This window comes from Solibacillus sp. FSL R7-0668, assembly GCF_038006205.1.
Taxonomy (GTDB): Bacteria; Bacillota; Bacilli; order Bacillales_A; family Planococcaceae; genus Solibacillus.
Window position 1 is genome coordinate 942,058 of the sequence record NZ_JBBOUU010000001.1, and the last position, 115,343, is coordinate 1,057,400.

General features: G+C 39.8%; 116 protein-coding genes and 1 pseudogene (2 of these 117 only partly in view). 115 read left to right on the forward strand and 2 right to left on the reverse strand.

Going from position 1 to position 115,343, the window contains the following annotated elements; all coding sequences use genetic code 11:
- The 20 genes from MKX47_RS04335 to MKX47_RS04430 form a co-directional block, all read left to right on the forward strand.
- Positions 1-599, forward strand: partial view of an FIST signal transduction protein gene (locus MKX47_RS04335; RefSeq protein WP_340771536.1) — the 3' portion only. Its footprint begins 544 nt before the window's first position; only the last 599 of its 1,143 coding nucleotides appear in the window; its start codon lies beyond the left edge, outside the window; it ends in the stop codon at positions 597-599.
- A gap of 5 nt (positions 600-604) precedes the next feature.
- Positions 605-1,585, forward strand: coding sequence for a methyl-accepting chemotaxis protein (locus tag MKX47_RS04340; protein WP_340771537.1), 981 nt, complete (start codon positions 605-607; stop codon positions 1,583-1,585).
- Between the two features lie 88 nt (positions 1,586-1,673).
- Positions 1,674-2,150 (forward strand): signal peptidase II, encoded by a 477-nt coding sequence (gene lspA, locus MKX47_RS04345; protein ID WP_340771538.1) that lies wholly within the window; start codon positions 1,674-1,676, stop codon positions 2,148-2,150.
- The gene (locus tag MKX47_RS04350; RefSeq protein ID WP_340771539.1) at positions 2,150-3,055 is read left to right on the forward strand and encodes an RluA family pseudouridine synthase; all 906 of its coding nucleotides are present in this window, start codon (positions 2,150-2,152) and stop codon (positions 3,053-3,055) included. Before lspA ends, MKX47_RS04350 begins: the two co-directional genes overlap by 1 nt.
- Before the next feature lie 425 nt (positions 3,056-3,480).
- On the forward strand, positions 3,481-4,026 hold the full coding sequence (gene pyrR, locus MKX47_RS04355) for a bifunctional pyr operon transcriptional regulator/uracil phosphoribosyltransferase PyrR (protein ID WP_340771540.1): 546 nt from the start codon (positions 3,481-3,483) through the stop codon (positions 4,024-4,026).
- 28 nt (positions 4,027-4,054) lie between these two features.
- Positions 4,055-5,356 carry a solute carrier family 23 protein gene (locus MKX47_RS04360; RefSeq protein WP_340771541.1) on the forward strand — a complete coding sequence of 434 codons (1,302 nt, stop codon included), beginning with the start codon at positions 4,055-4,057 and terminating at the stop codon, positions 5,354-5,356.
- Positions 5,357-5,602: 246 nt separating this feature from the next.
- Entirely contained in the window at positions 5,603-6,481 is an 879-nt protein-coding gene (locus MKX47_RS04365) for an aspartate carbamoyltransferase catalytic subunit (RefSeq protein WP_340771542.1), read from the forward strand.
- Positions 6,482-7,756, forward strand: a complete 1,275-nt coding sequence (locus MKX47_RS04370) for a dihydroorotase (protein WP_340771543.1) — start codon at positions 6,482-6,484, stop codon at positions 7,754-7,756.
- A complete protein-coding gene (locus MKX47_RS04375; RefSeq protein WP_340771544.1) occupies positions 7,756-8,856 on the forward strand; it encodes a carbamoyl phosphate synthase small subunit in 1,101 nt (366 codons plus the stop codon). Before MKX47_RS04370 ends, MKX47_RS04375 begins: the two co-directional genes overlap by 1 nt.
- Complete coding sequence (gene carB, locus MKX47_RS04380; RefSeq protein WP_340771545.1) at positions 8,849-12,046, forward strand: carbamoyl-phosphate synthase large subunit; 3,198 nt, start codon at positions 8,849-8,851, stop codon at positions 12,044-12,046. The genes MKX47_RS04375 and carB overlap by 8 nt, the downstream gene beginning before the upstream one ends.
- A gap of 1 nt (position 12,047) precedes the next feature.
- Positions 12,048-12,821 (forward strand): dihydroorotate dehydrogenase electron transfer subunit, encoded by a 774-nt coding sequence (locus tag MKX47_RS04385; RefSeq protein WP_340771546.1) that lies wholly within the window; start codon positions 12,048-12,050, stop codon positions 12,819-12,821.
- Positions 12,818-13,729: a dihydroorotate dehydrogenase gene (locus MKX47_RS04390; RefSeq protein ID WP_340771547.1), complete on the forward strand. Its 912-nt coding sequence runs from the start codon at positions 12,818-12,820 to the stop codon at positions 13,727-13,729. The genes MKX47_RS04385 and MKX47_RS04390 overlap by 4 nt, the downstream gene beginning before the upstream one ends.
- Positions 13,729-14,439, forward strand: a complete 711-nt coding sequence (gene pyrF / locus MKX47_RS04395) for an orotidine-5'-phosphate decarboxylase (protein WP_340771548.1) — start codon at positions 13,729-13,731, stop codon at positions 14,437-14,439. The genes MKX47_RS04390 and pyrF overlap by 1 nt, the downstream gene beginning before the upstream one ends.
- 1 nt (position 14,440) lies before the next feature.
- Complete coding sequence (gene pyrE / locus MKX47_RS04400) at positions 14,441-15,073, forward strand: orotate phosphoribosyltransferase (RefSeq protein ID WP_340771550.1); 633 nt, start codon at positions 14,441-14,443, stop codon at positions 15,071-15,073.
- Between the two features lie 454 nt (positions 15,074-15,527).
- Positions 15,528-16,541, forward strand: coding sequence for an ABC transporter ATP-binding protein (locus MKX47_RS04405; RefSeq protein ID WP_340771552.1), 1,014 nt, complete (start codon positions 15,528-15,530; stop codon positions 16,539-16,541).
- A complete protein-coding gene (locus MKX47_RS04410) occupies positions 16,538-17,485 on the forward strand; it encodes an ATP-binding cassette domain-containing protein (RefSeq protein WP_340771553.1) in 948 nt (315 codons plus the stop codon). Before MKX47_RS04405 ends, MKX47_RS04410 begins: the two co-directional genes overlap by 4 nt.
- Before the next feature lies 1 nt (position 17,486).
- Positions 17,487-18,449, forward strand: coding sequence for an oligopeptide ABC transporter permease (opp4B, locus tag MKX47_RS04415; RefSeq protein ID WP_340771554.1), 963 nt, complete (start codon positions 17,487-17,489; stop codon positions 18,447-18,449).
- 36 nt (positions 18,450-18,485) lie between these two features.
- Positions 18,486-19,397 (forward strand): ABC transporter permease, encoded by a 912-nt coding sequence (locus tag MKX47_RS04420; RefSeq protein WP_340771555.1) that lies wholly within the window; start codon positions 18,486-18,488, stop codon positions 19,395-19,397.
- A 17-nt stretch (positions 19,398-19,414) separates the two neighbouring features.
- Positions 19,415-21,253 (forward strand): oligopeptide ABC transporter substrate-binding protein, encoded by a 1,839-nt coding sequence (locus tag MKX47_RS04425; protein ID WP_340771556.1) that lies wholly within the window; start codon positions 19,415-19,417, stop codon positions 21,251-21,253.
- Positions 21,254-21,499: 246 nt separating this feature from the next.
- Positions 21,500-23,002 (forward strand): succinate CoA transferase, encoded by a 1,503-nt coding sequence (locus tag MKX47_RS04430; RefSeq protein WP_340771558.1) that lies wholly within the window; start codon positions 21,500-21,502, stop codon positions 23,000-23,002.
- A 41-nt stretch (positions 23,003-23,043) separates the two neighbouring features.
- On the opposite strand, the gene MKX47_RS04435 is transcribed toward MKX47_RS04430, so the two are convergent.
- Positions 23,044-24,726 (reverse strand): Rqc2 family fibronectin-binding protein, encoded by a 1,683-nt coding sequence (locus tag MKX47_RS04435; protein WP_340771559.1) that lies wholly within the window; start codon positions 24,724-24,726, stop codon positions 23,044-23,046.
- Positions 24,727-24,962: 236 nt separating this feature from the next.
- Here MKX47_RS04435 and MKX47_RS04440 point away from each other — a divergent pair, with 236 nt between their 5' ends.
- The 15 genes and pseudogenes from MKX47_RS04440 to spoVM all read left to right on the forward strand — a co-directional run bounded on the left by MKX47_RS04440 (position 24,963) and on the right by spoVM (position 38,742).
- The gene (locus tag MKX47_RS04440; protein WP_340771561.1) at positions 24,963-25,838 is read left to right on the forward strand and encodes a YicC/YloC family endoribonuclease; all 876 of its coding nucleotides are present in this window, start codon (positions 24,963-24,965) and stop codon (positions 25,836-25,838) included.
- A gap of 15 nt (positions 25,839-25,853) precedes the next feature.
- Positions 25,854-26,471, forward strand: a complete 618-nt coding sequence (gene gmk / locus MKX47_RS04445; protein ID WP_340771562.1) for a guanylate kinase — start codon at positions 25,854-25,856, stop codon at positions 26,469-26,471.
- Between the two features lie 4 nt (positions 26,472-26,475).
- Positions 26,476-26,700: a DNA-directed RNA polymerase subunit omega gene (gene rpoZ / locus MKX47_RS04450; RefSeq protein WP_340771564.1), complete on the forward strand. Its 225-nt coding sequence runs from the start codon at positions 26,476-26,478 to the stop codon at positions 26,698-26,700.
- Positions 26,701-26,779: 79 nt separating this feature from the next.
- A pseudogene (coaBC, locus tag MKX47_RS04455) lies at positions 26,780-27,325 on the forward strand (bifunctional phosphopantothenoylcysteine decarboxylase/phosphopantothenate--cysteine ligase CoaBC); the annotation flags it as partial.
- A 14-nt stretch (positions 27,326-27,339) separates the two neighbouring features.
- Complete coding sequence (gene priA / locus MKX47_RS04460) at positions 27,340-29,748, forward strand: primosomal protein N' (protein ID WP_340771565.1); 2,409 nt, start codon at positions 27,340-27,342, stop codon at positions 29,746-29,748.
- A gap of 25 nt (positions 29,749-29,773) precedes the next feature.
- Positions 29,774-30,265, forward strand: coding sequence for a peptide deformylase (gene def, locus MKX47_RS04465; protein WP_340771566.1), 492 nt, complete (start codon positions 29,774-29,776; stop codon positions 30,263-30,265).
- Positions 30,266-30,268: 3 nt separating this feature from the next.
- The gene (gene fmt, locus MKX47_RS04470) at positions 30,269-31,210 is read left to right on the forward strand and encodes a methionyl-tRNA formyltransferase (protein WP_340771567.1); all 942 of its coding nucleotides are present in this window, start codon (positions 30,269-30,271) and stop codon (positions 31,208-31,210) included.
- The gene (gene rsmB / locus MKX47_RS04475; protein WP_340771568.1) at positions 31,207-32,568 is read left to right on the forward strand and encodes a 16S rRNA (cytosine(967)-C(5))-methyltransferase RsmB; all 1,362 of its coding nucleotides are present in this window, start codon (positions 31,207-31,209) and stop codon (positions 32,566-32,568) included. Before fmt ends, rsmB begins: the two co-directional genes overlap by 4 nt.
- Before the next feature lie 4 nt (positions 32,569-32,572).
- Positions 32,573-33,721: a 23S rRNA (adenine(2503)-C(2))-methyltransferase RlmN gene (gene rlmN, locus MKX47_RS04480; RefSeq protein WP_340771569.1), complete on the forward strand. Its 1,149-nt coding sequence runs from the start codon at positions 32,573-32,575 to the stop codon at positions 33,719-33,721.
- 10 nt (positions 33,722-33,731) lie between these two features.
- Positions 33,732-34,478, forward strand: coding sequence for a Stp1/IreP family PP2C-type Ser/Thr phosphatase (locus MKX47_RS04485; protein WP_340771571.1), 747 nt, complete (start codon positions 33,732-33,734; stop codon positions 34,476-34,478).
- 3 nt (positions 34,479-34,481) lie between these two features.
- Entirely contained in the window at positions 34,482-36,449 is a 1,968-nt protein-coding gene (gene pknB / locus MKX47_RS04490) for a Stk1 family PASTA domain-containing Ser/Thr kinase (protein ID WP_340771572.1), read from the forward strand.
- Between the two features lie 11 nt (positions 36,450-36,460).
- On the forward strand, positions 36,461-37,342 hold the full coding sequence (gene rsgA, locus MKX47_RS04495) for a ribosome small subunit-dependent GTPase A (protein ID WP_340771573.1): 882 nt from the start codon (positions 36,461-36,463) through the stop codon (positions 37,340-37,342).
- Between the two features lie 2 nt (positions 37,343-37,344).
- Entirely contained in the window at positions 37,345-38,010 is a 666-nt protein-coding gene (gene rpe, locus MKX47_RS04500; RefSeq protein WP_340771574.1) for a ribulose-phosphate 3-epimerase, read from the forward strand.
- Positions 38,007-38,636 (forward strand): thiamine diphosphokinase, encoded by a 630-nt coding sequence (locus MKX47_RS04505; protein WP_340771575.1) that lies wholly within the window; start codon positions 38,007-38,009, stop codon positions 38,634-38,636. Before rpe ends, MKX47_RS04505 begins: the two co-directional genes overlap by 4 nt.
- A gap of 10 nt (positions 38,637-38,646) precedes the next feature.
- Complete coding sequence (gene spoVM, locus MKX47_RS04510; RefSeq protein WP_340771581.1) at positions 38,647-38,742, forward strand: stage V sporulation protein SpoVM; 96 nt, start codon at positions 38,647-38,649, stop codon at positions 38,740-38,742.
- 261 nt (positions 38,743-39,003) lie between these two features.
- On the opposite strand, the gene rpmB is transcribed toward spoVM, so the two are convergent.
- A complete protein-coding gene (gene rpmB / locus MKX47_RS04515) occupies positions 39,004-39,192 on the reverse strand; it encodes a 50S ribosomal protein L28 (protein WP_079560418.1) in 189 nt (62 codons plus the stop codon).
- Between the two features lie 328 nt (positions 39,193-39,520).
- Between rpmB and MKX47_RS04520 the strand changes: the two genes are divergently transcribed.
- The 80 genes from MKX47_RS04520 to MKX47_RS04915 form a co-directional block, all read left to right on the forward strand.
- Complete coding sequence (locus MKX47_RS04520; protein ID WP_057985890.1) at positions 39,521-39,883, forward strand: Asp23/Gls24 family envelope stress response protein; 363 nt, start codon at positions 39,521-39,523, stop codon at positions 39,881-39,883.
- Positions 39,884-39,901: 18 nt separating this feature from the next.
- Positions 39,902-41,548: a DAK2 domain-containing protein gene (locus tag MKX47_RS04525; RefSeq protein ID WP_340771589.1), complete on the forward strand. Its 1,647-nt coding sequence runs from the start codon at positions 39,902-39,904 to the stop codon at positions 41,546-41,548.
- Between the two features lie 165 nt (positions 41,549-41,713).
- Positions 41,714-42,376, forward strand: coding sequence for an L-serine ammonia-lyase, iron-sulfur-dependent subunit beta (gene sdaAB, locus MKX47_RS04530; protein WP_340771591.1), 663 nt, complete (start codon positions 41,714-41,716; stop codon positions 42,374-42,376).
- A gap of 11 nt (positions 42,377-42,387) precedes the next feature.
- Positions 42,388-43,308, forward strand: a complete 921-nt coding sequence (sdaAA, locus tag MKX47_RS04535; RefSeq protein ID WP_340771593.1) for an L-serine ammonia-lyase, iron-sulfur-dependent, subunit alpha — start codon at positions 42,388-42,390, stop codon at positions 43,306-43,308.
- 117 nt (positions 43,309-43,425) lie between these two features.
- Positions 43,426-45,465, forward strand: coding sequence for an ATP-dependent DNA helicase RecG (recG, locus tag MKX47_RS04540; RefSeq protein ID WP_340771595.1), 2,040 nt, complete (start codon positions 43,426-43,428; stop codon positions 45,463-45,465).
- 66 nt (positions 45,466-45,531) lie between these two features.
- The gene (locus tag MKX47_RS04545) at positions 45,532-45,954 is read left to right on the forward strand and encodes a VOC family protein (protein ID WP_340771599.1); all 423 of its coding nucleotides are present in this window, start codon (positions 45,532-45,534) and stop codon (positions 45,952-45,954) included.
- Positions 45,955-46,076: 122 nt separating this feature from the next.
- Positions 46,077-46,649 carry a transcription factor FapR gene (fapR, locus tag MKX47_RS04550; RefSeq protein ID WP_340771601.1) on the forward strand — a complete coding sequence of 191 codons (573 nt, stop codon included), beginning with the start codon at positions 46,077-46,079 and terminating at the stop codon, positions 46,647-46,649.
- Complete coding sequence (gene plsX, locus MKX47_RS04555; protein ID WP_340771604.1) at positions 46,646-47,641, forward strand: phosphate acyltransferase PlsX; 996 nt, start codon at positions 46,646-46,648, stop codon at positions 47,639-47,641. Before fapR ends, plsX begins: the two co-directional genes overlap by 4 nt.
- A 24-nt stretch (positions 47,642-47,665) precedes the next feature.
- Complete coding sequence (fabD, locus tag MKX47_RS04560; protein ID WP_340771606.1) at positions 47,666-48,619, forward strand: ACP S-malonyltransferase; 954 nt, start codon at positions 47,666-47,668, stop codon at positions 48,617-48,619.
- Positions 48,610-49,356 (forward strand): 3-oxoacyl-[acyl-carrier-protein] reductase, encoded by a 747-nt coding sequence (fabG, locus tag MKX47_RS04565; protein WP_340771609.1) that lies wholly within the window; start codon positions 48,610-48,612, stop codon positions 49,354-49,356. The genes fabD and fabG overlap by 10 nt, the downstream gene beginning before the upstream one ends.
- Positions 49,357-49,387: 31 nt before the next feature.
- Positions 49,388-49,624: an acyl carrier protein gene (gene acpP / locus MKX47_RS04570; RefSeq protein WP_340771612.1), complete on the forward strand. Its 237-nt coding sequence runs from the start codon at positions 49,388-49,390 to the stop codon at positions 49,622-49,624.
- A 225-nt stretch (positions 49,625-49,849) separates the two neighbouring features.
- A complete protein-coding gene (gene rnc / locus MKX47_RS04575; RefSeq protein WP_340771614.1) occupies positions 49,850-50,611 on the forward strand; it encodes a ribonuclease III in 762 nt (253 codons plus the stop codon).
- Position 50,612: 1 nt separating this feature from the next.
- A complete protein-coding gene (gene smc / locus MKX47_RS04580) occupies positions 50,613-54,176 on the forward strand; it encodes a chromosome segregation protein SMC (protein WP_340771617.1) in 3,564 nt (1,187 codons plus the stop codon).
- Between the two features lie 14 nt (positions 54,177-54,190).
- Positions 54,191-55,432: a signal recognition particle-docking protein FtsY gene (gene ftsY / locus MKX47_RS04585; RefSeq protein ID WP_340771619.1), complete on the forward strand. Its 1,242-nt coding sequence runs from the start codon at positions 54,191-54,193 to the stop codon at positions 55,430-55,432.
- Positions 55,433-55,630: 198 nt separating this feature from the next.
- Positions 55,631-55,966, forward strand: coding sequence for a putative DNA-binding protein (locus MKX47_RS04590; RefSeq protein ID WP_340771620.1), 336 nt, complete (start codon positions 55,631-55,633; stop codon positions 55,964-55,966).
- A gap of 12 nt (positions 55,967-55,978) precedes the next feature.
- The gene (gene ffh, locus MKX47_RS04595; protein ID WP_340771625.1) at positions 55,979-57,337 is read left to right on the forward strand and encodes a signal recognition particle protein; all 1,359 of its coding nucleotides are present in this window, start codon (positions 55,979-55,981) and stop codon (positions 57,335-57,337) included.
- 93 nt (positions 57,338-57,430) lie between these two features.
- Positions 57,431-57,703 (forward strand): 30S ribosomal protein S16, encoded by a 273-nt coding sequence (gene rpsP, locus MKX47_RS04600; RefSeq protein ID WP_340771627.1) that lies wholly within the window; start codon positions 57,431-57,433, stop codon positions 57,701-57,703.
- Between the two features lie 27 nt (positions 57,704-57,730).
- The gene (locus MKX47_RS04605) at positions 57,731-57,964 is read left to right on the forward strand and encodes a KH domain-containing protein (RefSeq protein ID WP_008403311.1); all 234 of its coding nucleotides are present in this window, start codon (positions 57,731-57,733) and stop codon (positions 57,962-57,964) included.
- A gap of 129 nt (positions 57,965-58,093) precedes the next feature.
- Entirely contained in the window at positions 58,094-58,612 is a 519-nt protein-coding gene (rimM, locus tag MKX47_RS04610; RefSeq protein WP_340771629.1) for a ribosome maturation factor RimM, read from the forward strand.
- A complete protein-coding gene (trmD, locus tag MKX47_RS04615; protein ID WP_340771631.1) occupies positions 58,612-59,340 on the forward strand; it encodes a tRNA (guanosine(37)-N1)-methyltransferase TrmD in 729 nt (242 codons plus the stop codon). The genes rimM and trmD overlap by 1 nt, the downstream gene beginning before the upstream one ends.
- A 129-nt stretch (positions 59,341-59,469) precedes the next feature.
- A complete protein-coding gene (gene rplS, locus MKX47_RS04620; RefSeq protein ID WP_340771633.1) occupies positions 59,470-59,814 on the forward strand; it encodes a 50S ribosomal protein L19 in 345 nt (114 codons plus the stop codon).
- Positions 59,815-59,951: 137 nt separating this feature from the next.
- On the forward strand, positions 59,952-60,515 hold the full coding sequence (gene lepB / locus MKX47_RS04625) for a signal peptidase I (protein ID WP_340771634.1): 564 nt from the start codon (positions 59,952-59,954) through the stop codon (positions 60,513-60,515).
- Positions 60,516-60,603: 88 nt separating this feature from the next.
- The gene (gene ylqF / locus MKX47_RS04630) at positions 60,604-61,557 is read left to right on the forward strand and encodes a ribosome biogenesis GTPase YlqF (protein WP_340771636.1); all 954 of its coding nucleotides are present in this window, start codon (positions 60,604-60,606) and stop codon (positions 61,555-61,557) included.
- 99 nt (positions 61,558-61,656) lie between these two features.
- A complete protein-coding gene (locus tag MKX47_RS04635) occupies positions 61,657-62,430 on the forward strand; it encodes a ribonuclease HII (protein WP_340771638.1) in 774 nt (257 codons plus the stop codon).
- Between the two features lie 5 nt (positions 62,431-62,435).
- Positions 62,436-64,340, forward strand: coding sequence for a hypothetical protein (locus MKX47_RS04640; protein WP_340771640.1), 1,905 nt, complete (start codon positions 62,436-62,438; stop codon positions 64,338-64,340).
- A complete protein-coding gene (locus MKX47_RS04645; protein WP_340771642.1) occupies positions 64,337-64,648 on the forward strand; it encodes an EscU/YscU/HrcU family type III secretion system export apparatus switch protein in 312 nt (103 codons plus the stop codon). Before MKX47_RS04640 ends, MKX47_RS04645 begins: the two co-directional genes overlap by 4 nt.
- A gap of 239 nt (positions 64,649-64,887) precedes the next feature.
- Positions 64,888-66,069, forward strand: coding sequence for an ADP-forming succinate--CoA ligase subunit beta (sucC, locus tag MKX47_RS04650; protein ID WP_340771644.1), 1,182 nt, complete (start codon positions 64,888-64,890; stop codon positions 66,067-66,069).
- Entirely contained in the window at positions 66,066-66,968 is a 903-nt protein-coding gene (gene sucD / locus MKX47_RS04655) for a succinate--CoA ligase subunit alpha (RefSeq protein ID WP_340771646.1), read from the forward strand. Before sucC ends, sucD begins: the two co-directional genes overlap by 4 nt.
- Positions 66,969-67,143: 175 nt before the next feature.
- Positions 67,144-68,037, forward strand: coding sequence for a DNA-processing protein DprA (gene dprA / locus MKX47_RS04660; RefSeq protein ID WP_340771648.1), 894 nt, complete (start codon positions 67,144-67,146; stop codon positions 68,035-68,037).
- Between the two features lie 125 nt (positions 68,038-68,162).
- Positions 68,163-70,247 carry a type I DNA topoisomerase gene (gene topA, locus MKX47_RS04665; protein WP_340771650.1) on the forward strand — a complete coding sequence of 695 codons (2,085 nt, stop codon included), beginning with the start codon at positions 68,163-68,165 and terminating at the stop codon, positions 70,245-70,247.
- Positions 70,248-70,264: 17 nt separating this feature from the next.
- Entirely contained in the window at positions 70,265-71,578 is a 1,314-nt protein-coding gene (gene trmFO / locus MKX47_RS04670; RefSeq protein WP_340771651.1) for an FADH(2)-oxidizing methylenetetrahydrofolate--tRNA-(uracil(54)-C(5))-methyltransferase TrmFO, read from the forward strand.
- 321 nt (positions 71,579-71,899) lie between these two features.
- Positions 71,900-72,796 (forward strand): tyrosine recombinase XerC, encoded by an 897-nt coding sequence (xerC, locus tag MKX47_RS04675; protein WP_340771653.1) that lies wholly within the window; start codon positions 71,900-71,902, stop codon positions 72,794-72,796.
- Positions 72,797-72,813: 17 nt separating this feature from the next.
- A complete protein-coding gene (gene hslV / locus MKX47_RS04680) occupies positions 72,814-73,356 on the forward strand; it encodes an ATP-dependent protease subunit HslV (protein WP_340771656.1) in 543 nt (180 codons plus the stop codon).
- Positions 73,353-74,741: an ATP-dependent protease ATPase subunit HslU gene (gene hslU / locus MKX47_RS04685; protein WP_340777717.1), complete on the forward strand. Its 1,389-nt coding sequence runs from the start codon at positions 73,353-73,355 to the stop codon at positions 74,739-74,741. Before hslV ends, hslU begins: the two co-directional genes overlap by 4 nt.
- A gap of 85 nt (positions 74,742-74,826) precedes the next feature.
- The gene (gene codY, locus MKX47_RS04690) at positions 74,827-75,606 is read left to right on the forward strand and encodes a GTP-sensing pleiotropic transcriptional regulator CodY (protein WP_340771658.1); all 780 of its coding nucleotides are present in this window, start codon (positions 74,827-74,829) and stop codon (positions 75,604-75,606) included.
- Positions 75,607-76,166: 560 nt separating this feature from the next.
- The gene (flgB, locus tag MKX47_RS04695; protein ID WP_340771660.1) at positions 76,167-76,559 is read left to right on the forward strand and encodes a flagellar basal body rod protein FlgB; all 393 of its coding nucleotides are present in this window, start codon (positions 76,167-76,169) and stop codon (positions 76,557-76,559) included.
- A gap of 2 nt (positions 76,560-76,561) precedes the next feature.
- Positions 76,562-77,026, forward strand: coding sequence for a flagellar basal body rod protein FlgC (gene flgC, locus MKX47_RS04700; RefSeq protein WP_340771662.1), 465 nt, complete (start codon positions 76,562-76,564; stop codon positions 77,024-77,026).
- Between the two features lie 7 nt (positions 77,027-77,033).
- Positions 77,034-77,342 (forward strand): flagellar hook-basal body complex protein FliE, encoded by a 309-nt coding sequence (gene fliE / locus MKX47_RS04705; protein ID WP_340771664.1) that lies wholly within the window; start codon positions 77,034-77,036, stop codon positions 77,340-77,342.
- A 58-nt stretch (positions 77,343-77,400) separates the two neighbouring features.
- Positions 77,401-78,990, forward strand: a complete 1,590-nt coding sequence (gene fliF, locus MKX47_RS04710; RefSeq protein ID WP_340771667.1) for a flagellar basal-body MS-ring/collar protein FliF — start codon at positions 77,401-77,403, stop codon at positions 78,988-78,990.
- Between the two features lie 15 nt (positions 78,991-79,005).
- A complete protein-coding gene (fliG, locus tag MKX47_RS04715) occupies positions 79,006-80,019 on the forward strand; it encodes a flagellar motor switch protein FliG (protein ID WP_340771670.1) in 1,014 nt (337 codons plus the stop codon).
- Positions 80,003-80,809 (forward strand): flagellar assembly protein FliH, encoded by an 807-nt coding sequence (fliH, locus tag MKX47_RS04720; protein WP_340771672.1) that lies wholly within the window; start codon positions 80,003-80,005, stop codon positions 80,807-80,809. Before fliG ends, fliH begins: the two co-directional genes overlap by 17 nt.
- A 5-nt stretch (positions 80,810-80,814) precedes the next feature.
- Positions 80,815-82,140, forward strand: a complete 1,326-nt coding sequence (fliI, locus tag MKX47_RS04725; RefSeq protein WP_340771675.1) for a flagellar protein export ATPase FliI — start codon at positions 80,815-80,817, stop codon at positions 82,138-82,140.
- On the forward strand, positions 82,140-82,589 hold the full coding sequence (gene fliJ, locus MKX47_RS04730; RefSeq protein ID WP_340771677.1) for a flagellar export protein FliJ: 450 nt from the start codon (positions 82,140-82,142) through the stop codon (positions 82,587-82,589). Before fliI ends, fliJ begins: the two co-directional genes overlap by 1 nt.
- On the forward strand, positions 82,561-83,220 hold the full coding sequence (locus tag MKX47_RS04735) for a MotE family protein (protein ID WP_340771680.1): 660 nt from the start codon (positions 82,561-82,563) through the stop codon (positions 83,218-83,220). The genes fliJ and MKX47_RS04735 overlap by 29 nt, the downstream gene beginning before the upstream one ends.
- A gap of 25 nt (positions 83,221-83,245) precedes the next feature.
- Positions 83,246-84,514: a flagellar hook-length control protein FliK gene (locus MKX47_RS04740; protein WP_340771683.1), complete on the forward strand. Its 1,269-nt coding sequence runs from the start codon at positions 83,246-83,248 to the stop codon at positions 84,512-84,514.
- Entirely contained in the window at positions 84,515-85,246 is a 732-nt protein-coding gene (gene flgD / locus MKX47_RS04745; RefSeq protein ID WP_340771685.1) for a flagellar hook assembly protein FlgD, read from the forward strand.
- 12 nt (positions 85,247-85,258) lie between these two features.
- Positions 85,259-85,633 carry a TIGR02530 family flagellar biosynthesis protein gene (locus MKX47_RS04750; RefSeq protein ID WP_340771690.1) on the forward strand — a complete coding sequence of 125 codons (375 nt, stop codon included), beginning with the start codon at positions 85,259-85,261 and terminating at the stop codon, positions 85,631-85,633.
- A 107-nt stretch (positions 85,634-85,740) separates the two neighbouring features.
- Positions 85,741-86,754 (forward strand): flagellar hook-basal body complex protein, encoded by a 1,014-nt coding sequence (locus tag MKX47_RS04755; protein ID WP_340771692.1) that lies wholly within the window; start codon positions 85,741-85,743, stop codon positions 86,752-86,754.
- A gap of 74 nt (positions 86,755-86,828) precedes the next feature.
- Complete coding sequence (locus tag MKX47_RS04760) at positions 86,829-87,053, forward strand: flagellar FlbD family protein (protein WP_340771694.1); 225 nt, start codon at positions 86,829-86,831, stop codon at positions 87,051-87,053.
- Positions 87,040-87,465 (forward strand): flagellar basal body-associated protein FliL, encoded by a 426-nt coding sequence (gene fliL / locus MKX47_RS04765; protein ID WP_340771696.1) that lies wholly within the window; start codon positions 87,040-87,042, stop codon positions 87,463-87,465. The genes MKX47_RS04760 and fliL overlap by 14 nt, the downstream gene beginning before the upstream one ends.
- 45 nt (positions 87,466-87,510) lie before the next feature.
- A complete protein-coding gene (fliM, locus tag MKX47_RS04770) occupies positions 87,511-88,506 on the forward strand; it encodes a flagellar motor switch protein FliM (protein ID WP_340771699.1) in 996 nt (331 codons plus the stop codon).
- On the forward strand, positions 88,499-89,743 hold the full coding sequence (gene fliY, locus MKX47_RS04775) for a flagellar motor switch phosphatase FliY (RefSeq protein ID WP_340771703.1): 1,245 nt from the start codon (positions 88,499-88,501) through the stop codon (positions 89,741-89,743). Before fliM ends, fliY begins: the two co-directional genes overlap by 8 nt.
- A gap of 24 nt (positions 89,744-89,767) precedes the next feature.
- Complete coding sequence (locus MKX47_RS04780) at positions 89,768-90,130, forward strand: response regulator (protein ID WP_340771705.1); 363 nt, start codon at positions 89,768-89,770, stop codon at positions 90,128-90,130.
- A gap of 4 nt (positions 90,131-90,134) precedes the next feature.
- Positions 90,135-90,818 (forward strand): flagellar biosynthetic protein FliO, encoded by a 684-nt coding sequence (locus tag MKX47_RS04785; protein ID WP_340771708.1) that lies wholly within the window; start codon positions 90,135-90,137, stop codon positions 90,816-90,818.
- Complete coding sequence (fliP, locus tag MKX47_RS04790) at positions 90,815-91,480, forward strand: flagellar type III secretion system pore protein FliP (protein WP_340771711.1); 666 nt, start codon at positions 90,815-90,817, stop codon at positions 91,478-91,480. Before MKX47_RS04785 ends, fliP begins: the two co-directional genes overlap by 4 nt.
- A 13-nt stretch (positions 91,481-91,493) precedes the next feature.
- Positions 91,494-91,763: a flagellar biosynthesis protein FliQ gene (gene fliQ, locus MKX47_RS04795; RefSeq protein WP_340771713.1), complete on the forward strand. Its 270-nt coding sequence runs from the start codon at positions 91,494-91,496 to the stop codon at positions 91,761-91,763.
- Between the two features lie 4 nt (positions 91,764-91,767).
- On the forward strand, positions 91,768-92,553 hold the full coding sequence (fliR, locus tag MKX47_RS04800; protein WP_340771717.1) for a flagellar biosynthetic protein FliR: 786 nt from the start codon (positions 91,768-91,770) through the stop codon (positions 92,551-92,553).
- Positions 92,554-92,560: 7 nt separating this feature from the next.
- Positions 92,561-93,649 (forward strand): flagellar biosynthesis protein FlhB, encoded by a 1,089-nt coding sequence (flhB, locus tag MKX47_RS04805; RefSeq protein WP_340777719.1) that lies wholly within the window; start codon positions 92,561-92,563, stop codon positions 93,647-93,649.
- Between the two features lie 24 nt (positions 93,650-93,673).
- Positions 93,674-95,707: a flagellar biosynthesis protein FlhA gene (gene flhA / locus MKX47_RS04810; RefSeq protein WP_340771719.1), complete on the forward strand. Its 2,034-nt coding sequence runs from the start codon at positions 93,674-93,676 to the stop codon at positions 95,705-95,707.
- Complete coding sequence (gene flhF, locus MKX47_RS04815) at positions 95,704-96,903, forward strand: flagellar biosynthesis protein FlhF (RefSeq protein ID WP_340771721.1); 1,200 nt, start codon at positions 95,704-95,706, stop codon at positions 96,901-96,903. The genes flhA and flhF overlap by 4 nt, the downstream gene beginning before the upstream one ends.
- Positions 96,887-97,765, forward strand: a complete 879-nt coding sequence (locus MKX47_RS04820) for a MinD/ParA family protein (protein WP_340771723.1) — start codon at positions 96,887-96,889, stop codon at positions 97,763-97,765. Before flhF ends, MKX47_RS04820 begins: the two co-directional genes overlap by 17 nt.
- A complete protein-coding gene (locus MKX47_RS04825) occupies positions 97,766-98,911 on the forward strand; it encodes a protein-glutamate methylesterase/protein-glutamine glutaminase (protein ID WP_340771725.1) in 1,146 nt (381 codons plus the stop codon). It abuts the gene before it with no gap.
- A gap of 17 nt (positions 98,912-98,928) precedes the next feature.
- Positions 98,929-100,992, forward strand: a complete 2,064-nt coding sequence (locus MKX47_RS04830; RefSeq protein WP_340771727.1) for a chemotaxis protein CheA — start codon at positions 98,929-98,931, stop codon at positions 100,990-100,992.
- A gap of 21 nt (positions 100,993-101,013) precedes the next feature.
- Complete coding sequence (locus MKX47_RS04835; protein ID WP_340771728.1) at positions 101,014-101,460, forward strand: chemotaxis protein CheW; 447 nt, start codon at positions 101,014-101,016, stop codon at positions 101,458-101,460.
- Positions 101,461-101,520: 60 nt separating this feature from the next.
- On the forward strand, positions 101,521-102,159 hold the full coding sequence (locus tag MKX47_RS04840) for a chemotaxis protein CheC (protein WP_340771731.1): 639 nt from the start codon (positions 101,521-101,523) through the stop codon (positions 102,157-102,159).
- On the forward strand, positions 102,156-102,659 hold the full coding sequence (locus tag MKX47_RS04845) for a chemotaxis protein CheD (RefSeq protein WP_340771734.1): 504 nt from the start codon (positions 102,156-102,158) through the stop codon (positions 102,657-102,659). The genes MKX47_RS04840 and MKX47_RS04845 overlap by 4 nt, the downstream gene beginning before the upstream one ends.
- A complete protein-coding gene (locus MKX47_RS04850) occupies positions 102,659-103,030 on the forward strand; it encodes a multidrug transporter (protein WP_340771736.1) in 372 nt (123 codons plus the stop codon). The genes MKX47_RS04845 and MKX47_RS04850 overlap by 1 nt, the downstream gene beginning before the upstream one ends.
- A gap of 215 nt (positions 103,031-103,245) precedes the next feature.
- Complete coding sequence (locus MKX47_RS04855) at positions 103,246-104,016, forward strand: FliA/WhiG family RNA polymerase sigma factor (protein ID WP_340771738.1); 771 nt, start codon at positions 103,246-103,248, stop codon at positions 104,014-104,016.
- A 12-nt stretch (positions 104,017-104,028) separates the two neighbouring features.
- The gene (locus MKX47_RS04860; protein ID WP_340771741.1) at positions 104,029-104,331 is read left to right on the forward strand and encodes an RNA polymerase subunit sigma; all 303 of its coding nucleotides are present in this window, start codon (positions 104,029-104,031) and stop codon (positions 104,329-104,331) included.
- An 8-nt stretch (positions 104,332-104,339) separates the two neighbouring features.
- On the forward strand, positions 104,340-104,957 hold the full coding sequence (locus MKX47_RS04865) for a hypothetical protein (RefSeq protein WP_340771743.1): 618 nt from the start codon (positions 104,340-104,342) through the stop codon (positions 104,955-104,957).
- 160 nt (positions 104,958-105,117) lie between these two features.
- The gene (gene rpsB, locus MKX47_RS04870; RefSeq protein ID WP_340771744.1) at positions 105,118-105,840 is read left to right on the forward strand and encodes a 30S ribosomal protein S2; all 723 of its coding nucleotides are present in this window, start codon (positions 105,118-105,120) and stop codon (positions 105,838-105,840) included.
- Positions 105,841-106,003: 163 nt separating this feature from the next.
- Positions 106,004-106,891, forward strand: a complete 888-nt coding sequence (tsf, locus tag MKX47_RS04875; protein WP_340771746.1) for a translation elongation factor Ts — start codon at positions 106,004-106,006, stop codon at positions 106,889-106,891.
- Between the two features lie 256 nt (positions 106,892-107,147).
- A complete protein-coding gene (pyrH, locus tag MKX47_RS04880; protein ID WP_340771747.1) occupies positions 107,148-107,873 on the forward strand; it encodes a UMP kinase in 726 nt (241 codons plus the stop codon).
- Complete coding sequence (gene frr, locus MKX47_RS04885; RefSeq protein ID WP_340771750.1) at positions 107,873-108,430, forward strand: ribosome recycling factor; 558 nt, start codon at positions 107,873-107,875, stop codon at positions 108,428-108,430. Before pyrH ends, frr begins: the two co-directional genes overlap by 1 nt.
- 275 nt (positions 108,431-108,705) lie before the next feature.
- On the forward strand, positions 108,706-109,500 hold the full coding sequence (locus MKX47_RS04890) for an isoprenyl transferase (protein ID WP_340771752.1): 795 nt from the start codon (positions 108,706-108,708) through the stop codon (positions 109,498-109,500).
- Complete coding sequence (locus MKX47_RS04895; RefSeq protein ID WP_340771755.1) at positions 109,497-110,291, forward strand: phosphatidate cytidylyltransferase; 795 nt, start codon at positions 109,497-109,499, stop codon at positions 110,289-110,291. The genes MKX47_RS04890 and MKX47_RS04895 overlap by 4 nt, the downstream gene beginning before the upstream one ends.
- A 76-nt stretch (positions 110,292-110,367) precedes the next feature.
- Positions 110,368-111,513, forward strand: coding sequence for a 1-deoxy-D-xylulose-5-phosphate reductoisomerase (gene dxr, locus MKX47_RS04900; RefSeq protein ID WP_340771758.1), 1,146 nt, complete (start codon positions 110,368-110,370; stop codon positions 111,511-111,513).
- Between the two features lie 57 nt (positions 111,514-111,570).
- Complete coding sequence (gene rseP / locus MKX47_RS04905) at positions 111,571-112,830, forward strand: RIP metalloprotease RseP (protein ID WP_340771761.1); 1,260 nt, start codon at positions 111,571-111,573, stop codon at positions 112,828-112,830.
- A gap of 188 nt (positions 112,831-113,018) precedes the next feature.
- Complete coding sequence (locus tag MKX47_RS04910) at positions 113,019-114,725, forward strand: proline--tRNA ligase (RefSeq protein WP_340771763.1); 1,707 nt, start codon at positions 113,019-113,021, stop codon at positions 114,723-114,725.
- A gap of 72 nt (positions 114,726-114,797) precedes the next feature.
- Positions 114,798-115,343, forward strand: the start of a protein-coding gene (locus tag MKX47_RS04915) for a PolC-type DNA polymerase III (RefSeq protein ID WP_445683571.1). The gene runs 3,789 nt beyond the window's last position; the window shows 546 of its 4,335 coding nt (coding positions 1-546); its start codon is at positions 114,798-114,800; its stop codon lies off the right edge, out of view.

Genomic DNA, 115,343 nt, shown 5'->3' on the forward strand with positions numbered 1-115,343 from the left:
CTTCGACAGGAGGGGCGATCATTTTTATCAAGCCAACTGTTGATTTTTATATTATTAAAGAAAATAACTTTGAAAGTATGGGCAAGCGAGTGAAAATTACAAAGGCTGACCCAGAAAAGCGCATTGTATATGAAATGGATGGAAGACCAGCAGCAGATGTATACGCACAAGCGCTAGGTGTACCAGTAACCGCATTAGATAAGCACTGGTCACTCTATCCTTTAGGCAGAAAGTTTAATAACGAATTTTACAATGCATCGCCCTTTATGCTGAGGGAATCAGGGGCTATTGAGTTTTATTGCCAAGTATATGAGGGCGCAACATTAGAAATCTTGCAACCACGTGATGTGATTATCGAACTCGAAAAAACGATTGAGCATTTTACAAAACGCTTTACGCAATTAGAAGGTGTTTTAGCCTGTAACTGTATTTTACGCAAGCTCCAATTCCAGCAGGAGCGCTTGATAGAAAAGATGAATGACCGCCTCGAACAATTGCCAAATTTATGTGGGTTTTCGAGTTATGGGGAGCAATTAAATAAATCACAGCTAAATCAAACGATGGTATTAATTGGCTTTGGAAAACGTAGAGCGGAGTGAACGAAATGTTAAAAAGATGGTTCGATAAAGGACAAGTTGTAGAGCAAATAAATGAGGAAATAGATAGTCTGACAGAGGCGGAGCGTACACAAGTAATTGAGGGCGTTGAGCTACTATTGCAATTATTAAAAAAGGCAAATGCCAAAAATACAGAAGACGATAGCTTATTTATGGAGCATATTGCCGTTATTTCGGAATCGCTCCAGCAGGATCAAACAATGCTTGATTCTACCTATGAAAGCGCGCAAATAATTGTTCAAGATACAGAAGAAATTCAACAGATTACGACCTCAGTGGAATCACAGGTGGAGCAAAATAATCAGTTGATTCAAGAGGGACGTAATCAGATGGACGCCCTATCTAGCCAGATGGAAAAGGTACGCGAAATTTTCACAAATGTCGGTGTATCCATTGATGATTTACAGCAGGATACGCGAGAAATTCAAGATTTTGCGAAGCTGATTGGAGCGATTGCAGACCAAACGAATTTATTAGCTTTAAATGCCTCGATTGAAGCAGCACGAGCTGGGGAGCATGGCAAGGGCTTTGCTGTGGTGGCAGCAGAGGTCCGTAAATTAGCAGAGCAAAGTAAACAAGCGCTTGAACAGATCAATGGTAAAGTGACAGAAATTGTCCAACATATGGAGCGTGTTGCGGCTAGCGTTTTGGAAGAACAAAAAACAGTCGATTATACACAACAAATGTCTGCAGAAACACAGCAATATTTTGTGCGGATTGAACAGTCGGAGCGCCAATTAGCGGATTATATGCAAAAAATTCAGCAAACAACCGAGCAAACATTCAACCAAGTAATGACTTTACAAAATGTATTAGAGCAAGTTGTCGTATCATCACAAGGCTCTATGCAGCAAATTGAACAGCTATATGGTTTTTCTGAAATTAAATCGTATAACGCAAATGATATGATTTCCTATATTATTCAGCTAAAAGACTTAGTCGACGCGCTTGATAAAAATCGACTGTAATGCGCGTAGATTTCTCGTGCTAATATTATCATTTCATCGTGGAATTATGTTAAGATAGGAAAGATATAGCGTAAACGGAGGACTTGCTGTGTATAAATATTACGGATTAGCAGTGTTTGCAGTCATTTTGGATCAATGGACAAAGTGGCTAATCGTTCAAAATATGGAGCTTGGGGAACGTATTAGTGTATGGGACCCGTGGCTTGGCATTTTATCGCATCGTAATCGTGGAGCGGCTTGGGGTATGCTAGAAGGGCAAATGTGGCTGTTTACGATTGTGACGGTGGCAGTAATTATCGCGATTATTTACTTTAATCATACAGAAGCAAAAGGGAAACCGATGTATCATGTGAGCTTAATGCTACTTTTAGGTGGGGCTGTTGGGAACTTTATTGACCGATTATTCCGTGGTGAAGTTGTCGACTTTGTAGATGTGCTGATTCCGGGCATTAACTATCACTTCCCGATCTTTAATGTGGCAGATGCCGCGTTAACAATTGCGGTTGTCATGCTCTTTATTACGATGATTTTTGAGGAAAAAATGAATAAGAAAAAGGTGAAATAATGGCAGTAGTCACGTTAACAATGGAGGATTTTGCTGGAGAGCGTATTGATAAAGCCCTTTCTTCAATGGAAGCATCATGGTCACGTTCGCAAATTTCGAACTGGTTAGATGAAGAGCGCATTTTAGTAAACGGCGTAAACGTCAAAGCAAAATACAAAGTGAAATTAGGGGACGTTGTAGAAGTAGATGTTCCTGAAGTGGAAGATTTAGAAATCGTTCCAGAAGATTTAAATTTAGAAATCGTGTATGAAGATGCGGATGTATTAGTAGTCAATAAACCGCGTGGCATGGTCGTACACCCTGCACCTGGTCATGCAACAGGTACATTAGTGAACGGTTTAATGCATCATTGTAATGATTTATCAGGCATTAATGGGGTCGCACGCCCAGGAATTGTACACCGTATTGATAAGGATACATCTGGTTTATTAATGGTCGCAAAAAATGATGTCGCGCATGAGGGCTTAGTGAATCAATTAGTCGAAAAGTCTGTTACGCGTAAATATACAGCACTTGTACATGGGCATATCGCACATGAAAAGGGCACAATTGATGCACCAATTGGACGTGACCAAAAAGACCGTCAGAAGCAAGCGGTTGTGGATAACGGCAAGCATGCAGTGACACACTTCCAAGTGATGGAACACTTCGGCGGTGAATTTACATTAGTGGAATGCCGTCTTGAAACAGGTCGTACACACCAAATTCGCGTGCATATGAACTATATTGGCTATCCATTAGTCGGCGATCCAAAATATGGTCCGAAGAAAACGATTGATTTTGGCGGACAAGTATTACATGCAGGTGTATTAGGCTTTGTGCACCCTGTAACAAAAGAATACCTAGAATTTAGTACACCGTTACCAGCCGACTTCCAAGAGCTATTAGCGGAATTACGCCAATAATCGAAACACCGAAATTTTATCCTAATGTAAAGTTTCGGTGTTTTCTTACTATTTGAATGGATAAACTTCACGAAATTGTCCAAGCTAAACAATCAGACAATTAAAACTTTTAATTTCTGTTGTCCGACCTCTCTATTGTCGGTTGACTTGTCCTAAAAAGAAGCATATACTGACAACAGTGAACGAAAGAGCTTGACGAGAGCAAGCAAGTAGTCGCGAAACTAATTACATAGTGTTCACCTTTAATGGCAGTCCAGAGAGGCTGAGAAGGGAAATGTGAAAGCATTTGGATTTTTTGTGCGCAAAAATATCCGTATGCAATCTTTCAACATGACTTTTTCGACCCTCTAGATTTTCTAGAGGGTTTTTTGTTTGAAATTTTGTACCCAAGTGAACATGGAGATTTTACGGAAGGGAGAAACATTATGCAACAAACTTCGGTTTTACTAGATGGACCATCAATGAATCGTGCTGTTACGCGAATTGCGCACGAAATCATTGAACGAAACAAAGGAATTGATGAAGTCATTTTAGTTGGCATTAAAACACGTGGCGCTTATTTAGCCAAACGATTAGCTGAACGTATTGAAACAATTGAAGGCAAGGCGATTCGTACAGGTGAATTAGACATTACGCTTTACCGAGATGATTTATCAACAAAGCAAGTCAATGACCAAGCGCAAGTACAGCAAGTGGATATTGACTATCAAGTAAGCGACCAAAAGATTGTACTAGTAGACGACGTACTTTATACAGGCAGAACCGTACGTGCTGCACTTGATGCGGTAATGGATTTAGGAAGGCCCGCACAAATTCAGTTAGCCGTATTAGTCGATCGTGGTCACCGGGAGTTGCCAATCCGAGCAGATTATGTAGGAAAGAACATTCCAACAGCTGGTCATGAACGCATTGTCGTTAACTTAGAAGAAGTTGATGCACAAGATGTCGTAAAAATCTTGAAAGAAGATTAAACAGAATATAGAGAAAAGAGGAATTGGAATGTCTTCCAAGGCAGTATTAGATATCAATGATAAACCGAGTGCTGGTCAATTAATTACGTTTAGTTTCCAACATATGTTTGCGATGTTCGGTTCAACAATTTTAGTACCTAAATTAGTTGGGTTAAGCCCAGCTATTGCATTATTAACAAGTGGGATTGCAACAATTATTTTCTTATTTGTTACACAATTTAAAGTACCTGCATACTTAGGATCTTCATTTGCATTTATTTCACCGATTATTTTAGTTGCGGGGTTATCGGAAGCAGGGGTATCGGTAAATCCAGGAAATGCGATGATCGGGGCTATGCTCGTCGGTTTGGTTTATGCGATTGTCGCGTTAATCATTTGGAAAACAGGTTACAAGTGGTTAATGAATATATTACCTCCAATCGTTGTAGCACCAGTTATTATCGTCATTGGATTAGGCTTATCATCAACAGCAGTAAATATGGCGATGAACGTCAATGGAGAATACAGCGGCAAGCATTTCTCGGCGGCAATGGTAACATTAATTGCAGCGATTATCTTTAATGTCTATTTTAAAAACATTTTAAGTGCGATGCCAATTTTACTTGGTATTATTGTTGGATACATTTACTCCATATTCATAGGAATTATTGATTTCACAGCAGTTAAGGAAGCAGAATTCTTCCAGCTACCAGATTTCTTAATTCCGGGTGTGCATTATGATTTCAATATTACAGGGGCGATTTTCCTTGGTATGGTACCGATTGTAATTGTGACGATTTCAGAGCACATCGGTCACCAACTAGTGTTGGGGAAAGTTGTCAATCGCAACTATATTAAAAGCCCTGGTTTACACCGATCATTATTAGGAGATGGGTTAGGGACATTCGCTTCAGCAATTATCGGTGGTCCACCAAAAACTACATATGGAGAAAATATCGGCGTACTAGCAATTACTCGTGTATATTCTGTCTATGTTATTTTAGGTGCTGCGGTTGTAGCCATTATTGTATCCTTCTCAGGTCAGTTAATGGCCATTATCGAAACAATTCCAACAGCTGTTCTTGGCGGGATTTCAATTTTATTATTCGGTATTATCGCATCAAGTGGTTTACGTATGCTAGTAGAGAACAATGTAGACTTCGGTAATAATCGTAACATGGTTATTTCTTCCGTAATCTTAGTAATCGGAATTGGCGGAGCGGCATTACGCTTTACAGAGAGCTTTGCCATTGAAGGAATGGCGTTAGCCGCTATCATCGGGGTAATTTTAAACTTAGTGTTACCTGGTCGTGAAGTGGTCCAACAAGATATTTATGAAACAGAAGAATAGTACCTTTTAACTTTGTCCAGAGAGGCAATAAAGGGGATGGCAGGTAAAGGCGTGTGGGAAAAAACCAACATGCTTAGCTTGTCACACCTTTAAAGCCTCGCAAATTGCTGCGAGGCTTTTATTCATAAAATGGACATGAATGTCTTACAATAGGCAAGCATAACTAAAATATTCACAATATAATGGAATTAACCAAAATACATGCAATTCGAACTGTTATGTATTTTCAAAATCGGAGGCGCGAGCATGAAAAATTTATTGTCGATGGAATATTTATCGAACGAGGAAATCCTAGCGATTTTAGATCGAGCACAAGACTTCGAAAATGGAATGGAGCCACAGCTTAAGCGCTCGTATAATGTAGCCAATCTTTTCTTTGAACCAAGTACACGTACAAAAACAAGCTTTGAAATGGCTGAACGACGCGTAGGTTGTACGGTTATCCCATTTGACGCAGGATTTTCAAGTACGACAAAGGGCGAAACGATGTACGACACGGTCAAAACATTAGAAATGATTGGGATCGATGCGGTAGTCATTCGCGATAAGGAAGATGAATACTACAACGAATTATTAGAAGGTATTACTTGTGCAGTCATTAATGCGGGAGATGGTGCGGGTCAACATCCATCACAAAGTTTGCTAGACCTCTATACGATTCGCAAAGAGTTTGGCAAGTTCGAAGGTTTAAATATTACAATTGTCGGTGATATTTCACATAGTCGTGTCGCAAAATCAAATGCGACTGCACTAAAGCGTTTAGGGGCAAATATTCGATTCTTATGTCCTCCAGCATGGGCAGGCGATTTTGAAGCAGCACATAGTTGGGATGAAGTGTTAACAGATAGCGATGTCATCATGCTGTTGCGTATTCAGCACGAACGTCATTCAGTAAGTAAAAACTTCTCAAAAGAAAGTTATCATGAAGAATTTGGCTTAACTCCAGCACGTGAAAAGCGAATGAAGGACGGTGCCATCATTATGCACCCTGCACCGGTAAATCGTGATGTAGAAATCGCGGACGAGCTAGTTGAATGTGAACGATCAAGAATTTTTGAACAAGTTCGAAATGGCGTGTTCACACGAATGGCGATTGTAGAAACAATTTTGAAAGGAAGAGAATAAATGACAACAGTACTTCAAAACGTAAAGCTATTAAACGAACAAGGTGAATTAGTAGTTTCTTCTATTATAATGGAGAACGGTAAAATTGTTTCAATCGGTGGGGATATTCCGAATGGAGCTGAAGTAATTGACGGAAAAGGTCACTTTGCTTCACCAGGCTTTGTCGATGTGCATACGCATTTACGTGAGCCGGGCTTTGAGCATAAGGAAACGATTGCAACAGGGACCGCTTCCGCAGCAAAGGGTGGCTTTACTACAATCTGCGCGATGCCAAATACGAAACCTGTACCAGATTCAATCGAAAACATGCAACTAATTAATGGACTCATTAAAGACAGCGCGGTTATTCGCGTATTACCATATGGCTCGCTAACTAAGGATATTTCAGGAGAAGTGCGCACAGATATGGCAGAGCTAAAAGCAAATGGTGCAGTAGCATTCTCAGATGATGGGGTTGGTATTCAGCTTGCGTCAACAATGTATGAGCAAATGCAACAAGCGGCAAAACTAGACGCAGTAGTTGTCGCGCACTGTGAAGATAACTCATTAATTTATGATGGCGTCATGCATGAAGGGACGCGTAATAAAGAGCTGGGCTTACCAGGGATTCCATCAATCTGTGAATCTGTGCAAATCGCACGTGACGTTTTATTAGCAGAGGCAGCAGGTGCTCGCTACCATGTCTGTCACGTATCAACAAAAGAATCGGTTCGTGCGGTGCGTGATGCCAAGGCAGCCGGTATTAAAGTGACAGCTGAGGTTTGTCCACACCATTTATTATTAGAAGAAATGGATATTCCATCAGATGATGCAAACTGGAAAATGAACCCACCATTACGTGCACTAGATGATAAAGATTCATTACACGCAGCATTATTAGACGGAACAATTGACTGCATCGCAACAGATCATGCACCACATACAGTAGAAGAAAAATGCTGTGGCATGGTGGGCGCACCATTCGGTATTGTTGGCTTTGAAACGGCCTTCCCATTACTATATACAAGCTTTGTAGAAACAGGGAAGTGGACATTAAAGCAATTAGTGGATTGGATGAGTGTGAAGGCAGCTGAAATTTTTGACTTACCCTATGGTACATTAGCAGAAGGCGCTTCAGCGGACATCGTATTAATCGACCTTGAAAAAGAACAAACAGTTGATGCAGAAGGCTTCGTATCAAAAGGACGCAACACACCATTCAACGGTTGGGTAGCAAAAGGCTGGCCAGTAGTAACGATTTTTGAAGGCAACATCGTATATCAGGAGGCGGAATAATGAAGAAGCGTTTATTAATTTTAGAAGACGGTACTGTATTTACAGGAACAGCATTTGGTAGCGACGAGGCGAGCCAAGGGGAAGTAGTATTCACAACAGGTATGACAGGATATCAAGAAACATTGTCTGACCCTTCTTTCTATGGTCAAATCGTAACATTAACATACCCATTAATCGGGAACTACGGGATTAACCGTGACGATTTTGAAGCGATTGCACCAGCGATTCGTGGCTTCGTAGTTCGTGAATTAGCAGATCAACCTTCGAACTGGCGCTCAGATATGACATTAAACGAATATTTAACATCACAAAATATTCCGGGTATCGAGGGCATTGACACGCGTAAATTAACACGTATTATCCGTGCAAAAGGTGCGGTGCGTGCAATTTTAACAGCAGCAGATGCAGAGGTAAATGTAGATCAAATCGTAGCAGAGCTTCAAGATACGCCTTTCATTACACATCATGTGCGTGAAGTATCTCCAAAAGCAGCATACCCATCACCAGGTCGCGGTAAGCGTGTTGTACTACTAGACTTCGGTATGAAGCACGGAATTTTACGCGAATTAAACAAGCGTGATTGTGACGTAATCGTTGTACCTTACAACACAACAGCAGATCAAATTTTAGCGTTGCATCCAGATGGCATTATGCTTTCAAACGGGCCAGGGAACCCAATGGACGTAACAGAAGGAATTGAAACGATTAAAGGATTAGTCGGAAAAGTACCGATGTTCGGTATTTGCTTAGGCCACCAATTGTTCTCATTAGCTTGTGGTGCAAAATCATTCAAATTGCCATTCGGACACCGTGGCGGCAATCACCCTGTAAAGGATTTACGTACAGGTCGCACAGATTTAACATCGCAAAACCATGGCTATGCAATTGATATTGAATCATTAAAGGATACAGATTTAGAATTAACGCATGTCGCATTAAACGACGGAACATGTGAAGGGGTACGTCATAAAAAGTTCCCAATCTTCACAGTACAATACCATCCAGAAGCTTCACCTGGTCCAGAAGATTCAAATCACTTATTTGACGAGTTTATTGAAATGATGGAAAAAGAAGCAGCAAAGGAGAATCAACATGCCTAAACGTACAGATATAAATACAATTTTAGTAATCGGATCAGGTCCAATTGTTATCGGACAAGCCGCAGAGTTTGACTATGCAGGAACACAAGCATGTCTTTCATTAAAAGAGGAAGGCTACCGTGTTATTTTAATTAACTCAAACCCAGCGACAATTATGACAGATACAGAAATCGCGGATAAAGTATACATCGAGCCAATTTCTTTAGAATTCGTTTCACGTATTTTACGTAAAGAGCGCCCAGATGCTATCCTTTCTACATTAGGTGGTCAAACAGGCTTAAACATGGCAATCGAGCTGGATGAATCAGGTATTTTAGATGAGCTAGGCATCGAAATTTTAGGGACGAAGCTAGATGCAATTCATAAAGCGGAGGACCGTGATTTATTCCGTAACTTAATGTACGAATTAGGTGCACCAGTTCCTGAGTCTGACATCATTCACAATATGGAAGAAGCGAAAAACTTCGTTGCTAAAATCGGTTATCCAGTAATCGTACGTCCAGCATTCACGCTTGGTGGTACAGGCGGCGGTATTTGCTACAACGACCAAGACTTACAAGAAATCGTAACATCCGGCTTAAAATATTCACCAGTAACACAATGCTTACTTGAAAAATCAATTGCAGGCTTTAAAGAAATTGAGTATGAAGTAATGCGTGACGCAGCGGATAATGCCATCGTTGTTTGTAACATGGAAAACTTCGACCCAGTAGGTATTCACACAGGGGACTCCATCGTAGTAGCACCAACACAAACATTATCGGACCGTGAAAATCAAATGCTACGTAATATCTCACTAGATATTATCCGTGCATTAAAAATCGAGGGTGGCTGTAACGTACAATTAGCGTTAGACCCGTACTCATTCCAATACTATGTAATCGAAGTAAACCCACGTGTATCTCGTTCTTCAGCATTAGCGTCAAAAGCAACGGGTTACCCAATCGCAAAATTAGCGGCGAAAATTGCAGTCGGTTTAACATTAGATGAAATCAAAAACCCAGTGACAGGTTCAACATTCGCATGCTTCGAGCCAGCACTTGACTATATCGTAGCGAAAATTCCACGCTGGCCGTTCGATAAATTCGAATCAGCAAAGCGTAACTTAGGCACACAAATGAAGGCAACAGGTGAAGTAATGGCACTTGGCCGTACATTTGAAGAAGCGTTATTAAAGGCAGTTCGTTCATTAGAAACGGGTCATGTACACATCGAAATGAAGCATGCAGAAGATTTAACAGATGCGTGGATCGAAAAGCGTATTAAAAAAGCTGGTGATGAGCGCTTATTCTTCATCGGAGAAGCCCTACGTCGCGGCGTAACAGTAGAGCAAATTCATGAATGGTCAGCAATCGACTTATTCTTCTTAACAAAATTAAAGAAAATCGTCGATATGGAAACGACTTTAACAGAAAACAAAGGCAACAAAGACGTATTACGCACAGCAAAACGTTTAGGTTTTGCTGATAAAAAAGTAGCACAGCTTTGGGAAATGACAGAAGCAGAAGTATACGCATTCCGTAAAGAAAACGGCATTATCCCAGTGTACAAAATGGTCGATACATGTGCAGCAGAATTCGAATCAAACACACCATACTTCTATGGTACATACGAAGAGGAAAATGAATCAATCAAAACAGACAAACCATCTGTTGTTGTACTAGGTTCAGGTCCAATCCGTATCGGACAAGGGGTAGAGTTCGACTATGCAACAGTACACTCTGTATGGGCAATACAAGAGGCAGGCTATGAAGCAATTATTATTAACTCAAATCCAGAAACAGTATCTACAGACTTCTCGATTTCAGATAAGTTATACTTCGAGCCATTAACAATTGAAGACGTCATGCACATTATCGATTTAGAGCAACCAATCGGTGTCGTAGTCCAATTTGGTGGTCAAACAGCGATTAACTTAGCAGATAAACTAGAAGCAAATGGCGTGAAAATTTTAGGGACATCTTTAGAAGATATCGATCGTGCAGAAAACCGCGACAAATTCGAAGCAGCATTACAGCAATTAGAGATTCCACAACCACCAGGAGATACAGCGACTTCAGTACAAGGTGCCGTTGCCATTGCTGAAAAATTAGGCTTCCCAGTATTAGTTCGCCCATCTTATGTACTAGGTGGACGTGCGATGGAAATTGTCTATAATATGGATGAATTAGTGCACTATATGGAGCACGCAGTAGAAGCATCTCCAGATCACCCGGTACTAGTTGACCGCTATTTAACTGGACAAGAAATCGAAGTAGATGCGATCTGTGATGGTGAAAACGTGTTAATCCCAGGTATTATGGAACACGTAGAACGCGCAGGGGTTCACTCAGGTGACTCAATCTCTGTCTACCCACCACAAAAATTAACGGATGCACAAAAAGAAACACTTGTTGACTACACAACACGTTTAGCAAAAGGCCTTGGCATTATCGGCTTAATGAACATCCAATATGTAATGAGCGAGGGCAATATTTACGTGATCGAAGTCAACCCACGATCTTCACGTACAGTACCGTTCTTAAGTAAAATTACGAATATCCCAATGGCCAACATCGCAACAAAAGCGATTTTAGGACAATCGATCTTAGAGCAAGGATACCAAGCTGGTTTAGCGCCTGAAAAACAAGGTGTATTCGTAAAAGTACCTGTATTCTCATTTGCAAAATTACGTCGCGTAGACATTACATTAGGGCCTGAAATGAAATCTACAGGTGAGGTAATGGGGAAAGATGCGACTTACGAAAAAGCGTTATATAAAGGCTTCGTAGCTGCAGGTATGGAAATTAAAACACATGGCACAATCCTGTTCACAGTATCTGACAAAGATAAAGAAGAAGCAGTAAGCCTAGCAAAACGCTTCTCTACAGTTGGTTACCGTATTGTTGCAACAGAAGGTACGGCAAAACTATTTGAAGCAAACGGTGTGAAAACAGATGTTGTCGATAAAATCGGCGGCAAAGGCAAAACATTATTAGATATGATCCAAAACGGAGAAGCACAATTCGTTGTCAACACATTAACAAAAGGTAAGCAGCCAGCGCGTGATGGCTTCCGTATCCGTCGTGAATCAGTAGAAAATGGCGTGCCTTGCTTAACATCACTAGATACAGCAGAAGCGATGTTACGTGTAATTGAATCAATGACATTTACAGCAGAAGAAATGCCAAAAGCGGAGGTAGTACACTAATATGATGCGTCAAGAGAAAATGACAGTAGTTGCGCAGGCACAAATTGCGACGAACATTTTCGAATTGACACTACAAGGACAACTGGTTCAGGACATGACGCCTGGCCAGTTTGTTCATGTAAAAGTGTCGGATACATTCGAGCCTTTATTACGTCGTCCAATTAGTATCGCCAATGTCGATAAGGAAAAAAATGAATTTACAATGATTTACCGAGCGGAAGGGCGCGGTACGAAGTTTTTAGCAACAAATCGTGAAGGTCAAATCGTGGATGTACTTGGCCCACTCGGTAACGGCTTCCCGGTTGAAGCGGCACAGCCGGGTCAAACCGCATTATTAGTAGGCGGTGGAATTGGTGTACCGCCATTACATGAGCTATCAAAACAGTTGAATGCGCGCGGTGTGAAAACAATCCACGTACTAGGCTTCCAATCTGAGGATGTATGCTTCTATGAAGACCAGTTCACAGCACTTGGGGACACATACTATGCAACAGTGGATGGATCAAAAGGAACAAAGGGCTTTGTCACAACGGTGTTTGATGAAGTAAAGCCAGAGTTCGACGTCTTTTATTCATGTGGTCCACTACCGATGCTACGTGCATTAGAAGGATACTATCCAGAAAAAGAAGGCTATTTATCATTTGAAGAGCGCATGGGCTGCGGCATTGGTGCTTGCTTTGCCTGTGTTTGTGATACGACAGATAAAATTGAAAAAGATTACGTCAAAGTGTGCTCAGACGGGCCCGTATTCCCGAAAGGAGTTGTGGCATTATGAGCCGTTTAAACTTACAATTACCAGGATTAGAACTGAAAAATCCAATCATGCCAGCTTCAGGCTGCTTCGGATTTGGTCGCGAGTATGCGCAGCTTTATGATCTATCAAAGCTTGGCGCCATTATGATTAAAGCAACAACTGTTGAAACACGCAAAGGGAATCCAACACCACGTGTCGCAGAAACATCAGCAGGAATGTTAAATGCAATCGGCTTACAAAACCCTGGAATCGATAAAGTAATGGGCGAGGAGCTAAAGTTTTTAGAAGGCTATGATGTGCCGATTATTGCCAATGTTGCCGGAACAGAAGTAGCCGATTATGTTGAAGTTGCAGCACGTATTTCAAAAGCACCGAACGTGAAAGCATTAGAATTAAATATCTCTTGCCCGAACGTAAAATGTGGGGGCATTCAATTTGGTACCGACCCAGAAACGGCAAAAGAGCTTACAGCAGCTGTAAAAGCAGCCTCAAGTGTGCCGGTTTATGTAAAATTATCACCAAATGTCACGAATATTGTCGATATTGCAAAAGCAGTTGAAGCAGGTGGCGCGGACGGAATTACGATGATTAATACCCTTGTTGGCATGCGTTTAGATGAGCGTACAGGGAAACCAGTGATTGCCAATGGGACAGGTGGATTATCAGGTCCGGCAATTAAACCAGTAGCCATTCGTATGGTTTACGACGTGTATAAAGCGGTCAATATCCCGATTATTGGTATGGGCGGTGTTACTTGCGCACAAGACGTCATTGATTTCATGTCTGCAGGTGCTTCAGCGGTTGCGGTTGGGACTGCCAACTTTGTCGATCACTTCGTATGTCCAACGATTATTGACGAATTGCCAAATACATTAGACGCATTAGGGGTTACGCATATTTCAGAAATTATCGGAAGGAGCCATCACTAATGTTAAATACAAAACCGATTATTGCTTTAGACTTTCCTGGGGAACAGGATGTCATGAACTTTTTAGCGCAATTTGATGAGAAGTTATTCGTTAAAATTGGGATGGAGTTATATATGCAGGAAGGTCCATCAATCGTAGAGAAAGTCAAAGAACAAGGGCATGATATTTTCCTTGATTTAAAATTACATGATATTCCAAATACAGTGAAATCGGCAATGAAGGGCTTAGCTCGCTTAGGTGTAGATTTAGTCAACGTACATGCTGCAGGTGGACGACCAATGATGGAGGGCGCGCTTGAAGGCTTAGAGGCAGGAACGCCAGCGGGTAAATCACGTGCTGCGTTAATTGCGGTTACACAATTAACATCAACAACAGAGCAGCAAATGCAACAAGAGCAAAAAATTGCGTTAACGCTTAATGAATCGGTTTTACATTATGCACAGTTAACGAAACAGGCCGGTCTTAATGGGGTTGTGTGCTCTGTACATGAAGCAAATGCGATTCGTGAAATTTGCGGAGAAGACTTTTTACGTGTCACACCGGGTATTCGTATGCTGGGTGGAGAAGCGCATGATCAAAAGCGTATTGCAACGCCAGATGGAGCCAAAAAAGATGGCTCATCATTAATTGTTGTAGGGCGTGCGATTACAGGTGCACCTAACCCTGTTACTGCATATAAAGAAGTTTGTAAATTATGGGAGGCAAAATAAAATGTCATTACAAAAAGAAATTGCACATGCTATGTTACAAGTAGGAGCTGTTGAATTAAACCCAACGGATCTTTTCACATGGGCTTCAGGAATTCAATCACCAATTTATTGTGATACACGATTAACGATTTCGGATCCAAAAATCCGTAAGCAATTAGCAAGTGGTCTAGCATCTTTAATTCAAGAAAATTTTGCAGAGTGTGAGGTTGTAGCGGGTACAGCAACAGCTGGTATACCACATGCAGCTTGGGTGTCGGATATTTTAGAATTACCAATGGTATATGTGCGTTCAAAGGCAAAGGAACATGGCCGTGGGAACCAAATCGAAGGGAAATATGCAGCTGGTCAAAAGGTTGTAGTAGTTGAAGATATTGTTTCGACAGGTGGTTCTTCGATTACAGCGGTAGAAGCATTGCGCGCAGCAGGCTGTGAAGTACTTGGTGTTGTATGTGTATACACGTACAATTTACCAAAAGCAGAAGAAGCCTTTGAAGCTGCGGGCGTGAAATATGTTTCATTAACAAATTTTGATTATTTAATTGAAGCAGCAAATGAATCTGGTACCATTTCAGAAAATCAAATTCCTTTCCTAAAAAATTGGCATAAAGATTTAAAAGAAGGTAAATTAAACTAAATAAATATTAAAAATATTCAAAAACGTGTGAAGTATAAAAAAATATACTTTACACGTTTTTATTATAGTTATATAATTCCCTTATAAAAATATTCAGTTTTTTTAAAACTGAAGTTTAATATTTTAACTCGATTTTAAACTTTCTTGAAAAAATGCTAGTTGATTTTATTCACTTAATTGAGCAAAACTGCGTATTTAAGCCTAATTTTTAGATTAAATTATCGGAAAATTTAAATTTTAAAGAATAGTTTGCTATTAGTGAGAGAAAAATGTTAAATTAGAATAGTTAGAAAGTTTAATGATTGACATTAAAAAAGATTTATGGATAATTTATATTTAGAAACCATAATTTACATATTATTCATAAAATTGAGTTTGAGCTTTAGAGAAGTCTAAATAATAGATCGAGATTAGCAGAGTTGGTTAGGTGAATAAAGAAAGGAGCGATTATTTAATGTCTACGACGAATGAATTATTAACAATTCGTAATTTACGTACGAGCTTCAGAATTAAAGATACTTACTATCCAGCAGTAGACAATGTTTCATTAACGCTTCGCAAAAATGAGATTTTGGCTATCGTGGGAGAATCTGGTTGTGGCAAAAGTACGTTAGCGACATCGATTGTTGGTTTACACAATTCGATTTCAACAAAAGTGGAAGGCGAAATTTTATACAACAATCAAAACTTAGTAAATTTAACGGAAGACCAATTTAACAAACTACGAGGAAATGATATCGGTTTCATTTTCCAAGATCCGTTATCAGCATTAAACCCATTAATGCGCATCGGTGAGCAAATTGAGGAAGGGTTAGTTTATCATACGAAACTAACGAAGCAAGAACGTGGGAAACGCGTACTCGAGTTATTAGATCAGGTAGGTATTCCGCATGTAGAACGCGTTGCTCGTCAATTCCCTCACCAATTATCTGGTGGTATGCGTCAACGTGTCATGATTGCCATAGCTTTATCGGGTAAGCCAGCAATCATCATTGCCGATGAACCAACAACAGCACTTGACGTAACGATTCAAGCACAAATTTTAGATTTACTAAAATCGCTCCAAGATGAAATTCAATCAGGCATTATTTTAATTACGCATGACTTAGGGGTCGTTGCTGAAGTAGCGGACCGAGTAGCTGTAATGTATGCTGGCCAAGTAATCGAGGAAGCACCGGTAGTAGAATTATTTAGAAATCCGAAGCATCCATATACAAGATCATTACTGAATTCGATTCCGCAATCCCATAGTGAAAGTGAGAAATTAGAAGTCATTAAAGGTATGGTTCCTTCGTTAACGAAATTAGATCGTGAAGGGTGTCGCTTTTCACCACGTATTCCGTGGATTCCAGCATCAGCACATGAAGCAAACCCACAGCTTCATGAAATTGCACCGGGGCATCTTGTACGCTGCACTTGCTGGAAAGAATTCCACTTTGAGGATGAGGAAGGGAGCATAAATCGATGAGTTTCATGCAAGTAAAAGATTTAAAGGTTCACTATCCTATCCGAGGTGGCTTTTTCAATACAGTAGTTGACCATGTATACGCTGTTGACGGTGTCACAATGGAATTTGAACGTGGTAAAACATACGGTTTAGTTGGAGAGTCTGGTTCAGGTAAATCGACAACAGGTAAAGCGATTATTGGTTTAGAGAAAATTACAAATGGTAGCATCATTTATGAAGGACAAGATGTAACGAACTCTCGCCGTAAACGTGATTCAGCTTATAACCGCGATATCCAAATGATTTTCCAAGATTCACATTCTAGTATGAATCCGCGTAAACGTGTATTAGATATTTTAGCAGAGCCAATTCGTAACTTTATGAAATTGTCTCCGCAAGAAGAGCGTAAACGCATTAATGAATTACTGGCGATTGTCGGGATGTCTGAAGAGGTATTATTAAAATATCCACATGAATTCTCTGGTGGTCAAAAGCAACGATTAGGGATTGCGCGTGCCGTAGCATGTAATCCGAAAATGATTATTGCCGATGAGCCAGTATCGGCACTTGATTTATCCGTTCAAGCACAAGTTTTAAACTTTATGAAGGATATTCAAGAGCAATATGGAATTAGTTACTTATTCATCTCACATGATTTAGGGGTAGTGCGTCATATGTGTGACCACATTTCAATCATGTATAAAGGTCGATTTGTTGAAACGGGTAAACGTGAAGATATTTACGATAATCCACAGCATATTTATACGAACCGTCTCTTATCTGCTATACCTGATATTGAGCCAGAAACACGAATTGAGCGTAAATTAGAGCGCCAAAAGGTGGAGGCGGCTTATCGTGAAGAGCAGCATAAATATTATGATAAGGATGGCAAAGTATATCCTTTAAAAGCAGTTTCAGATACGCATAAAGTAGCCATGTCTGAAAATGAAAAGGAGCGTGTCTAGTATGTGGAAAACAATCGTCCGTCGTGTGTTAATCATGATTCCGCAGCTATTTATTTTAAGTCTCCTAATCTTCATATTAGCGAAGCAAATGCCTGGGGATCCATTTACAGGTTTAATTACACCGGAAACGGACCCGAACGTAATTGAAGAATTACGTATTAAAGCGGGATTCTATGATCCGTGGTATGTACAGTACTACAACTGGATTGCCAATGCAGCACAAGGCGACTTTGGTCAGTCTTATACATTTAAAAAACCGGTTGCAGATATTATTGGTGACCGTGCAATGAACACGCTATTACTATCATTACTTAGTGTTATTTTCTTATATGCATTAGCAATTCCACTAGGTGTATTAGCGGGACGTTACCAAGATTCGTTTTTAGATAAATCAATCGTACTATACAGCTTTATTTCTTATGCGATTCCGACGTTCGTATTATCATTAATCTTTGTTTATGTTTTTGGTTATCGTTTAATGTGGTTCCCAACAAATGGTACGGTTGATGTTGGTGTCGACCCAGGGACTTTAGAATATTACTGGAATAGATTCTATCATTTACTATTGCCCGCAGGAACTTACGCATTATTAGGTACGACAGGCGTTATCCAATATTTACGTACAGAAATTATCGATTCAAAAACGATGGATTACGTAAAAACAGCTCGTAGTAAAGGGATTCCGATGAAGAAAGTGTACTCACGTCATATCTTCCGTAACTCATTGTTACCAATTGCAGCCTTTTTAGGATTCACAATTACTGGATTACTTGGTGGCTCGATTTTCATCGAAACGGTATTCGCCTATCCGGGTATGGGGAAATTATTTATCGAATCAATTTCTGCCCGTGACTATAGTGTAATTACAGCATTAGTAATGTTATATGGCTTCTTAGCATTATTAGGTAGTCTATTATCCGATATTATTTTAAGTATTGTCGATCCGCGAATTCGCATAGACTAATTAATTAATAATGACTAAGGAGAGGTGATTTTAATCATGGAAAATAAAAAAGATCAAACTGTAGAAAAATTAGAATCTCAAAGCTCTCCGCCAACTGGTATTCAAGTTATTTTGCGAGAGTTTAAGAAGGATAAATTAGCACTAGGCTCATTTATATTCATCGTATTATTAATGGTAGCCGTTCTAGTATTATCATTTGTGATTGATCAAGCAGCTGTAATGAAAATTCAATTATTAGAGCGTTTCACTGAGCCGGGAGTTAATGGTTATGTACTCGGGGCTGATGAGGCTGGACGAGATATGTTTGGTCAGTTAATCATCGGTGCGAAAAACTCCATTTTAATTGCGGTGGCCATTACAATTATTGCAAACTTTGTAGGGATTGCCCTTGGGATTATCATGGGCTATTATGGTGGATTTATCGATAACTTCTTCATGCGTATTATTGATTTCTTCATCACATTACCAACAACAATGATCATTATCGTAGTTGTAACAATCATTCCGTCATATGGCATTATGGATTTGATTTTTATTATCGCAGCATTTCAATGGATGGGGACGGCCCGACTTGTGCGTTCAAAAGCGCTGTCGGAAGCACGTCGTGACTATATTAGTGCCTCTAAAACAATGGGTACAAGTGATTTCGCGATCATGTTTAAAGGGCTATTACCAAACTTAAGTTCTCTACTAATCGTTGAAGTGACACTTAGCTTCGCGGGTAACGTAGGGATTGAAACAGGTCTTTCATTCTTAGGTTTCGGATTACCACCATCAACACCAAGTTTAGGAACTTTAGTAAGTTATGCCATGAACCCGATTATTTTATCGAGTAAATGGTGGGTATGGTTGCCTGCATCGATCTTAATTTTAGTGATGATGCTTGGTATAAATTATGTCGGTCAAGCGTTACGACGTGCAGCTGACGCAAAACAACGTTTAGGATAAAAAGGGAGGAAAAACGAATGATGAAAAAGAAAGGCTTAATGCTTACAACAGTATTCGCATCTGCTTTAGCACTTGCTGCATGTGGTGGAGACGACAAAGAGACAACAGAAAAACCTACAGGTGGTACTACTGACACAGGTACTGAAGAAAACACAACGGACAAAGGCGGTTCTACTGCTGAATCACCAACATTACCAATGAGTGTTGAAAATGAAGGGGAAGCAATCGATGGTGGTACATTACAATTCGCTTTAGTAACAGATTCTCCATTCTCGGGCGTTTTATTAGCTGAATTATATGAAAACGCATATGATGCAGATGTTATGGACTTCATGACAAACTCAATTTTCGATACAGATGGTGACTTCTTAATCACAGATGAAGGTATCGCAAAATTAGATGTTGATGCGGATAATAACAAAGTAACCGTAACAATCCAACATGATGTGAAGTGGTCTGATGGTACACCATTAACTGCTGATGACATCATTTATTCTTATGAAATCATTGGTCACAAAGATTATACGGGTATCCGTTATGATGGCGACTTCCAAAACATCATCGGTGCTAAGGAATATAAAGCAGGTACTGCAGATTCAATCTCTGGTATTAAAAAAATCGATGATAAAACAGTAGAAATCTCAATGACAAAAGTATCACCAGCAATTTATTCTGGTGGTGACGGTTTATGGGGCTATGCTGCACCTAAACATCAATTAAAGGATATTCCAGTTAAGGATTTAATTTCTTCTGAAGCAGTTCGTAAAAATCCTGTAACTTTAGGGCCATTCAAATTAGATAAATTAGTAGATGGTGAGTCTGTACAGTATGTTGCCAATGAAAACTACTGGAGAGGCGCTCCAAAATTAGATAAAGTCGTATTACAAGTAGTACCATCTACTTCAATTGGTGAAGCATTACGTACAGGTCAATATGATATGGTATCTTCTTACCAAACAACGCAATACGACGGGATTAAAGATTTAGAAAACATTTCAATTTTAGCGCGTCCTGAATTAGCATACTCTTACCTTGGCTTCAAAGTAGGTAAATGGGATTCTGCTGCAGGCGATACTGGCTTAAACGTAACTGACGAAAATGCAAAAATGAATAATAAACAATTACGTCAAGCAATCGCTTATGCGATGGACGTTGAATCGGTAACAGAGAAGTTCTACCAAGGCTTACGTTCTCGTGCAACTTCTTTAATTCCACCAGCATTCTCGACATTCCATGACAACACGTTATCTGGGTATAACTATGATCCAGAAAAAGCAAAAGCTTTATTAGATGAAGCTGGCTATAAAGACGTTGATGGTGATGGCATTCGTGAAGACGCAAAAGGTGAGAAATTCTCAATCAAGATGGCAGGTATGTCTGGTTCAGATACAGACGAAGCAATCGTAGAATACTACCGTCAAAACTGGAAAGAGGTAGGCTTAGATGTACAGTTAACAACTGGCCGTTTAATCGAGTTCAACAGCTTCTACGATAAAGTAAAAGCAGATGATCCAGAAATCGATATGTTCATGGCTGCTTGGGGTACTGGTACAAACCCATCTCCACTTGGCTTATACGGTGAAGCATCTGCATTCAACTATAGCCGTTATGTAACACCAGAATTACAAACATTATTAGCTGCAATCGATTCGAAAGATGCGATTGACCCAGCTGTACGTGCGGATGCATTCCGTGCTTGGGAAGAGTATATGTTCGACGAAGCAACAACAGTTCCAACATACTTCCGTACAGAAATCTTACCAGTCAACAAGCGTGTTAAAAACTTTGACGCTTCGTATGATGGTGGTACGAAATGGCATGAAATTGAGTTAACAGCTGACGCACCAATTAAATAATATGTGAACATCGAAACCACCTAGGTTGATCTTAGGTGGTTTTTTTCTGTTAATTGCTTTCTATTATTATCCGATTTTAGAATGTTGTAACTTTATTTTCTCTCTAAAGAAGGTATTTTCTCTATTGATGTAGAATATTGTTATGTCTACAAAAATGATACGTACATACAAGTTATTTCGTTTTTGAGGCAGTGCTCTAAGTTGGGAGTATACATCACAAAGGGAATAATAAAGGAGGAAAATGGAATGGATGCGACATTAAATGCAAGAATTCGTCACAGCGGGCTAGAGGGGAAAATTGTATCAGCTGAAACAGCAGCTTCATGGATTCAAGATGGTATGATTGTTGGGATGAGTGGCTTTACACGTGCAGGGGATGCAAAAACCGTGCCATTAGCGCTTGTTGAAAAGGCAAAGCAAGAAAAATTCCAAATTGATGTTTATACAGGGGCATCACTTGGACCAGAAGTGGACCAATTAATGGCCGAAGCAGGTATTATTCGCAAGCGTGCACCTTATCAAGGCGATGCAGCAATCCGAAAATTAATTAATACTGGACAAGTATTGTATTCTGATATGCATTTATCACATAATGCTGAATTATTTCGTCAAGGCATTCTTGGACCAATTGATTTCGCGATTGTCGAAGCGACTGCAATTACCGAGGATGGCATGATTATTCCAACAACTTCAATTGGAAATACGCCAATTATTGTGCAAATGGCAAAGGAAGTCATTATCGAATTAAACCCAGAACAGCCGAATTTAGAAGGCATTCATGATATTTATTTACCAGGACCACAGGGCGAGCGTGATCCAATCCCATTATTAACAGCAAGTGATCGTATTGGTACGACAGGGATTCCGGTCGATATCAATAAAATTAAGGGCATTGTTCATTCAACGATTAAGGATGCGCCGTCATTAATTGTGCAGCCCGATGAAGAAACAGAGCAAATCGCACAGCATTTATTAACGTTTTTACGTGATGAAATTAAAGCTGGACGCTTACCGAAAAACTTATTACCTTTACAGTCAGGGGTAGGTTCCGTAGCCAATGCGGTATTGAACGGCTTCTTAAATTCAGAGTTTGAAGAGCTAGAAATTTATTCAGAAGTGTTACAAGATGCGGTATTCCATTTACTTGATGCCAACAAAGTAAAAATCGCTTCTGGTACTTCGATAACATTAAGTGAAGAGTGTGGCAATAAAGTTTATGGCAATATCGATCATTATAAGGACCGTTTAGTATTGCGCCCGCAAGAAATTTCAAACCACCCTGAAGTAATTCGTCGTATCGGTATTATTGCGATTAATACAGCACTTGAAGTGGATATTTATGGTAATGTGAACTCAACACATGTCAATGGAACACATATGATGAACGGGTTAGGCGGTTCAGGAGATTTCACGCGTAATGCACGTATCGGAATTTTTGTCACAAAATCCTATGCAAAAGGTGGCGATATTTCTTCTATCGTGCCAATGGTTGCCCATCATGACCATACAGAGCATGATGTTGATGTTATTGCGACAGAGCAGGGGATTGCGGATTTACGCGGAATGGCTCCCAAAGAGCGCGTAAAAGCTATTATCGAAAACTGTGTGCATCCAGACTTTAAAGAAGCGTTGTGGGAGTATTACAATAGCGCGGTTGAAAAAACAGGAAATGCCCATACGCCACATGATTTAGAAAAAGCATTGTCGTGGCATGTAAACTACCAAAAAAATAAAACGATGAAGCAATAAGGGAACGAGCGCACTCAATGGAACTGAGTGCGCTCGTTTTATTACTTTTTAAGCTGCATGACAACGGCTTCATCAGGTGTGACAAATAGAGTTTTTTGTTCAAAATAAATGACAAATCCAGGTTTTGAACCATTGGGCTTTTTCACATGACGGATTTCTGTGTAGTCTACTGGAACAGAGGCCGATTCACGAGCCTTACTGAAATAGGCACTTAACATCGCTGCTTCATTGAGTGTTGTCTCATCCGGATTTTCGGAATGGATGACAACATGGGAGCCAGGAATATCCTTTGTGTGGAGCCAAATTTCGTTGCGCTTGCCGATTTTAAATGTTAAATAATCATTTTGCTTATTGTTTTTCCCGACCGAAATGGCTGTACCGGTAGAAGAAATAAACTTTTCAGGCTCAGGCTTTGTCGGTTTCTTTTTGCGTTTTGCATGGCGTAAACGGAGTAGCCCCTGCTCTGCAAGTTCTTCACGAATTTCTTCAATATCAGCTGGAGAGGCTTGTTGTACTTGCTGCGCGAGCATTTCTAAATAGTTGATATCATCCGTTGTTTTTGCCTGCTGCTCTTCAATCATGATAAGGGCTGTTTTGGCTTTATTGTATTTCGTATAGTAGCTTTGCGCATTTTCAATCGGTGTTTTACGCGGGCTAATCGGAATACGTACTTTTTCGGCTGTTTCACTGTAATAGTTTTCGACATCTACATATTCCGCGCCCTTTGCAAAATTGTAAAGATTGGCCATTAGGAGTTCCCCATACAGTTGGTATTGCTCTAAATTTTGTGCGCGTTCGAAATCCTTTTGTAATTTCTTTTGTTTCAGCTTTAATTTATTTAACTCGTTTTGTAGCCAACGCTCTAAATCACCCGCCTGTTGTTTGACACGGTCACGCGCTGCACGTGCAAAGAAGACACGATCGAGCAGTTCGCCTAGTGTATTGTAATGTGTCACTGTGCCCTGTAGATGCGTTAGATGGGTTGGGGAGAAGTAGCTTTTGCCGTCTTGCTCCACATATGTTGGTTGAGCGGTTGTGACGATTTCATTCATCAATTGGCGCACAGCTGTCACAGGCGCTTCTGTCGTTAAGCGATGTAAAAGCTCGTTGGCATGTAATGGTGAAAAGCCAGCGAATTTTTCAATTAGCTCCTTTGCTGTTAGCTGTTGCGTAAATGTTTGGTTTAGTTCTTCATCGGATAAACTCGTTAATGATAATTTGTCCTGCTTAGGTGGCTCAATATACGTTTGGCCGGGCAATACCGTACGATAGCTATTTACCGATGGCGGTAGATGCTTCAAGCTATCAATAATCGTATGAGTCTCGGCATCAATTAATAGGAGGTTACTATGACGCCCCATAATTTCAATCACAAGCTTGCGTTTTACTGCATCCCCGATTTCGTTTTTACTGTCGATATCAAATGTAATAACACGCTCAAAGCCTTGCTGTGTGATGTCCGAAATAAAGCCACCCTCGATATGCTTACGTAAGAGCATGCAAAACATCGGAGGGTCTGCTGGGTTTTCGATTGTTTGCTCGGTCATGTGTACGCGAGAATAAGAAGGATGAATCGAAAATAATAGTTTTTTATTTGCCCCAGCAGCGCGGATTTGTAAGACTACTTCAAGCGCGTTTGGTTGGTAAATTTTGGTGATACGTCCAGATATGAGTGTTTGTAATTCTTTGCTTATTGAACGTGTAAATAATCCGTCAAATGCCATTATTGATTCCTCTTTCGTTTCGTTAAATTCATTGTGTATTTATCATACCATTTTTTAGCGTCCATGCTGTAACTATAAGAAGTGTCAATTCTTTTCGGTGCAAAATTGAAATGGACTGAAAAATACCATTTTCTCTCTATTCATGCAAAATGTATGGATGATATATAATCGATAACGAAAAGTGAAAGAACATATGCTATAATTGTTTCAATATGCAAAGAAGGATGTGACGAACCTTGGTACGTAGTATGACCGGTTTCGGCAGGGGGGTCACAACAACGAAAAGCTTTCAACTAACGGTTGAAATTCGTGCTGTGAATCATCGTTTTTTAGAGTTGAACACTAAGTTTCCGAAAGAATGGATGGAAGCGGAAGTACTTGCAAAAAAAATGTTGTCGGATGCAGTTTCTCGTGGGAAAATAGATGTTATCGTTTTTCTAAAAGAACTTAAGGATGCCGAGCAAACAATTCAAATAAATTGGTCGCTACTGAATGCCTTTTTACGCGCAAAAGAGGAGCTGGCACAGTCCGTTGCAATGGAAGAGAAATGGACAATGCAAGAAATCGTTAGCCTCGAGCAAGTGCTTCAAATTGAAAAGCTGGAACTTGAACAAGCGCAAATTATAGAAGCTGTGCAATCTGCATTAACAGAGGCCATTTCCAACTTACTTGCGATGCGAGAGCGTGAAGGCAAGCAATTACAACAAGTAATGCTCCAATATAAAACGGAGCTAGAAATGGAAATTGCCCAAATTCGGACGCATGCACCAGCGGCGGTAGTGAAATATCGTGAACGTTTAACTAATCGTTTACAAGAGCTTGCAAGTGGGCAAATAATAGAAGAACGATTATTAACGGAAGTGGCGATTTTCGCAGAGCGTATTGACATTACAGAAGAGCTGGATCGTCTTGAGAGCCATTTTGGTCAATTAGTCGAAACATTAAATGAAGCAAATGCAATCGGTCGGAAATTAGACTTCATCATGCAAGAGATGAATCGTGAAATCAACACAATCGGTTCAAAAAATCAGTCGACGGTTTGTTCTGCAGCAGTTGTCCAAGCAAAAACCATTTTAGAAAAAATGCGAGAACAAGTTCAAAATATTGAATAATAAAAGGAGTTACATATGAATAAGCAACGTGGATTATTAATTGTTTTATCTGGTCCATCAGGCGTTGGTAAGGGAACAGTTCGTAAAGAGCTATTTTCTCAGCCTGACACAAATTACGAATATTCGATTTCCATGACAACGCGAAATCCTCGCGAAGGTGAAGTAGATGGTGTAGACTATTTCTTTAGAACACGTGAGGATTTCGAAGCGTTAATTGAACAAGGAGGGTTACTCGAACATGCCGAGTTTGTTGGCAATTATTACGGTACACCACTAGCTTATGTTCAAGAAACATTAGAGGCAGGTCGTGACGTATTTTTAGAAATAGAAGTACAAGGTGCGGCACAAATTCGTGAAAAGGCACCAGAAGCGTTGTTTATCTTTTTAGCACCACCAAGCATTACCGAGCTAGAGCAGCGTTTAGTTGGCCGCGGTACAGAGACAGAAGACGTCATCGCGCGCCGTATTGCAACTGCTCGTGAAGAAGTAGAAATGATGTCGCTTTATGATTATGTTGTCGAAAATGACCAAGTTCAAAATGCATGTGATAAAATTAATGCTATCATAGTAGCGGAACACTGCCGTCGTGAACGTGTAGAAAAACGCTACTTGTCAATGTTGAGAGGAGAATAAAACTATGTTATACCCATCAGTAGATAAATTAAAAAAACAAATCGATTCTAAATACTCATTAGTGAGCTTAGCATCCAAGCGTGCGCGTCAAATGCAAGAAGAAGGCGGCGAACAGTTAGACAAATACGTTTCGTACAAACCAGTAGGGAAAGCGTTAGAAGAAGTGGCGGCTGGTAAATTACGCAAAGTACAGCAAGATGCTTCAACAGTTTACGAAGACGAAATCTAACGAACAATCCAAATATGTTTGAGTTGAAGCTCCCTTAGAATCTTTCTTTGGGAGCTTATCCTTTGAAAGGGCGGTTATGATGATGAAAAAAAACAATGTTTTATTGTGCGTTTCAGGGGGCATTGCCGTTTATAAAGCAGTGGCACTCGTGAGTAAATTATCGCAAGCTGGGTTGAACGTAAAGGTAATCATGACCGAATCGGCTCGGAAATTCGTGACACCACTCAGCTTTCAAGTGATGTCAAAAAATGATGTGTTTTTTGATACATTCGATGAAAAAGACTCGAATGTAATTGCGCATATCGATTTAGCGGATTGGGCGGATTTAATGATTGTAGCACCAGCGACTGCCAATATGATTGCAAAAATGGCGCACGGGATGGCGGATGATATGGTAACAACGACCTTGCTTGCGACAACGGCACCTGTTTGGGTCGCACCTGCTATGAATGTGCATATGTATGAGCATCCAGCAGTGTTACGAAATATTCAGCAGCTACATGAAGATGGCATTCGCTTTATCGAACCGTCTGAAGGATTTTTAGCATGTGGCTATGTCGGTAAAGGGCGCTTAGAGGAGCCGGAAAAAATTACTGCGCTCGTTGTGCAGCATTTTAATGAGCAACGAAGTGATGGGCAATGAAGTTTGCACAAGTCATTGTCGATGTATCGGCCTACCCGGTAGATCGCCCATTTGATTATGCTATTCCAACTGAGTGGGAAGAACTGATTGATATTGGCTGTCGAGTAAAAGTGCCATTCGGACCGCGTAATGTCCTTGGCTTTGTGGTCGGTCTTTCGGAGCAATCGGACGTACCCGTGGAAAAAATGAAAGCAATTGCCCAAATATTGGACATTGAAGCCATTTTAACGCCGGAAATGCTTGAGTTAGCAAAATGGCTCAAACATCAAACTATTTGCTACGAAATTGATGCCTTACAAGTCATGTTACCAGGAGCGCTGCGTGCCAAGTATGAAAAGTATGCGCTCTTACAAGGTGATGTTACACAATTAGCGCCGTCCTTACAGCCGTTTTTTGAAAAAACAGCAAAAGTCAATGTCACACAATTTGAAAAGGCAGATTTATTAAAGCCTTTAAAATATGCGGTGAAAGATGGAATGATTGTCATTGAAAATGAGGTAAAGCAAAAGGGACGAGTCAAGCAAGTCCGTAAAGTGCAAATTGCTTCTAATGAGCAATTAGAAAGCGTTCAACAACAAATGGGTAAGCGTTCAGCAAAGCAACTCACGCTCATTGAATGGATGAAATCTTATGCGGGTGCCATTTTAATGCCCGACATGATTTGTGAAGCGGCAAACGTATCAATGGCGGTGTTAAAGGGTGTCATCGACAAGGGTGCAGCACAGTTCATTCAAGAGGAAGTGTACCGCGATCCGTATACGAAAGAGATTGTGCACACAGACTTTTTACAATTAACAGAGGAACAGCACCAAGCATTAGCAAAAATCAAACAGGCGATGGATGAGAAGCGTCAGGAAACCTTTTTACTGCACGGCGTTACGGGTAGTGGGAAAACTGAAATTTATTTACAGGCGATTCAACGTGCTATTGCAGACGAGAAAGAAGCCATTGTCCTTGTACCTGAAATATCATTGACCCCACAAATGACTGAGCGCTTTAAGTCACGCTTTGGTGATGAGGTTGCGGTGATGCATAGTGGCTTGTCGGTCGGTGAAAAATACGATGAATGGCGTAAAGTGCAGCAGGGCAAAGTAAAGGTCGTTGTTGGTGCGCGTTCAGCTATTTTTGCCCCGTTTAAAAATTTAGGGCTAATCATTTTAGATGAGGAGCATGAATCGACCTATAAGCAAGAAGATTCACCACGCTATCATGCACGGGATGTGGCCATTTGGCGTGGCAATTATTACAATTGTCCCGTTATTCTAGGCAGTGCCACACCGGCATTAGAATCCTTTGCGCGTGCGAAAAAAGGGGTTTATACGTTATTAACCTTGCAAAATCGTGCCAAAAAACAAGCGTTACCAACTGTACACATTGTTGATATGCGCGAGCAATTACAGGCGGGCAATCGTTCGATGTTTTCAGAGCCATTAATGGAGGCATTACAAGCGAGACTTGAACACGGTGAGCAAACGGTATTATTTTTAAATCGCCGTGGTTATTCGTCCTTTGTCCTTTGCAGGGATTGCGGTACAAGCGTGCAATGTCCCAACTGCGATATTTCCCTCACGTATCACCGCTATCAAGAAAAATTGAAGTGTCATTACTGTGGACATGAGGAGTACATCCCGCAAACTTGTCCGGAATGCCAAAGTGAAAATATTCGCTATTTTGGAACGGGGACGCAAAAAGTCGAAGAGGAAATTTTTAAGTTGTTCCCACAGGCACGTGTACTACGAATGGATGTCGATACAACGAAGCAAAAAGGCTCCCATGAAAAAATGCTCGATGCGTTTGGACGTGGCGAGGCTGATATATTACTGGGCACGCAAATGATTGCCAAAGGGCTAGATTTCCCCAATATTACGTTAGTTGGCGTATTAAGTGCCGATACAAGCTTGCATTTACCAGATTATCGCGCGGCAGAAAAGACCTTTCAGCTGATGACACAAGTAAGTGGACGTGCAGGGCGCCATGAAAAGCCGGGGGAAGTATTTATCCAAACGTACACACCGGAGCATTATGCGATTGAATTATCAAAAGAACAGCTATACACACCGTTTTATGAACGCGAAATGCATGCGCGTCATCTGGCAGGGTATCCACCCTATTATTATTTAGCGCTTGTGCAAGTTTCGCATGAGGATGTTGTGATGGCTGCGGAATATGCGGGGCGTGTGGCGGAATACTTGCGTTCGAATTTGTCCTTTCAAGTTTCGGTTATTGGTCCAACGACGGCTAGTATCGCTCGTCTCCAAAATAGATATCGCTATCAATGTTTGATAAAATATAAAGTAGAGCCTAATTTAATTCCTACATTATTGCAGCTTATTAAGTTGTATCGTTCGGAGTGGATTAAAAAAGGTATTGTGTTAACGATTGATTTAGATCCACAGATGATCTAATGCATATAGAAAGAGGTAAAACATTATGGCGATTAAAGAAGTTATAAAAAATCCGGCAGCGGTATTAAATACGCGAACAAAAGAAGTTGAAGTAATCGATGAAACGATTATTGAATTATTAGATGATTTGTATGAAACGATGGTTGAACATGACGGTGTCGGCATTGCGGCGCCACAAATTAATGTCGGCTTGCGTGTTGCCATTGTTGAGCTCGGAGAAGACATTTTAGAAATGATCAATCCTGAAGTTATCGAAACACGTGGTGAAGAAGAAGATGTAGAAGGTTGCTTAAGCTTCCCTGACCTTTTTGGAATGGTCAAACGCCCAACGTATGTAAAAATCGAGGCAGCCGATCGTGAAGGCCGTATTTACGAATTAGAAGCTGAAGATTTCGAAGCGCGTTGCATTTTACACGAAATCGATCATTTAGATGGTGTATTATTTGATTCGAAAATGACACGCGTATTAACAGAACAAGAGTTAGAAGAGCTATACGCTGACGCTGAGGAGGAATAATCGATGACAAAAATCGTTTTCATGGGAACGCCAGCATTTTCAGCGCCAATATTACGCATGCTACATGAGGAAGGTTATGAAATTTTAGCGGTTGTGACACAGCCCGACCGTCCAGTAGGGCGTAAAAAAGTATTAACACCACCTCCAGTAAAGGAAGAAGCGTTAGTATTAGGCTTACCTATTATTCAGCCCGAAAAACTACGAGGCTCAGAGGAATTGCAGCAAATTCTGGCATTAAATCCGGATTTGGTCGTAACGGCGGCGTTTGGGCAAATTTTACCAAAGGAATTATTAGATGCCCCACGTTTAGGCTGTATTAATGTACATGCCTCGCTATTACCGGCATACCGCGGGGGTGCACCAATTCACCAAGCAATTATTGATGGTCAAGCCCAAACAGGTGTGACGATTATGTACATGGCCGAAAAGCTAGATGCGGGCGATATTATTTCACAGCGCGCAATTGCCATTGAAGAGACAGATCATACTGGTGGCATGTTTGATAAATTAAGTGCTGTTGGTCGTGAGTTATTAAAAGAAACATTGCCTTCCATTATCGATGGTACAAATGCGCGTACCGTTCAGGATGAAACACTTGTTACATTTGCCAGCAATATTAGCCGTGAGCAGGAGTTAATTGATTGGAATAAAGACGCACGTACATTATATAATCAATTGCGCGGATTACATCCTTGGCCCGTTGCCTATACAAGATTGGAAGAGGCAAACTTCAAAATTTGGTGGGCACAAGTTGGGAAGACCTCGACAACGGCTGCACCGGGTGAAGTTGTAAAGATTGAAAAAGACCATTTCGAAGTCGCAACAGGTGATGGCTCGACTTTAGCTTTATACGATGTACAGCCAGCGGGTAAAAAACGTATGACTGCAGAAGAATATTTACGTGGTACGGGCTCGAAATTACAGATTGGGGACCGTTTTCAATGAGTAAGAAAAAACAAGTCATTTGGGATGGAAATGTGCGTGACGCGGCACTAACAATATTATTAACGGTCGACAAAAGCCAAGCGTACAGCAATTTACTCTTACACCAAACGATTGAAAAATATAAAATTGACGCCAAAGACCGTGGCCTCTTAACCGAATTAACATATGGTACATTGCAGCATAAATACACGCTCGATTATTATTTAGAGCCGTTTATTCGAGGGAAAGTCGATATTTGGGTGCGCTGGCTACTACGCATGTCGCTTTACCAAATGCATTATTTAACACGTATACCAGCACATGCCGCCGTAAATGAGGCAGTAGAAATTGCAAAACGTCGTGGTCATAAAGGCATTGCGTCAATGGTCAATGGGATTTTACGTTCAATTTTACGTGAAGGTGTGCGTTCGACGGATTTAATTGAGGATGCGAATGAGCGCTTAGCAATTGAAACAAGTCATCCACAGTGGCTCGTCAATCGTTGGGTAGAAAGCTATGGCTATGAGCATACGCGCGAAATGCTACTAGAAAACAATATCGCGCCCTTACAAACCGTGCGCGTAAATACAACAAAAGCGACGGTAGAGCAGGTATTAACGACATTAGAGCGAGAAGGTATTAAAGCGCGTCGTAGTGAATTTATGCCACAGTGCTTATATATTGAAAGTGGTCAAGCAGCTCGTACAGGTGCATTCCGTAATGGGTTAATTACCATTCAAGATGAAAGCTCGATGTTACCCGCTACGGTGCTAAATCCACAGCCTGGGATGAAAGTGCTAGATATGTGTGCAGCACCAGGTGGAAAAACTACGCACTTAGCGGAAATCATGAACAACGAAGGCTCGATTTTAGCGACCGATTTACATCCGAAAAAACTCGATTTAATCGAAGAAAATGTGACGCGTTTAGGGTTAGATATTGTAGAAACAGCACCACTTGATGGCCGAAAAGCTGCGGCCTTTTTACAAAAGGAAGGCTATGATGCGATTTTAGTCGATGCACCGTGCTCAGGCTTAGGGGTGATGCGTCGTAAGCCAGATATTAAATATACGAAGCGCGAAGAGGATTTAGCGAGCTTACAAACAATCCAATTAGCTATTTTAGAAAATGCCGTTCAGCTATTAAAAGACGGTGGACGATTAGTGTACTCGACATGTACAGTTGATCGTCATGAAAACGAAGGTACGGTACAAGCCTTCTTACAAGCACATCCTGATATGCAGGCTATGCCTTTAGAAAATTTACCAGCACAACTCAATGCGAAACAACAAGACGGGATGCTACAAGTATTCCCTCAAGATATTGGCAGTGACGGATTTTTCGTTGCAGCATTCGTAAAAAAAGGAGCGTCCAATTAAACTAATGGAGCAGGAACAATTAAAGCAATTTGATGAACGAATTCAGGATTTAGTGGAAGAAGCGGTAGACAAGCCAGTGCGCCGTGTGAAAAAAGAAAAGCCACAATTAAAACCTTCTATCTACTCATTACGTCTAGATGAAATGAAGGAATGGTTAACAACGAATGGGGAAAAAGCATTCCGCGCGGGCCAGATTTTTGAGTGGTTATATGAAAAACGAGTGAAAACATTTGAAGAAATGTCGAACTTATCAAAAGGCTTACGTGAAAAGCTAGAAGCAGAGTTCGCATTAACAACACTTTCAACGATTATTAAACAGGAATCAAAGGACGGCACGATTAAGTTTTTATTCCAATTACAAGATGGCTATTCAATCGAAACGGTATTGATGCGTCACGATTATGGGAACTCTATTTGTGTCACAACACAGGTCGGCTGTCGCATCGGTTGTACGTTCTGTGCCTCTACATTAGGTGGACTCAAACGTCACTTAATGGCTGGGGAAATTGTCGAGCAAGTGGTGAAAGTACAGCAGCAGCTTGATCAAACAAATGAACGTGTTTCTTCGATCGTGATTATGGGAATCGGTGAGCCATTCGATAACTATGACGCGATGATGAACTTCTTAAAAATTATGAACGATGACAAAGGCTTAAATATCGGCGCGCGTCATATAACAGTATCAACATCCGGAATTGTACCAAAAATTTATCAATTCGCCGATGAAGGCATGCAAATTAACTTCGCGGTATCGTTGCACGCACCAAATCAAGAGGCACGTCAAAAACTAATGCCGATTGCCAAAGCATATAAATTAGAAGAGCTGATGGAAGCGGTCAACTACTATACGAAGAAAACAGGCCGCCGTGTGACATTCGAATACGGTTTAATGTCTGGTGAAAACGATACAGAAGAAGTGGCGTTAGAATTAGCTAAACTTATTAAAAACATTAAATGTCACGTCAACTTAATTCCAATCAACTACGTGCCAGAGCGCGATTATGTGCGTACATCACGTAGTAAAATCTTTGCTTTTGAAAAGACGTTAAAGGACCAAGGCATTAACGTAACAATCCGTCGTGAGCAAGGTGCGGACATCGCAGCGGCTTGTGGCCAGTTACGTGCACAGGAACGATCACAAGAAACAAAGTAGGTGGACAATCGTGAACTTTACAGTGGAAAGTGATATTGGGTTAAAACGAACAATCAATGAAGATCGGGCGGCGTTTTTTGAGCGCCCCGATCGTTTTAAGCTTGCGATTTTAGCAGATGGCATGGGTGGACATAATGCAGGCGATGTAGCGAGTGAAATGGCGATTACTGAAATGAAACAGCTTTTCGAACAGTTCGACGAATCACAGTTTGCAACAAAACAAGCGCAATTGGAATGGTTGCGTGATGCGGTTTCACATATTAATCAGCAAATTTACCAATATTCCTTAGCAAATGAAAATTGCCAAGGGATGGGGACGACGATGATTGCAATATTAGTTGACCAAAATCATTGTATCATTAGTCATGTCGGCGATAGTCGCGTATATCATTTTACAAATGAATCCGTAGAGTTAGTAACAAGTGACCATTCATACGTAAATATTTTATTGAAAAATGGAGAAATTAGTGAAGAAGAGGCGAAAACTCATCCGAAGCGCAATTTCATTTTAAAAGCGTTAGGCACAGAAGTATCCATTGAACCGGATTTTTATGAAATGACTTTAACCGATGAGGCGCATTTACTCATTTGCTCAGATGGTTTAAGTAATAAGCTAACAACAGAGGAAATGGCAGAAGTGGTAGCCATGGACATGTCAATCCAGGAAAAAGGTAGGAAGTTAGTTCAATTTGCCAATGATCGTGGCGGAGAAGATAATATTTCCCTTATTTTAATGACGACGAAGCAGGAGGTGTAGTCAATGCTAGTAGGAAAACATATTAGTGGCCGTTATAAAATTTTACAATTAATTGGCGGCGGTGGTATGTCCAATGTGTATTTAGCACATGACATTATTTTAAATCGTGATGTCGCCATTAAAATTTTGCGATATGACTTATCAAATGAAGAAGAATTACATCGTCGTTTCCAACGTGAGGCATTGTCTGCAACAAGTTTGACCCATCCGAATATCGTCAGCATTTATGATGTTGGTGAAGATGAGGATATGCATTATATCGTCATGGAATACATTAAGGGGAAAACATTGAAACAATACATACAAGAGTTTTCGCCTTTAGCATCTGCGCGTAGTGTGCACATTATGAAGCAATTAACTTCAGCAATGGCACATGCCCATGACAACGGGATTATTCACCGTGATATTAAGCCACAAAATATTTTAATGGACGAAGCCGGAAATGTAAAAATTACGGATTTTGGGATCGCAACCACTTTGAATGCGACAAGCTATACCCAAACTAATTCTGTTATTGGAACGGTGCATTATTTATCACCCGAGCAGGCACGTGGTGGGATTGCCACAATGAAGTCTGATATTTATGCGCTAGGTATTGTGCTATATGAATTATTAACTGGGGAATTACCGTTTTCAGGAGAATCTGCGGTATCGATTGCTTTAAAGCATTTGCAAACAGAAACGCCCTCTGTGCGAGAATTCGATGCGACAATTCCGCAAAGCGTTGAAAATATCGTGTTAAAGGCAACGGCAAAAGATGCCAATCATCGATACGCTAATGCGGAAGAGATGGAAGCAGATTTAGATACATGCTTATCGTTACAGCGTGTCAATGAGCCAAAATTTGCCCTGCCGATAGATGATGGTGCGACGAAGCTAATTCCGGTTATTAAAGAGCCAAAGCCAGTGCAACCACATATCCAACAGCCTTCTACTGGGGTGACGGAGCAAACGGTGTTGTTAGAAAAAATGTCGACGCCACCACCAAGTCAGCCAGATGGAAAAAAGAAGCCAAAGAAAAAATGGCCGATTTTTGTTGGGGTGATCGCATTGTTAGCGGTTATAGGAATTGCCGTAGCCATTGCGCTAACGCCAAATAAATACACAATTCCAGACGTTACGAATATGCCACTTGAAGAAGCTATTGCTGAAATTGAAGCTGCTGGCTTTGCTGTTGGCAAGCAAGAGGAGCTAAATCACGAAGAGGTTGAGAAAGGTCATATTATCGAAACCACACCGGCGGCAGGATTAGAAAAGATTGAAGGTACAGAAGTCGATTTAGCTGTAAGCATGGGGAAGGCCACATCGACAATGCCTGATTTTGTAGGCAAACAAAGAGCTCAAGTCGAGTTGATGGGCGACGACTATAAAAGCTTTAAATTTGAAGAAGTGCACTCAGATAAAGTTGAAGGCGAAATTATTGAGCAATCGCCATTGCCAGATACGGAAATGATTGCTGAAGAAACGGATGTCGTGCTTAAAGTAAGTAAAGGGAAGAAAATGGAGACAATTATTAGTTTAATTAATTTTAGTGCAGCAGAACGAAAAGAATACGCACGTACATCGGGCTTTAATGTTCGTGTTACGGAGGAAAGACATTCAAATACAGTGGCAGCAGGTCTTGTCATCGAGCAAAAACCAAAAGCAGGCAAAACCGTTGAGGCGGGAAGCACAATTGATGTGGTCATTTCAAAGGGACCAGCAGCGAAACAAGAACAGCTGTATACGAACACGATTAAGATTCCTTATGAGCCTTTAGAAGAAGGGGTAGCGCAAACGGTATCTATTTTTGTTCAAGATAAGCGACATACGATGATTGAACCGTATGAAGTATTAACAATTACGGAAGATACTGACTATTTACTACAGCTAACTATTGTTGAAGGGGAAACGGCAGCATATCAAGTTGTACGTGATAATAATGTCATTATAAGTGAAACGATTAAATATGAAGACCTCGTAAATGAGTAAGGAGGAATTGGATGGCGCAAGCCCAAATTCGAAAAGCATTAAGCGGTTATTATTATGTTGAAAAAGAGGGCGAATTAATTCAATGCCGTGCGCGTGGGATTTTCCGTAATCGCGGAGAATCTCCGCTTGTGGGTGATTTTGTGGAATATTCGTACGATGGAGAATCAGATGGCTCGATTGAAAAAATTTTAGCGCGTCAAAATGCATTAGTACGTCCACCCATTGCCAATGTTGATCAGGCATTGCTTGTATTTTCAGCGAAAGAACCCGATTTTAATACGATTTTATTGGACCGTTTTTTAGTTGTCTTGGAGTCCTTCCATGTCCAGCCGATCATTATTTTAACAAAGCTGGATTTAGTAAGTGATGATGAGCGTGCCAATTTACAGCACTATATTAATGATTACAAAGAAATAGGCTATGAAATTATCGAAACCTTTATAGATGATGAGTCGCTAATGGCTAAATTAGAGCCGATTTTAAAAGATAAGACGTCGGTATTAGCGGGTCAGTCAGGTGTTGGCAAATCAACATTACTGAATACGCTGTTGCCCGATTTAGATTTAAAAACAGGCATTATTTCTAAAAGCTTAGGGCGCGGTAAGCATACAACACGCCATGTAGAATTGATTGAAGTTGGTGGCGGATTACTTGCAGATACGCCGGGCTTTAGTTCGTTTGATTTTGATACAATCGAAAAAGAGGAGCTAACGGCATGTTTGCCCGAAATTTTACGTATGAGCGAGGATTGCAAATTCCGTGGCTGCTTACATATGAAGGAGCCAAAATGTGCAGTCAAGCAAGCAGTAGAGGTGGGGGAAATTCGTACCTACCGCTATGAGCATTATCAACAATTTTTACAAGAAATTATCGATCGAAAGCCGAGGTACTAAACATGATAAAAATTGCACCATCGATTTTAGCAGCAGATTTTGCAAAGCTAGGACAAGAAGTTAAGGAAGTTGAAGCAGCAGGAGCAGAACTTATTCATATCGACGTTATGGATGGCCATTTTGTACCGAATATTTCATTTGGTGCAATTGCATTAGAGGCAATTCGTCCGCTTTCTACATTGCCAATGGATGTGCATTTAATGATTGAAAATCCAGATCAATACATTGAGCAGTTTGCAAAGGCTGGCGCAGATTATATTACGGTTCACGTGGAAGCGTGTCGTCATCTACACCGTACGATCCAATTAATTCGCTCATTTGGTGTAAAGCCAGGTGTTGTATTAAACCCACATACGCCGATAGAATCGATTCAGCATGTGTTAGAAGATGTGGATATGGTGTTATTTATGACGGTCAACCCAGGTTTTGGTGGGCAAAAATTCATTGAATCAGTTGTACCGAAAGTGGCAGCATTATCAAAAATAATTAAAGAGCGCGGCTTAGATATCGCCATCGAAATTGATGGGGGCATTAATGCGGAAACGATTGTACCTTGTGCAAAAGCAGGAGCAACGATTTTCGTAGCAGGCTCAGCTATTTATGGAAAAGAAGATCGCGCACAAGCTTTACAAGAAATTAAACAAGCTGGACTTTTAGCGATTCAGTGATTGTAGCGATTTGTTCAGGCGGCCCCTTAAATGAGGTCGCCTTTTCTTTAAAGCCTGACAAATGGATTGGTGTTGATCGAGGCGCCTTGTATTTAGTGGATGAGGCGATTGTGCCCGATGCGATTGTCGGTGATTTTGATTCGGTATCTGCCGAGGAATTTGCGCGAATTTCGAAAGCGGTCCCGCATATAGATCAATTTCAGTCGGAGAAGGATGAAACCGATACTGACTTAGCGCTTGAAAAGGCGTTACACTATGCACCTACAGAAGTTTGGGTGACAGGGGTGACAGGCGGGCGTTTAGATCATTATGAGGCTGTATTGCGCTCGGTCTATCATTTACAGCAGCAATATCCCGGAATTATCTTTAAAATCATCAATCCTTCTAATGAAATTCAGTTTTTAATGCCAAAACAGCATGTGCTACATAAAGGCATCTATTCGTATGTTTCGTTTTTTGCCTATGGTCAAACGCTGACAAATGTGACATTACGTGGCGTGAAATACGAAACGACGGATGAAGTGATTGAACAAGGAACAACACGCTTTACAAGCAATGAAATCCTATCTGAGGGGTCTATTTCTTTTCAAGGTGGCATATGTTTAATGATAAAGAGTAGAGACTAGGAGGGGCTTTTTGAAGGTATATACATTTCAATTACCAAAATGGGTGAGCGGGATGGCAAGAGGCTGTGTGAAACTGTTTCGAAGAGATAAAAAAGAGAAAAAATAATCGGCAGCTATCGTTCGCTACTATGCGGGCGGTAGCTTTTTCTTTTGGTGGGCCATGTAATTTTTGATGAATAATGGGTTTTTGTGTGTTCGCAAATATATGTTGAAAATCGCAAATAACTTCTAGAAATCGCAAATATCCGCGCAGTTTCGCAAATAAAATCAAAAAGTCGCAACTATCTCGCCTGTACAGCACATCAAATTTCGGGTATACATCTATAATAAAAAAGAGCACCAGCTTAAGCTGATGCTCCGTACGCGATTATACGCGCTCGATTTTACCTGATTTTAAAGCACGAGCAGAAACCCATACACGTTTTGGCTTACCGTCAACTAAAATACGAACTTTTTGTAAGTTAGCACCCCAAGAACGTTTAGAAGCGTTCATTGCGTGTGAACGGTTGTTGCCTGTACGAGCTTTACGGCCAGTAATTACGCATTGTTTTGGCATTGTAAAATTCCTCCTTACAGCTGAATCTGAAATCTATATTTCAGTTCGATATTTCACATACCATAATAATTTAACATACGATCCGAATGAGTGCAAGACATTTTGCACAACCTTTCAAGAAAAAAACCTTTACACCTTACTTTCCTTGAAAGCTTGCTTCTTTTTAAAGGTAAAGATAAGTAACTTATCAATATTTTTCTTCATTGCACGTGTCGGAATTTGTCATAAAAACAAGTTCAAACTAGACGAATACGAACGTTTTCTTTTATAATCGACTTTTGTGTAGTACAATATAATTTAGTCAAATAGAGCCAAGGGGGCATACACTATGTCAGTTGAATTAAATAATGAATTCGGCCATATTGATATTTCCAATGATGTAATTGCACAAATTGCTGGTGGCGCAGCAATCGAATGCTACGGAATCGTGGGCATGGCTTCAAAACATCAAATTCGTGATGGATTAACAGATATTTTACGAAAAGAAAATTTTGCAAAAGGCGTACTCATTCGCCAAGAGGGTGAAGACTTACATATTGATATGTATATTGTTGTAAGCTATGGCACAAAAATTTCTGAAATCGCATATCAAGTTCAATCAAAAGTAAAATACACAGTAAATAAAACATTAGGCATGAGCGTGAAGTCAGTTAACATTTTTGTTCAAGGCGTTCGTGTGGCGAACGTGTAAGAGGAGGAAATGAATCGGATGAAGTCTTTAGACGGAATTAAATTTGCTGAAATGGTACAAATGGGTGCACACCATCTTTACCAAAATGCAGCATATGTAGATTCACTAAATGTATTCCCTGTACCAGACGGGGATACGGGGACAAATATGAATTTGTCAATGACATCTGGTGCAAACGAAACAGAAGCAAACGTAAATGAACATATTGGGAAAGTAGCACAAAGCTTGTCGAAAGGGTTACTGATGGGTGCACGCGGAAACTCAGGTGTTATTTTGTCGCAATTATTCCGTGGTTTCGGCAAAGCCATCGAAAAAGAGGCAACAATCGACGCGCAAGGTTTAGCAAAAGCATTCCAAGCGGGTGTTGATACAGCGTACAAAGCAGTTATGAAGCCGGTGGAAGGGACAATCCTAACGGTAGCACGTGAAGCAGCAGCAAAGGCGGTAGAAGTTGCAGAAGCTGAGCAAGATATGATTGCTGTGATGGAAGCGTTCACGACAGAAGCAAAGGCGTCATTAAACCGCACACCAGATCTTCTACCAGTGTTGAAAGAAGTTGGTGTAGTTGATAGTGGTGGTCAAGGTTTATTATTCGTTTATGAAGGCTTCCTTGCTTCTATGAAGGGCGAGCCATTACCAGAGAAAAATGAATCTTCTTTAGATGATTTAATTAATGCAGAACACCATCGTGTACAAGACTTCATGGATACATCAGATATCGAGTTTGGCTATTGTACAGAAATCATGGTTCGCTTTGAAGAGGATAAAGCACCATTTGACGAAGATCAATTCCGCCAAGAACTTAATCCAATGGGTGATTCCTTATTAGTTATTTCTGATGATGAAATTGCAAAAGTACATATTCACTCGGAAACTCCAGGTGCTGTACTTGCTGCAGGTCAAAAATATGGTAGCCTAATTAAAATCAAAGTAGATAATATGCGAGAGCAACATTCTGCGATTGTAGGGGATGCGCCAAAAGCACCTACAGCAAAAGCGCAACCAAAAGTACCGTACGCGATTGTAACGATTGCAATGGGTGAAGGTGTGGCAAACTTATTACGTTCAATCGGTGCTTCTTATGTCATTGAAGGTGGTCAAACAATGAACCCTTCAACAGAAGACATCGTCAAAGCGGTCCAAGAAATTGGTGCTGAGCGCGTGTTAATTTTACCGAATAACAAAAATATTATTATGGCAGCAGAACAAGCAGCAGAGCTATTAGAAATTGAAGCAGCGGTTGTACCGACAAAAACGATTCCTCAAGGGATGGCGGCCATTTTAGCGTTCAACCCAGAAGAGTCTGTTGAAAACAATCAAAACAATATGACAACTGGCTTTGCACACGTAAAAACTGGACAAGTAACATACGCTGTTCGTGATACATCAATCGATGGTGTTGAAATCCATAAAGACGACTACATGGCCCTAGCAGAAGGGAAAATCATTTTATCGACAAAAGAAATGATGGACGCTGCAAAGCAAGTGTTAGAAAACTTAATGGATGAAGAGGCAGAAATCGTAACCGTGATTTATGGTGAGGATGCTACAGCAGCGCAAGCCGAGGAATTACAAAGCTATATCGAAGAAAATTATTCAGATGCAGAAGTAGAAATTGTGGAAGGGAAACAATCCCTTTACCCATTCATCTTGTCTGTAGAATAATGGCTTTTGATTCTTAAGTATCTAAATAGTTGTTTTTTTAAACATTCGACTCTCGTGAAATAGCGAGGGTCGTCTTTTCGTTTTTAACAAGAAATTTGTTAATTATAGAAAAAATGGTTAAAATAGTAGTGAATAGAAGCATGAAAGAAAACGGAGGGGCCTCTTATGAAATTTACATCAGTTTTTGATATTATCGGACCTGTGATGATCGGTCCTTCTTCATCGCATACAGCGGGTGCAGCGCGAATTGGGCGAGTAGCACGTGATTTATTTGGCCGTCAGCCGAAATGGGTGAAAATTTACCTATATGGCTCGTTTGCAGAGACTTATCGTGGTCACGGAACAGACGTTGCACTTGTCGGTGGCTTATTGGATTATGATACGGATGACGAGCGTATTAAAACAGCCTTTACAGAAGCAGAAAAAGCAGGCTTGCAATTTGAATTTATCCCCGAAACGGCCAATAAAGAACATCCAAACACAGCACGTTTACTGATGGGTGATGATGCAGGCGAAATGAGTGTGGAAGGGATTTCAATTGGTGGCGGTAAAATCGAAATTAGCGAAGTAAACGGTTTCAAACTACGTCTAACTGGTGGAATGCCAGCTATTTTAGTTGTCCATGACGACCGCGCAGGCTGTATCGCAAATGTTGCCAACTGTTTAGCAATGCATCATGTTAACATCGGTCATATGGAAGTATCTCGCATTGAGCGTGGTTTAACGGCGTTAATGGTGATTGAGGTGGATCAAAATATCGATGCGCGCATTATCGAGCAAATTTCTTACATCCCACATATAACAAAAGTTTCAAAAATTAATAACTAAGGGGTGGTCATATGGATGTATTATTTCGTAGTGTTCGAGAATTAGTAGAGCTTGCTGAAAATGAAGGGAAGCTTATTTCAGAATTAATGATTGAGCAGGAAATGTTAATAAGTGGTCGTTCGCGTGAAGAAATTTTCGCGCAAATGGATCGTAACTTAACCGTGATGGAAGAAGCGGTTGAGCGTGGGCTTCGCGGGGTGCAATCCGTAACAGGCTTAACAGGCGGTGATGCGGTATTATTACAAAACTATATCGCACAGGGCAATTCACTTGCAGGTGATTTATTATTAGATGCCGTTAGTAAAGCAGTAGCGACGAATGAGGTTAATGCGGCAATGGGGACGATTTGTGCGACACCAACTGCGGGTTCTGCAGGCGTTGTTCCGGGCACATTATTTGCGGTTAAAAATAAATTAAACCCAACACGTGAGCAAATGATTCGTTATTTATTCACTTCAGGTGCATTTGGCTTTATCGTAGCGAACAATGCGTCGATCTCAGGGGCTGAAGGAGGCTGTCAAGCAGAGGTCGGAAGTGCATCGGCAATGGCAGCAGCGGCAATCGTCGAAATGGCGGGCGGTTCACCGCAACAAAGTTCAGATGCATTTGCCATTACATTAAAAAATATGCTCGGCCTTGTATGTGACCCGGTAGCCGGTCTTGTTGAAGTACCTTGTGTGAAGCGTAATGCAATGGGTGCGTCCAATTCACTCGTAGCAGCGGATATGGCGTTGGCGGGCGTAACGAGCCGTATTCCATGCGATGAAGTAATTGGCGCGATGTATCGAATCGGTCAAGCGATGAGTCCGAATTTAAAAGAAACGGCACGCGGCGGATTGGCAGCAACACCTACAGGAAGAGCTATTACGCATGCGATTTTTGAAGGCGGTAATCTAAAAGAAATTTTAAAATCACGCACAATTAATCATTAGCTATAATTTGAATGTGTCCCTCTTTGGATGCATTCATTTTTTTATTTCAAATAGAACGTATGCACCCATTTTATGCTATGCTAAGTACAAACATTAAAATAAAGGAAGTGTCAAACGATGATTCATGAACCGGTTTCGAATTTAAAAGGTATCGGAAAAGAAACAGCAGAACAGTTAGCAAAAATCGGCATCGATACCGTACATGATTTAATTTGGACATTTCCCTATCGTCATGAAGATTTTAGATTAAAAGATCTAGCCGAAACACCGCATAATGAACGGGTTACGATTGAGGCACGTGTAGAAAGTGAACCAACGGCATTATTTTTAGGGAAAAATAAATCACGCTTACAATTTACAGCATTAGCGGGAAGACATTTGATTAAAGTAGTATTCTTTAACCAAAACTATTTACGTCAAAAAATTTCAATAGGCATGACGATTACCGTTACAGGGAAATGGGATCGCGGTCGTCAAGTGCTCGTCGGTAGCTCGGTAACATTCGGACCAAAAACTGAGCAAGTGGATTTTGAACCCGTCTATAGTTTAAAAGGGGGCTTGCAGCAAAAGCGCTTTCGCAAATACATGCGCCAAGCCCTTGATACAGCAAAAGAAGAATTACGCGAAACCTTGCCACAGACGATTCGTGAAAACTACCAATTATTAGCGTTACAAGATGCGCTAGAGGGCGTGCATTTTCCGACAGATGCCGACCATGCAAAACAAGCGCGACGTCGTTTTGTTTATGAGGAGCTACTTGAATTTCAGCTGCGCATTCAAGCGTTACGAAAAACGAATAAAGAGCTCGAAAAGGGAATTTCTATTCGCTATGATTTAGAAAAATTAAAAGCATTTATCGCTACATTACCTTATGAACTGACTGGTGCCCAAAAACGTGTAGTCAATGAAATATGCAAAGATTTATTAATTCCACAGCGCATGAACCGCTTACTACAAGGGGATGTTGGTTCTGGGAAGACGGTTGTCGCGGCAATTGGCTTATACGCAGCAGTTACGGCTGGCTATCAAGGGGCATTAATGGCACCAACTGAAATTTTAGCCGAGCAGCATGCGGAAAACTTACATGCGTGGTTTGACCCCATTGGCATTAAGGTGGCGCTCTTATCAGGTTCAACAAAAGCAAAGGTACGTCGGGAGCTATTAGCGCAACTTGCCGCGGGAGAAATTGATATTTTAATCGGGACGCATGCGCTTATACAGCCGGATGTGGAATTTAACCAATTAGGCTTTGTCATTACCGACGAGCAGCACCGTTTTGGCGTAGAGCAACGGCGAGTATTGCGTGAAAAAGGTGAAAATCCAGATGTCTTATTTATGACAGCTACGCCTATTCCGCGAACATTGGCCATTACGGTATTTGGTGAAATGGATGTATCCATTATCGATGAGCTACCAGCAGGGCGAAAAGAAATCGAAACACATTGGCTAAAAAAAGAACAGCTAAATAGTGTATTAATGCGAATGGCGCAAGAGCTGGAGGCGGGGCGCCAAGCATATGTCATTACACCACTGATAGAAGAATCAGACAAGCTTGATGTACAAAATGCCGTCGATGCATATGAACATTTAGCGCTGTACTTTGGCAATCGTTTTAAAGTAGGATTAATGCACGGAAAATTACATCCAGATGAAAAGGATGCGGTTATGCGCGCATTTAATGATGGGGAGATTCATGTGTTGGTATCGACAACGGTTGTCGAAGTAGGGGTAAATGTTCCGAATGCGACGTTTATGACTATTTATGATGCCGAGCGCTTTGGTTTAGCGCAGCTCCATCAATTACGAGGACGTGTTGGGCGTGGAGAGCATCAGTCGTATTGTGTATTAATTGCTGATCCGAAAACCGATGAGGGTAAAGAGCGCATGATGAGTATGACCGAAACGAATGACGGCTTCCGATTAGCCGAAAAGGATTTAGAGCTACGTGGCTCCGGTGATTTTTTCGGGAAGCGTCAAAGTGGGTTACCAGAATTTAAAATGGCGGATTTAGTACATGATTATCGAGCGCTTGAAACAGCAAGACAGGATGCGGCGAAAATGCTGTACGAGGATGCGTTCTGGCAAGATGCGGAGTACGAGGGGCTACGTGAAAAACTGGTAGCATCGGGTGTACTTGAAGGAGATCGTATGGATTAAAGGTTTGAAAATTTGAAATGGTGGAATAATAAAAAGCTAATAAAAAATAGAAATGAGGAATAATTGATGGCGAAAATGCATCCGTATTTTGTATTTAAAGGGGAAACGAAAGAAGCAGTCGCACTGTATGCCAAGCTGTTTAATGCAAAAAATGTAAACGTATTAACATTTGGCGAAATGCCAGAAGACCCAGCACATCCCGTACCGGAGGAAGCTAAGCATTTAGTCATGCATGCTTTCATCGAATTAGAAGGGGATATGAAAATGATGTTCTCGGATACATTCCCAGGCTCACCACAAGTAACGGTAGGGGATAATATTACAATTGCCTATATGTCAGAGGATGAAAATCAAATTCGCTCAATCTTTGAAGGGTTAGCGGAGGGCGGCACAGTAACAATGCCTTTACAAGAAACATTTTGGAGCAAATGCTATGGACAAGTGACAGATAAGTTCGGCGTTTTATGGCAATTAAGCTACGAGCAATAATGGATTTATGTAGAACGCGACAAAAAAGTTGTTGCGTTCTTTTTTAGTACCATGTATATTGATATTAGTACCAAGTGCTAATACTAATCTTATAGAAAATTAAAGGCAGGTAACAAATACGTATGAAGCGTTCAAAAAAAGAGCGTCAGTCGTTATTGACGGAAAAAATAGCCGACAATCCTTTCATAACAGATGAACAATTAGCAACAGAATTTAATGTCAGTGTTCAAACGATTCGTCTGGATCGCATGGAGTTAGCTATTCCGGAATTGCGTGAACGTATAAAGGATGTTGCTGCGAAAAAATATGATGAAGTAAAATCACTGCCTCTGGATGAAGTGATTGGAGAAATTATTGATATAGAGCTAGACAATCGTGCTATTTCAATTTTTGATGTTGGAGAAGAACATGTTTTCCAACGTAATGGGATTGCACGAGGGCATCATTTATTTGCACAGGCTAATTCATTGGCGGTAGCGGTAATTGATGACGAACTGGCGCTAACAGTAAAATCAAATGTTGCTTTTGTGAAACCTGTTAAAGCAGGGGATCGTGTTGTAACAAAAGCGATTGTAAAAGGAAGACACACTGAAAAAAATCGGACATTAATTGACGTGATTTCAACGGTGGACAATGAAGTCGTTTTTAAAGGTGAATTTGAAATGTACCGCACGAAAGGTGAAGAAGTAATATGAAGTTAGCAGTAGACGGTATGGGTGGAGACAATGCACCTCAAGCAATTGTCGAAGGCGTATTACTGGCCCTTGATGATTTTCCGAACTTAGAAATTGATTTGTATGGTGACGAACAAAAGATGGCACCATATTTAAAGCAGCATAGCCGTTTAAACGTCGTACATTGTACAGAAGTTGTTGAAGCAGAGGATGATCCAGCACGTGCGGTTCGTCGTAAAAAGGATTCTTCTATGACACGTATGCTTGATGCGGTAGCAGAAGGTAGAGCCGAGGCTTGTTTATCAGCGGGGAATACCGGGGCATTAATGGCAGGCGGCTTGTTTAAAGTAGGGCGTATTGATGGGGTATCGCGTCCAGCGCTGGCAACAACATTACCAACAATGAATGGTGACGGCTTCTTAATGTTAGATTTAGGCGCGAATGCGGATGCTAAGCCTGAAAACTTATTGCAATACGCAATTATGGGGGATATTTATGTCAGACAAGTGCGTGGTCTTGCATCACCACGTGTCGGATTATTAAATATCGGTACCGAAGATAAAAAAGGTAACGAATTAACGAAATCGGCCTTTACATTATTAAAAGAAGCAGATTTTAATTTTGAAGGTAATGTGGAATCACGTGAGTTATTAAACGGGGTCGCGGATGTCGTAGTGACGGACGGCTTCACAGGAAATATGGTATTGAAGACACTTGAAGGAACAGCAGGCACGATTTTTAAAATGTTAAAAGAGGCATTATTCGCAACAACGAAAACAAAAATCGCAGCAGCGCTCGTAAAAAATGATTTAAAACAATTAAAAGATAAGATGGATTACACCGAGTATGGTGGGGCGGCGTTATTCGGTTTAAAAGCACCTGTCATTAAAGCGCATGGTTCTTCCAATCCGCGTGCCATCTATAGTGCAATTCGACAAGCATCCATTATGGTGGAACATAAGGTATGTGAAACCATTACCGAAAAGATCGAACAATTGCCAAAATCAGAATAAGTTTTTCACAAAGGGGAATTCGATATGACAAAAATTGCGTTTATTTTTCCGGGGCAAGGTTCGCAATCCGTGGGGATGGGTGCGGAGCTTGTAGCAAGCGACGAAAAAAGTAACCAATATTATGTACGTGCAGACGAAGTGTTAAATTTACCATTGTCGGACTATATGTTAAATGGTCCACAGGAGACATTAACGCTGACGTATCATGCACAGCCAGCACTTTTAACAACAGGTGTCATGATTGCGAAAAAGTTATTAGCTGCGGGGATTCAGCCACATTTTACGGCGGGTCATTCATTAGGAGAATATAGTGCATTCGTTATTTCAGAAGTAGTAACTTTTGAAGATGCGGTGAAAACAGTTCATCAGCGTGGGGTGTATATGGACGAGGCAGTGCCAGCAGGTCAAGGGGCAATGGCGGCAATTTTAGCATTGGACGGGGAACAGCTAAATGCCATTTGCGAACAAGTATCAGCTACTGGCGAAGTGGTGCAAGTGGCCAACTTCAACTGCCCAGGCCAAATTGTGATTTCGGGGACGAAACAAGGTGTCGATGAGGCATGTAAACGTGCGAAGGAAGCTGGCGCAAAACGAGCGCTTCCATTAGTAGTAAGTGGACCCTTCCATAGTGCGTTAATGCAAAAAGCGGCAGACAACTTAGCAACATCTATTTCAACATTAGCGATTCAAAGTCCGAAAATTCCGGTTGTGAGTAATGTAACCTCACAATTGTTAACAACACCTGAGCAAATTCAGCAAGAAATGGTTGCACAGGTAACGAGCTCAGTACAATGGGAGCAAAATGTGCAAACACTGATTGCACAGGGGGTTACGGTATTTATCGAATGTGGTCCAGGCAAGGTGTTATCTGGGCTCGTGAAGAAAATTGATCGCAACGTGCAAACATATTGTGTCTATGATGAGGCAAGCTTTGCACAAGTTATGGAAGCATCAAAGGAGTGGACACAATGGGTTTAACGGGGAAATGTGCCATTGTAACGGGCGCGTCACGTGGTATCGGTCGTGCAATTGCGTTAGAATTAGCAAGCCAAGGCGCGCGGGTTGTAGTCAATTACAGCGGTAGCGTGGAAAAAGCAAAGCAAGTTGTAGAAGAAATTCAAACAAATGGCGGCGAGGCAATTGCTGTACAAGCAGATGTAGCGAATGGAGAATCGGTACAACAATTAATGCAAACAGCGCTTGAAACATATGGTTCGATTGATATTTTAGTGAATAACGCCGGCATTACGCGCGATAATTTGATAATGCGTATGAAAGATGATGAATGGGATGATGTCATCAACACCAATTTAAAAGGTGTGTTCCTTTGTACAAAAGCGGTAACGCGTCAAATGATGAAGCAGCGTGCGGGACGTATCATTAATATTTCGTCCATTGTTGGTGTTGCCGGGAACCCTGGTCAGGCAAATTACGTTGCAGCAAAGGCGGGGGTCATTGGGTTAACGAAAACAACGGCTCAAGAACTTGCATCACGAAATATTTTAGTTAATGCAATTGCACCGGGCTTTATTACAACAGAAATGACAGAGGGCTTACCTGAGGATTTAAAACAAGCCATGCTAAAGCAAATTCCGCTAGCAAAGCTTGGACAGCCAGAGGATATCGCAAAAGCCGTAACATTTTTCGCGTCCGACAGTGCTAATTACATTACGGGTCAAACCTTGCAAATCGATGGCGGTATGGTAATGGCTTAGTTTTTTAGCTTATTTGAGGGGAGGTGACATTATGTCTACAGTATTTGAACGTGTATCAAAAGTAGTAGTTGACCGCTTAGGCGTTGACGAAAGTGAAGTAAAATTAGAAGCATCATTCCGTGATGATTTAGGTGCCGATTCATTAGACGTTGTTGAGCTAGTAATGGAACTAGAAGACGAGTTCGATATGGAAATTTCTGATGAAGATGCAGAAAAAATCGGTACAGTTGGTGATGCTATCTCATACATCGAAAGCAAAGTTAGCTAATAACTGAATGGAAAGGGTGCTCTGTTGAATTAATCTAACAGAACATCCTTTTTTTCTTAGGGGAAAATCAGAGGCGAACGCAAAATGATTGTCAAAGTATTTGCCATACGATTCACATTTGTCAAAATCCTTGACTTTACGCCTTTTTTTAGCGACTACCCTTTGCACAATAGTATAGAACAATGTAAACTAAACGATAGAAACTAGAAGGAAGGCAGAAAGTCCATGATGCAAAGAAGAAAAGGTAGTAACCAAAAAGCAGGTGTACTCCCTGAAAAAGTAAGAGCACAATTTCAATTATTACAAGAAGAAATGAATATTCATTTCACAAATAAGGCGTTATTATATCAAGCCTTTACACATTCATCTTATGTGAATGAGCATCGCCGCAAACAATTTACGGACAATGAACGATTAGAATTTTTAGGGGACGCAGTATTAGAATTATCGGTATCAAAATATTTATTTGAAAAATTCCAGAACATGAGTGAAGGGCAATTAACGAAATTACGTGCGTCTATCGTATGTGAGCCTTCATTAGTCGTGTTTGCCAACGAATTGAATTTTGGTCATTTTGTGTTATTAGGTAAAGGCGAAGAATTAACAGGTGGTCGAGAACGTCCAGCATTGCTTGCAGATGTCTTTGAATCCTTTGTAGGCGCACTTTATTTGGATCAAGGTTTAGACGTCGTTGTCGCGTTTTTAGAACGTATCGTATTCCCTAAAGTAGAAGTCGGTGCTTTTTCGCATGTGATGGATTTTAAAAGTCAATTGCAGGAAATCATACAACAAACAAATAACGGTCTGTTACATTATGAAATTATCGATGAAAAAGGACCGGCGCATAACAGAATCTTTGTTTCGCGCGTCTTACTAAACAGTCAAGAATTAGGTCTTGGTCGCGGTAAATCGAAGAAAGAAGCTGAGCAGCAAGCAGCGCAAAGTGCGATGGTTATGCTTAAGCAGTCAAAGCTAGAGGGGGAATAATATGTTCCTTAAACGACTTGAAGTAGTAGGTTTCAAATCATTTGCTGAACGAATTGGCATTGATTTTGTTCCTGGAGTAACAGCAGTAGTAGGCCCAAATGGTAGTGGTAAAAGTAATGTCACAGATGCCATTCGCTGGGTTTTAGGAGAGCAATCCGCAAAAAGTCTACGCGGTGCGAAAATGGAGGATGTCATCTTCGCCGGTAGTGAATCACGTAAAGCATTGAACTTTGCAGAAGTAACACTTGTTTTGGACAATACAGATGAGCAAATTGCCATTCCATATACAGAAATAAATGTCACAAGACGTGTGTATCGTTCAGGTGATAGCGAATATTTGCTGAATAATCAGCAATGTCGCCTGAAGGATATTACGGACTTGTTTATGGATTCAGGTCTTGGAAAAGAAGCGTTTTCCATTATTTCACAGGGACGCGTGGATGAAATATTAAACAGCCGTCCAGATGATCGTCGTAGTATTTTTGAAGAGGCAGCGGGCGTTTTAAAATATAAATTACGCAAGAAAAAAGCCGAGCACAAATTAGTCGAAACCGATGAAAACTTAAATCGTGTACTCGATATTTTACATGAAATCGAAACGCGTTTAGAGCCATTAAAAATTCAGGCTTCCAGCGCAAAAGACTATATTCGAATGACGACAGAATTGAAGGATTTTGACATTGCGTTAATGGTTCATGACATTGTCGCACATGAAACGACATTAAGAGCCTTTGATGTCGAGCATGGGACGCTTGCAATTGCGGAAAAAGAGCATGCAACTAAAATGGCACAGTTTGAGACGCATTTACGTAAAGTGCGTAGCGAGTTAAAAACGATTGATGAAGTGCTCGATATTTCACAAGAGCAGCTTGTCGAAGCGAGTGCAGAGGTAGAACGTTGGGAAGGACGCAAAGCATTATTTAATGAAAAGCGTTCGAATGCCGAAAAGCAAATCCAACATTTGAAACATTCGCTTCTTCAGGCGAATGACACCGTAGCAGAGCTAATGGCGCAAGAGCAAGAAAAGCGCCAGCAATTTACTGAAAAGCAAAAAAATGTACAACAGGTGCGTTCGTCATTAAAGCAAGTTGAACAAGCACTGACACGTACAGCTTCTGAAATTGAACAAGAAATCGAACAGGCGAAAAATATGTTCATTAACTTATTAAATGAAGAAGCCACTGTCAAAAATGAATTGAAGCATCTCGACCAGCAACTTTCACAGGAGCAGGCTTCTTCAGAGCGTATGACAGGTCGTTCATCTGAAATGCAAAAAGAGCTTGCACAAGCAGTTGTCGAGCAGCAAACAATCACACAAGTACTGGAACAATCAGAGCTCGCTGTAAAAGAACAGCTTGATCGCTATGATGTATTACAAATTCAGCTAAAAACAGCGACAGCAGATCTAGATGAGAAGCAGGCGCTATTATATAAAGCCTATCAGCACCATCAACAGTTAAAAGCGCGTAAAGAAACATTAGCTGAGTTAGAGGCTGATTTTTCAGGCTTTTTCCATGGTGTAAAGGAAGTGTTGCTTGCTCGTGATCGTGGCCAGCTACAGGGGATTGAAGGTGCCGTAGCAGAACTCATTCAAGTGGAGGCAAAATATTCACAAGCACTTGAAACGGCATTAGGGGCAGCTTCCCAGCATATTGTGACAGCAAATGAACAACATGCACAAAAGGCAATTGGCTGGTTAAAGCAAAAGCGTGCGGGCCGTGCAACATTTTTACCGAAAACCGTTATGCGTTCACGTAAAATTCAGCCGCATCAATTGCAAGAGATTCAGTCACATCCTGCCTATATTGCATTGGCATACGAATTAGTAAGCTATGCACCTGAAAATACGAATATTATCGAAAACCTTTTAGGGAATGTCCTAGTAGCCGCAAATTTAGAGGGCGCGGGTCAAATTGCACGAATTTTAGGCTTTAAGTATCGTATTGTGACGCTTGATGGTGATATCGTTAACGCGGGTGGTTCATTAACGGGTGGTGCCTTAAAGCAACAAAGTTCACTGTTTTCACGAAAAGCTGAGCTCGATCAACTTGTGACGACATTAGCGGAGATGGAAGCGACAATTCAATCAGCGGAGCAAATTGTTTCAACAAAGAAGTCTGAAATAGCCGCGTTACGTCATACGTTAGAAGAGATGAAGCTACAGGGAGAAACACTGCGTGAGCAAGAACAGATCCATCGTTCAAAGCTATTAGAGCTGGATATGACGGTGAAGAGCTTACAAACAACGGTTTCGTTAACGCAGTCTGAACAATCAACCGTAACAACACGTAAAGAATCATTAGCTGAACAGCAGCAGCATTCGACAACCCGTCTAGCACAATTGCAAGAGGAATTACAGCAAGTGCAGCAAACAGTAGACGAGTTGACAAAGGCAAAAGAGCAGAGTGAAACACAAAAAGATGTGTTGCGCGAACAATTGGCACAGCTACGCTCAGAACAAGCTGTCGCACAGGAACAGTTAACACAAGTACAAGCAGCCATCGCAGGTATTGAGCTAAATTTAACGAAGGCAAAAGACCAAGCCCTAAAGATTTCCCAGGAAATAGAATGGATTGAATCAGAAGATGGTGTGAATGGCCCTTCTTCGGAAGAATTAGCGCAAACGATTGCAGATTGGACGCTGAAGAAAGAGGTATTAACGGAAACGATTTTAAAAAATCGTCAGTCCCGAGATTCCTTGCATGAACAAACGACAGAAATCGAAATTCAACTACAAGAAGTACAACGGGTACATAAAAGCTATGTCGACGCAATTCGCGCATTAGAATTAAAACGTAGTCGTATTGAATTTGAAAAAACAAACTTGCAACAGCAATTACTCGAGCAGTATGAACTCGATATTATTACTGCACAAGATGAAGCGATTCAAATTGAAGAAGTCGAGCAAGTGCGTCGTAAAGTAAAACTATTAAAGCAATCGATCGAAGAACTAGGGCCGGTGAATGTGTCGGCAATCGAAGAATTTGATCGCGTACAGGAGCGCTATGCCTTTTTAAGTGAACAACGTGAAGATTTAGTTGCTGCCAAAGATACATTGCATCTAGCCATTGGTGAAATGGATGAAGAAATGACCGAACGCTTTGGTGAAACGTTTAAGCAAATTCGCCAGCAGTTTGTTGTGTCATTCCGTGAATTATTTGGTGGTGGTACAGCCGATTTAGTACTGCTAGACCCAGATAATTTATTGGAAACGGGCATTGAAATTATTGCGCAACCACCAGGGAAAAAGCTACAAAGTTTAAGCCTTTTATCGGGGGGCGAACGTGCATTAACAGCAATTGCTTTATTGTTTGCGATTTTGAATACTCGCCCAGTACCGTTCTGTGTACTTGATGAAGTAGAGGCAGCGCTTGATGAATCAAATGTTGCGCGCTATAGTGATTATTTACGTAAATTTAGCAGTCAGACCCAATTCATCGTCATTACACACCGTAAAGGGACGATGGAAGGAGCGGATGTTCTATATGGGATTACGATGCAAGAATCAGGCGTTTCGAAGCTTGTGTCAGTAAAACTAGAGGAACAACCCGATTTAGTAACGTAAGGGAGTGTCGAAAAATGAGCTTTTTTAAGCGACTAAAGGAAAAGTTAGTAGGTAGCAACGAAGAACAAAAAGTAGAGCAACCGGAGCTTGGTGAGCAACCAGTAGCCGAATTGCCTCAGCCGGAAGTAAGTGAAGAAACCGTAGCCCCTGTTCAAGAAATGGAACAAGAGGCTGTTGAAGCAATTGAGGCGATAGTGCCGAAAGAAGAGCTAGAAGAAGTAGTTCCCCAAAGCGATGAATTAGCAGAAGAAATCGTGGAGGAGCAAGGAGAAGAAGAGCCAACGAAACCTTCTGCATGGTCGATTACGCAAAAGTTCAAAGCTGGTTTAGAAAAAACACGTAATTCGTTTACATCGAAGGTAAATGACTTAGTAGCACGTTACCGTAAAGTAGATGAGGATTTCTTTGAGGAATTAGAAGAATTACTGCTACAAGCGGACGTAGGCTTTGAAACGGTTATGGATTTAATGGATAAATTACGCTATGAAGTTCAGCGTCAAAACATTAAAGACACAAACGGCATTCAAGCCATCATCTCAGAAAAATTAGTCGAAATTTATGAGTCTGGTGAAGATAATTTAACGGACTTGAATATGCAGCAAGACGGTGATTTAACGGTTATTTTATTTGTCGGTGTTAACGGCGTTGGGAAAACGACAACAATTGGTAAATTAGCACATCGTTTAAAATCAGAAGGCAAATCTGTGATGCTTGCAGCGGGTGATACATTCCGTGCAGGTGCGATTGACCAATTACAAGTTTGGGGCGAACGTGTTGGCGTTGAAGTAATTGCACAATCAGAAGGCTCTGATCCAGCTGCGGTTATGTATGATGCCGTTCGCGCGGCGAAAAACCGTGGTGTTGACGTGTTAATCTGTGATACTGCAGGACGTTTACAAAACAAGGTGAACTTAATGAACGAGCTTGAAAAGGTACACCGTGTCATTTCACGAGAAATACCAAATGCACCGCATGAAGTATTATTAGCTTTGGATGCGACAACAGGTCAAAATGCGCTTGTACAAGCGCAAATGTTCAAAGAGGCAACGAATGTTACAGGAATCGTCTTAACGAAGCTAGATGGTACGGCAAAAGGCGGGATCGTTTTAGCGATTCGCAATAAATTGCACATTCCAGTAAAATTTGTAGGACTTGGCGAAAAAATGGATGACCTTCAACCGTTTGATGCAGAGCGTTATGTATACGGTTTATTTGCAGAAGGCTTAGAAAAAGAGCTTAATGAAATAGAGGATTAACATGTTTCATTAGAGATTTAAATTCCTTACTGAATCAAGTTAATGCCCCGGCGAATGGGAGGCGAGTGACGATTATGTTGCTCGCTTTTTTCATCAAAAATTTTGTCACAATCCAATCGAAAGACAAGGGAATTACCTTGACAGTAAGCGTTATCACGATTATGATAAGATAGACAAAATATGATTGGAGAGATATAAATGCTACTTGAAAAAACAACACGCATGAACTTTCTCTTCGACTTTTATCAAGCACTTTTAACAGACAAGCAGCGTAGTTATATGGAGCTCTATTATTTAGATGACCATTCACTTGGTGAAATTGCTGAAAGCTATAATATTTCCCGTCAAGCTGTTTATGATAATATTCGTCGTACTGAGGCGATGCTTGAAGAATATGAAGATAAATTAAAGCTATTTGAAAAATTTCAACAACGTCAAGCTATGTTAAAGCAACTGACAGAAGCGTTACAAGATGATGCTTCTACTTTAGAAACGCGTTTAGCACTAGTTGAACAATTGAAGGAATCGGATTAGGAGGCGAACGAGTTGGCTTTTGAAGGTTTAGCAGAGCGACTCCAAGGTACGATCCAAAAGATTAAAGGTAAAGGGAAAGTTTCGGAACAAGACGTAAAAGAAATGATGCGTGAAGTCCGATTTGCCTTAATCGAAGCGGACGTAAACTTAAAGGTAGTTAAGGAATTCGTTAAAAAGGTTAGTGAGCGTGCAGTCGGCGTTGACGTCATGAAGTCATTAACACCTGGTCAGCAAGTCATTAAAATTGTACAAGATGAATTAACTAACTTAATGGGCGGTGAACAAAGCCCCATTAAATTCAGCAACCGTCCACCGACAGTTATTATGATGGTCGGTTTGCAAGGTGCCGGTAAAACGACGACAACAGGAAAGCTTGCCAATGTTTTACGCAAAAAATATAATAAAAAGCCATTATTAGTTGCTGCTGACGTCTATCGCCCAGCTGCGGTACAACAGCTACAAACATTAGGAAAGCAGCTAAACTTACCGGTGTTTGCACTCGGTACAGATATTTCGCCAGTAGAAATTGCGCGCCAAGCGATTGAGCATGCGAAAGAAGAGCATCATGATGTTGTATTAATCGATACAGCGGGTCGTTTGCATATTGATGAGCAATTAATGCAAGAATTAAAAGATATTCGTGCATTAAAAGAGCCTGACGAAGTATTTTTAGTTGTGGACTCTATGACGGGTCAAGATGCTGTCAACGTAGCACAAAGCTTTAATGAAGCAGTAGGGATTACGGGCGTTGTCTTAACAAAATTAGACGGTGATACACGTGGTGGTGCGGCGCTTTCGATTCGTGCAGTAACCGAAAAGCCGATTAAATTCGTCGGTATGGGGGAAAAAATGGATGCGCTTGAGCCATTCCACCCTGAGCGTATGGCATCGCGTATTTTAGGTATGGGCGACGTATTATCGCTAATCGAAAAAGCACAAGCAAACGTCGATATGGAAAAAGCAAAAGAGCTTGAAGAGAAATTCATGACGCAAAGCTTCACATTCGACGACTTCATCGAGCAATTGCAAGCCGTGAAAAAAATGGGTCCATTAGAAGATTTATTGAAAATGATTCCAGGGGCCAACAAAATGAAGGGCTTAGACAATGTCAAAGTCGATGAAAAGCAGATGGGGCGCATTGAAGCGATTATTTATTCGATGACACCTGCTGAAAAAACAACGCCAGAAATCATTTCTGCAAGCCGTAAAAAACGAATTGCAACGGGTTCTGGTACAACAATTCAAGAAGTAAATCGTTTATTAAAACAGTTTGAAGAAATGAAAAAAATGATGAAGCAAATGACTGGTATGGCGCAAGGAAAAGGCAAGAAAAAGATGAAATTGCCAGGCTTTGACCAGTTATTTAAATAAAAAATAGAGGTGTTAAGAAAAAACACTTTACAAACAACCAAGACATTGCTAATATAATATCTTGTGTGAAACTTATTCGGAGGTGCTATTAAAATGGCAGTTAAAATTCGCTTAAAACGTATGGGAGCTAAAAAATCTCCTTTCTATCGTATCGTAGTTGCAGACGCTCGTTCACCACGTGACGGTCGTCAAATCGAAACAGTAGGTACTTACAACCCACTTACAGTTCCAGCTACAGTAGAAATCAATGAAGAGTTAGCTCTTAAATGGTTAACTGATGGTGCAAAACCATCTGACACTGTACGTAACCTGTTCTCAGAACAAGGGATCATGGAAAAATTCCATAACGCTAAATACAGCAAATAATTCAATGATGAATTCGGAGGTGGCTTTATGCAGCAGCTGATTGAAGCAATTGTGAAACCATTAGTCGATTATCCTGAAGACGTACGTATTGAGACGGACGAAACTTCAAATCGAGTTGTTTATAAGCTTTTTGTTCATCCAGAGGATCGAGGGAAAGTCATAGGCAAGCAAGGACGTGTTGCGAAGGCAATTCGTACGATTGTGTACTCAGCAGCGGGCGGCCACCAGAAGAAAAAGACATACGTCGATATATTGGATTAGTAAAAGGAGGGTGGCATTTTGCTAACCCTTCTTTTTTTATATTTGTTATGATGAAATAAGGAATGCTTGAATACTGTATAAGTTGATTAGAATAAAGATCAACGGGATTTTAAAAGAGGTGGAAGAAACATGGAATGGTTTAACGTTGGACGTATTGTGAATACGCATGGAATTCGTGGAGAGCTACGTATTTTATCAACAACTGATTTTGAAGAAGAGCGCTTTGCGGTTGGTTCAAAATTAGCAGCATTTAAAAAAGATGATAAACGCCCAACTTGGGTAACGGTTGCCTCATCACGCCGTCATAAAAACTTTATTTTAGTGACGTTTGAAGGAATGCAAAACATCAATTTAGTAGAGCCTTTCAAAGAAGGGATGCTAAAAGTAACGATGGATCAATTAGCAGACGATGAACTAGACGAAAACGAATATTACCATTTCGAAATTAAAGATTGCGAAGTGTTTTCAGAAGAGGGCGAGCTAATCGGTGTCGTTACAGACATTTTAGAAACCGGTGCCAATGATGTATGGGAAGTAAAAGCAAAAGGTGGCAAAAAGCATTATATTCCGTACATTGAAGATATCGTGAAGGAAATTGATGTCGAAGAAAAGAAAATTGTCATTCATGTGATGGAAGGCTTACTATAATGAAAATTCATGTATTAAGTTTATTTCCAGATATGTTTACAGGCGTATTCGGTGCGTCCATTTTAAAAAAGGCCCAAGAAAAGGGCGCTGTTGAGTTAGCTGTAACCGATATTCGTGAATTTAGTGAAAATAAGCATAGACAAGTGGATGACTATCCGTACGGTGGTGGCGCGGGTATGGTATTAAAGCCAGAGCCAATGTTTAATGCTGTAGAAGCGATTACAGAGGGGCGCAAACCACGTGTCATTCTCATGTGCCCACAAGGCGAACGCTTCACACAGAAAAAAGCCGAGGAGCTTGCACTGGAAGATGATTTAGTCTTTTTATGTGGGCATTATGAAGGCTATGATGAACGAATTCGTGAGCATCTCGTAACGGATGAAATTTCGATTGGCGACTTCGTATTAACGGGTGGGGAGCTCCCAGCGATGACAGTCATTGATGCGGTTGTGCGTCTATTACCAGGTGTTCTAGGGCAGGCCGACTCACATATTCAAGATTCGTTTTCAACTGGCTTGCTCGAGCATCCACACTACACACGCCCTGCTGATTTTCGCGGGATGAAGGTGCCGGATGTGTTGTTATCTGGGAATCACGCAAAAATTGAAGAGTGGCGTGAAGAACAGTCCTTTTTACGTACATTACAACGTCGACCTGATCTTTTAGAGGCGTTAGAATTGACGGAAAAACAACAAAATATTCTCGAAAAAATAAAATCACAAATGTAAAGCAAATCTACTTGAAATGCCTTTTTTTTTATGTTAAGATTCAATCTGTGCTTAACATGCACTGAATTACGGTGTTCCGCTGTGGCGTAAATTGCGCGTGCAAGAGCATCTGTCTAAGGAGAGAAAACAATGTCAAACATTATTACAGAGATCACAAAAGATCAATTACGTTCAGACTTACCATCATTCAAACCGGGTGATACAGTTAAGGTGCACGTTAAAATCGTTGAGGGTACTCGTGAGCGTATCCAATTATTCGAAGGTGTAGTTATTAAACGTCGTGGTGGCGGAATTAGCGAAACTTTCACAGTACGTAAAATTTCTTACGGCGTTGGTGTAGAGCGTACTTTCCCAGTACACACACCAAAAATCGCTCAATTAGAAGTAGTTCGTAAAGGTAAAGTACGTCGTGCTAAACTTTACTACCTACGTAACCTACGTGGTAAAGCTGCTCGTATTAAAGAAATTCGATAAGAACTTTTTAGAAGGGGGCTTGTACTTACAAGCTCCTTTCTTTCTTTAACTTGAATCATCAGCAAATGTAGATTATATTTTTGCTTGAAATACATATTTCGTATACAATGAATGGTATAAGCAAGGGGGATCGCTACGTGGAAAAAACTGAAAAAGAAAAAAATGAGCTTTGGGAATGGACGAAAGCTCTACTAATTGCGTTTGCAATTGCAGCATTCATTCGATATTTTTTATTTACACCGATTGTAGTTGATGGGGATTCAATGATGCCAACCCTTGAAAATGGAGATCGAATGATTGTCAACAAGTTTAGCTATAAAATTGGAGAGCCAGAGCGCTTTGATATCGTAGTGTTCCATGCGCCAGAACAAAAAGATTATATCAAACGTGTAATCGGACTACCTGGTGATTATGTTGAATATAAAGATGACCAGCTATACATTAATGGTGAAGCAATCGACGAGCCATACTTAGACGCATATAAGGCCCAAATTAGTGAAGGTAATTTAACAGGTGATTTCTCACTGAAGGATATTGATCCATCGCTTGATGTGATTCCAGAAGGCCATGTATTTGTCATGGGGGATAACCGTCGTTTTAGTAAGGATAGCCGTCATATTGGAATTGTTGACCAAAAAGAAATTATCGGAAATACAAGCATTATCTTTTGGCCACTTAATGAAATTGAAATTGTAAAATAAATATATAAACAAATGGAAATACATCAAAATGAGGGGGCACAATAGCTCCTCATTTTTTTATTGTTAGACGAAGAGGAGGAAAATTATTATGACCATTCAATGGTTTCCGGGGCATATGGCGAAAGCGCGTCGTCAAGTATCTGAAAGCTTAAAGCTAGTGGATATCGTCTTTGAGCTAGTAGACGCACGCTTACCATTATCTTCACGTAACCCGATGATCGATGAAGTCATTCATCAAAAACCACGCTTACTGATTTTAAATAAACAAGATATGGCAGACGAAACGGAAACACGTCGCTGGATTCAATATTTCGCGGATAAAGGCTTTAAGGCTGTAGCTATTAACTCACTTGAGGGAAAAGGCTTACAGGCGGTAATAAAGGCTGCTCAGGAGATTTTAGCGGACAAATGGGAGCGTATGAAGGCGAAAGGCATGAAGCCACGTGCAATTCGAGCCATGATTGTTGGAATTCCAAACGTAGGAAAATCGACATTGATTAACCGTTTAGCAAAGAAAAATTTAGCGAAAACAGGAAATACACCAGGTGTTACAAAGGCACAGCAATGGATTAAAGTAGCGAAGGACATTGAGCTATTAGACACACCAGGTATTTTATGGCCGAAATTTGAAGACCAAGAAGTAGGCTATAAATTAGCGCTTACTGGTGCAATTAAGGATACGCTTACGAATATGGAAGATTTAGCAGTGTACGGCTTGAATTTTTTAGCCTTACATTATCCAGAGCGCATGGAAGAACGTTATCAAATGACAGCGATCAGTGAAGAATTAGTAGAAACATTTGATCATATCGGCAAATTACGCCGTGTATTTGCTCAAGGTGGCGAAATTGATTATGATCAAGTAGCACTACTCATCGTACGTGATCTACGTGACCAAAACCTGGGGAAACTAACATTTGACTTTGTAGATGAGCAAATCGAAAAAGAGCAATTAGCGGAAGCAATCGAAAAAGAAAATGAAGAACGCCGCAAAAAAACAGCAGAAATTCGTCGTCATAGCCGTTTACAAAATAAAGAATAATGAAACGAAAACCTTTTTCATTTATATGAGAAAGGTTTTTTCTTTTATAATGAAGAAAAATGTCGATATAACAGGTAATGAAAGATTTGAGGGTTGAAGATGAAAACAATAAAAGAAATTATACAAGCACTAAAGGAAGCAACAAAAGTAGAGCCGTGGATGACCGAAATCGAACAAGATGAGCGTGCAGGCGTTGTAAAGGCATGGGCACAATTTCACAAGCGTTTAGAAAAACAAGAGGCGTTGAAACAGGCACATCAGGCTAAGCTTGATTTTGATGCAAGCTATTTACCACATAAAAATGCGTATATTGCTGGAACAGATGAAGCAGGCAGAGGACCATTAGCGGGACCGGTTGTAACAGCGGCTGTTATACTACCAAATAATTGCATGGAATTATTGGGCGTAAACGATTCAAAGCAACTATCGAAGGAGAAGCGCAATGACTTTGCAAAACGTATTAAACAGCATGCCCTCTATTATGCCGTGCATTTTCAAAGTGCTGAAGAAATTGACCGCTTAAATATTTATGAGGCGACACGTCAATCCATGCTACAAAGTGTTGAAGCGTTAGAGGTCACACCGAGCTTCATTTTAGCGGATGCAATGACACTCCGTACAACGATTCCGCAAGCATCGATTATTAAAGGGGATGCGCAAAGCCTAGCGATTGCCGCTGCATCGATTTTAGCGAAAACAGCGCGTGATGACTATATGGAAGCGCTTGATCAGGAATTTCCGCAATATGGCTTTGCGCAGCATGCTGGCTATGGAACGAAACAGCATTTAGAGGCATTAGCAACATATGGCCCGACGATCCATCATCGTAAAACATTTGAACCAATTAAAACTATGATACAACAAAGGGAGTGACTAGGATGAATTCTACAGCCTTTAATCCAATACAAGTAAATGCTCAGCAAATAAGCGCCAATCAACCGCTATCATTGCGTCAAGACCAAGTATTCCATGGCACGATTAAGCAGCTCTACCCAGACCAAATGGCTGAAGTGCAAGTGGGAAATCAAAAGCTTATGGCCAAGCTTGAAGTCCCATTAAAAGTAGGCGATGCACACTTTTTTCAAGTGACTGCTACCAACCCACAAACAGAGCTAAAGGTAGTTACTGGACCGATGTCGCAAGCGATGTCACCTGCACAGCAAATGAATCAATTATTAGAAACGATGAATTTACCAAAGTCTTCAGAAATGCAGCAAGTGTTGTCGCATTTTATGAAAGCACAGCTACCCATTTCAAAGGAGCAATTGCTGGCTGCTGAGAGCTGGATGAAAAATTTGCCTGAAGGTGTAGATAAAAATAACGCCTTGCAAGCATTACAGCGCATGGTCGAATTAAAAATGCCATTTAATAGCACCGTGTTTCAGGCGTTAACACAAGGGACAAAAACAGATGGAATGTCAGCAAATTTAGCGAATTTAGCCCAGTTATTAGCCAATCAAACAGGCGGTAATGAGGCGTTGAAAAGTAGCTTGCTTCAGCAAATAAATGACCTAGCAAAGCCGCTAAACAATGAAACAGGCGGTGTTTTATTAGCACGTGCAGCCCAAACATTACTGGATCAATCTGCGCCAACGACAGCGAAATTACAAGCATTAGCCGCGTTAAAAGAGGCGGGTATCTTACCAAAACAAGCAACCTTGCAAAATTGGCAAAATATGAATCAGACTGCATCCACTCAAAATGCATCAACGGCCGTCTTACCGACACAGGCAGGGCCAATGCGTCAGCAAATTGCCAGTACAGCGCCAGAGCAATTAAAACCGATGCTGGACCAAGTAAAGGCGTGGGTGAATAATGAATCCTTATTAACTCAAAGTCAAAAGCAACAACTACAGCAGTTAATTTCTCGTTTTGAGAAAATTCCACCGTCAAAGCAAGCGTTGGAAGTGTTTGCTAAACAGTTGCAGGAGCAGCTCACAAAAGCGTTTAGTGATAATTCAGCAACGCGTTTATTTACACAAAATGAACAGGGAATGTCGGCAAAAGATCAGTTAATGAGTTTAATTAAGCCAGATTCGAATGTCCCGTTAAACGATGCTTTACTACGGAATTTAGTGAAAGTCACACAGGATAGCCCACAGCCACAGATGCAAAGCGCACTGACACAGGCAGAGGCACAAGTGCAATCAGCAGCAGATAGTAAGGCGATGGAACAAGCGATCAAAACTGTATTAAAAGGGCTAGGTGTGAGCTATGAGGCAACGTTAGCTAGTAAAGCAGGGGATGTGCAAGCGGTCGCACAGCAGATGAAGCCCCAGTTATTAGCGCTCATTCAAGATATGCAAACCCCTACAGCATTGCGTGATGCAGCTGAAACAGTTATGGCTCGATTGAATGGTATGCAGCTATCTTCGGGGGAAAATGGTCATCAGCATCAGCTGGTCATGCAAGTACCGTTAGAATTTTTCGGCAAAAAGATGGACGCAACCTTGCAGTGGAATGGTAGGATGAAGGATAATGGCAAAATTGATGCCAATTTTGCTCGTGTTATGTTTTATTTAAATATGGAATCCTTACAGCAAACCGTCATTGACATGCAAGTACAAAATCGTGTCGTCATTATTAATGTTTATAATGATCTCCCAAATCTAGATACGCTTGCGATGTCCTTAAAAGGGGCATTGAAGAGCGGTTTGGCAGAGAAAGAATATACATTATCAGGAGTATTTATCAAACCGTTTGGTGAGCAGCATACGAAAACTGTCACCAAAAATTCAAATCAACCAGATGAGCAGCAAAGCGGGGTGGATATTCGCGTATGAGCAACAAAAAATATGTACGTAAAGAAGCCATTGCGTTATCCTATGATCCGCAAAAAAATAATGGCCCTACCGTTGTTGCGAAGGGAAAGGGTAAAATTGCGGAAAATATTTTAGAACAGGCAACACTTCATGATGTGCCGGTATATGAAGACCCAAACCTCGTAGAATTATTGGGACAGCTTGATTTAAATACATCTATTCCGGAAGAATTATACCAAGCAGTAGCGGAAGTATTTGCCTTTATCTATCATTTAGATGAAAAACATAAATTAACATCAAACAAGCAAAACGGTAGACTATTAAAGTAGTTTGCCGTTTTTTTAATTAAAAAGCATTATTTCAGCATACGGCGGTAAAATAAAGGTGTATAATGAACTTATGTTCAATATACTTTTTTGTTTATTAGTAAAATTGTTTAAAGAGAATTTTCCGACATAAATAAAAGTAAAAAATGCAACTATGACAAATATAGACATTATCAGAATTATTGTATAAAATAGATTATGTTAGTAGAATAATGTCCAAATGTCCGATGGGAGGATGTATCATGAATATCCATGAGTATCAAGGAAAAGAGATATTAAGAAAATACGGTGTCGCGGTTCCAAAGGGGAGCGTAGCGTTTTCACCAGACGAAGCTGTTAAAGTAGCAAAAGAGTTAGGCGCGAATGTAACGGTTGTCAAAGCACAAATTCACGCAGGTGGCCGAGGAAAAGCTGGCGGTGTAAAAATCGCGAAAAACTTAGAGGAAGTACGCTCATATGCAAAAGAATTACTAGGAAAAATTTTAGTAACGCACCAAACAGGTCCTGAAGGTAAAGAGGTAAAGCGTCTTTATATAGAGGAAGGCTCGGATATTAAAAAAGAGTATTATTTAAGTTTAGTACTTGATCGCGCCACTTCTCGAGTAGTTATGATGGGCTCAGAAGAAGGTGGAATGGATATTGAAGAAGTAGCAGAGTCAAATCCTGAAAAAATCTTCAAAGAAGTGATTGACCCAGTAACAGGATTGAATGCCTTCCAAGCGCGTCGCATGGCATTTAACATGAATATTCCTTCAAAATTAGTGAACAAAGCCGTTTCGCTAATGCTTGGAATTTACAAAGCGTTTATTGACAAAGATGCATCCACTGTAGAAATCAACCCATTAGTTGTAACGGGTGATGATCAAGTTGTTGCATTAGATGCAAAATTTAACTTCGATTCAAATGCATTGTATCGTCAAAAGGATATCGTTGAATTACGTGACTTCGATGAGGAAGATCCAAAAGAAATCGAAGCTTCAAAATATGACTTAAGCTATATTTCACTAGATGGTAATATTGGCTGTATGGTTAATGGAGCAGGTCTTGCGATGGCAACAATGGATACCATTAGCTATTATGGCGGCTCACCGGCTAACTTCCTTGACGTTGGGGGCGGTGCTACAGCTGAAAAAGTAACAGAAGCATTTAAAATTATTTTATCAGACAAAAATGTTAAAGGGATTTTTGTTAACATTTTCGGTGGAATTATGAAATGTGACGTCATCGCAGAAGGTGTAATTACGGCTGCGAAAGAGGTCGGTTTAGCAGTGCCTTTAGTCGTTCGTTTAGAGGGAACAAACGTTGACTTAGGCAAAAAATTATTAAATGAATCAGGTTTAAATATTGTTGCTGCAGATTCAATGGCTGACGGTGCACAAAAAATTGTAAAATTAGTCGAAGCTGAAGGCGGGGTTATGGCATGAGCGTGTTCATTAACAAAGAGACAAAAGTAATCGTACAAGGGATTACAGGGGAAACAGCCCTATTCCATACAAAACAAATGCTTGAATACGGAACAAAAATCGTTGCAGGGGTAACGCCAGGTAAGGGTGGACTTGAAATTGAAGGTGTTCCTGTATTCAATACAGTAGAAGAAGCAGTAAAAGCAACAGGTGCCAATGTATCCGTTATTTATGTACCAGCACCGTTTGCAGCGGATGCGATTGTCGAAGCGGTAGATGCAGGCTTAGATATGACAATCTGTATTACAGAGCATATTCCAGTACTGGATATGGTAAAAGTAAAGCGCTATATGGAAGGCAAGAAAACGCGTTTAGTAGGACCAAACTGCCCAGGTGTGATTACGGCTGATGAATGTAAAATTGGTATTATGCCAGGCTATATTCATACAAAAGGTCATGTAGGGGTTGTATCACGCTCTGGTACATTAACTTATGAAGCGGTTCACCAACTGTCACAAGCGGGAATTGGTCAAACAACAGCAGTAGGTATCGGAGGGGACCCTGTAAACGGTACAAACTTCATCGATTGCTTAAAAGCATTCAATGAAGACCCTGAAACGTATGCCGTTGTTATGATTGGTGAAATCGGTGGTACAGCAGAGGAAGAAGCTGCTGAGTGGATTCAAGCAAATATGACAAAACCGGTAGTAGGCTTCATTGGTGGTCAAACAGCGCCACCAGGTAAGCGCATGGGTCACGCAGGTGCGATTATTTCAGGTGGTAAAGGGACAGCAGCTGAAAAAATCAAAGCAATGAATGCAGCTGGTATTGAAGTTGCGCCAACACCTTCTGTTATTGGTGAAACTTTAATTAAAGTGATTAAAGAAAAAGGTCTATACGAAGTTTGTAAGACGCATTAAAATAAAAGATGTAGCGAACGCCTCGCTACATCTTTTTCTATGAAGATATCAACGTCGTGTTGGTCCAAAGCCCCGGCGGATGTCACAGATTATTGTCGAATTTTGCTTACAAAACTTCCTCATTGAACAGAGCGGTCATTTAAATTTCTTCTATTTAAAATAAGGAGTGTTTAATATGACAAATTCTATGGACGAAAAATTATTAAGGCTTCATTATATTCACCCTCTACCTTGGCATAAAATCCAGCATTTATTGACACTTATTCCTGATTTAGATGAGCTATGCAATGTATCACCGACTATTTTAGCGCTGCATTTAAATATTAAACAATCCACTGCGGTCTCTATCATTGAACTTTACAATAAAATGCAGGCGACATCTCTGCAGCCCTATTACGAAAAACATCAAATTAATGCGATACCCTATACAAGTGCATGCTATCCGCAGCGCTTAAAGGAACTGTTTGATCCGCCTGCCGTAATTTATGCAAAAGGGAATATTTCGCTATTACAAGAGCCGCGGATGATGGCGGTCATTGGGGCAAGAATTGCAACGAGCTATAGTGAAAATGCGTTAAAATTGCTAATACCACCCCTAATACAACAAGAATTTGTTATTGTCAGTGGACTTGCAAAAGGAGCAGATCGACTAGCACATGAGGCTGCAATACGATATGGTGGCAAGACAATTGCTGTACTAGGGCATGGCTTATTTCATAGTTATCCAAAAGAAAATGATGAATTACATCGCTATATGACGGAGCATCAGCTAGTGATGACTGAATATCCACCATATGTAGGTGTACAAAAGTGGCATTTTCCTGCACGTAACCGTATAATAAGCGGTTTAAGTGAAGCGTTACTGGTGACAGAAGCAAAATTAAAAAGCGGTACTTTAATTACGACAGAGCTTGCCCTCGAACAAGGGAAGGATGTCTTTGTAGTGCCAGGGAATATTTTTAGTGAGTTATCCCAAGGAACGAATAAATTGATCAAAGAAGGCGCCATTCCTGTATGGGATGGGCATCAAATGTTAGCTGAATTGCAAATGTTTTCAAGTTTTCGTTGAAAAAAAGTTGCATTCTCCGCCAATCTGTTATACATTTTGCAACAGGAAAAGCTTTAAAAAAACATTGACAAATTCATTTATCGTGAATTGAAGAAAATAACATACCTCTATAAGGAGGAAAACAGATGGCAGATTATTTAGTAATTGTGGAATCACCTGCGAAGGCGAAAACAATTGAACGCTATTTAGGAAAAAAATATAAAGTAAAAGCATCAATCGGACATGTGCGTGATTTACCACGTAGTCAAATGGGGATTGATACAGAAAATAACTATGAACCAAAATATATTACGATTCGTGGAAAAGGGCCGGTCTTACAAGAATTAAAGACTGCAGCCAAAAAAGTCAAAAAGATTTATCTCGCGGCTGACCCCGATCGTGAAGGAGAAGCGATTGCTTGGCATTTGGCAAACGCTTTAAACGTTGATATTCACTCAGATTGTCGCGTTGTATTTAACGAGATTACAAAGGAAGCGATTTTAGAAAGCTTTAAGACTCCACGTCCGATTAATATGGATTTAGTGGATGCACAGCAAGCGCGCCGTATTTTAGACCGCTTAGTAGGCTATAATATTAGCCCGATTCTTTGGAAAAAAGTAAAAAAAGGTTTATCAGCTGGTCGTGTGCAATCGGTCTCACTGCGATTAATTATTGATCGTGAAAATGAGATTAAAAGCTTTGAACCAGAAGAATACTGGTCAATTGACGCATCGTTTGAAAAGGGCAAAAAAGAGTTTGAAGCCTTTTATTATGGTGATGGCAAAGAAAAAGTGAAGTTAACGAATGAAGAACAAGTAACGGCCGTATTGAAAAACGTGAAAGGTTCGGATTTTGAAGTGATGAATGTCGTGAAAAAAGAACGTAAACGCAATGCGGCTCCTGCTTTTACAACATCTTCACTACAACAAGAAGCAGCGCGTAAATTAAACTTCCGTGCTAAAAAGACGATGATGCTTGCGCAACAACTGTATGAAGGGATCGAGCTAAGCAAAAAAGAAGGCGCGGTTGGGTTGATTACGTATATGCGTACAGACTCAACACGTATTTCAGATACAGCAAAAACTGAGGCAATTTCATTTATTGAAGGAAAGTATGGTAAAGACTTCATCGCACAAGAGCAAAAGCAAGTGAAGGCGAAAGCAAATGCACAAGATGCCCACGAAGCAATCCGTCCAACGAGTGCTATGCGTACACCAGAAGAGTTGAAGGCAATCCTTAGCCGAGATCAATTACGCTTATATCGTTTAATATGGGAACGCTTTATTGCGAGTCAAATGGCACCAGCAATATTAGATACTGTAACGGTAGACCTACAAAATAATGATGTCCTGTTCCGTGCGAATGGATCACAAGTGAAATTTGCAGGGTTTATGAAGCTTTATATCGAGGGTACTGACGATCAAACAGAAGAAACAAATAAGCTATTACCAGAAATGGCGATTGGCGATAAAGTGAAGTCGCTTGAAATCGAACCAAAACAACATTTCACGCAGCCACCACCACGCTATTCAGAAGCGCGTTTAGTGAAAACGCTGGAAGAGCTAGGTATAGGTCGACCTTCTACGTATGCACCAACGCTTGATACCATTCAAAAGCGTGGTTATGTACAGCTAGATGCGAAACGCTTTGTACCAACAGAGCTTGGTGAAATTGTCCACCAAGCAACATTAGAATTTTTCCCAGAGATTATCAACATCGAATTCACCGCACAAATGGAACATAATTTAGATGAAATCGAAGAAGGCATTACACAATGGGTGGATGTTATTGACGCATTTTATCAAGATTTTGAGCCCCGTGTGAAGTATGCGGATGAAGCGATGGAAAAAATCGAAATTAAAGATGAACCAGCAGGTGAAGACTGTGAAAAATGTGGCGAGCCAATGGTATTTAAGCTTGGGCGCTATGGCAAGTTTATGGCGTGTTCAGGCTTCCCAGATTGCCGCAATACAAAAGCAATCGTCAAGCCTATTGGGGTACAATGTCCAACATGTAAGGAAGGCGAAATCGTAGAGCGTAAGTCAAAAACAAAACGTATTTTCTACGGTTGTAACCGCTATCCTGAATGTGACTTCGTATCATGGGATAAACCAATTAGTAGACCATGTCCGAAATGTAGTGCATTATTAGTAGAGAAAAAATTGAAAAAAGGTGTTCAAATTCAATGTACAAACAGTGAATGTGACTATGAGGAAACACCATCACAATAAGATTTGAGGTAACAACAATGACACAACCAGTAGTAAATGTAATTGGTGCAGGTCTTGCTGGATCTGAAGCCGCTTGGCAAATTGCAAAGCGCGGCGTGAATGTTCGCCTATATGAAATGCGTCCAGTAAAGCAAACGCCGGCGCACCATACTGATAAATTTGCAGAGCTTGTATGCTCGAACTCCTTACGTGCAAACGGCCTAACAAATGCAGTTGGCGTAATTAAAGAAGAAATGCGTAAACTAGATTCTGTCATTATGGCAGCAGCAGATAATTGTTCTGTACCAGCTGGTGGTGCATTAGCGGTAGACCGTCACGAGTTTGCAGGCTATGTAACCGAACATGTGAAAAACCATCCGTTAATTGAAGTGATTAACGAAGAAGTTACTGAAATTCCAGAGGGGATTACAGTCATTGCAACAGGTCCATTAACGTCTGAAGCACTAGCGAAAAAAATTCAAGGTCTAACGGGCGAAGATTATTTATACTTCTATGATGCAGCAGCACCGATTATCGAAAAAGATTCGATCGATATGGACAAAGTATATTTAAAATCACGCTATGACAAAGGTGAAGCGGCCTACTTAAACTGCCCAATGAACAAGGAAGAGTTCGATGCATTCCGCCAAGCATTAATTGAAGCAGAATGTGCTCCATTAAAAGAGTTCGAGAAAGAGAAGTATTTTGAAGGCTGTATGCCGATCGAGGTAATGGCAGCACGTGGCGAAAAGACGATGACATTCGGTCCGATGAAGCCTGTTGGATTAGAAGATCCGAAAACAGACAAACGTCCATATGCCGTTGTTCAATTACGTCAGGATGATGCAGCTGGAACGCTTTACAACTTAGTAGGCTTCCAAACGCATTTAAAATGGCCAGAACAAAAACGCGTATTCTCGATGATTCCAGGTTTAGAAAACTTAGAAATCGTTCGCTATGGCGTTATGCACCGTAACACATTCATCAACTCACCGAAAGTGTTAGCGCAAACATATCAATTAAAAGCACGTCCGAACCTGTTCTTCGCTGGTCAAATGACAGGTGTAGAAGGTTATGTAGAATCAGCTGGAAGTGGTTTAATCGCTGGAATCAATGCAGCTCGCATGGCATTAGGCCAAGAGCTACTCTACTTCCCGCATGAAACAGCACTTGGTTCGATGGCGCGCTATATTACACATACAGATGCGAAAAACTTCCAGCCGATGAATGTCAACTTTGGTATTTTCCCAGAGCTTGGTGAACGAATCAAATCAAAGCCAGAGCGCGCGGAAAAACATGCTACAAGAGCATTGGAATCAATTCAGAATTTTATTAATACTCAGGTAATTTAATTGCGAAAAGTCCTTAAAGACTGTTATACTTTAAGGGCTTTTATGTTGTAGTCAATTATTTTTTTACACTAATACTACTGAAAAGTTAGCAGTAAATCGTAAAAAAGGAATTAATTACGTGGTAAATGATGTTAAAAGTTGCTTTTTAAAACAATGAACCACTCAATTTTCGGAAAGTTACAAGAAATCCGAATAAGTTAAGGAAAAACAGCTTGAAATCTTAGCTCGATAAGTATAGTGTCAGTATGTGTGTTTTTAAAATGTGATTCGAATTAAATCACATGAGTCAATTTTTCTTCTGTAATAAGGGGGGCATGTACAATGAATATTCAAATGGAAGAAGCGCTCGAACAATTTATTCGCTATGTACAATTGGAAAAAAACTTTTCGCAACATACTGTACGCGAATATCAGTCCGATCTTGAAAACTTCTTTACATTTTTACAATCAGAAGGCATTGCTGACATTGCAGAAGTTGATTATATTCATGCAAGACTTTATGTTACGAAACTTTATGATGAACAAAAAGCGAGAACTTCGATTTCTAGGAAAATTTCATCTATCCGTTCTTTTTTTCGCTTTTTAAATCGAGAACAGCATATCGATGATGCTCCGTTTCGTTCACTTTATCATCCGAAAAAGGAAGAACGATTACCGAGCTTTTTTTATGAGGAAGAATTAGCCCAGCTATTCGAGAAAAATCAAGGAGACGAGCCGAAGCAAATTCGTAATATCGCCCTTTTGGAGCTACTTTATGCAACGGGGATGCGTGTTAGTGAATGCGTAGGTTTGGAGCTTTCCGATATTGATTTTCACTATAGCATTGTTCGTGTAATGGGAAAGGGGCGTAAAGAGCGTATTATTCCGTTTGGGCAATTTGCGCATGACGCACTGACACGTTATTTACACGTTCGCTCTACATTAATGAAAACGAATACGCACCAAAAAGTGTTTGTGAATTTGCGAGGTGGCGAACTTACTGCACGCGGTGTACGTTATATATTAAGCGAGATGATTGAACATGCGAGTATGCATACTAAAATTTATCCTCATATGTTACGACATACATTCGCAACTCATTTATTAAATAATGGGGCAGATATGCGTACCGTTCAAGAATTACTTGGGCATGCGAACTTATCTTCTACTCAAATTTATACTCATGTAACAAAGGAAGCTCTTCGAAAGACATATATGAATAGTCATCCAAGGGCATAAGTTAAGGAGGGAATCGGATGGGACAAATTCATGCAACCACGATTTTTGCTATTCATCACAATGGTGAATGTGCGATGGCAGGCGATGGTCAAGTAACATTAGGTAATCAAGTTGTGATGAAGCATACGGCGAGAAAGGTCAGACGTCTGTTTAATGGCAAAGTACTTGCAGGCTTTGCTGGTTCTGTGGCAGATGCTTTTACCTTATTTGAAATGTTTGAAGCAAAATTAAATGAATATAATGGGAACTTACAGCGCGCAGCTGTTGAGGTAGCAAAGCAATGGAGAGGCGATAAAATGCTACGCCAGTTAGAAGCGATGTTGTTAGTGATGGATAAAACAACATTATTATTAGTTTCAGGAACAGGTGAAGTTATCGAGCCGGATGATGGAATTTTAGCGATTGGTTCTGGCGGCAATTATGCATTGTCAGCTGGACGTGCGTTAAAAATACATGCCGGAGATCATTTATCTGCTAAAGAAATTGCACAAGCAGCTTTAACAACAGCGGCGGATATTTGTGTGTTTACGAATCATAATATTATCTTGGAGGTATTATAATGACGACGAATTTAACACCAAGACAAATTACCGAGCATTTAAACCGTCATATTGTCGGACAAGAAACGGCGAAACGTGCTGTAGCCATTGCGCTACGTAATCGCTATCGCCGCTCGTTATTAAGCGAAGAGCTAAAAGGTGAAGTCATTCCGAAAAATATTTTAATGATTGGACCGACAGGCGTTGGGAAAACTGAAATTGCGCGCCGTATTGCTAAGCTAACAAATGCACCATTCATTAAGGTAGAGGCGACAAAATTTACAGAAGTGGGCTATGTAGGGCGCGATGTTGAATCGATGGTTCGTGATTTAGTGGAAGCGGCACGTCGACTTGTAAAAGAAGAAATGACTGTCGCAGTACAAGAACAGGCTGAGCATAATGCCAAGGAAGTGCTAGTAAAATTGCTAGTGCCTTCGAAAATCAAAGAAACGCTTACTCAAAATCCATTTGAAATGTTATTTGGGCAAAAGGGGCAGCAACAAGAACAAGTACAGCAAGATGAACCTGAAATTCGTACACGCCGAGCTCAAATTGCGCAAGACCTACAAGCTGGAAAGTTAGAAGAGCAATGGGTAACAATTGAAGTGACAGAAAATGCACCATCGCTATTTGATGCAATGCCTGGTATGAATATGGACGGGGCAAATGGTATGCAAGACATGTTATCGAATTTGATGCCGAAAAAAACAAAGAAACGAAAAGTACAAGTAAAAGATGCACGTCGTATTTTAACGCAAGAAGAGGCCAATAAGCTAATTGATACAGATGCCCTTTCAAGTGAAGCCATCCATCGTGCAGAACAGACGGGGATTATTTTTATTGATGAAATCGATAAAATTGCAAGTAAAGGCTCCTCCTCTGCGGAAGTATCTCGTGAGGGTGTACAACGTGATATTTTACCAATCGTTGAAGGCTCTACGGTAACGACAAAATATGGACCGGTGAGGACGGATTATATGTTATTCATCGCAGCGGGTGCTTTCCATATGTCGAAGCCAAGTGATTTAATACCAGAATTGCAGGGGCGCTTTCCGATTCGTGTCGAATTAGAAAAATTAACGAAGGCGGATTTTGTTCGTATTTTACAAGAGCCCGACCAATCGTTAATTCTTCAATATAAAGCATTATTAGATACAGAAGGTGTAACGATCGACTTTACGGAAGGGGCTATTGAGCGCATTGCAGAAATTGCCACAGAAGTAAACCAAGAAACAGATAACATTGGTGCACGTCGTTTACATACGATTTTAGAACGCCTTTTAGAAGAATTATCCTACGAGGCTTCAGAAATTGCACCAGCACATATCGAAATTACACCAAGCTATGTCGATCAAAAATTGTCGAATATCGTAAAAAACAAAGATTTGTCTCAATTTATCCTATAATGTAAGTTGAAATAGTATCTTTAAATTGTAAAAACCTTTAGAATATTAAGTGAATTAATTAGTCCTGTGGGAGGAAATATAAAAAATGAATTTATTAGCAAAGACGCGAAAAATCAATGCTATGTTACAAGCATCAGCTGGTAAGCCAGTTAACTTTAAAGAGATGGCACAAACGTTGGGAGATATTATCGAAAGTAATGTTTTCATCGTAAGTCGAAAAGGGAAATTATTAGGTATTTCAATTCATCAACAAATTGAAAATGATCGTATTAAAAAAATGTTTGAAGAACGCCAATTCCCAGAAGAATATACGCAAAACTTATTCAACATTACGGAAACTTCTTCAAACTTAGGTATTAACAACGAACATACAGCATTTCCTATTGAAAACAAAGACCTATTTGAAAAAGGGTTAACAACAATCGTGCCAATCATTGGTGGTGGTGATCGTTTAGGCACATTAATATTAGCTCGAATTAGCGATCAATTTGAAGATGATGATTTAATTTTAGCTGAATATGGTGCAACGGTTGTAGGTATGGAGATTTTACGTGAAAAATCAGAAGAAATTGAAGAGGAAGCACGTTCAAAAGCTGTTGTACAAATGGCGATTAACTCATTATCATACTCAGAATTAGAAGCAATTGAGCATATTTTTGAAGAGCTAGATGGTCATGAAGGCTTATTAGTAGCGTCTAAAATTGCTGACCGCGTAGGGATTACTCGTTCAGTAATCGTAAACGCATTACGCAAATTGGAATCTGCGGGTGTTATTGAGTCTCGTTCATTAGGTATGAAAGGTACTTATATTAAAGTATTAAATGATAAGTTCTTAACTGCCTTAGCTGAAATCAAAATGAAATAATAAAAGGAAAGCGATAAAGCCATAGTGCTTTATCGCTTTTTTTTCTGGAAATAAGGATTCGCTGCATGGGAAATGGTAAAAATTCAATAAATGTATAAAATTTCTAAAAATATAATCAGAATGGTTTAATTTAGCGTGATCAAATAAATAATAGTTTAGGCGATTTCCTTTATTGAATATGGGACAAATGTTTTGTTACAAAATTATGAACATCACCCCTAGATTCCTATTTAATGCTATTATAAATTAAGGAAATGATTAGCATTAACCGTTTTATATGGGTATATTTAACAAGGTTAAGACCTTGTTATCAATCGTATTTATAGTAAAATTCTATTATTTTATGGAATTCCCTTCTGAAATTTTAGGTAGAAAAGGATAAAATCATGGAGAACGATGTCACTATTTGTAAATTGTAGGTAGTGAGTTGTCGAAAAATGGTTCGTTAAGACTATAAAAAAGTGCCAAAAGTCAATAGACACTCGAAAATAATATAATTACAATTAAAGTATTAGGTTTGTCGTGACTGAAGATTGGTAAAAGTGAATGAGGTGAAAAATTTGAATTTATTTGGTGGTACGATTAGCAAATTAGAAAATGGACTTTCATATGCTACGCTAAAAAATAAAGCGATAACACAAAATATAGCGAATGTTGACACGCCGAACTACAAAACAAAAGAAGTAAGCTTTAAAGATGTTTTTAGTGATGCGAAAAAATCTTCTATTTCTGCCTATCGCACGGATGCGAGACATTATGATTTTTCAATTGAAATAGGATCAAGTGGTGTGTATTCAAACGAAAATTTTCGAACAAGACCAAATGGCAATGCGGTAAATATGGATGCAGAACAAGCGAAGTTAGCAGAAAATACAATTTACTATAATGCATTGATTGACCGGATTAGTAGTAAATTCTCAACATTAAATACGGTAGTAAAGGGAGGTAAATAATTATGTCGATTTTTCATAGTATGAATACAACTGCTTCGGCGTTAACTTCACAACGTCTAAGAATGGATGTAATATCTTCTAATATTGCCAATGTTGATACAACACGAGCAAAGCAAGTAAATGGTGAGTGGGAACCATACCGCAAAAAGTCTATTACATTGAAAGAAAATGAAGGGCAATTCTCAAACTTTCTGAATATGGCAATGGGCAAAACAGTAAAAGCGGGTGTAGGAAACGGCGTGAAAGTAACTTCTATTAAAGAAGATACAGAAACACCGTTTAAACTCGTTTTTGACCCAACACATCCAGATGCCAATGAAGAGGGTTATGTACAAATGTCGAATGTTGACTTATTAAAGGAAATGGTAGATTTAATTTCAGCTTCACGATCATATGAAGCCAATATTACAGCGTTTAATGCCAATAAAAGCATGCTAACAAAGGCACTTGAAATAGGGAAAGGATGATAACTAAATGGCGATAAATCCAGTTTCATTCATGTCTCCTGCACAATCTGTGAATGAAGTAAACCAAGGTAATCAAGTTACATCTGCAAATGCACAACAACAGTTTGCAGACTCTTTAAAAGAAGCGATTGCTAGTGTAAATGAGCACCAAAAAACATCAGATATGATGACACAAAAATTAATAAGTGGTGGAGATGTTGATTTATTTGAAGTAATGGTTGCTGCTCAGAAGGCAAGTGTTACTTTAAACACAACAATTGAAATTCGTAATAAAGCTGTAGAAGCTTATCAAGAAATTATGCGTATGAGTGTATAATATTTTTGTTTAACGAATAATTACTTGTTGGGCATTCACTATAACCGGAGGATTCATAATGAATGAACGATTTACAAAAATTAAAAGCGACTCCACTAACTTTTGGCAGAGTCGAACGAAAAACCAAAAAGGTGCAATGATTGGCGTTGCTGCAGCAATTCTTGCACTTGCAGCAGCTATTACATATTTTTCAACGCGCACTACAATGGTGCAACTTTTCCCGGAAATGTCTCAATCAGAGGTAGGGAGCATAACAGAAGTACTTACTGCTCAAGGGGTTAAGTACGAGGTAACAAATGGTGGAACAACAATCTTAGTTCCAGAAAAACAAGTGCAAGACTTACAAGTATCGCTTGCTTCTCAAGGGTATCCTGATTCAGGTGAAATCGATACGTCCTTCTTTACAGCCAATGCGGGATTTGGTATGACAGATAACGAATTTAACGTGATTAAAAAAGCGGCAATCGAAACGGATTTGGCAAACCTATTACGTAAATTCGAAGGGGTAAAGGATGCAAAACCGATTATCACCCTACCAAATGAAGGCGTATTTTTAAAGGATGAACAAGCTGAATCAACAGCGGCGATTGTTTTAACGACAAAGCCAGGACATAAATTTTCAGATGATCAAATTAAAGGGCTCTTTAATTTAGTTGCAATGAGTATTCCGAACCTATCAAAGGAGAATATTCAAATCTCGAACCAATACGGTGATTACTATGATTTAGAATCTGCTGAAAATGGCGGGAATGGTATTAATACGGTAGAAGGTCAAATGGATGTTAAGAAAACAATCGAACGTGATCTTCAACGCCAAGTGCAACAAATGCTCGGCACATTAATTGGTCAAGACAAAGTAGTAGTAAATGTTTCGGCTGATATTGACTTTAAAAAGGAAAATCGCGAAGAAAACTTGGTGAAGCCTGTAGATGAAGAAAACATGACCGGTATTGAAATTAGCGCACAGCGTATTACAGAGACGTATGCAGGTGGTACTCCAGCAGAAGGCTCTCCAGAAGCTGAAAACGCAACAGATAATTTCGTCGACTATGTAGAGGGTACAACGGGTAATGGCGATTATGAGCGTGTAGAAGAAACAATCAACAATGATGTCAATCGCATTCGACGTGAAATTCAAGAAAGTCCATACAAAATTCGTAATTTAGGGATTCAAGTCATGGTTGAACCACCAGGCACAGTAGAAGAGTTTGATGCAGGGATTCGTACAGATATCGAACAAATTTTATCAACAATTGTGCGTACATCAATCGATCAAGATGCTGCTGGTGATTTAACAGATGAAGAGATTGCAAATCGCATCGTTGTATCGGCGCAGCAATTCCAAGGTAATGATGCAGCAAATGATGACGTTCAATCCGTAATTCCTTGGTGGGTATGGGTTATTGGCGGTATTTTACTAGTAGCGATTGTCTTATTAGTGCTATATGTATTACGTGCACGTAAACGTAAGCAAGAAGAAGCAGAATTAGAAATTATTGAACAACAACAGCAATTAATTGACGTTGAAGATATTTCAGAAGAAAAAGAAACGGAAGCGACTGTACGCCGCAAGCAATTGGAAAAAATGGCGAAAGAAAAGCCAGAAGACTTTGCGAAGCTATTGCGTAGTTGGATTGCTGAAGAATAGTAGGAGGTTCGGTTCTTGTCCAAGAAAGATAAAGATTTATCAGGAAAGCAAAAGGCTGCTTTACTGCTAATTTCTCTAGGGCCAGAAGTTTCGGCTTCTGTTTATAAGCATTTAAGTGAAGAAGAAATTGAACGTCTAACACTTGAAATTTCGAGTGTAAAGAAAGTGGAATCTTCGGTGAAAGAAGATATCATCGAAGAATTCCACCAAATTGCTTTAGCGCAAGACTATATCACGCAAGGTGGTATTGGGTATGCGAAAACCGTGCTAGAAAAAGCATTAGGTGCCGAACAAGCGCAAGCAATTTTAAATCGTTTAACATCTTCTTTACAGGTGCGTCCATTTGATTTTGCACGTAAAGCAGATCCAGCACAAATTTTCAACTTTATTCAAAACGAACATCCGCAAACGATTGCACTTATTCTATCTTATTTAGATCCAGGGCAAGCGGGGGTTATTCTTTCATCATTACCACAAGAAGTACAGGCGGATATCGCTAAACGTATCGCCATTATGGAATCAACATCACCAGAAGTTATTAGTGAAATTGAATCTGTACTAGAACGAAAATTATCATCTACTGTTACGCAGGATTACACAGAAACAGGTGGCGTAGATGCAGTGGTGGAAGTATTAAACGGTGTAGATCGTCAAACAGAAAAAACGATTCTCGATGCACTCGAAATTCAAGATCCAGAGCTTGCAGAAGAAATCAAAAAACGTATGTTTGTATTCGAAGACATTGTTACACTGGACAATCGTTCAATTCAACGTGTTATTCGCGATTGCGAAAACGAAGACTTATTACTATCAATGAAGGTTTCTTCAGACGAAGTAAAAGATATTATTTTCCGCAATATGTCACAACGTATGGCTGAAACATTCCGTGAAGAAATGGAAATCATGGGGCCTGTTCGATTACGTGATGTTGAAGAAGCACAGTCTCGCATTGTAGCGGTTATCCGTCGATTAGAAGATGCGGGTGAAATCATTATCGCACGTGGTGGAGGAGATGACGTCATTGTCTAGAATCATCCGTTCAACGAATGCACAACCAACTGAAGAGACATCTATTGTTGAAATTAAGCTTCATAGTTTCTTTGAGCCAATCCATTATGCAGAACCGGCAGAAGAGCTTGTAGACGATACTCCGCAGTTGACGTTAGAGGAGATTCAACAAGAGCACCAAATGATGTTGCAGCAGGCTAATGATGAAATTGAACAGCAAAAGCAACAATTTGAACAATTTCGTAATGAGCAATTGGAAGTATTAGAGGCATTAAAGCAAACATGGGAAGAGGAAAAAATCATACTTCAACAAGAAGCCTATGATGGAGGATTTGCCCAAGGATATGAAGACGGTGTACAGAAAGCAAATGCAAATATGCAACAGGATATCCAAGCTGCAAATGACACGATGCTGAATGCACAAAAAAATGCAGCTGCCTATATTGAAGCACAAGAATCTGTATTATTGGAACTGGCACTAACATCAGCGGAGCGTATATTAAATACGAAATTAGAGCGAGACGATGAAGCCTTTGTTGCCATCATAGAACGTGCATTAAAAGAAGCACGAGAGATGAAGGAAATAAAAGTTTATGTTTCGCCAAAATACCACAAAATTCTAACGGCACATCAAGCAGAATTAGCTGAAATATTCCCGCCAAATGTGCAGTTTTTAATCTTTGTTAACGAGGATTTACAAGCAACGGAAAGCTATATCGAAACGAATCATGGACGAATTGTTGTATCCGTAGACGAGCAATTACAGGAGCTACGAAGACAATTATATGAATTAATTGAAAGTAAGGAATGATACGGATGAAAACGGCTCAATTAATTGAACAAATTCCTAATCTTAATACATTTAAAAAGTATGGAAGAGTGACGAGAGTTGTCGGTTTGATGATTGAGTCTCAAGGTCCGGAAAGTTCAATCGGTGATGTTTGTAAAATTCAGGTTCAAACATCGAAAAATGGTCCGCAAGTTATTTTAGCAGAGGTAGTTGGATTTAAGGATGAGATTGTCATTCTTATGCCTTATTCCTCGTTAAAGGAAATTTCCATCGGTTGCCTTGTAGAAGGTACAGGAGTCCCGCTAGAAGTTAAGGTTGGTCCAGAATTAATTGGAAAAGTGTTAGATGCTTTAGGTAACCCTTTTGATGGACAATCTTTACCGAAAGGCTTAACGACTGTTCAAACGGAAAAAGAACCGCCAAACCCGTTACATCGCCCTCCAATTGACGAACAATTGGAAGTAGGTGTAAAGGCGATTGATGGAATGCTAACAGTAGGAAGCGGTCAGCGTGTCGGGATATTCGCCGGTTCGGGTGTCGGGAAAAGTACATTACTTGGAATGATTGCACGAAATACAAAGGCGGATATCAATGTCATTGCACTCGTTGGGGAACGTGGTCGTGAAGTTCGGGAATTTATCGAACGCGACTTAGGACCAGAAGGGCTTAGTCGTTCCATCGTCGTAGCAGCGACAAGTGACCAGCCGGCATTGATGCGTATCAAGGCGGCATTCACAGCAACTGCTATTGCCGAGTATTTCAGAGATCATGGCAAAAACGTCATGCTCATGATGGACTCCGTAACACGTGTTGCTATGGCACAGCGTGAGGTAGGATTGGCAGTTGGGGAACCACCAGCAACGCGAGGATATACCCCATCTGTATTTGCAATATTACCTTCATTGTTAGAGCGCTCAGGTACAAATATCCATGGCACAATTACCGCGTTTTATACGGTATTAGTTGACGGGGATGATATGAACGAACCGATTGCCGATGCAGTGCGAGGGATATTGGATGGGCATATCGTATTAGATCGAAATCTTGCAAATAAAGGACAGTATCCAGCGATCAATGTGTTAAAAAGTGTAAGTCGTTTAATGAATCATATCGCTGAACCAGAGCATATAAAGGCAGCAAGTCGTTTACGAGAGCTGTATTATACGTACTCAAAATCCGAAGACCTAATTAATATCGGTGCTTACAAACGAGGCACTTCAAAGGATATTGATGAAGCGATTCACTATGAACCACTGATTACCTCGTTTTTAAAGCAAGGATTTAAAGATAAAGTTTCCATTGAACAAACCGTTCAAGAAATCATAACATTATCAAATGGTGGTGCGAAGTAATGAACAAATACACGTATCGCTTTGAAAAAATTTTAGTCGTCAAGGAACAAGAAAAAACAGAAACAGAGCTCGCTTTTAAAGAATCCATTAAAGTATTTGAGGAAATTGCGACAAAACTATACGACTTATTGAAGAAAAAAGAAGATTTAATTACCTACCAACAAGAGCGATTAATGGTTGGTTCTTCAATAGACGAAATAAATCATTATTCGAGATTTATCGACAGCATGGAAAAGACAATTGAAGATGTGCAACAAAAAGTAGTACAAGCCCGTGCGAAAATGAATTGGCACGAGCAAAAGTTATTAGAAAAAAACTTGGAAGTACGCAAATACGAAAAAATGCGCGAAAATGACTTCGAACAATTTAAAGAAGATCAATTACGTATAGAAGCAACCCTTTTGGACGAGCTTTCGACAATTGCGTATTACAAAAGGGAAATCAGGTGATTTCATGGCCAAAAAAACAAAACAACAAATCGAACTTCAAATGGAAGAAACGAAAGTGGAGATGGAAGGAAAATCTCCTGGTTTTTTCAAAAAGTTTTTTTATCTATTTTTAATTCCGCTTATGTTCATTATTGCGATTTGTTTAATTTTAGCAACAGTAACAGAATATAACGTATTCAAAATGGCGGATGAAGCCATTGAAAAAATTCCATTCATCGGCTCAAAAGATGAGGAACCGGCAGTTGCGGAAAACACCTCGTTAAATGAAGAAAAAGTAGTATCATTACAGGCTGAAATTCAAGAAAAAGAATTGCAGATTACCAATCTACAATCGCAAATTGATGCATCAGCAGCTGAAAAAGAGGACTTATTAGCGGAACAAGAACGATTATTGTTTGAAATCGAAAAATTAGAACGTAATCAGGAAGAAGCACAGAAAGAATTTAATGAAATATTGTCGACATTTGAAAAAATGTCTGCGAAAACAGCGGCTCCTATATTAGTGCAAATGAGTGATACCGAAAGCTTGCGCATTATGTCGAGCATGAAGCCAGATACACTTTCGGCAATCTTTACAAAAATGTCTCCACAGGATGCGGCTCGTTATACAGAGCTATTATCTCAAGAATAATCCAACTTGAAAGGAGGTGGAAAGAATGAATATCGCAATGTTACAAGCAATGTCTGCAAAAAACGTACAGCAGCCTAAACCAAAAAGTGCTATCGAAAGCGGCGCAACAGATTCTGATGCATTTGGTAGTGTATTTAAATCCATCATGTCGACGAATCAAACGTCTGAAACAACTTCTTCAACAACAACAGAAGCAACCCCGATTTTGGAAGAGGTAGCAGAGACGTTAGGAACAGATTCTTTAAAGGATTTATTAGCACAGTTAGGGATTGAAATGGATGAAGCCGAGTTATTCGCATTGATCGGTGAAGAGCAAATGCCTGTTGCAATCGATGAAATGCTTACGTTAGAAAATTTAACAGATATTTTAGGATTAACCGAAGAGCAGCTTACGCAAATAATGCAGCAGCTTTTAGGGGAAGAAACCCCATTTGAAATGACCGATATTTGGTCAATTATTGAGCAAGCACCAGCTATTTTAAGTGAAATTATGGCAGCAGTTCAAGGTACGCAACAATCGAATGTCGTGCCAAATGACATGCAAAAAGTAGTTCAATTATTAAAGCTAGCAGAATTAATCGGTGCCAAAGTTGATACGGTATACCAGCAAGAAATCCAGCTTTCAAGCTTAAAAGATGCGCTACTTGCATTAGCTAATCAAGCACAGCAATCGCTACAGACGCAAGCGCAACAAGCACCTAAGCAAACATTTGAGCAAATAGTTCAGCAAGTAACGCAGCAACAATCAACTCAGACAACGCAGCAAGCGACGGTAAAAACTGAAACAGAGCAACCAACAGTAGGCTTACAGCAGCAAGTAACACAAACCAAAACGGTGACAATTACACTACCAGCTGAAAAGCCAGCACAGTCGGAAGCGCTTGTTAAAGAAATTCAAAACTTAATGAACCGTAGTCAAATTTCTGGGCAGCAAGGAAATATGAAATTATTCCTGAAACTATTCCCAGAAAATCTAGGGCAAATACGTATTGAATTAGTTCAAAAAGATGGTGTATTAACAGCACGTCTATTAGCAACAACGCCATTAGGAAAAGAGCTATTAGAAAATAATATTAACCAATTAAAAGCAGGATTTGTTTCTCAAAACATTCAAATGGACCGCATCGATATTGCGCAATCTTTACAAGATGCTGACCGCAATACACGTGATCAAAGTTTCTTTAATAACTTCTTCGGTCGTCAAAAAGAAGAAGATAAAGAGCAAGACAATGAGAATGAAGAAGAATCCATTTCCTTTAAAGATTTATTAAGTCAAAATGAGGAGGTAGAGTAGATGACAGGCATTACAAATGATTATTATATCCCAACAAATGATCCGAACTTCAAAGTAACAGACAAAAAAGATAACGGTGCTCTTGGGAAAGATGCGTTTTTAAAAATTTTAATTACGCAACTTCAAAATCAGGATCCAACAAGCCCGATGGATGATAAGGAATTCATTGCACAAATGGCGCAATTCTCATCTTTAGAGCAAATGCAGAATATGACCAAGGCGATGGAAGATTTATTAGCGTCACAGCAACAATCACAAATGATGAGTTATTCAACGTTTATTGGGAAAGAAGTAAAATGGCATGAAATAACGGAAGAATTGGACAGTGAAGATAAGCCTGTTATTAACGAAGGAACGGGCGTCATTAAAGAATTAAAATTTGTTGATGGCAATGTCGTATTCATCTTAACTGATGGAAAAGAAATTTCACCTGGTAATATTTCATCTATTTTAGGCGGGGGAACATCTGAAACAGCACCTCCTACACCAACGAATCCAATCGTGCAGGCGAGTGAATTATTAGGGAAGGCTGTACAATATACGTCAGCAACAACAGGAAAATTGCTAAATGCGGTCATTGAATCCATCGTTCATAAAAAGAGTGGAGACATCGAGTATATTTTAAATGATGGGTCTCGTCTAACAAAGGATCAATTTACAGTAGTTGAAGATTCTAAGGAAGAAGCAGCTGAGGATAAAAGTTCTTCTGAATCGGAAACTGTAACTAAATAAGAGGTGATCGAGATGAATCGCGTTCGTATTCAACAAATACCGTATCATCCACCTATCCAACCGACTGTTAAGCAACAGATTAATGCAACGACGAAGCAATCGTTTATTGAGCATTTAAAGCAAGCAGCGGAGCAACAATTAAAAATTAGTAAGCATGCTACAGAGCGTTTGAATGAACGGAATATTGCCATTTCAGAAGATGAATGGCAGCAAATTACTGATAGAGTATTTGAGGCAAAAGAAAAAGGTGTAAATCAACCGTTAGTTATTTTAGAGCAAGCGGCACTTGTTGTTAGCGCAAAAAATGCAACAGTTATTACGGCATTAGATCGAATTGAAGCAAGAGAGCAATTGTTCACAAATATTGACGGTACGATTATTTTATAGGCAGGACCTTCAGAAGTAAGGATGCCTAATGCTGTGGACTGATTGAAGCAGCAACGAAAAATGACAAACCAATATCAAATTGAAAATTGAAGGGAGAACGACATTTTATGTTACGTTCAATGTATTCAGGGATTTCAGGTATGAAAAATTTCCAAACAAAATTGGATGTTATCGGTAATAATATTGCCAATGTTAATACGTATGGTTTCAAGAAAGAGCGTACAGTTTTTAAAGATTTAATTTCACAAACACAATCAGGGGCATCTGGTCCTTCCGCTACTCGTGGTGGTGTCAACGCTATTCAAGTAGGCTTAGGTTCACAATTGGCAGCAATCGATACAATTCATACTTCTGGTTCAATGCAATCTACTGGTCGTACACTTGATTTGGGGATTTCTGGAGAGGGGTTCTTTATGGTAGCAGATTCAATTGAGGCTCCAGATGAGACAGGTGTTATCCAAAATCCAGAGTTTGGTCCTATATCTTATACACGTGCAGGAAATTTTTATATGGATAAAAATGGATATTTGGTTAATGGAGATGGTAAATACTTAGTAGGTTATGCCAATAGTGAAATTGGTACTTATGATGCGTTAGACCCTGAAAACCCAATCCCATCAAATTTTGATGATGAAAAAGCACTAGTAGATGCAGGGGAATCATTAATTGATCCAACTACAGGCGGATTAATTGACGGCACAGCAGCAGGAGCAGGAGGAGGTACAGGTACAGGTACACCAACACCTGGTCCGATTCGTGTTCCGGTAACTGCACAATCAATGAGTATATCTAAAGATGGTACAATTTCGTTTGTAGATTCTGCAGGTAAATTACAATATGCAGGGACACTAGTATTAGCTAAATTTGCAAATGCTAGTGGTTTGGAAAAAACAGGTTCTAACTATTTCCTACCTACACAAAACTCTGGTGATGCATATGTACAATTAGGTACTCAAGACGGTATTGGCTCAGTAAACTCAGGCTTTGTCGAAATGTCCAACGTTGACCTTTCTGAAGAGTTCACAGAGATGATCGTTGCGCAGCGTGGTTTCCAAGCAAACTCACGTATTATCACAACATCAGATGAGATATTACAAGAGCTTGTAAACTTAAAACGATAATCTTTTAATATCATATTAAATTCATTGTAAAGGGGGGTCGGGCCGGCTCTCGTGGAAGGTCCGGCCCTATTTCAATGATAGAAGTAACAAAGCTAAATGGTAAGGCATTTACTTTAAACGCTCTATACATAGAAACAGTCGAAGCTTTTCCTGATACAACGATTACGCTAACGACTGGGCGTAAATTCATTGTTTTAGAAACTGAGAAACAGGTGCGACAAAAGGTGAAAGCCTTTTATCAACATATACAAATTTTATCAAACCCGCATCTAAGAGGTGAAGAAGATGAAGAACAATAAATTATTAACAATTATGCTCATTATGCTAGTGACGATTACGTTAATCGGTGTTATCGTGGTAGTGTTATTAACACAGCTCGATAAAGGAGAAGCCAAAGGACCAACGATTGATGAACTTGTTGAATCTAAGGTAGACATCCCAGAAATCACAACAAATTTAGCGGATGGAAGCTTTGTGCGACTTACATTAACACTTCAAGCATCCGATAAAGAAGCTGGTGAAGAGTTATTAAAACGTGAGTACCAAGTAAAAGATATCCTAATCCAAGAGCTCTCTGAAATGGAAGAGGAAGGATTAAAAGGAAAACAGGGTAAAGTTGCATTCCAAAATACGATTAAATCTCAAATCAATGAGCTAATGCAATCCGGTGAAGTAACACAGGTATACTTTACTTCTTATGTACTTCAATAACTGAGTCAATTACAATTGGAATCATCATGAAATGGAGGTGGGCAAATGGCAGGAGATATAATGTCACAGTCTGAGATTGATGCGCTTTTATCGGCCATCTCAACTGGCGAAATGTCAGCATCAGACATGAAGAAGGACGAAGAAACCCGAAAAGTAAAAGTGTATGACTTTAAACGTGCGCTTCGTTTTTCGAAAGACCAAATCCGAAGTTTGACCCGAATACACGAAAACTTTGCTCGCCTGTTAACAACATTCTTCTCGGCACAGCTAAGAAGCTATGTTCAAATTACAGTAGCATCAGTTGACCAAATTCCTTTTGAGGAGTTTGTTCGTTCCATTCCGAATATGACATTAATTAACGTATTCGAAGTACCGCCACTCGATGGTAATATTTTAATGGAAATCAACCCGAATATCGCCTACTCCATGCTAGACCGAATAATGGGGGGGACTGGTGCAAGCCATAGCAATGTCGATAATTTAACTGAAATTGAAACGAAAATTATGACGAATTTATTCGAGCGTTCTTTCGACAATTTACGAGAAGCTTGGGAAAATATTGCAGAAATTGATCCGATGCTTGTAGAATTAGAGGTAAATCCCCAATTCTTACAAATGATATCGCCGAATGAAACTGTAGTTGTGATATCATTAAACACGATTATTGGTGAAACAACAGGGATGATTAATATTTGTATTCCTCATGTTGTCCTTGAGCCAATCGTGCCTAACTTATCTGTTCGTTACTGGATGCAGACCAATACAAAAGAGATGTCTCCAGAACAAACGAAAATGCTTGAAACACGCGTAAAGCAAGCAAAATTACCAGTTATTGCAGAATTAGGAACAACGGATATTACGATTGAAGATTTCTTAATGATGGCAACAGGTGATGTCATTCAATTAGAGCAAAAAATTGAAAATCCATTAACATTAAAAGTGGGGAACTTACCAAAGTTCACCGTACAGCCAGGTAAATTAAATAAAAAAATGGCTGTTCAAATTATCGACCCTTTGAAAGGAGGAGACGAAGATGAGTGATGAAATGCTCTCCCAAGAAGAAATTGAGGCGCTATTAAGGGGCGAGACATTAGAGGATGTTCCTGCTGCGAGCCAAAGTTTAGAAACAGAAGAAATTAAAGTTGAAGATCATTTAAGTCCAATTGAAATTGATGCATTAGGTGAGGTTGGAAATATATCTTTCGGTAGTTCAGCTACTGCACTTTCGTCTTTATTAGGGCAAAAAGTTGATATTACAACACCAAGTATTTCAATGATTAATCGCAATCGTTTAGAACAAGAATTCCCGCATCCATATGTGGCCATTCAAGTGGAATATACAATTGGTTTATCGGGTATGAATTTACTCGTAATTAAGCAATCTGATGCGGCAATTATTGCGGATTTAATGCTAGGTGGAGATGGCTTAAATCCGAAGCCAGAATTAAGTGAAATTCAGTTAAGTGCCGTACAAGAAGCCATGAATCAAATGATGGGTTCTGCTGCAACATCGATGTCAACAATGTTTAATCAAAAGGTAGATATTTCGCCACCTTCAATCGATTTAATGAATTTTTCGCAAAATGAAGGTACGGATAATATTCCACCTGATGATTTATTGGTGAAAATTTCATTCCGATTACGAATTGGTGATTTGATTGATTCAAATTTAATGCAATTACTACCTTTAAACTTTAGTAAAAAAGTAGTAAAGTCATTAATGGGAGAGACGGATGAGCCAGCAGCTACTTTAGCACCAGCGCAACCGACACCAACTGTCCAACAACCTGCACCTCAGCCAGTGCAAGAGCCTGTCCAACAGCCTGTTCAGCAACCAACACAGCAGCCGGTTTATCAACAACCAATGTATGAGCAACCGATGTATCAGCAGCCAATGTATGAGCAACCGATGTATCAGCAGCCAATACCGCAGCAACCGGTGTATCAAGTACCACCTGCTAACGTCCAACAAGCTCAATTTGCTAGTTTTGATTCAGCGAATATTTCGCAAGGTGAAGCGCGTAATTTGAATATGTTACTAGATATTCCATTACAAGTAACAGTAGAGTTGGGTCGCACGAAACGCTCTGTAAAAGAAATATTAGAGCTGTCAAGTGGTTCAATCATTGAGTTAGATAAGCTTGCAGGGGAGCCTGTTGATATTTTAGTGAACAGTCGTTTAATTGCGAAGGGCGAAGTCGTAGTAATTGATGAGAACTTTGGTGTTCGAATCACAGATATTTTAAGTCAAGCTGATCGCTTGAACAATTTAAGATAGTTTTCTAATTGGAGGAATCAGAGTATGTCTAAAAAGATTTTAATTGTTGACGATGCTGCTTTTATGCGCATGATGATTAAGGATATTTTAACGAAAAATGGTTATGAAGTAGTTGGGGAAGCAGCAGATGGTTTACAAGCTGTAGAAAAATATAATGAATTACGCCCTGATTTAGTAACAATGGACATTACGATGCCTGAAATGGATGGTATTGCTGCATTAAAAGCAATTAAAGGAACAGACCCGAGCGCGGTTGTCATTATGTGTTCGGCGATGGGGCAACAAGCGATGGTTATCGATGCAATTCAAGCCGGCGCAAAAGACTTCATTGTAAAACCATTCCAAGCAGATCGTGTAATCGAAGCAATTCAAAAAGCTTTAGGTTGATTTTATGCAAGCAAAAAAATCATTTCGAATTTGGCTCCTTGCTGGAATAGTATGGTTAACTATGCCGTTCATACCAATTTCAAATGGCACTTTTGCGATGGTAAGTAACGTATACGACGATTGTAATGAAAACCCTGAATTATGCTCAGATGAAAATAGTTCAGCTGACAACAAGACAGATGCCGAAACAGAATCTACTGAGTCGGCATCTGTTAGTGTAGGGGTAGGGGAATACATAAAAATCGTATTAGCTCTTGTGTTTGTCATTGGGCTATTATTAGTAATTCTTAAATTTTTAAATAAACGTAACTTAGCGTATCAACAAAATACCATGATCAAAAATATTGGTGGTTTATCAGTAGGACAGCAAAAATCGGTACAGTTATTACATATCGGGAATCGAATTTATGTAGTCGGTGTAGGGGAAAATATTCAATTGATCAAGGAAATTGAATCTGCGGATGAAGTAGAGCAATTACTGGATCAAATGAATCAAAATCAAAAAATGGTGACAACAACACCATATATTGCGGAATTATTTAAGAAGTTTTCAAAAAAGGATCAACCAAAGGATATTTCGAATAGCCCAAAATTTAATGACATGTTTAGTGAAAAGTTAGATGAAATTAAGCAACAGCGAAGTGATGATTTAGAGCGTTGGAAAGAACAGGAGCGTGATAAACGATGAACGATCTTCTGTCAGTTTTTTCAGAGAGTGACCCGAGCAATGTTTCCACATCGGTTACGCTGTTATTCCTACTAACAGTCCTCTCATTAGCGCCAAGTATTTTAATTTTAATGACGTCGTTTGCACGTATTGTAATTGTCCTTTCCTTTACGCGTACGGCACTCGCGACAAACCAAATGCCTCCAAACCAAGTGATTATTGGTTTAGCATTATTTTTAACATTCTTTATTATGGCCCCAACTTTCTCAGAGGTGAATGAGCAAGCACTTCAGCCGTTATTCGATGAAGAAATCGGATTGGAAGAGGCTTATGAGCGCGCGACGGTCCCTTTTAAAGAATTTATGGCACAACATACAAGGCAAAAGGACTTAGAGCTATTTTTAGCCTATAACGAAGCAGAATATCCCGAAACAATTGAGGACATTTCGCTGACTTATCTTGTACCTGCCTTTGCTTTAAGTGAAATTAAAACAGCATTTCAAATGGGCTTTATGATATTCATTCCATTTTTAGTTATTGATATGGTCGTTGCAAGTACGCTGATGTCAATGGGGATGATGATGCTGCCTCCAGTAATGATTTCACTACCATTTAAAATTTTATTATTTGTACTTGTTGATGGTTGGTATTTAGTAATGAAATCTTTACTTCAAAGTTTTTAGGGGATGATACAAAATGACACAGGAAATGGTCATTGCAATTGCAGAAAACGCGGTGTTTACCGTATTAATCGTATCGGGGCCATTGTTATTAGTTGCGTTAATAACGGGTTTAGCGGTAAGTATTTTTCAGGCAACCACTTCGATTCAAGAGCAAACATTAGCATTCGTACCGAAAATTGTTGCTGTATTAGTAGCACTCGTTTTTTTTGGACCGTTTATCATTTCGAGAATGACAGATTATTTTTATGGCATTTTAAATAATTTAGTGCGATTTATTGGGTGAATCGATGACAGAGTTACTTGACGTATTGCCTAATATCTCGATTTTATTATTAATTGTGGTTCGAGTTTCTGCTTTTTTTGTATCAGTCCCTTTACTTTCCTACCGAACAATTCCGCCACAAGTTCGAATTGTTCTAGCGGTTGCCTTAGCATGGATGATGTATTATACATTCGACGTAGAGCCATTTGAAATTAATGGAGAATACATATTGCTCATTTTAAAAGAAGCGTTGATTGGATTGATGCTGGGCTTAGTTGCCACGATGGTTATGTCGGCCATACAGATTGCTGGTGGCTTCATTGACTTCCAAATGGGGTTTGCAATGGCAAATATTATTGATCCACAGACGGGTGCACAAGCGCCTTTAATGGGGCAATTTTTAAATTTCCTTGCACTTTTATTGCTGCTCGCCATAAATGGTCATCATCTTATTTTGGACGGTATTTATTATAGTTATCAATTTATGCCCATTGATCAAATTTTCCCAACGTTTGGGGAAGAAGATACCGTGCTCTTTGTTATAAAAATGTTTGTAGCCGTTTTTGCCATAGCATTTCAAATGTCAGCTCCAATAGTTGCAACACTGTTTTTAGTAACGTTAGCGCTAGGGATTACCGGGAAAACGGTTCCTCAAATGAACATTTTCGTTATTGGTTTCCCGATTAAAATCGCAGTTGGCTTTCTTGTCTTAATCGTCACGATGGGTGTATTAGTTGGAGTTATGAAGGAACTAATTGAATATATGATTATTACTTTACGTGATTTAATGGTTATTTTAGGTGGTGAATAGCGTGGAGATGAAGCTATTAGTATTGTTAGATCTTCAGTTTTTTGCAGGTGAAAAAACGGAGAAAGCAACACCGAAAAAGCGACAAGATGCACGTAAAAAAGGACAGGTTCTAAAAAGTCAAGATGTAACCGCAGGCGTGTTATTGTTAATTACCTTTTTCTTTTTGCTATTTTTTGCGCCATTTATGTTTGACGGGGTAAAGGGCTTTTTATTGCAGGCGCTGAACCGCAATCTTTTAATCGAAACATTAAACGAAGATACCGTCATGTATATGTATGTGGAGTCCTTAAAGGAAATGGCAATTATTACTTTACCAATCATGCTTGTTGCGATGATTGCAGGTATTGGAGCTAACTTTTTTCAGTTCGGCTTATTATTTACAACAGAGACATTGAAATTTGATTTAAAAAAGATGGATCCGATTAAAGGGATAAAAAAAATCATTTCCGTTCGTGCAATTGTCAATTTAGTGAAGTCCTTATTAAAGGTTACATTAATTGGCGCCGTTACAACGATTGTGATTATCGTCTATTTAGAGGATGTTCTTTCTTTAGCCTTACATAGTCCAGGGCAAATTTTAGCAACGGTCGCGTATTTATCAGCTATTATGGGCATCGCGGCTTCACTTATGTTAGTCGTCATTGCGCTTTTTGACTATTTATATGAACGCTTTGAATATGAAAAGCAATTAAAAATGTCGAAGCAAGATATTAAAGATGAGTACAAAAACGCAGAAGGGGATCCGCTCATTAAATCAAAAATTAAGCAGCGTCAGCGTGAAATGGCGATGCGCCGGATGATGCAAGAAATTCCTTCAGCGGATGTAGTCATTACAAACCCGACGCACTATGCGATTGCATTAAAGTATGATGAAGATGAAATGGATGCACCACGAGTAGTTGCAAAAGGTACGGATTTTGTAGCCCAAAAAATAAAGATGATTGCCAAAGAACATGATGTCATTATGGTAGAAAATCGACCATTGGCACGTGCTATGTACGATCAAGTAGAAATAGGACAAGCTGTACCCGAGGAATTTTTCAAAGCGGTGGCAGAGGTTCTTGCTTACGTATATCGTATTAAGCGCAAAATTTAACGTAGAAATTCAGGAGGGACAACAATGCAAATACGCGACATGGGGGTTTTAGCTGCAGTTATTATGGTTGTAGCAATGCTCATCATCCCTCTCCCACATTGGTTATTAAGTTTTTTAATTATTGTTAATATTACACTTGCATTATTAGTGTTATTAACAGCAATGAATATGAAAGAAGCGTTAGACTTCTCGATTTTCCCAACAGTTATTCTATTATTAACGCTGTTCCGTTTAGCGTTATCCGTTTCGACTACGCGTGCCATCTTAGCAGAAGGGGATGCAGGTAAAGTAGTTGAAACGTTTGGTAATTTCGTAACGGGCGGAAATATATTAGTCGGTCTCGTAATCTTCCTACTACTTGTTATTATTCAGTTTATCGTTATTACAAAGGGTTCGGAGCGTGTTGCTGAGGTAGCTGCACGTTTCACATTAGATGCGATGCCTGGTAAACAAATGAGTATTGATGCTGATTTAAATGCCGGTATCATTTCGGAAAAGGAAGCACGTGAACGCCGTGAAAAAGTATCTGGTGAAGCAGACTTTTATGGAGCGATGGACGGGGCAACCAAATTCGTTAAAGGGGATGCCATTGCATCGATTATCATGGTAGGAATTAACTTACTATTCGGTATGATTATTGGGATGATGCAAATGGAGTTAAGCTTTGGCGAAGCGGCTTCTAAATATTCGATGTTAACAGTCGGTGATGGTCTCGTATCACAAATTCCAGCACTTTTAATTTCGACTGCTACGGGTATCGTCGTAACGCGTGCGGCCTCAAAAGGGAATTTGGGCGCAGACATTACCGAGCAGCTATTTGCACAATCTAAACTATTATATGTAGCCGGTGCCACGATTTTCTTATTAGGTTTATTTACACCAATTCCAGATTGGATTACCATTCCAATTGCGCTTGCATTAGCGGTTGGTGCGTACTTAATGGATAATAAAAAAGTCGAAACACCAGAAGAAATTATGGAAATCGAAGAAGAAGTGGCAAGCGATACGATGAAAAGTCCAGAGAATGTTATTAATTTATTAAATGTTGATCCAATTGAATTTGAATTTGGCTATGGGCTAATTCCATTAGTAGATGCAGCACAGGGCGGGGACTTACTGGACCGAGTTGTTATGATTCGACGTCAGTTAGCGCTAGAGCTAGGGATTGTCATTCCAATCGTGCGTATTCGAGATAATATTCAGCTACAACCAAATGAATACCGCATCAAAATAAAAGGAAATGAAATGGCGCGTGGCGAACTATTACTAGATCATTACTTAGCTATGAGCCCTGGTGATGATGATTCGATTGACGGTATTGATACAATTGAACCTTCATTTGGTCTTCCTGCGAAATGGATTACAGAGGAAGTCAAAGAGGATGCCGAAATGTATGGTTATACCGTTGTTGACCCTCCAAGTGTTGTCTCAACACACTTAACAGAAATTATCCGTGCTAATGCACATGAGCTATTAGGTCGTCAAGAAACGAAGCAATTAATCGATCACTTACGCGAAACGCATGCGATTTTGGTGGACGATTTAATTCCAACACCGCTTTCAATTGGGGAAGTGCAAAAGGTATTGGCTAAATTATTGCGTGAAAATGTATCTGTCCGTAATTTACCGATTATTTTCGAAACGTTGGCGGATTATGCAAAATTAACAAGCGATACCGATATTTTAACGGAGTATGTGCGTCAGTCTTTAGCGCGTCAAATTACATCACAATATGTTGCTGGTCAACCGGCCTTAAAGGTTATTACGGTTTCAGCAAAAGTCGAAAAGTTAATTGCTGATAGCATTCAGCAAACGGATCACGGGAATTATTTAGCGATGGACCCTCAAGAATCGCAGTTTGTACTAGAGGGTATTGCAAAAGAGGTAGAGCGCATTTCGTATATGGAGCAATCACCGATCATTCTGTGCTCACCAGGTGTGCGTATGTACTTAAGACAATTAACCGAGCGTTATTTCCCTCAAGTTCCGATACTATCGTATAATGAGCTTGATGCAGCAGTTGAAATTCAAAGTGTAGGGGTGGTGAATGTTGAATGAAGATGAAGAAATATAATGCGCCCTCTATAGCGGAGGCGATGAAGCAAATTCGTGCAGAATTAGGTGACGATGCCGTTATTTTAAATTCGAAGGTTGTGGTCACGAAAAAGTTTTTAGGTTTAGTGAAAAACAAAAGCTATGAAGTAGTAGCGGGCTATGACCGTGACGAAAAAAAGCCGATGATGCCATCTTTACCAGACATCCCATCTTTTAAAACAAATGATAAAGAAGAAATTTATATACCAAGTCAGCCAATGATTCAACCTGAGAAGCCTGCTTTAGCGAAGGCTCCTCAGGTCAACTCATCTTTACCAGATAATTTGGCGAAAGAAATTGCGGATTTAAAAGCTATCATGCAATCTATGCAGCGCATGTCGACACAATCTCAATATCCAGATGAACTCTTACCATTTGTCGATTTTTTAAAACAGCAGGAACTTGGCGAGGAGCTTATCACAGCAATTAGTGATGAGCTTTTTATGCATTATAAAACGAATGACAATGCTATTACATGGGATGAAATGCAAACCATTGCCAAAGACTTTTTACGTAAAGAGCTCTATGCATTGCCGATTAGCGGATTGTCCTACGAAAAGAAGTACATTAATGTTTTAGGTCCTACAGGTGTGGGAAAAACGACGACCATTGCGAAAATGGCGGCACGCTCTGTATTAGAGAAGAAAAAGAAAATCGGCTTCATTACAACCGATACCTATCGGATTGCGGCAATTGAACAACTAAAGACCTATGCAGCATTATTACAGGCACCTGTGGAGGTTGTTTATAATGCCGAGGATTATGCCGAGGCGATTAAAAAGCTAGCCCATTTAGATTTAATTTTTATCGACACGGCTGGGCGGAATTATCGTGAAGCAAAATATGTGAATGATTTAAAAGCGTTAATTAATTTTAATGAACAAGCAGAATCCTATTTAGTATTAGCTATCACAGCTAAGCAAAAAGACTTAGAGTCCATTATTGAACAATTTAAGAACTTAAAAATTGAGAAATTTATCTTTACAAAGCTAGATGAAACAAATTCTATTGGCACTATGTTTAATTTAATGATTAAATATAATAAAGGACTCGCTTACTATACGAATGGTCAAGAAGTACCAGAGGATATCGAACAGCCAAGTAGTGATAGTCTATTAGAGCTTTTTTTCAAGGAGCGTTTAGATGAAAGATCAAGCTGAAAAACTTCGACAAAAAATGCTTGGAAACGATGTAGGGACAGGTAGATCCATTGCCATCATTAGTGGAAAAGGTGGAGTCGGTAAAAGTAACTTTACAACGAACTTTGCCATGTTGTTGGCTAAATCAGGTAAAAAAGTAGTAATATTAGATATGGATATCGGAATGGGAAATGTACATATTTTAGTTGGAAAATCTGCGAAGTATAGTTTGAAAGATTACTTAGATGGAAATCTAGCTTTAGAGGATGTTATGTTTACGACTTCTGAAGGCATGAATTATATTTCAGGTGGCTCAGGCATGTCTTCATTAATGGATTGGTCACCAGAAGTATTCGGCCGATTACTTACAGCACTTGAAACACTTCAAAGAGATTATGACTTTGTGTTGTTTGACATGGGTGCTGGTATAGTGGATTGGTCATTAGATCTATTGACATCCCTTGACGAAATGATTGTGATTTCAACAGCAGAGCCAACATCGATTATGGATGCCTATTCCATGATGAAATTCATCCATCTAAAAGATGATTCCAAAACGTTTTATCTATTATGCAATCGGGCATTTACGATTGAAGAAGGCCAAGATACGACAAGACGTTTAAAGATGGTAATGGAGCGTTTTTTAGAAAAAGAGGTTGTTATATTAGGATCATTACCTGAAGATCCGGTAGTCCGCCAAGCAGTTCGTCAGCAATCATTGTTTACAACATTGTATCCTGATGCACCTATTTCACGAACGATGCAAAAAATTGTTCAACAATTTTTACATCATCAAGTTGAAATGGAAGAAGTGCATGCTGCTGAACAATCGAATAAATTTTTAACCAAATTAAAGAGCATCTTTTCGAAAGGTCGTGAGTAAATGGACAATGCAAAGAAAAGCAAGTTATTAGTAGTTGATGATTCGGCATTTATGCGGAAGTTAATTAGTGATTTTTTTACTGACCATTTACAAATTGAAGTTGTGGGGTCTGCGCGCAATGGGAAAGACGCAATTAAAAAAATTCAACAGCTTAATCCAGATGTGGTGACAATGGATGTTGAAATGCCGGAGATGAATGGTTTAGAAGCACTGAAGGAAATTATGATCAAATGTCCTGTACCAGTTGTCATGCTTTCGAGTACAACGCAGCAAGGTACAGAAAATACCTTAACAGCTATGGAATATGGGGCGGTAGATTTTGTAGCAAAACCAAGTGGCACAATCTCATTAGATTTACACAAAATTCAAGATGAGCTCGTACATAAAGCTGTCGAGGCTGCGAGCGTACCAATAGCAAAGCTGAAAAAGCCAATGTCTATTTCAACATCGATAACGTCAAATAAGCAAAAAACACCAGCAAAAACAGCAACGCCTACGTCAACAATCGTATCCCCAAAGCCGGCGCCCATTTTTAAGAAGCCTACGGATAAAGTTGATTGGAATAAGCATGCTAAAAAAATTATTTTAATCGGTACATCAACGGGTGGACCGCGTGCTTTACAAGAGGTAATTACCAAAATTCCTGCTGATGTGGATGCGCCAATTCTGATTGTCCAGCATATGCCAGCAGGGTTTACGAAATCACTGGCAACAAGATTAGATCAATTAAGTCAAATTCATGTAAAAGAGGCCGAACAGGGCGATATATTACAAAAGGGAACAGCTTATATTGCACCAGGTGGTTACCACTTGAAATTGCGTAAAGTCGGTTCAACTTTTGCAATTGCGCTCGATCAAGTTGAGCCACCTCGTTCGGGTCACCGTCCTTCTGTTGATGTGATGTTTGAGGATGTTAGTCAATACTCAGAATTCGATAAAGTAGCCGTAATTATGACAGGTATGGGCTATGATGGATCAAAAGGTCTTGTTGCATTAAAGAAAACAGGAAATGTAATAGCAATTGCAGAGTCAGCAGATACATGCATTGTATATGGAATGCCAAAAGCTGCCGTGGAAACGCAGCTCGTTGATGAAGTGGCAGATGTTGATGATATTGCACAATCAATTATGAAATATATGCCTTAATAAGGGGTGCCTTTTATATGGAAGTAAATCAATATTTAGAAATGTTTATTGAAGAAAGTAAAGAGCATTTACAAGCTTGTAGCGAACACTTATTAGAATTAGAAAAAAACCCAGAGAATTTAACGATTGTTGGTGAGATTTTCCGTTCTGCGCATACGTTAAAAGGGATGTCAGCTACAATGGGCTTTGAGGATCTCGCTGATTTAACACATAAAATGGAAAATGTGTTAGATGCTATCCGTAATGAAAAAATTAAAGTATCGCCAGAAATTTTAGACGTTGTTTTTGAATCAGTAGATCATTTAGAGGAAATGGTGTATGACATTGCGGATGGTGGCGATGGAAAACGCAATGTTCAAGAAACGGTAGAAAAATTAAAAAGTATCGAATCCGGTGAACCCGTTGCAGCGAAAGCACCAGCTGCCCCTGTAGCTGAAGCTCCAGTGGTATTAAACCCAGATTTAAAATTGACGTATGATGATTTTGAAAAAACGGTCATTTTACAATCTTCTGAGCAAGATTTTAACGCTTATGAAATTACAGTAACATTACGTGATGATTGCTTATTAAAAGCGGCTCGCGTATTTATGGTATTTGAAATTTTAGAGAAAAATGGGGATGTCATTAAGTCCTCACCAACAGTGGAACGATTAGAAGAAGAGCAGTTTGATAATGAATTTTATGTGGCGTTTATTTCAAAGGAGTCCGCTGAAGACTTACAAAAAATGCTGATGAAAGTATCAGAAGTAGACCGTGTTGATGTTAATGAAATTAATCAGGACGTATTTACAAGCTCTGTAGCCCCTTTAGAAGTTCAAGAAGAAGTAGCTGCAACTGTACAGGCTGCAACGGCAGAAGTCGCAGCAACACAAACACCAGCAGCACCTAAAGCAACTGCAAATAACAATAAATCTTCTAGCGGTCATGCTACAAGTAAAACCATTCGTGTTAATATCGAGCGTCTTGATATTTTAATGAATCTATTCGAAGAGCTTGCAATTGACCGTGGTCGATTATTATCAATTGCTACGGATGTGAATCATGGAGAGTTAAACGAAACCGTAGAGCGCATGAGCCGTACAATGGGCGACTTACAAAATATTGTCTTAACGATGCGAATGGTTCCGGTAGAGACTGTATTTAACCGATTCCCAAAAATGGTGCGTCAATTATCACGTGATCTAAATAAAAGAATTGCGCTTAATATTGTTGGTGCAGAAACAGAGCTTGACCGAACTGTTATCGATGAAATCGGTGACCCACTCGTTCACTTAATTCGTAACTCGGTTGACCATGGGATTGAACCCCCAGAAGTTCGTCGTGCAAAAGGGAAGCCAGAAGAAGGTACAGTAGAGCTTCGTGCCTACCATAGTGGTAACTATGTCTTCATCGAAATTGAAGACGATGGCGCAGGAATTGACCGCGATCGCGTATTGCAAAAGGCGATTTCAAAAGGTGTTGTTACGCATGAGCAATCGCTATCCATGACGGATAAGCAAATTAACGAACTAATTTTAGCATCTGGCTTCTCTACAGCAGAAGTGATTTCAGACGTATCTGGTCGTGGTGTTGGTTTAGACGTTGTAAAAACAACGATTGAATCTTTAGGCGGCAGCATTTCAATCGAGTCAACGCAGGATGTAGGTTCTGTATTCTCGATTCAATTACCATTAACATTGTCGATTATTTCAGTAATGTTAGTTGAAATTGAACGCGAAATTTATGCGATTCCATTATCATCTATTATCGAAACATCTATTATCCGTAACTCAGACATTTTAAATGCCCACAATCAAAAGGTGATTGATTTCCGTGGCAAAGTGGTGCCATTAGTATTCCTTGAAGAAATCTTTGAAGTACCACGTCAAGAGCAAAATGACGATGGATTCCATTCGGTTGTAATCGTTCGTAAAGGCGATAAATTAGCTGGCTTAGTTGTGGATTCATTTATCGGTCAGCAAGAAATTGTATTAAAATCATTAGGAAACTACTTAACAAATATTTTTGCAATTTCAGGTGCTACCATTTTAGGTAACGGTAAAGTAGCGTTAATCGTAGACTGTAACGCACTTATGAAGTAAAAAGGATAAGAGGTGTGAAAAATGACAAATGCAATCGAGCAAAAAAATGTGAAAGTCATTGTGTTTCAATTAGCAGATAAAGAATATGCCATTCCCGTTTCACATGTAAAAGGAATTGAAAAATTAATGCATATTACACGTGTGCCAAAAACGGCACGCTATGTAAAAGGTGTTATTAATTTGCGTGGGGTTGTAACGCCTGTCATTGATTTGCGTGAACGCTTTGATTTACCGATTTCAGGAAATGAAGAAACAACACGTATTATTATCATTACGTTAGAAACGATGGAAGTTGGCTTTGTTGTTGACTCGGCGAATGATGTTTTAGATATCGATACGGCATCAATTGAACAGCAGCCTGAGGTTGTAGGATCTTTAGAAGAGGAATTTATCGCAGGGGTAGCAAAATTAGATAACCGCTTATTAATTTTACTTCACTTAGATAAAGTATTAAATCCACTAGATTAACGACTAATTTTCTAGGCAAGTGTTTTGCTTGCCTAGAATCTATTAAAGTAGGGGTTAGAAATGAACTTCAATGAAAAAATCACCTCGCTTCATTTAGATGTATTAAAGGAAATAGGAAATATTGGTGCTGCCCATGCGGCGACGGCCTTATCAGATTTATTGCAAAAGAAAATCGATATGCGCGTACCAAATGTGAGAATGGTTTCTTTTAATGAGATGATGGAATTAGCAGGTGGGTCAGAGAATGTGGTTGTGGGGATTTATCTTCGTATTGAGGGCGATGTAGCAGGAAGCATGTTTTTCGTGTTACCAGTGGGGCAAGCAAATCGCTTTATTCGCCGCTTAATTCATGATGAATCATTTGATTTTAATATACCACCATATTCTGAATTAGGTTTATCGGCGATGCAGGAAATGGGGAATATTTTATCAGGCTCTTATTTATCGGCATTGTCTGATTTTACAGGGTTAAAGATTTATCCGACGGTGCCTGGCTTAAGTATTGATATGTTCGGCGCTATTATTAGTATTGGTTTAATTGAATTATCGCAAGTAAGTGATACTGTAATTGTTATTAATACATCCATTTATGAAGAAGTTATATCTGACGATGAAGCGGTTAAAGGGCATTTTTTCTTATTGCCTGAACCAGAATCTTTTGAATCGATCTTTAAAGCCTTAGGGGTGCCCACTACATGATTTTATCGAATATAAGCGATGTAATTAAAGTAGGTATAGCACAAATGGATGTAGTAAAAGTTCCTAAAACGATTCGTACGTCAGGCTTAGGGTCCTGTGTAGGGGTCGTGATTTATGATGAATCAAAGAAAATTGCCGGCATGGTCCATGTCATGTTACCTGATTCAAGTTTAGGTCGAACAGAAACTATTAATGTCGCAAAATTTGCAGATACAGGGGTCAATGCAATAGTAGAAATGCTAAAGCGTGAAGGCGCTCAAAGCTTTAAATTAAAGGCGAAAATTGCTGGCGGGGCTCAAATGTTTCAATTTACTTCGGATAAGGATTCGATGCGTATTGGACCTCGAAATGTAGAAGCTGTAAAGGCACAATTGAAAAAGTTAAATATTCCAATCGTTTCAGAAGATACGGGTGGGAATAGTGGTCGTACAATAGAGTTTAACCCTGAGACTAGTAAATTAAATGTACGAACAGTTAATCAAGGAGTGAGGGACATTTGATGTTTGGATCGCTTTTTTATAATTTCTGGGCTGCTTTATTTTCGTTCGCTGCTTATTTCATTTGGGCAATCCGTGATCCATTTGCGATGCCGTGGCCAACAATCGGTATTGCGACCGTTGCGGCAATCCTTGGGTTTGTGATCATGTTTGCTGTTCGTTACTTTATCGCCTATATTTTTTATACACCAGAAGCTTTGGTACATAATGAAACGGAATCAACAAATGAAGATGCTTCTGTTGAAGAGGAACGAAATCAACAGTTTATTCCTCAAAATAATCGGACAACAGCAGAGTTTGAAGATGAAAATACAGAAGAGGTGGCCCAAGTTGTTCGTACAATGCTACATGGGGAAGAAGCTGTTTCCCGTTAAGCAAGTTGTTTGGACATATAAACAATTCTATTTGAAATAAAGGGCATTTTGAATAAAAGGGACATTAAACAGAGCTTGTTTGGAAATCATTTTCCGGGCAAGCTCTTTTCTTATGAAATTATTGTGTCTCATTCTTCCGTCACATGTTTATTTGTAGGCTTTTTGGTATAATGATAAATAATTATGCTTACATTTCATGAGAGAGGTGGATACGAGTGACTGAACAAGGACATGCAGAAGAGCAATCACTATGGATTCGCTGGACAAAGGACAAAGATCCAGAAGCAGGCGACTTACTAATAACAAAATATAAGCCACTCGTTTCGTATCATGTGCAACGGATTGCTGTTGGAGTACCCAAAAATGTTTCGCGAGATGATTTAACAAGTCTCGGTATGATGGGCTTATTTGATGCGTTAAATAAATTTGATATAAATCGTGATTTGAAATTTGATACGTATGCATCATTCCGGGTTCGAGGTGCTATTATTGATGGGCTTCGTAAAGAGGACTGGCTGCCACGATCTGCACGTGAAAAAGCGAAAAAGCTAGATGCACAAATTGAGCAGCTTGAGCAAAAGCTGATGCGTCATGCAACACCTGAGGAGCTGGCGAATCATATGAATTTGTCGGTGGAGGAAATTTATCAAACGGTGCATGAACATTTTTTCTCCAATGTGCTATCGATTAATGAACAGCTAGATCAAGAAGAAAGCGAAGGGAAATCGTTCGTCATTCGAGATGATCACACGAAAACACCAGAACAGCATATGGTACATACAGAGTTATTAGGTGATTTAGCAGAGCAAATCCAAAAATTAAATGAAAAAGAGCAGCTCGTGATTAGCTTGTTTTACACGGAAGAAATGACGTTAACAGAAATCGGTGAAATGTTAGAGCTATCGACTTCGCGCATTTCCCAAATCCATTCGAAAGCATTGTTTAAGTTACGTAAATTATTGTCTTCGGAAATGATTAATACGTAGGAGGGATTTACGATGAGCTTAAAGGGCGTTGAGCTACAGATTGCCATTCCTAAAACATTTGATGCAGGAAAAATGGCTGATCAGCAACAGCAAAATAACATTCTTCAACAAATGCATGCTAATGATGCGCTAAAAAAAGAAATCGAACGCAAGCAATTCTCCGTCAATGAAACAGACAAAATGGATGTCGTGGACGGAGAAGATGGCGAAAACGAACAAGGGCAGTCACCTGACCAACAAAAGAAAAAAAAGCAACAGCTACAACAAAAAGCACAGCATCCGTTTAAGGGGAATCTTTTTGATTTTAGCGGCTAGGAGAACGCATGATAACCGCATTAATAATAACATTATTTGTCATTCAATTAATCACAATTTTTGTTATTGTACTGTTATTTAGTAAAATATCAAAATTTAAAGAATTAGAGATACGGCAAAATCAATTAGTAGAAGAGATGGACAATGCGATTGGTGTGTATTTAATGGAAATGAAAGAGGAAAATGATCGTCTCATTCAGGAATTAAAAACAGCGGAAGTTCGTATACCAAAACAAGTACCAGTCACATCTCAAGTGGAAACTTCACGAGCAAATGCTGTAGATGCCAAAAAAGTGTTTGCAGAGTTAGCTGAAAATAAAGTAAAAGAAGAGCCGATACTAACAGCCGTTTCAAAAGAGCGTCCAGAATTGGAACCTCGTCCATTCGTCCCCGTACAAAAGGCCGCTCATGCCTATAGCAAGCAAAAAGGACAAATAGATGATGCCCAAGAACTCGCGCAAATAGAGGCAGAGCTTTTTACAAAAAAGCCAATAGTGAAGGAAGAACTTCCATTCGAACAGCAAGTGATTGCGCATTATAAAGCAGGCAAATCAATAGAAGAAATTGCGAAAATGATGCAGCGCGGTAAAACTGAGATTGAGCTTTTAATAAAGTTTCACGCGTAAAGTAGTTGCACTTGAAAGTTAGATATGATATATTTACAAACGGTGTTAAACCAATTCACACGTATTCTGATGTAGTAAGTGGTGCTCGTGATTCACGGGTAGCTTGTTGCAGATGAAGAGTACGGAGGAAAAAAACCAAACATACTAGGAGGAAACACTCATGTCAGTAATTTCAATGAAACAATTACTTGAAGCTGGTGTACATTTCGGTCACCAAACTCGCCGTTGGAACCCAAAAATGAAGAAATATATCTTCGTTGAACGTAACGGTATCTACATTATCGATTTACAAAAAACGGTTAAAAAATTAGAAGAAGCTTACGATTTCATGCGTCAAGTTGGTCAAGACGGTGGTAAAGTTTTATTCGTTGGTACGAAAAAACAAGCACAAGAAGCGATCAAAGAAGAAGCAGAACGTTCAGGTAACTACTATATCAACCAACGTTGGTTAGGTGGTACATTAACTAACTTCGGTACAATTCAAAAACGTGTTCAACGTATGAAAAATATCGAAAAAATGGAAGAAGACGGCACTTTCGACGTACTTCCTAAAAAAGAAGTTATCCAACTTAAAAAAGAGCACGAGCGCTTAGTTAAATTCTTAGGCGGTATCCGTGATATGAAAGGGATTCCGGACGTAATGTTCGTAGTAGACCCTCGTAAAGAGCGTATCGCAGTTGCAGAAGCAATCAAATTAAACATCCCTCTAGTTGGTATCGTAGACACTAACTGTGATCCAGATGAAATCGATTACGTAATCCCTGCAAACGACGATGCTATCCGCGCTGTTAAATTATTAACTGCAAAAATGGCTGACGCTTTATTAGAAGCAAAACAAGGTGAAGAAGAAGCTCCTGTAGCTGAAGAAGCTGCAGCAGAATAATTTACTGCTAGATAAGGTGATAAGTGGATCAAACCCTTATCACCTTTTTTTGAGAAAACTTATGTGAAATCACATGAATCGTTGAAAATTCATGATTTTTCGCTTAAAGTATGAAATGAATAGAAAATAAAATTTTTCAATAGATCCTAGGAGGAAACTCAATATGGCAAACATTACTGCACAATTAGTAAAAGAATTACGTGAAAAAACGGGCGCAGGTATGATGGACTGTAAAAAAGCATTAGTTCAAACTGACGGTGACATCGATGCTGCAATCGATTTCTTACGTGAAAAAGGTTTAGCTGCTGCTGGTAAAAAAGCAGACCGTATCGCTGCTGAAGGTACAACTTTCATTTTAGAACAAGGTAACGAAGCAATTCTTATCGAAGTAAACGCTGAAACGGACTTCGTAGCGAAAAACGAACAGTTCCAAACATTAGTTTCTTCTTTAGCAGAGCAATTATTAACTGCTAAACCAGAATCAGTTGAAGCTGCTTTAGAATTAGAAAAAGACGGCGTGAAAATCGTTGACCAAATTTCTACAGCTACAGCTACAATCGGCGAAAAAATCTCTTTACGTCGTTTCGAAATTAAAACAAAAACTGATGCAGATGCATTTGGTGCTTACTTACACATGGGCGGTCGTATCGGTGTATTAGTAGTTCTTGAAGGTTCTACTGACGCTGCTGCTGCAAAAGACGTTGCAATGCACATCGCTGCAATCAACCCAACTTACGTATCTCGTGACGAAGTTTCTGCTGAAGAAGTTGAACATGAGCGTAAAGTATTAACGGAACAAGCGTTAAACGAAGGTAAACCAGAAAACATCGTAGCGAAAATGGTAGAAGGCCGTCTTGGTAAATACTTTGAAGACGTTTGCTTATTAGACCAAACTTTCGTTAAAAACTCAGATCAAAAAGTACGTGACTTCGTAAAATCTACTGGCGGTAACGTAACTGCATTCTCTCGTTATGCTGTAGGTGAAGGTATCGAAAAACGTGAAGATAACTTCGCGGAAGAAGTAATGAGCCAAGTAAAAGGTAATAACTAATTTTAATATCACTTAAATTCCTTTTAATTTAAGTAAACAAGTAGGGAGCACCATTTGCGTGTTCCCTATTTTTACAAAAAATTGTCATTAATAGATAAAAATAAGATCATCAATTGAAGTTAATATACCGTTGTTTGAAATGAAAGCATTCGCTGTCGTCGAGAATAACATTTATTATGTCAATTAGTGAAATACTATACATATGAAAGTATGGTTTAGTATTTCCTTTTAAATAAATGAATAACGGAGGTTTACTATGAGTGTGTCAAAATACAAGCGAGTAGTAATTAAACTGAGTGGAGAAGCATTAGCTGGAGAATTAGGCTTTGGCTTCTCACCAGAAGTGATTAAATCAATCGCAGCAGAGATTAAAGATGTCATTGATTTAGGTGTTGAAGTAGCATTAGTTGTTGGAGGCGGGAATATTTGGCGCGGTAAAATCGGCGCTGAAATGGGTATGGAGCGTGCCAATGCCGATTATATGGGGATGTTAGGAACAGTGATGAATGCATTAGCGTTGCAGGATTCATTAGAAAACCTAGGTGTTCCGACACGTGTTCAATCATCTATCGTGATGACACAAGTGGCAGAGCCATATATTCGTCGAAAAGCAGTGCGTCATCTAGAAAAATCACGCGTTGTGATTTTCGCAGCAGGTACTGGTAACCCGTACTTCTCTACAGATACAACAGCTGCTTTACGTGCAGCAGAAATCAATGCAGATGCGATTTTAATGGCGAAAAACAATGTGGACGGTGTATATTCTGCCGATCCTAAATTAGATCCAACAGCAGTAAAGTATGACACACTTACGTATTTAGACGTTATTCAACAAGGCTTACAAGTAATGGATTCAACAGCTTCAACATTATGTATGGATAATGATATTAAGCTTGTCGTATTCAACTTATCAGAGTCAGGTAATATTAAACGTGCCGTAATGGGCGAAAAAATTGGAACAGTTGTTAGGAGAGATGCATAATGGCTAAGCAAGTATTAGATCAAGCACAAGAAAAAATGACAAAATCGATTGCTGCTTTCTCACGTGAGTTAGCATCAATTCGTGCGGGCGTAGCGAACGCTTCATTATTAGACCGTATTTCTGTAGAATATTACGGTGCACCAACACCAGTTAACCAAATGGCGGGTGTATCAGTACCGGAAGCACGTCTATTAGTAATCCAACCATATGATAAATCAATTTTAGGTGAAATTGAAAAAGCGATTATGCGTTCGGATATCGGTATTACACCGACAAACGACGGAAACGTAATCCGTTTAGCGATCCCTGCTTTAACAGAAGAACGTCGTAAAGATCTTGTGAAACAAGTGAAGAAGGAATCAGAAGAAGCAAAAGTTGCTGTACGTAACGTGCGTCGTGATGCAAACGATGATCTGAAAAAATTAGAGAAAAATGGTGAAATCACAGAAGACGAATTACGTGGCTTCGGTGAAGATATCCAAAAATTAACGGATAATGCCATTGTGAAAATTGAAGAGTTAGTAAAAGAAAAAGAAAAAGAAATTTTAACAGTTTAATCTTTATGATTTCATTTCGCGCTATTGAAAAGTAGCACGAAAAATTTTTAAAGAAATGATGAACTTTAAATGGATTGAAAACGTCCTGCTAGTTAGGACGTTTTTTTACTAATTTTTCGTACTAATATTAAATACAGTTGAATAGAAAAAGATTATAAAGAAAATTGAGTAAACGATTAAGTTCATGAATCTTTGAAGGACATGCAGTTGCTTTTTTGATATGATAAAAGGGATGTATATGTGTAGTTCGATTTGTGCAGTTGGGGGAATTAACTATGTTTAAAAAACTTTTTGGGAAAAATTCGAATACAGGGCAGCCATCTAATGATGAAAGTATGGACTTAGTTAAGGGCGAAGAAGTTCCTACCCATATTGCAATAATCATGGACGGAAATGGTCGCTGGGCGAAAAAACGAGCACTACCTCGTGTTGCTGGACACCATGAAGGCATGCAGACCATACGGAAAATTACGCGTTCTGCTTGTGATTTAGGGATTAAGGTGTTAACGCTCTATGCATTTTCAACAGAAAACTGGAAGCGCCCTAAATCAGAAGTAGAATTTTTAATGCGCCTACCTGAACAATTTTTAAATTCATTTTTACCAGAGCTAATGGAGCGTAATATTCGAGTTGAAATGATCGGTGTTATGGATACATTGCCAGATTATACGCAACGTGCGCTAACAAATGCGATGGAAGCAACAAAGAACAATACAGGGCTTGTATTGAATTTCGCTATGAATTACGGGGGACGAGCAGAAATTGTCATGGCAATGCAGAGATTAATGAAAGATGTAGAAGCGGGTACACTAACAATTGATGAACTATCAGAACAGCATATTTCACAGCATATTATGACAGCTCATTTACCAGAACCAGATTTATTGATTCGAACGAGTGGTGAAGTGAGAATTAGTAACTTTATGCTATGGCAGCTTGCGTATACGGAGTTTTGGTTTACGGATACACATTGGCCTGATTTCGATGAGGCCTGTTTGAAAGAAGCAATTTTAGTGTATCAAAACCGTAATCGTCGTTATGGTGGGCTGAAAGGAGAAGGAACAAATTGAAGCAACGCATTATTACAGGCGTAATAGCAGCGGCATTATTCATCCCATTTGTTGTATATGGTGGTGCTCCGTTTGCAGTATTAATTAGCATCTTAGCAGTCATTGGATTTTATGAATTGTTAAAGATGCGAGGAATTTCAATTTTTTCTGTACCAGGAATAATAGGAGTAGTAGCATTAGTCATGCTTGTCATTCCGAATGACTGGTCAAGTGAAGTAGTGAAATTCTTCAATTATGAGTCAAATTTGATGATTATTTATGCGATTTCAACGCTATTATTAATTTATATTGTCCTTGTAAAAAATAAAATAACATTTGATGAAATAGGCTTTATTTTATTGGGCGCATTCTATGTAGGACTGGGCTTCCATTACTTTATTGAAACACGCTTTGATGGTTTAGATTATGTTATTTTCATTTTATTAGTTGTATGGACGACAGATTCGGGTGCTTATTTTGTAGGGCGTAAGTTGGGGAAAAATAAACTTTGGCCAGAAATTTCACCTAAGAAAACAATTGAAGGCTCTGTTGGAGGCATTGTGATTGCTGTAATTTTTGCAGTGATGATGCAATGGATTTATCCATTTGCTTCAAGCTGGACACAATTAATTGTCGTAACGATTGTTGCTTCCATCATTGGTCAAATGGGTGACTTAGTAGAATCAGCCATTAAGCGTCATTATGGTGTAAAGGATTCAGGCACTATTTTACCTGGTCACGGCGGGATTTTAGACCGTTTTGATAGTTTATTGTTTGCAGTACCTTTACTTCATTTTGTTCATTTCGTTTGATGTGAGATTAGACAAACATTTATAATGCAAGCGACTTAGATTTGCTTATAAGGATTTTAGAGGGGAAGTATTTATTGTGAAAAAAATTAGTTTATTAGGTGCGACCGGTTCGATTGGTTGGCAGACATTTGATATATTATTAGCGCAGCCACAAGAATTCAAGCTTGTGGCCTTTTCTGCCGGACAAAATATAGAAAAGTCTCGGGAGATTATCGAAAAGCTACAGCCAGAGCTTGTATCTATGCAAACGGAAGAAGCGGCATTCTCTTTACAACAAGATTATCCGCATATTTCCTTTACATATGGTGAAAAAGGCTTGGTGGAAGTGGCAACCCATCCGGATTCTACGGTGCTTGTCAATGCGGTATTAGGCAGTGTAGGGTTAGAATCAACACTAGCAGCGATTCGCATGGGCAAAACGATTGCTATTGCCAATAAAGAAACATTGGTAACAGCAGGGCATTTAGTAATGGCTGAGGCCAAAAAATACAACGCAACGATTTTACCGGTGGATAGTGAGCATTCGGCAATTTTTCAATCGATGAACGGTGAAAATAAAAAGCGCATTGAACGACTAATTTTAACGGCATCGGGTGGTTCATTCCGCGATAAAACGCGTGCAGAGCTGGAAGGTGTAACCGTAAAGGATGCTTTAAATCACCCGAACTGGTCGATGGGTGCTAAAATCACAATTGATTCCGCAACGATGATGAATAAAGGGCTAGAAGTAATTGAAGCGCATGTATTATTTGATATGCCGTATGACAAAGTTGATGTCGTATTACACCGTGAGAGCATAATTCACTCAATGGTCGAATATGAAGATACAAGTGTCATTGCCCAGCTTGGTACGCCAGATATGCGTGTGCCCATTCAATATGCGCTTAGCTATCCAGATCGTTTGCCATTAAAAAATGGGCAACGTTTAAATTTAGCGCAAATTGGTCAGCTGCATTTTAAAGAGGTTGATTTTGACCGTTTCCGTGCGTTAAAGCTTGCCTATGATGCTGGAAGAATGGGCGGTACGATTTTAACGGCAATGAATGCAGCAAATGAGGCGGCTGTTGCACTATTTTTACAAGAGAAAATTACATTTTTACAAATTGAAGAATGTATTGAGCGTGTGATGAATAGTCATAACAATATCATCATGCCAGATTTGCAAACGATTTTACATGTAGATAGTGAGACGAGAAAAACCGTTGCAAGCATGGTAAAATAGTAAAGATGAAAGGTAGCTATGTGAACGAGGCATAGCGCCATTTGAAGGTGGGGTATTATGGAAACAGTTATTGCCTTTATTTTAATCTTTGGCTCGCTTGTATTTTTCCATGAGCTAGGTCACTTTATTTTTGCGAAACGCGCGGGTATTATGGTGCGTGAATTTGCAATCGGGATGGGACCGAAAATCTTTGGTATGACGAAGGGTGAAACCATTTATACACTACGTCTATTACCAATCGGTGGATATGTACGCATGGCCGGTGAAGATACGGATACGGTCGAATTACAGCCGGGCTATCGCGTAGCCTTAGTAACAAACGAAGAGAATGTTGTTGAAAAAATTGTATTAAATCAAAAAGCACAATATCAAAATGTCGTGTTTTTAGAAGTTGAAAAAGCAGATTTAGAGCGTGAACTTTGGATTGAAGGCTATGATGAAGAAGACAAGCTTGTGCGTTTTAATGTGTCGCGTACAGCGATGATTGTCGAAAACGGTATAGAGCAAATGATTGCACCTTATGATCGCCAATTTAACTCCAAATCAGTTGGTGCGCGTGCGATGGCGATTTTTGCAGGTCCGTTATTTAACTTTATTTTAGCGTTCTTTATTTTCTTAGTAATTGGGTTAATTCAAGGCGTGCCTGTGGATGAACCGATTATCGGAAGTGTACTTGACGATAAACCTGCTAGTGTAGCGGGATTACAAGACGGTGATCTCGTAACGAAGGTTAATGGTGTCGCGATTTCGACTTGGGGGGAGCTTTCAGAGCAAATCCAAACGAATCCCGAGAAAGCTATTACGTTAGATGTGAAGCATGAGGATGGTACTTCTGCAACGCTAGAAGTGACTCCAACTGAAGCAGAGCAACCAGACGGCACAAAATATGGTCAAATCGGCATTATGCGTTCGATGGACAACAATCCGTTAAAGGCGGTCGTCTACGGAGCAGAAGAAACGTATAATATGACCATTTTAATTGGACAAATGTTAGGCAAGCTTGTTACAGGTCAATTTTCAATTGATGATTTATCAGGTCCGGTAGGCATTTATAAAGCTACTGAAACCGTTGTAACATTCGGGCTATACAATGTACTTTATTGGGCAGCGATGCTAAGTGTCAACTTAGGGATTATGAATTTACTACCATTACCAGCACTTGATGGTGGGCGTTTATTATTCTTCGCATTTGAGGCGGTGCGCGGCAAACCGATGGATCGTCAAAAAGAGGGAATGGTTCACTTTGTCGGTATCGTGCTGCTAATGATCTTAATGGTCGTTGTGACATGGAATGATATTCAACGATTTTTCTTCTAATGTAAATAGACTTTAAAATGACAGCTTTGAGCGTTTTGTATGAATAATACTAGCGTTCAAAGCTAAATTTGTTTAGTATAGAAACAGTAGAAAAGTTTCGATTTGGTAAAATAAAATCGAATGTATGTAAAGAGGACAGCATTTGTCCTATAATGATGAAGTGAAAACTAAAAAAGGTGGCACTATTTATGAAACAAAGTAAATCGTTTATCCCTACTTTAAGGGAAAATCCAGCTGATGCAGACGTAAAATCACACCGCACACTACTACGTGCTGGTTTTATTCGACAAAATGCAGCAGGGGTATACTCATACTTACCATTAGCACGCAAGGTGTTAGCGAAAATCGAACAAGTGGTTCGTGAAGAAATGGATGCGATTGATTCAGTAGAGCTATTAATGCCGGCACTACAAGCAGCTGAATTATGGCAAGAGTCTGGCCGTTGGGAAGCTTACGGACCAGAATTAATGCGTTTAAAAGACCGTCATGACCGTGATTTTGCATTAGGGGCAACGCACGAAGAAGTGATTACAACTTTAGTGCGTGACGAAATTAAATCATACAAAAAATTACCGATCACGCTTTATCAAATTCAAAATAAATTCCGTGATGAAAAACGCCCGCGCTTCGGATTATTACGTGGTCGCGAATTCATCATGAAAGATGCCTATTCATTCCACGCCACTCGTGAATCATTAGATGCAACGTATGACGATATGTACCGTGCATACTCAAACATCTTCTCACGTCTTGGTTTAAATTTCCGTGCAGTCATCGCGGATGCTGGTTCTATCGGTGGTAAAGGGACACATGAATTCATGGTGTTATCTGAAATCGGTGAGGACACAATTGCTTACTCAGATACTTCTGATTATGCAGCAAACATCGAAATGGCAGAAGTGATTGCAGCATACACTGCACCAGACACACCGATGAAAGAAATTGAAAAGGTTGCAACTCCAGATCAAAAGACAATTGAAGAAGTTTCGGCATTTTTAAATGTAGACGCTTCAAATGTCATTAAATCATTAGTGTTCAATATCGACGGTGAGCTAGTGGTTGTATTAGCACGTGGTGACCACGAAATTAACGATATTAAATTAAAAAATGCATTAGGTGCAACTTCGGTGGAATTAGCAGATGAAGCGGCAATCAAAGAATTACTTGGTTGTGCGCCAGGTTCAATAGGTCCAGTGAAATTACCTGTCAGCGTAAAAGTCATTGCGGATAACGCCATCAAATCGGTGCGTAACGGTGTAGCTGGTGCAAATGAAGATGGCTACCACTTATTAAATGTTAACCCTGAGCGCGATTTTGCAATTGGCTCTTATGAAGACATTCGCTTCATCCAAGAGGGCGATCCATCTCCAGACGGACAAGGTGTAATCAAATTTGCTGAAGGTATTGAAGTAGGTCATATCTTCAAATTAGGTACGACGTATTCAGCGAAAATGAATGGTACTTTCCTAGATGAGCAAGGAAAAGCACAGCCATTCATCATGGGCTGCTATGGTATTGGTGTTTCTCGCTTACTTGCAGCAGTTGCTGAACAGTTCCAAGATGACAATGGTTTTGTATGGCCAGCTCAATTAGCACCATATGATTTACACTTAGTGCCTGTGAATACAAAAGACGAGGCCCAAGTTCAATTAGCAGATGAATTATATGGCGTTTTAAAATCATATCGCTATGATGTACTTTATGATGATCGTGCTGAGCGTGCTGGTGTTAAATTTGCGGATGCAGACCTTATTGGTTTACCTGTACGTATTACAGTAGGTAAAAAAGCGTCTGAAGGCTTAGTGGAAGTAAAATTCCGTGCAACAGGCGAATCAGCAGAGTGGGCAAAAGAAGAAGTAGTTGATCGTTTGAACGAATACTTCCGTCAAAACTAACCATAATCACTAGAAAGAGGGGGAAAGTACAGGATTTATGTACTTTCCTTTCTTTTTCGATAAATAGAAAGGGTGAAACAATTGTCAAAACAGGAAGGAAGACAAAAATTCCTACTCTTATTACAACAGCTTGAATTGACTGATGATGTCTATATGTCCTTTTTTGAAAATGGCGCACTCGAACGTGTTACCGTCCATAAAAAGAAGCGCGTATGGCATTTTAAAATTCAAATCGAAAATATATTACCGTTTCAAGTATACCAACTGTTGCGGTTGCGCATGGCAGAGAAATTTTCTCATATCGCGAGTGTAACTTTAACGATTGAATCGCAAAATCCAGTCGTCAATGAGCAGCATATTTTAGAATATTGGCAGTCGGCAATTGAACAGCTTGGTGAAATGTCGCCATTACTTCGTGAAAATTTAATGAAGCAAACACCACAATGGACGGGGAACAAGCTTGTTGTCACAACAATGGTAGAGCATGAATTTTCAATTTTAAAAGCAAAATACACCGAAAAAATTGCCGATAGCTATAAATCATTCGGTTTCCCACATATTCCATTAGACTTTAAGCTTGTAGAGGAATCGGAGGAATTCATTGCGCAGCAAGAAGCG

What these genes read in the sequence shown, in the direction of transcription:
- MKX47_RS04340 (WP_340771537.1), top strand. Translation starts at nt 605, where the DNA reads ATGTTAAAAAGATGGTTCGATAAAGGACAAGTTGTAGAGCAAATAAAT.
- MKX47_RS04350 (WP_340771539.1), top strand. Translation starts at nt 2,150, where the DNA reads ATGGCAGTAGTCACGTTAACAATGGAGGATTTTGCTGGAGAGCGTATT.
- pyrR (WP_340771540.1), top strand. Translation starts at nt 3,481, where the DNA reads ATGCAACAAACTTCGGTTTTACTAGATGGACCATCAATGAATCGTGCT.
- MKX47_RS04360 (WP_340771541.1), top strand. Translation starts at nt 4,055, where the DNA reads ATGTCTTCCAAGGCAGTATTAGATATCAATGATAAACCGAGTGCTGGT.
- MKX47_RS04365 (WP_340771542.1), top strand. Translation starts at nt 5,603, where the DNA reads ATGAAAAATTTATTGTCGATGGAATATTTATCGAACGAGGAAATCCTA.
- MKX47_RS04370 (WP_340771543.1), top strand. Translation starts at nt 6,482, where the DNA reads ATGACAACAGTACTTCAAAACGTAAAGCTATTAAACGAACAAGGTGAA.
- MKX47_RS04375 (WP_340771544.1), top strand. Translation starts at nt 7,756, where the DNA reads ATGAAGAAGCGTTTATTAATTTTAGAAGACGGTACTGTATTTACAGGA.
- carB (WP_340771545.1), top strand. Translation starts at nt 8,849, where the DNA reads ATGCCTAAACGTACAGATATAAATACAATTTTAGTAATCGGATCAGGT.
- MKX47_RS04385 (WP_340771546.1), top strand. Translation starts at nt 12,048, where the DNA reads ATGATGCGTCAAGAGAAAATGACAGTAGTTGCGCAGGCACAAATTGCG.
- MKX47_RS04390 (WP_340771547.1), top strand. Translation starts at nt 12,818, where the DNA reads ATGAGCCGTTTAAACTTACAATTACCAGGATTAGAACTGAAAAATCCA.
- pyrF (WP_340771548.1), top strand. Translation starts at nt 13,729, where the DNA reads ATGTTAAATACAAAACCGATTATTGCTTTAGACTTTCCTGGGGAACAG.
- pyrE (WP_340771550.1), top strand. Translation starts at nt 14,441, where the DNA reads ATGTCATTACAAAAAGAAATTGCACATGCTATGTTACAAGTAGGAGCT.
- MKX47_RS04405 (WP_340771552.1), top strand. Translation starts at nt 15,528, where the DNA reads ATGTCTACGACGAATGAATTATTAACAATTCGTAATTTACGTACGAGC.
- MKX47_RS04410 (WP_340771553.1), top strand. Translation starts at nt 16,538, where the DNA reads ATGAGTTTCATGCAAGTAAAAGATTTAAAGGTTCACTATCCTATCCGA.
- opp4B (WP_340771554.1), top strand. Translation starts at nt 17,487, where the DNA reads ATGTGGAAAACAATCGTCCGTCGTGTGTTAATCATGATTCCGCAGCTA.
- MKX47_RS04420 (WP_340771555.1), top strand. Translation starts at nt 18,486, where the DNA reads ATGGAAAATAAAAAAGATCAAACTGTAGAAAAATTAGAATCTCAAAGC.
- MKX47_RS04425 (WP_340771556.1), top strand. Translation starts at nt 19,415, where the DNA reads ATGATGAAAAAGAAAGGCTTAATGCTTACAACAGTATTCGCATCTGCT.
- MKX47_RS04430 (WP_340771558.1), top strand. Translation starts at nt 21,500, where the DNA reads ATGGATGCGACATTAAATGCAAGAATTCGTCACAGCGGGCTAGAGGGG.
- MKX47_RS04435 (WP_340771559.1), bottom strand. Translation starts at nt 24,726, where the DNA reads ATGGCATTTGACGGATTATTTACACGTTCAATAAGCAAAGAATTACAA.
- gmk (WP_340771562.1), top strand. Translation starts at nt 25,854, where the DNA reads ATGAATAAGCAACGTGGATTATTAATTGTTTTATCTGGTCCATCAGGC.
- rpoZ (WP_340771564.1), top strand. Translation starts at nt 26,476, where the DNA reads ATGTTATACCCATCAGTAGATAAATTAAAAAAACAAATCGATTCTAAA.
- priA (WP_340771565.1), top strand. Translation starts at nt 27,340, where the DNA reads ATGAAGTTTGCACAAGTCATTGTCGATGTATCGGCCTACCCGGTAGAT.
- def (WP_340771566.1), top strand. Translation starts at nt 29,774, where the DNA reads ATGGCGATTAAAGAAGTTATAAAAAATCCGGCAGCGGTATTAAATACG.
- fmt (WP_340771567.1), top strand. Translation starts at nt 30,269, where the DNA reads ATGACAAAAATCGTTTTCATGGGAACGCCAGCATTTTCAGCGCCAATA.
- rsmB (WP_340771568.1), top strand. Translation starts at nt 31,207, where the DNA reads ATGAGTAAGAAAAAACAAGTCATTTGGGATGGAAATGTGCGTGACGCG.
- rlmN (WP_340771569.1), top strand. Translation starts at nt 32,573, where the DNA reads ATGGAGCAGGAACAATTAAAGCAATTTGATGAACGAATTCAGGATTTA.
- pknB (WP_340771572.1), top strand. Translation starts at nt 34,482, where the DNA reads ATGCTAGTAGGAAAACATATTAGTGGCCGTTATAAAATTTTACAATTA.
- rsgA (WP_340771573.1), top strand. Translation starts at nt 36,461, where the DNA reads ATGGCGCAAGCCCAAATTCGAAAAGCATTAAGCGGTTATTATTATGTT.
- rpe (WP_340771574.1), top strand. Translation starts at nt 37,345, where the DNA reads ATGATAAAAATTGCACCATCGATTTTAGCAGCAGATTTTGCAAAGCTA.
- rpmB (WP_079560418.1), bottom strand. Translation starts at nt 39,192, where the DNA reads ATGCCAAAACAATGCGTAATTACTGGCCGTAAAGCTCGTACAGGCAAC.
- MKX47_RS04520 (WP_057985890.1), top strand. Translation starts at nt 39,521, where the DNA reads ATGTCAGTTGAATTAAATAATGAATTCGGCCATATTGATATTTCCAAT.
- MKX47_RS04525 (WP_340771589.1), top strand. Translation starts at nt 39,902, where the DNA reads ATGAAGTCTTTAGACGGAATTAAATTTGCTGAAATGGTACAAATGGGT.
- sdaAB (WP_340771591.1), top strand. Translation starts at nt 41,714, where the DNA reads ATGAAATTTACATCAGTTTTTGATATTATCGGACCTGTGATGATCGGT.
- sdaAA (WP_340771593.1), top strand. Translation starts at nt 42,388, where the DNA reads ATGGATGTATTATTTCGTAGTGTTCGAGAATTAGTAGAGCTTGCTGAA.
- recG (WP_340771595.1), top strand. Translation starts at nt 43,426, where the DNA reads ATGATTCATGAACCGGTTTCGAATTTAAAAGGTATCGGAAAAGAAACA.
- MKX47_RS04545 (WP_340771599.1), top strand. Translation starts at nt 45,532, where the DNA reads ATGGCGAAAATGCATCCGTATTTTGTATTTAAAGGGGAAACGAAAGAA.
- fapR (WP_340771601.1), top strand. Translation starts at nt 46,077, where the DNA reads ATGAAGCGTTCAAAAAAAGAGCGTCAGTCGTTATTGACGGAAAAAATA.
- plsX (WP_340771604.1), top strand. Translation starts at nt 46,646, where the DNA reads ATGAAGTTAGCAGTAGACGGTATGGGTGGAGACAATGCACCTCAAGCA.
- fabD (WP_340771606.1), top strand. Translation starts at nt 47,666, where the DNA reads ATGACAAAAATTGCGTTTATTTTTCCGGGGCAAGGTTCGCAATCCGTG.
- fabG (WP_340771609.1), top strand. Translation starts at nt 48,610, where the DNA reads ATGGGTTTAACGGGGAAATGTGCCATTGTAACGGGCGCGTCACGTGGT.
- acpP (WP_340771612.1), top strand. Translation starts at nt 49,388, where the DNA reads ATGTCTACAGTATTTGAACGTGTATCAAAAGTAGTAGTTGACCGCTTA.
- rnc (WP_340771614.1), top strand. Translation starts at nt 49,850, where the DNA reads ATGATGCAAAGAAGAAAAGGTAGTAACCAAAAAGCAGGTGTACTCCCT.
- smc (WP_340771617.1), top strand. Translation starts at nt 50,613, where the DNA reads ATGTTCCTTAAACGACTTGAAGTAGTAGGTTTCAAATCATTTGCTGAA.
- ftsY (WP_340771619.1), top strand. Translation starts at nt 54,191, where the DNA reads ATGAGCTTTTTTAAGCGACTAAAGGAAAAGTTAGTAGGTAGCAACGAA.
- MKX47_RS04590 (WP_340771620.1), top strand. Translation starts at nt 55,631, where the DNA reads ATGCTACTTGAAAAAACAACACGCATGAACTTTCTCTTCGACTTTTAT.
- rpsP (WP_340771627.1), top strand. Translation starts at nt 57,431, where the DNA reads ATGGCAGTTAAAATTCGCTTAAAACGTATGGGAGCTAAAAAATCTCCT.
- MKX47_RS04605 (WP_008403311.1), top strand. Translation starts at nt 57,731, where the DNA reads ATGCAGCAGCTGATTGAAGCAATTGTGAAACCATTAGTCGATTATCCT.
- rimM (WP_340771629.1), top strand. Translation starts at nt 58,094, where the DNA reads ATGGAATGGTTTAACGTTGGACGTATTGTGAATACGCATGGAATTCGT.
- trmD (WP_340771631.1), top strand. Translation starts at nt 58,612, where the DNA reads ATGAAAATTCATGTATTAAGTTTATTTCCAGATATGTTTACAGGCGTA.
- rplS (WP_340771633.1), top strand. Translation starts at nt 59,470, where the DNA reads ATGTCAAACATTATTACAGAGATCACAAAAGATCAATTACGTTCAGAC.
- ylqF (WP_340771636.1), top strand. Translation starts at nt 60,604, where the DNA reads ATGACCATTCAATGGTTTCCGGGGCATATGGCGAAAGCGCGTCGTCAA.
- MKX47_RS04635 (WP_340771638.1), top strand. Translation starts at nt 61,657, where the DNA reads ATGAAAACAATAAAAGAAATTATACAAGCACTAAAGGAAGCAACAAAA.
- MKX47_RS04640 (WP_340771640.1), top strand. Translation starts at nt 62,436, where the DNA reads ATGAATTCTACAGCCTTTAATCCAATACAAGTAAATGCTCAGCAAATA.
- MKX47_RS04645 (WP_340771642.1), top strand. Translation starts at nt 64,337, where the DNA reads ATGAGCAACAAAAAATATGTACGTAAAGAAGCCATTGCGTTATCCTAT.
- sucC (WP_340771644.1), top strand. Translation starts at nt 64,888, where the DNA reads ATGAATATCCATGAGTATCAAGGAAAAGAGATATTAAGAAAATACGGT.
- sucD (WP_340771646.1), top strand. Translation starts at nt 66,066, where the DNA reads ATGAGCGTGTTCATTAACAAAGAGACAAAAGTAATCGTACAAGGGATT.
- dprA (WP_340771648.1), top strand. Translation starts at nt 67,144, where the DNA reads ATGACAAATTCTATGGACGAAAAATTATTAAGGCTTCATTATATTCAC.
- topA (WP_340771650.1), top strand. Translation starts at nt 68,163, where the DNA reads ATGGCAGATTATTTAGTAATTGTGGAATCACCTGCGAAGGCGAAAACA.
- trmFO (WP_340771651.1), top strand. Translation starts at nt 70,265, where the DNA reads ATGACACAACCAGTAGTAAATGTAATTGGTGCAGGTCTTGCTGGATCT.
- xerC (WP_340771653.1), top strand. Translation starts at nt 71,900, where the DNA reads ATGAATATTCAAATGGAAGAAGCGCTCGAACAATTTATTCGCTATGTA.
- hslV (WP_340771656.1), top strand. Translation starts at nt 72,814, where the DNA reads ATGGGACAAATTCATGCAACCACGATTTTTGCTATTCATCACAATGGT.
- codY (WP_340771658.1), top strand. Translation starts at nt 74,827, where the DNA reads ATGAATTTATTAGCAAAGACGCGAAAAATCAATGCTATGTTACAAGCA.
- flgC (WP_340771662.1), top strand. Translation starts at nt 76,562, where the DNA reads ATGTCGATTTTTCATAGTATGAATACAACTGCTTCGGCGTTAACTTCA.
- fliE (WP_340771664.1), top strand. Translation starts at nt 77,034, where the DNA reads ATGGCGATAAATCCAGTTTCATTCATGTCTCCTGCACAATCTGTGAAT.
- fliF (WP_340771667.1), top strand. Translation starts at nt 77,401, where the DNA reads ATGAATGAACGATTTACAAAAATTAAAAGCGACTCCACTAACTTTTGG.
- fliH (WP_340771672.1), top strand. Translation starts at nt 80,003, where the DNA reads ATGACGTCATTGTCTAGAATCATCCGTTCAACGAATGCACAACCAACT.
- fliI (WP_340771675.1), top strand. Translation starts at nt 80,815, where the DNA reads ATGAAAACGGCTCAATTAATTGAACAAATTCCTAATCTTAATACATTT.
- fliJ (WP_340771677.1), top strand. Translation starts at nt 82,140, where the DNA reads ATGAACAAATACACGTATCGCTTTGAAAAAATTTTAGTCGTCAAGGAA.
- MKX47_RS04740 (WP_340771683.1), top strand. Translation starts at nt 83,246, where the DNA reads ATGAATATCGCAATGTTACAAGCAATGTCTGCAAAAAACGTACAGCAG.
- flgD (WP_340771685.1), top strand. Translation starts at nt 84,515, where the DNA reads ATGACAGGCATTACAAATGATTATTATATCCCAACAAATGATCCGAAC.
- MKX47_RS04750 (WP_340771690.1), top strand. Translation starts at nt 85,259, where the DNA reads ATGAATCGCGTTCGTATTCAACAAATACCGTATCATCCACCTATCCAA.
- MKX47_RS04755 (WP_340771692.1), top strand. Translation starts at nt 85,741, where the DNA reads ATGTTACGTTCAATGTATTCAGGGATTTCAGGTATGAAAAATTTCCAA.
- MKX47_RS04760 (WP_340771694.1), top strand. Translation starts at nt 86,829, where the DNA reads ATGATAGAAGTAACAAAGCTAAATGGTAAGGCATTTACTTTAAACGCT.
- fliL (WP_340771696.1), top strand. Translation starts at nt 87,040, where the DNA reads ATGAAGAACAATAAATTATTAACAATTATGCTCATTATGCTAGTGACG.
- fliM (WP_340771699.1), top strand. Translation starts at nt 87,511, where the DNA reads ATGGCAGGAGATATAATGTCACAGTCTGAGATTGATGCGCTTTTATCG.
- fliY (WP_340771703.1), top strand. Translation starts at nt 88,499, where the DNA reads ATGAGTGATGAAATGCTCTCCCAAGAAGAAATTGAGGCGCTATTAAGG.
- MKX47_RS04780 (WP_340771705.1), top strand. Translation starts at nt 89,768, where the DNA reads ATGTCTAAAAAGATTTTAATTGTTGACGATGCTGCTTTTATGCGCATG.
- MKX47_RS04785 (WP_340771708.1), top strand. Translation starts at nt 90,135, where the DNA reads ATGCAAGCAAAAAAATCATTTCGAATTTGGCTCCTTGCTGGAATAGTA.
- fliP (WP_340771711.1), top strand. Translation starts at nt 90,815, where the DNA reads ATGAACGATCTTCTGTCAGTTTTTTCAGAGAGTGACCCGAGCAATGTT.
- fliQ (WP_340771713.1), top strand. Translation starts at nt 91,494, where the DNA reads ATGACACAGGAAATGGTCATTGCAATTGCAGAAAACGCGGTGTTTACC.
- fliR (WP_340771717.1), top strand. Translation starts at nt 91,768, where the DNA reads ATGACAGAGTTACTTGACGTATTGCCTAATATCTCGATTTTATTATTA.
- flhB (WP_340777719.1), top strand. Translation starts at nt 92,561, where the DNA reads ATGAAGCTATTAGTATTGTTAGATCTTCAGTTTTTTGCAGGTGAAAAA.
- flhA (WP_340771719.1), top strand. Translation starts at nt 93,674, where the DNA reads ATGCAAATACGCGACATGGGGGTTTTAGCTGCAGTTATTATGGTTGTA.
- flhF (WP_340771721.1), top strand. Translation starts at nt 95,704, where the DNA reads ATGAAGATGAAGAAATATAATGCGCCCTCTATAGCGGAGGCGATGAAG.
- MKX47_RS04820 (WP_340771723.1), top strand. Translation starts at nt 96,887, where the DNA reads ATGAAAGATCAAGCTGAAAAACTTCGACAAAAAATGCTTGGAAACGAT.
- MKX47_RS04825 (WP_340771725.1), top strand. Translation starts at nt 97,766, where the DNA reads ATGGACAATGCAAAGAAAAGCAAGTTATTAGTAGTTGATGATTCGGCA.
- MKX47_RS04830 (WP_340771727.1), top strand. Translation starts at nt 98,929, where the DNA reads ATGGAAGTAAATCAATATTTAGAAATGTTTATTGAAGAAAGTAAAGAG.
- MKX47_RS04835 (WP_340771728.1), top strand. Translation starts at nt 101,014, where the DNA reads ATGACAAATGCAATCGAGCAAAAAAATGTGAAAGTCATTGTGTTTCAA.
- MKX47_RS04840 (WP_340771731.1), top strand. Translation starts at nt 101,521, where the DNA reads ATGAACTTCAATGAAAAAATCACCTCGCTTCATTTAGATGTATTAAAG.
- MKX47_RS04845 (WP_340771734.1), top strand. Translation starts at nt 102,156, where the DNA reads ATGATTTTATCGAATATAAGCGATGTAATTAAAGTAGGTATAGCACAA.
- MKX47_RS04850 (WP_340771736.1), top strand. Translation starts at nt 102,659, where the DNA reads ATGTTTGGATCGCTTTTTTATAATTTCTGGGCTGCTTTATTTTCGTTC.
- MKX47_RS04860 (WP_340771741.1), top strand. Translation starts at nt 104,029, where the DNA reads ATGAGCTTAAAGGGCGTTGAGCTACAGATTGCCATTCCTAAAACATTT.
- MKX47_RS04865 (WP_340771743.1), top strand. Translation starts at nt 104,340, where the DNA reads ATGATAACCGCATTAATAATAACATTATTTGTCATTCAATTAATCACA.
- rpsB (WP_340771744.1), top strand. Translation starts at nt 105,118, where the DNA reads ATGTCAGTAATTTCAATGAAACAATTACTTGAAGCTGGTGTACATTTC.
- tsf (WP_340771746.1), top strand. Translation starts at nt 106,004, where the DNA reads ATGGCAAACATTACTGCACAATTAGTAAAAGAATTACGTGAAAAAACG.
- pyrH (WP_340771747.1), top strand. Translation starts at nt 107,148, where the DNA reads ATGAGTGTGTCAAAATACAAGCGAGTAGTAATTAAACTGAGTGGAGAA.
- frr (WP_340771750.1), top strand. Translation starts at nt 107,873, where the DNA reads ATGGCTAAGCAAGTATTAGATCAAGCACAAGAAAAAATGACAAAATCG.
- MKX47_RS04890 (WP_340771752.1), top strand. Translation starts at nt 108,706, where the DNA reads ATGTTTAAAAAACTTTTTGGGAAAAATTCGAATACAGGGCAGCCATCT.
- rseP (WP_340771761.1), top strand. Translation starts at nt 111,571, where the DNA reads ATGGAAACAGTTATTGCCTTTATTTTAATCTTTGGCTCGCTTGTATTT.
- MKX47_RS04910 (WP_340771763.1), top strand. Translation starts at nt 113,019, where the DNA reads ATGAAACAAAGTAAATCGTTTATCCCTACTTTAAGGGAAAATCCAGCT.